Below are 99,165 nucleotides of genomic sequence, written 5' to 3'. Positions count from 1 at the left end.
TGAGCGACTACATCGGCGCGCGGGCGCTTCTCGGTAGCCTGCCAAACGTCAAATGGCTGCTCGGAGATCGCGGCTATGACGCCGACTGGTTCAGGGAAACGTTGAAAGACAAAGGCATACGCGCCTGCATTCCCGGCCGGAAGCAACGCAAGACGCCGATCAAGTACGACAAGCGCCGCTACAAGCGGAGAAATCGTATCGAGATCATGTTCGGCAGGCTCAAGGATTGGCGGCGTGTGGCGACCCGCTATGACCGATGCCCCGAGGTGTTCCTATCGGCCATCGCCCTCGCCGCGACCGTCATCTATTGGTTATGAATCCTGACCCTAACTTTGACGTTCGGGCAGCCGCACTTTGAGCCCGTTCAATTCCTTCGTGACAGTAATTTGACAGGAAAGTCTGGATGAGTTCGGTTCAGCCTGATATGCAAAGTCAAGCATATCAATTTCTAAATCAGTGGCGGCAGGAAGTCTCTCGAACCAATCGGCGCCAATAAGAACATGACAGGTTGAACAAGAACATGCGCCTCCGCATTCAGCATCGATTCCGCGCATTCCTTCATTCCGCGCAGCTTCCATCAGAGTCCCGCCGGTAGGCACTACGACGAACTTCTCAGTGCCATCATGCTCGACAAACGTAATACTTACGGTATTCATGGAATCCTTTCTCACTGCGCCCGCAATGCAATTGCTTCAATTTCCACAAGAAACTCCGGTCGCGAAAACCCGGATACAATCAACAAGGTTGAAGCCGGTTTCACAGTGAGTCCCTCAAGCACTCGATCCCGAACCTCCATATATGGCGCCATGTCTTCACGCCGGGTCACAAATGCGCTGAACCGAATGACGTTGGAGTAATCCAAACCGCATTCCGTCAGGATCGCATGAATATTTGCGAAGCAAATTTCTGCTTGTGCGCCAACTGAATTCGGAACTTCACCATTCTTCGAGAGGCCCAGTTGACCTGATGTCACCACAAAGTGCCCATCGGTGATACCATGCGAATAGTTTCCGAACGGCGGTGCAATACTCGTGGGATTGAGTGCCTTCATGACACCATTCCCTCCTCCGTTAGACCACACCGCAGTAAGAACAACGTCGTGGCCTCTTTGATAATCCTGCCGTCATCGAGGGGAGCATCTGCCGCTTTGTTCATCAATACCCGTACCTGCGCCTCGTATTCGGCGTAGTGTTGGGTCACCGCCCACATGTTTATCTGAAAAAGCAGGGGATCGACCGGTTTGATCTTTCCCCCTTCGATCCACCTGTTGATGACTCCGCTGGCTTCTTCTACGGCCTTCCGGAGACCGCACCAATGAGGTGACATTTCAGGAGCACCGCGTGCTATTTCGCGTGCGAAAAATCTGGATATGTCGGGATATTCCAACGCATGCTTCAATTTCTGCTCGATATATCTCGAAATCGCCGTGGCGGGATCTTCGGGCGACGCGGCCAGAAAAAAAATCTCTCGCCATTGCTCGACAATGTAGCGAAGCACTTCTTGATATAACTCTTCCTTCGAAGAAATATAGTAGTGCAACTGCGCCTTGGTGATCCCTGCGGCATCAGCGATCGCTTGCGTGGAAGTTCCAGCGAGACCGTTTCGGGCGAACTCGCGTATTGAGGCGTCGCGGATCGTTTCGCGCATTTCCCGCCGTTTCTTTTCTGCAGCTGTCATTCTTTCCCCTAAATCCGCCATCCTTAAATTTTCGCCATTGTGCGGCTGACTCGTTTTATAAATCTCGCCCGATCCGGACCGGAGCGATGGTTCATATCATGTAACTGCAGCCAGCGCATGCGACAGTGCGGATGAAACAGAACCCTGTATCCGCGCGCCAGAAGCGAACGGCCTGGGTCGCGGATCAGCCTCAACCACCACCACGGCGAGCCGGAAGTCGTGATCACGGTGAAGCTCTTGATGTTCTGGAGTTTCCCGCGGGCTCGTTTCTTCAGGCCATCTGGAATGTCGAACGCTACACCGGGTAACCACACTCGCTCCAGCCATCCTTTTAGAATGGCTGGAGGGCCATACATCCAAGTCGGGTAGACCAGGACCAGGGCTTCGGCCCATCTCATCGCCTCTACATGTGGGGAAACCTTTTCGATCAACCGGCCGGTATCGGAAATATAATCATTCCAGTCCTGAAGACTGAGTACAGGATCGAAATTCGTGCGATACAGATCGATCACCTGCACATCATGACCATTCTGAACCAACGCCTCATTCGCTGTGGCCAATAGGGCGGCGCCGTAGCTTTGCTCACTGGGATGAGCGAAAACAATCAGTACTCTCACGCCGCCGCCCTTCCGTCAGTTGCCGGTCAGGCGGGACTTGATATCAAGACCATGCCCTTTGTTGACAAAGCCAGTATTGGCGACTTTCGACAGGTCAACGGCGCTGGCTTCAATGATACCGCTTTCCACGGCAAGGTCATGGAAGGCCTTGATGCGCGCATCGGTCATCGCACCAATACCCATTTCCAGCGCGTCGCCAATGTCGATTATGCCCAATTTCTCGAACTGAGCGACTTCCTTGTCGAGCTTTTCAACGGTCATCTCGGGATTGGCCGCAATAATAGCCTCATAAGCAGCGGTACGGTCGCCGTAGAGAAAATTGTACCAGCCCTCGATCGACGCATCGATGAAACGCTGAACCAATTCGGGATTTTCATCAATCAGCTGTTGCCTGGTCTCGATCGTGGTGGCGTAGGTGTTCCAGCCATGGTCAGCGAGCAGAAATGTATCGACATTCGCGCCTTGGGCCGCAGCGTACAGGGGCTCGGCTGTACCATAGGCCTGTTGCACCATCTGCTTGTCCTCCAGAAACTGGGCCAGGTTAAACCCATAGGGCCGGATCTGTTCGTCTCGAAACCCATGCGCATCAACCATCCACTGCCAGAAGCTGAATTGGCCATCCTTCGACACGAGAATGGTGGGAGCCTCCGTTAGAGCTCCGAAGTTCGCATACTGCCCCTGGTGAGCCATCACCGATTGCGGATCCTTCTGAAAGAACGCCGCAACGACTGTGGTTGGAATTCCGTTTCGCACATTGTCGAAAGACAGCAGTAGGTTGCCGGCCATCAGAAAGTCCAAGCGGCCCGCAGCCAGCATCGGCCTGTTGTTCATTTGCGGTCCGCCCATACGGATCTCCACGTCCAGGCCATATTTCTGGTACGTACCGTCGGCCAGGGCCTGATAGAAGCCACCGTGACCACCTTGGGCCAGCCAGTTGGTCCCAAAGACCACCTTGTCCGATGCCCAAGACGCTCCTGCGACCACAGTAGCAGCCAGGGCTGCAAGTACAGTTCTAAAAGTTTTCATGTTGGTTTTCCCTGTTTGGTTTCAGTCAACGCGGGCCATGTCCGCGGTCCAGCCCCGGGTTTTTCCCGGATTCATCAAGCCATATGGATCGGCCAGTTTCTTGAACTCGATCTGTGCAGTATCAATTTCCTTCATACCGCCGTCTTCGATCGTCACTACGTGCGGGTCAAAAATCGTACACCCGTCCGTGTCCTCCAACTCGGCAATCAACCGGTAAATTTGGTCCTTGCCGCGATAGCGCACCAAGGGCAGCGCAAATATCTGAATCCGCCCTCCCATCCGCGCCATTTCGTGGTGCCAGAAGATTTCGTCCCCGTAACGCGCCATCTGGCGCTCCACCAATTCAGGGTCAAACGCTGGGGGATAGGCAACCTGCAGATAGGTCCAGCCTTTGTCCACCTTCAAGGCCTGCAGGGTCGTGTGGTTCCATCCGCATTCATACGCCGGCTGAAGCCCCGCCGCCCTTATCTCGGATTTGGTTTTGGCAAAGGAGATCCGCCCGCCCATTTCCTCCGCTTTTGCTTGAAACCGAAGCATTTCGTCGGGCGCGACCATCGCGAAAACCGCATCGCGGTCGGCAGGAAAGAGCTTGCCGAACTTGGTATAGTAGGGCGAAAACCGCCGCTCCACTGCGGTCAGGAGATAACAATCCAACCCGTCTTCCTGTGCTGAAGCAGCAAAGCGCAAAGCCTGCCCGTAACCGTCGAACAGAGCTGCGGTGTGGATCCAATCGGTTGCTTTTGTCAGGGCAAGCCCAACTTCGACCACAATTCCGTTTGTGCCATAGGCGTGTTGGACCTTTTGGATTTCGTCGCCCGTCAGTTCGATGAGCCGGGGAGTTGGCTCCACCGTAACCACTTTGAGATAGGTAACATTGCCAGGGTCACGCAACATTCCGTGGCGCAAGGAACCGATCCCGCCGGACCCGCCGGCAATGAAGCCTCCAATGGTCGCCATCTGGCGCGTGGACGGATACATGAGCAGTTCTTGCCCGGTCTCCCGAGCGGCATCATCAAGCCGCGATATACGCGCCCCGGCTTGAACCTTTACATGTCCGGCTGTGATCTCCAGCACCTTGTCCAGGCGCGTCAAGTCCATGATGACGCCGCCTTCCAATGGAACACATTGGCCGTAGTTGCCGGTCCCGCCTCCGCGCAGGGTAAGGGGAATCTTGTATCGCGCAACAGCGGCAGCGACTGCAATCACGTCTTCAACGCTCTGTGGGACCACCAGCAAATCACCGATAATTCCATCCAACTGCTCGTTCAGGATCGGGCTGTACCAGAAATAGTCGCGGGACCGCGCCGCCAGATAGTTGACTTCGTCATGGCAGCGGATTCCGCCAAGCGAAGCCTTGAAAGCCTCCCAGTCGTACGAAGTAGTCATGAAAAGTCTCCTTGATTTTCTGCCAGAATGTGACCGCCGCGCCAGACTTGGCGCGCCGCACGGGGGCGGCTGACCGCGTCGTCCAAATCATCTGCGGCGATTCTGATGAAGTCTGCTGGGCCGCCTTCCCGCAGGCGCATGCGCCGTCCTGTCCAATTGGCAGGGGCCTCGCTGATGGCATCAATCCAGTCATCTGGCGCAAGGTGAGCCGACAACACGGCGGTTCGGAAAACCTCGAAAAGATCGTAGTCGCCATAGGGGTAGAAGGCATCGCGCACGTTGTCGGACCCAAGCATGACCTCAATTCCAGCTGCGCGCGCTTCCTGAAGAGGCGCGAGCCCCCGCAGCCGAGGCGTTCTGCCCGGCTCCACGTCCTGTAGGTAGGCATTGCAGGTCGGCAGCACCGTCAACCCGATACCGGCTTCTCCACCGCGGGACAGAATATCCGCAACATCAGTTGGCCGGCGGATTGACAAGGCGCATCCATGCCCGCAAAGCACCCTGCCTTGCATGTTTCTCTTCCGGGTTTCCGCGATGATCGCATCAATGCCGCATGCTTCCGGATCAAGCCCCTCGTCGACATGGAAATCCAGGCGCAATTCGTTGCGTTCGGCCAGATCGAAGACTTGCTCCAATTTTCCTGCCAGACCCGTATTGCGGTACACGAAGGCACCAAGTACTCCACCGCTCGCCTTGACCGTATCGGCAATGGCTTCTCCATGGACAACCAGGTCGTCAAGTGGCGTCAGTGAAGCAAGCTCCACGTCGACCCGTCCGCGCCAGTCTTGCGCCAACTCGGTCAGCACATGCCAAGATTGCGGCGTTTGCGCGCCAGTCCAGTCCAGATGACTGCGGATAAATCCTGTACCATTGTAATAGGCCCGGGCCAGCGCCTTTTCGGCTCTTTCACGTAGGTCGGCATCGCTCCAATCCATAGCATCGGCGCCCATCATTTCGATTGCATGAAAAAGGGACTGAGCGCGTTGCGGCATCCGGTAAGATGTAAACGTCTTGTCCAAATGTGTATGAATATCCGCGAGCAAGGGCAGGATCACGCCGCCCCCGTTTGCATTCGATGCACGCAGGGCGGTTATCCGCCCTTCGGCAATGAACAGGTCCCAACGCCCGGCGCGCCCAACCAGCTGCGCGCCTTCGATGGTTTTGATCCCATAGTCCCGCATTGGCTTCACAGTTCACGCTTGATTTCGCTTTCGTGCCAGTGACCAAGCACAGCACGCGACAGCCAGGATGTCGTCAGGAAGATGATGATCCCCAACACCGATACCAGGAACAGCGCCGCAAACATCCGGGGAATTTCGTTCCGGAAACTGGACTCGAGTATGCGCGACGCCAAACCAGTGTTTTGACCTGCAGTACCTGCCACGAATTCGGCAACTACCGCGCCAATCAGTGCCAAGCCTCCGGCGATTTTCAGGGCTGCCATGAAATAGGGCAGCGCCGACGGTATCAGCAGATAGCGGAGCCTTTGCCAGGGCGTTGCCTGGTACAAACGGAACATGTCGCGCAGGTTGTGATCCGCGCTGCGCAGGCCAATCGCCGTATTCGACAGGATCGGGAAGAAGGCGACGATCCAGGCGCAGATCAGCAAGGCCCAGAACGTGCTCTCCACATAGATCAGGATAAGCGGCGCAATCGCGACGACCGGTGTAACCTGAAGAATTACGGCAAAGGGAAACAAGCTTATCTCGACTGTCCGGGAAAGCGCGAACAGCATGCCAAGCAACACGCCGCCGGCAATCGCGAGCGATAGGGACAGCAGGGTTAGCTTGACGGTGAACCAGGCGCTTTGCGCCAGCGTGGCCCAGTCCTGAATCAGCGTTTTCGCGATGAGGCTGGGTGCAGGTATCAGGTAATGCGGCACATCATTGTACCAGACCAGGAACTCCCACAGTCCTAGCGCCGCGAGAATGGAGGCAATCGGCATGATGATGCGAAGATTGCGTTCTCTCAGCATCGCCTGAAGAGCCGGATCCGCAGTCTTCACTTCTGTTTTGCCTCGGGCACTCCGCTCAATGGTTGATGTCGACATTGTCCATGGTCCCTTCCAAAGCGTTGCTTACCAGACGGCAGGTCTCTGCATATTCTGCCGTGGTCCTGTATTCTCCGGTCCGCGGATAGCCTCCGGGCAGGGGAATATCGTGAACAACACGCCCCGGACGTGCGGCCATCACAATCACCCGACTTGAGAGGTAGACGGACTCGAACACCGAATGGGTCACAAAGATCACTGTCAGCCCCTGCGACTTCCACAGATCCAGCACATCGTTGTTCAACTTGAACCGGGTCATCTCGTCCAGCGCCGCGAAAGGCTCATCCATGAGCAGAAGCTTCGGCTTCGTGACCATGGCCCGCGCAATCGACACCCGCATTTTCATGCCGCCCGACAATTGCCGCGGATAGGAAGCTGAAAACTTCGCCAACCCAACCATATCCAACGCTTCTCGGACCCGCGGCCCAGCCTCTTTGCGGCTGAGCCCTTGCAACTTCAAAGGAAGGTAAACATTGTCAAAAACCGTAGCCCAGGGCATCAAGGTGGCTTCCTGAAATACGTAGCCTACATCGCTGCCATCTATGCTCTGACCTGCGGGGTGGCCGTTGACCGAAATTGCTCCGGAGGACACCGACAGGAGACCCGAGATCATCTTCAACGCCGTGCTCTTGCCGCAACCCGACGGCCCGAGGAAACTCACGAATTCACCTTCCCGGATCTGCAGTGACATCCCCTGCACGGCCGTGACGTTGTTTCCAAACCGTTTGTCGACATTCGACATTTCAATTTGGACAGGAGCTTCCGGGAGAATTTTCTGTTCCATCATGGGTTACCACTCCGGCTTGCCATCAAGCCATGCCAGCGGCAGGCTATCGATTTCGGAAAAGGCCGAGACGAGACGCTCAACCGCATAGTTCAATGTCGCTTCACCCTTTTCGGCGGTCGCCAAATGAGCTTCGCCACATGCCCCGGATGTGTTGAGGTCCTGGGTTTTCCAGCCGGGTTTGACACCCTTCCCCAAACCCAAATGGCGAAATCGCTCGGCAAGATCCTGACCATTCGACCGGAAATCCCGTGCAGCGGACATGCTCACATTTGCCGGATCAAGGGCCAGCATCACCGACGTTTCCATGTCGCCTGCGTGGATCCCATGAGACCTTTCGACCTCTGAATAGAGACCATCTGGCATTCCGAACCCAAACCAATTTGCCGCGAAGGCCATCATGCCGTGATGGATCCTTAATTCGCGTGCGGCAATGTCCATGACCGGAATATTGCCGCCATGCCCGTTGAGGAACACGAGCTTGCGCACGCCGGACCTCGCCACGCTGGCACCGGTTTCAATCAGTACCTTGATAAATGTTTCCGGCGAAAGCGTCAGCGTTCCCGGAAAATCGATGTGCTCATCACTCTTGCATACCGCTTGGGGCGGCAAGAACAGTACGGGTACGCTGTCCGGCAGGCGCTCCGCCAAACGCGTCACGACCCCGTTGACGGTGCAGGTATCTACGGACATGGGAAGATGCGGCCCATGCTGTTCGATCGCGCCAATTGGCAAAACGGCAATCAGTCGCTCTCTTTCGAGTTCCGAAAACTCACGGCTGGTGTAGTCGGCCCAGAAACGCTTCATTCGCGCTCACTCTGCCAAACAAAGCCCGATTTCAGGCCAGAAGTCTCAATCATTTTGCGGTCCTCCCATTTTCAGTTGAACAAAATCATAGCAATCGGTCAAACTATTTGGTAAGTTTTTATAACATCTTTAAAACACTCATCTTTTCCATCCGAACCCCCTCGAAAAACGACGAATCACCGGTGTTTTGATGGCAAATAGGCAGAAGAAGCAGAGGAAAAAATCTCGATGCGGCCGCGACTGCTCATCACACGCCCCCTGCCAAGAGCCGTTCTTGAGCAAGCCAGAAGCTTGTTCGACACCGACGTTCGCGCAGACACAGGCCGAACGGAGGGTGGCTTCCTGCAAATGGCCTTGTCCGATTATGATGCCATCATCCCTTCGTTGGGGGATGATTTTTCGAGCGATGTGTTTGCAGCCGCTCCAAACATTCGGTGTCGGATCCTGGCCAACTTTGGCGCTGGAACCGACCACATCAACCTCGCTTCGGCACAAACCGCAGGGATAACCGTAACCAACACCCCGGATGCGGTGACCGAACCGACCGCAGATCTTGCCATGACTCTCCTTCTCATGAGTGCGCGCAGGGCAATTGAAGGCGATCGCATGGTCCGTTCCGGAAGCTGGAAAGGCTGGCACCCAATCGAGATGCTTGGTCAGCATGTAACCGAGAAAACGCTCGGCATCGTCGGTATGGGCCGGATTGGGCAAGCTGTCGCGCGCAGAGCGCATTTCGGCTTCGGGATGAATGTCATTTTCTTTAACCGTTCGTCACGAATGCTGGAGGGTTTGCCGGCAAAACAGGAGAGTTTGCCCACGGTTCTCGCAACGGCGGATTTTGTCGTGATCACAGTTCCCGGAGGTAGCCGTACCTATCACATGATCGACTCTGACAACTTGGCCCGCATGAAGTCGACCGCACATCTGATCAACGTCTCCAGAGGAGAAGTCGTTTGTGAGGAAGCGCTGATCCGGGCCTTGAAATATCGAAAGATCGCAGGCGCTGGACTGGATGTGTACGAACATGAGCCGGACGTGCCTGCAGAGCTTCGATCATTGGACAACACCATTCTGCTGCCCCACCTCGGCTCTGCCACGGAAGAAACGCGGACCCAAATGGGCATGGCCGCCCTTGAAAATCTCGTCGCGTTTTTCGAACAACGCGACCCACCTCATCGTGTGGTTTGAATACTAACTGGGAGGAAACTTACCTTGAAACACATCGCGATCGTCGGCGCGGGTCAGGCTGGTGCGTCTTTGGCTGCAAAGTTGCGCAGTCTTGATTTCTCTGGGAAAATTACCTTGATCGGCGATGAGACAGCGCTGCCCTACCAACGCCCACCGCTGTCCAAAAAGTATCTGTTGGGTGAAATGGACCTCGAAAGGCTCTATTTGCGCCCGGAACGTTTCTATCAAGAAAATGACATCCGATTGCTTCGAGGTGTGCACGTTTCGGCAATCGACCGAGAGAAACGTAGCCTCAAGCTGCGTGATGAGACAATTCAATATGACGAACTTGCGCTGACCACCGGCGCGTCTCCCAAAGCGCTTCCCGCTGCGATCGGAGGAAATTTGACCGGTGTCTACGTAATGAGAACGCTTGCAGATATCGATCACATCGCTCCGGAATTTCAGGCCGGTCGACGCGTTCTTGTCGTGGGTGGTGGTTACATCGGTCTGGAGGCCGCGGCAGTGGCTGCCAAGCTTGGCCTCAAAGTCACCCTGATCGAAATGGCTGACCGTATCCTGCAGCGCGTGGCAGCACCGGAAACGTCTAATTTTTTTCGCAAGCTGCATGAAGAGCACGGCGTTGAGATCTTGGAAAATACCGGTTTGGAGCGCCTTCTCGAAGGCGACCCGATAACGGCTCGCCTGTCCACCGGCGCCAGGCTGGAAGTCGATTTCGTCATCGCGGGAATTGGCGTTACGCCCAATGACAAATTGGCGTCAGCCGCCGGGGTGAAATGCAGCAACGGTATCATCGTCGACCGAATTGGTCGAACCAGTGATCCGCACATCTGGGCTGCAGGTGATTGCGCGAAGTTTGAGTTTCGAGGTAATTTGATCTGCCTCGAAAGCGTACAGAATGCAATAGATCAGGCCGAGGCTGTGGCAGCCAACATCCTCGGAGGACGTGAGTGCTACACTCCGAGACCGTGGTTCTGGTCGGACCAATACGATGTCAAACTTCAGATTGCCGGTCTCAATTCTGGCTACGACCAAGTTTTTGTCAGGTCGGGCTCTTCGTCGCGTACATGTTCTCATTGGTATTACAACGATGGAAAACTGCTGGCTGTGGATGCCATGAATGATCCGCGAAACTACATGATCGGAAAACGCTTGATCGATGCGAATTGCTCACCTGACCCGAAGCAAGTGGCGGATAGCGGATTTGAACTGAAAAGTTTACTATAAGAAAACCAGCGGCCCTCTTCGCCTGTGAAGAGGGCTGCTAAACTGGCCGGCCAGATGAACTTCCCCGCCTCCAGCCACTTCGTGTAGACACGATAGCTGGCAACAATGGCACTTTTTCATTGCTCGACAATTACAACAATCTGACCGGAGTTGCCGGCAGCGATGGCCTGGACGATGGGGTGCCCTATACGTTGGAATCCAGCGCCGACCACGGTAATGTGGACAACGGCCATGACGGCGGTGTTTTCGACGATCTGGACCTCGGTTTTACCGATGGCACGTTGAACGGTGACGCCAGCGACCTCTGGTACACGCTTGTCATTGACCCCGACGAACGTGTCGATCAAGCCGAGTTCGTTAATAAGCAACTGGCTGGAGCCGAAGCGATCGAAGTGCCGGTCGATCTGTCGCGTATCCTGGTTGGTGGACCGCAGGAAGTACTCACCGTCCCACACGGTGATACCGGCACGATCAGCTTTGACGGGTTCCTGTTCTCGTCGGGTGACGAGGCCGATTTCTCCAATAACGTCACGTTGTTCGATGCTACGGGCGAATACGACGCCACCCCGAACAATGCCGGCGGCATCGGGGTGGGCAACGGCAATTTCAGCCAATATGAAGGCATGATGGTCGATCTGACCAATGTGTCCGCTCCTGTATCGGGGACCACTTTCGACCTGACACGGGTCGGTGGCAATCCTCCGGACAGTGTCGACGTTCTCTGGCAGGTCGTCGGAAGCGACGGGTTGACTTATGACGGTGAGGATACCGTCAACTTCCCGGGGCAAGCCGAACGATGTGGATGAGGTCAGGATCGAGCCTATACCGCGGCCGGAGTGACCTCCTGCCGGGTGCTTTCAGGTCAATCACGCGGCATTTGGCAACACCTCATGTTCGATGCATTTCGCGTTGCCTATGAGCATTTCGCCCGGCATTTTGGGGAACTGTTTTTTCATCATAAGCGACAGCGCCACCCGTGCGTGCAGCCTGGGCAAACCCATCGTCGCCATCAGGCTCAGGAAGACGTCGCCGGGCTACGGGCCGCCGCATCTCGGGGACATTCGTGATGGCTGCGGGCGCGCCACCGGATCGATGCATCGGCCACGCGGGCATCCACGGCGACAGGCGAAAACGTCTACATCGGATGGGCGCCGTATGCCCCGTAAGGCGTAAAAGCCAGATGCGCATCGCTGCGTTCAAGATCTTCGATCTGCGTCAGTTCCGGGGACTGCTCGACCGTTTCCTTCGTGTCGTCGACGGCAATGCTCTGATCTGCCCAACTAACGGCGGAAATCCAGTCGGTCCTGATGACGACCTGGCGGCCCGGGAGCCATGTGCCGGTGTCCGCAGCGATGTACCGGATCTTCCAGCCGTCCGGATCCAACAGGAAGTCGACGATTGATCCGATCTGGCCGTCGCGCGCACGCACGGCATAGCCCATCATCTCGGCCATGCTGCGAAGGTGCGGATCTTCAGGGTTTTGCGGCGCATCGCCGAGGTTGCGTTCTGCCTCCGGTCCGCCGAAAAGCTGGTGCTCGGCTCTCGCCGGCGTGTAGGCGGCGCCCGGAACTCCGAGCATGAGCGCCGGCCAAAGTTCGAACTGCCGATGCCGAACGGCGTGCTCTTGCTGCACACTGACCGGAGGGTGCTTGTCCGGGCTTTGCGCTTCATCGAGCTGTTTCTTGTTCAGCGCAATGGGAACCGTCCGCCTCTCTACGTCAGGCGTGCCAAGGAGCGTGGATTTCACGAGGCCCTGTTGTCTGGTGAACAGGAACCCGGTTTCGGTCACGAGATAACGAACGCGCCAGCTTTCGTCGTCCAAATAGAAATCCTCGGCATGGCCTTTTCTTCCATCCGCCGCCTCGATCGCGAAGCGGCGCAGGTCGTTGTAAGATAGCAGCATTCCAGGCCTCCTCTCTCACCCTTTGAGGAACAACGCTTCTATGCTCCTCGTGCTGCGAATCCGGGCGCCATCGACAGCAAGGCCACCTGCGTTTCTCGCGGCACTCGTTTCCCGCTGCCCGAGTGGCCCACGCAACGGTCGGACGTTCCAGGCGTTGTACTCGTGAAATCCCTTCAGCGATGCAACGTCGCAAAGGGAAGAAGGAAAGGAGACAAACATGATGAAACGACAAACCTTGTTTGCGATTGCCGGCATGTCGTTCTCAGTGTTGCCCGCAACTGCGCAGAACGTCGTGGATGCCGGCAAAATCGTCCTCGACAGCTGGTCCGACGAAGCGCTCTATGCGTCGGATGCACTGAGTGTCGATGAGCTTTTCGGTCGGGATGTTACCGGCGAAGGTGGCGAACGCACTGGCGATGTCGAAGACCTTGTTCTGAACGATAGCGGCGAAATCATCGCCTTGATTGCAGAGGTCGGCGGGTTCTGGGATATCGGCGACACCCATGTCAGCGTTCCCTGGGACATGGTTCAGATCAGCGCCGACCGTTCCGTGGCCGTGCCGATGACCCAGGACCAAATCCCCGATTTCGATCTGTTCGCCAGTTCCGGTCTGCCAGAGGATGCAAACGTAGCTGGCGAGATCATCGAGGGTGTGGACGACCAGGCTCTCGGTTCGGAACTTTGGCGCGCCTCGGATTTGATGGGCGACTATGTCCGCGTCGTGGGAGACGGCGAACGCTGGGTCAATTTCGGTTATGTCTCGGACCTTATGATCAATGACGGTGCTATCACGGCCACGCTTGTCAGGACAACCGTAAGGTACGGTCCGGGCACCTATGCCTATCCCTATCATGGCGGTCCGGAGGAAGGCTTCGGCATGTGGGCGCCCGGGTCATCGACCTTGGACCTGCCAATCCTTGTTGGCGACGCAGTTTCGCGTCCCCAATTCGATGCCGAGCGCATGAAATCGAAATGACCGGCCTCTTCAGGGCAACCAGCGGGCAGCCAGCATGTGCTGCCCGCGCCCCGCTGATCATCCTGGGCCGCTTTACGGCCTGAGTTCAGCGCGGGTCCGCGATAGCCGGCTGCGGACTGTCCCTTCGGCTACCCCCAAACTGTTGGCGATTTCCTTGTGAGAAAGCGCGGAAAACACGCTCAGCAGAAGAAGCATGCGGTCGGCCGGTCGGGCCTGGCTCAGCTTGCGCTCACAATCCCGGATTTCCATCCAGTGTTCTTGCGAACCGGGCTGGCTCAGGCCCGAGGGATGGCAATCCTCGATCGGAATATGGGTTCCGCGACGGTGCTTCTTTCTCCATCCATCGAGGAAGCGGTTTCGAAGGATCCTGAACAGCCATCTTCGCATGTAGGTGCCTCGGCGAAACCGGTGACGGTTCTCCAATGCTTTCAGAATGCAATCCTGCACGAGATCGCTTGCTTCCGAAGAATCCTGAGTCAGCGACAGCGCATAGTTCCGCAAATGCGGAAGCTCCGGCAGCAGCTCGTTCTCGAATTCGTCCAGATGTCTTGTCTTTCGGCAAGACGCATCACTCGGCTCCGAGTGCTCGAAATCCTTGATTTTCCTTGTGTAGGTCATGCGGCATGATTGCACTGACCTCCATCAACTGTCTTTAGCATGGAGTCGGGCGCACGGAAGTGGACGCCAACCCGTCCAGGGGGGCTACGCGACCGGTTGCCAGGAAAACCGGTGCTTGGACATGGCATATGCGCGAAGAACGCTTTGCGGCTTTCCGAACGACATGGCGGCGAGGTCCGTGCTTCATCCGACTGTCATTGGTCTGCCCCTCCTTTCTTCTTGCACATTGAAGCAGCGATACCCGGAATGGGGCGTTATCCCTTGCCAGGACTGGTTTAGAGAGGGCACCGGACCTTACAGGATTCCAAAGGCCGTCATGGCCTCGGCCACCCTGATGAAGCTGGCTCGATTGGCCCCGCGTTCGTAGTCGGGCTGTTTATCGTCTCCCCCGTGCGCGACGCACAGCGTGTGGGCCTCTTCAATGATGCGGCGAAGGTCCTGGGCCAGATCTTCCTCGGACCAGTGTAGCCGAGCGGCGTTCTGGCTGAGTTCGAGACCCGACATCGCGACACCGCCGATATTGGCCACCTTTCCAGGACCATAGAGCAGCCCGGCTGCGCGCACGGCCTCGCGCGCTTCAGTTGTGAGGGGTAGGTTCGCCCCCTCGACCACGATTGTGCATCCGTTATCGACGAGCGAAGCCACGGCTGCCGCGTTAATTTCGTTCTCGGTCGCACAGGGCAGGGCAATATCGCAGGCAACCCTCCACGGGGTGTCCCCAGGATGCCAGCTGCCGCCGACCTTGGCGGCCATGGTTTCGAGGCGGAAGCCGGGGTCATCATGCGCGGCGACGATCTGGTCGATCCACTCCTCGGACAGGCCCTCGGGCACATGCAGGAAGCCTCGCGAATCCGACAGGGTGAGCACCTTGCCGCCGGTCTGGGCGAAGCGCTTGGCTGCATGGGTCGCGACATTGCCCGCGCCAGAGATCGCGGCCGAGCGCCCGTCAATCGCTTCTCCGCGATGTTTCAGCATCGCCTCGAGAAAGTAGATCACTCCGAAGCCAGTCGCCTCGCGGCGCAGGCAGCTGCCGCCGAACTCAAGTCCCTTGCCTGTCATCACCCCGCTGAAGGTCTCGGTGATCCGCTTGTATTGGCCGAACATATACCCGATCTCGCGTTCGCCGACGCCGATGTCGCCGGCAGGAATGTCGCGGTGCGGACCGATCTCCTTGTGAAGCTCCGTGATGAAGGCCTGACAGAAACGCATGATCTCGGCCTTGGACCGGTCCTTTGGGTCGAAATCCGCACCGCCCTTGGCGCCGCCCATTGGCAATCCGGTCAGAGCGTTCTTCAGGGTCTGCTCAAACGCAAGTCGACGCAGGATGCCTTCCTCGACCGAAGGTGCAAAGCGCAGACCTCCCTTGTAGGGTCCGATGGCGTTTGAATGTTGAACCCGGTAGCCTCGGTTCACCTGAACCTCGCCTGCATCGTCAAGCCAGACGATCCGGAAGCTGACCACCCGGTCGGGCTCGGCCAGTCGTTCGAGAATGCCTGACTCGACGTATTCGGTGCGCTGGTTGACGATGTCCACGACGGATTCGACGAGGTCGCTGAAGCCCCGAAGGAACATGCTGTCTGCCGCATGCCGCTTACCGCAGGCCGACTTGACAAGGTCTTCTTGCCTCAGTGCCTCGCTCATGTCCCTGGCCCAAGCTCAATGCGGCTCGACAGGCAGGCCGGCATCGCGCCAGTCATCCTTTCCCGCCTCGTAGTCGAACACCTTTGTGAACCCGAGCTTCTCCATTTTCTCGGCGGCGCGAGGAGAGGCATCACATTCCGTATTCTGACAATAGACGACGACCTCATCATCCTTGTTGGCGGCAGCCTGGATGCGTTCGGCGAAGTCATCGGATCCTACGGGGACATTGATCGCGCCGGGAATGTGGAACTTGTCGTAGCTTTTCTTGGGAAGCACCTCGACAACCGTCAAATCGTCGGCGCTGCGCATCTTGAGACGAAGCGATTCACGATCGATCGTTTGCATTTCCTCCTCCTGTTTTCTGGTTTTCCGGCTCTAGGTATCGATCTCTGCCGGTGGCGAGGTCGCCTCGATCGCCGTAAAGGGCTTTTCGACGTGGTAGAGGTGTTTTGCGCCGGCCGGCACCAGCCAACAGTCGCCGGGCTCTAGAGTGATTTCCTGACCTTCGAGTTCGAGACGCGCCTTGCCCTTGATGACATAGCCCACTGTCTCGTAGTTGCGGTGGGAATAGGGTTTCGACGCCTCGCCTTCCGGCACGGCTTCCCAAAGGCGCATCGAAACCCTTTTCCCGGCAACGAGGTACTTTTGGCCCATTGCGCCTACGGGTGAGAATTCCGATTTCACTTTCTTGATGGTGGTGTCTGTGGTCATGGCTTCTTCCCCTCTCTGTGGTTTCAGATTTCGAGTGTGAATGTCGCAGGGTCTCCAAGGAGCCTTGCAAGTTTGTCCGCGAATCTTGCTGCATCGGCCCCGTCAATCGCCCTGTGATCGAAGGACAGAGCGACCGGCAAAATCAGTCTCGCTTCCATCTCGGGTGACGCGATGTCGTTGAAACCGCTTGTCACCACGGGCTGCAGTGACGCCCGTGCAAGACCCAGGATCGCGGTCTGGGGCGGATTGATGATCGGCATCAGGTCGTGACCACCAAGCGACCCCACATTGGTGATCGTGAAGGTGCCGCCGGAAAGGTTGGCCTTCCTGAGACTCCGCTTGCGGGCCTTTTCGGCGAGATCGACGAGTTCTTCATGAATTTCGGACAGCGATTTCCGGTCTGCCTCTGCGATGACCGGCGTCACCAGCCCGTGCTCGGTCGCCACGGCGATGTTGATATTGTAGTAACCGCGTTCGACGATCTCGCGCGCCTCGGCATCGAAGCTGGCGTTGAACCTCGGTTCCTCCGGCAACAGGGTTGCCACCGCTTTCGTCATGATCGCGGTGAGTGAAACGCGTCCTGCGTCTTCTGACAGGTCTCTGCGCCATCGTTCGATTTCGGTAATGTCAATTCTGTCATGGTGAACTGCATGTGGAATGTTCTGCCAGGAGCGTGACATCGCTCGCGCCGTTGCGGCCCTGAGGGAACCGAGAGCCCGGCGTTTGATGGGTCCGAACCCGTCCCGTTCGGACGATGTTGCTTTCGCATCGGCCTTGCCGGATGCCGCCTGCACGTCCTTGACGGTGATTTGTCCGTCCGACCCGGTCGCCGATATGTCTGCGAGATCGAGGCCAGCATCCTTCGCGGCCTTGCGCGCCGCGGGCGATGCCTTGGGTACCGGTCGGCCGTCTTCGTGCTGTGTATCCTTTTCTTTTGCCTCCGGACTTTCGCTCGTAGCCGAGGTTTTCCTGTCGGGTGGTGCGCTCGGCTCTTGGGAAGTCGTGTCTTGGCGATCTTCTCCCGAGGTGGTTCTGGTGTCGGCTTCAGCCTCGGCGTCGTCCTGTGCGTCAGGGCCTGCGTCATCTTCCGAAGTCTTTTCATCTTCGGTGTCGCCGTCAGATGGTTCCGATGCGCCTGCGCCATCCTCGATGACCAGGAGAATCTTGCCGACCTCCACGGTATCTCCGACGGACACGCGAATTTCCTCGACGCGCCCGGCAAAAGGGGAAGGCAGTTCGACGGCGGCCTTGTCGGATTCGACGACAAGAATGTCCTGACCCTCGGATACCTCGTCCCCCTCGGCGATCATGATCTCCAGCACGTCGACTTCGTGGATGCCTTCGCCTGGGTCCTGCAATCGAAATTCCTGTTTCATCGCTCCTCGCTAGTCGGTGATCATGTCTCGTGCTGCGCGAACAATCCGGTCTACGGAGGGCAGGTAGGCCTGTTCCCGCGCGAAGAACGGCACATGGATATCCCATCCGCAAATGCGCCGGATCGGACAGTGCAGCGAATAAAAGCTCTCCTCCATGACCCGCATCGCGATCTCTCCGGCGGGTCCGAAGCTCGGCGGTGCCTCGTTCACGATCAGAAGGCGCCCGGTTTTCTCGACGGAGGCCGCAATAGGCGCGGCGTCGAGTGGCGAAATCGTTTCGACGTCAATGACATCCGTGTCGATTCCGTCTGCGGCAAGGGATTCAGCGGCCTCCAGGGCACGATGCAGCATCGCACCGTATGACACGATGGTAAGGTCCCCGCCCTCCCGCACGGTCCGCGAGACGCCGATCTCGGCGGGTTCGATGCCGTCAATATCCTCCCGGATGGTCCGGTAGACTGCCTTGGGTTCCATGACGATCACGGGGTCAGGGTCGCGAATTGCGGCATGGGTCAAAGCATAGGCCCGCGCCGGCGTTGCCGGGATGACGATCTTGAGGCCCGGAATATGCGCGAAGAATGCCTCGCGGCTCTCGGAATGATGTTCCAGCGCCCGCACTCCAGCACCGTAGGGCATGCGGATCACCATGGGCACGCTGTGCGCGCCCCGGGTCCGCCAGCGCATCCGTGCCGCGTGGTTCTCGATCTGGGCAAGGGCGTAGTAACTGAAACCCGAGAACTGCATCTCGGCGACGGGCTTGAGACCGTTCATCGCCATTCCGATCGAGAACCCGATGATCCCCGACTCGGCAAGCGGCGCGTCGATCACGCGATCCTTGCCGAATTGTTCCTTGAGCCCTGCGGTGACGCGAAAGACGCCGCCGTTCGTTCCCACATCCTCGCCGATCACCACAATGGTTTCGTCGCTGTCCATGGCTTCGTGAAGCGCGCGGTTGATGGCGTCCACCATCGTCGGAGCTCTGTCTTTCTTCTCAGCCATCGTTCGCTCCCCTGCCGGTTTTCAGGAAATCTTTGCGTTGACGTTTCAGCGGCGGCGTAAGGTCTTCGAAGATATGGTCGAATATGACTTCGTCGGACTGTTCTTCGAGCTCGGCGATACGCGTCTTTGTCGCGGCCCAGGCCCTGTCGATCTCGTCCTGGATCTGTTCTTCGAGCACCTCGACCATCGCGTCGTCGATTTGCGACCGTGAACGGAGAAATGTTTCAACCCGAGTGATGGGGTCGCGTGCCCGCCACGCCTCGATTTCGTCATCGTCACGGTATCGGCTCGGGTCATCGGCCGTGGTGTGCACCTCCATCCGGTAGGTCAGAGCCTCTACCATCGAGGGAAGCCCTTTCGTGCGCGCCCTTTCGACGGCTTCTTCGACAACCTGCCGGACCGCGAGCACGTCATTGCCATCCACCTGAGCTGACGGCATGCCGTAGGCATGGGCTTTCTGGGCAATCGTGGATGACGCCGTTTGCGCGGAACGCGGCGTAGAAATTGCCCAGCCGTTGTTCTGGCAAACAAAGACTACCGGCGCCTTGAGGACGCTTGCGAAGTTCATCGCTTCGTGAAAGTCGCCCGAGGAGGTCGCCCCGTCTCCGAAGAAGACCATGGCGACCGTGTCTTCGCCGCGCAATCGGGCGGCATAGGCAATCCCGGCTGCAATGGGCAGTTGCGACGAGACCGGCACGGTCTCCGGTAGCCTGCGATCCCCCTTCTTCCCCGCGAGCCCTTCGTTCCAGCCCGCTGCGGTCAGAAAGATATCGGCCATTTCCACTCCAAGGAGCAGCATCGCCGCCTTCTCGCGGAACGATGGTACGAACCAGTCGTCGTCGCGTAGCGTCGAGGCCGCTCCGACTTGTGCTGCTTCCTGCCCCTTGATCGGAGCAAATGTTCCGATTGCGCCCTGACGCTGGAGTTTCAGCAAACGCTCATCGAACCGCCGCGCCCGCAGCATCGCCTTGAACGCCTCTTCGAGGAAACCCACGTCGTCGTCGATCGAGGTTTGGTCATCAACCAGGTTACCGTTGGCGTCCAATACCCTGTGTGGCTTGGTAGACGGTTCGGGGTATTCAAGATGTCCTGTCAACTTGTGTTCTCCTTCGTCACATTTCGGTCGATGTCACGAACCGTGCCAGTTACTGAAAACAACGCCCCGAACGGCGTTTTGCTGCGACGGGCCGGGCGAAACCGGCATTCATTCATGGTCGGCACTCCGGAGCGGGTCGCCGGCCTCACCTTCATCCAAGAACCTGACCCGGCACTCGTGAGCAGGCCTGATGTCGTTGCACCAATCTTCTGCCCCCGGTTTCCGCCCGCGGCCGCAATGCGCGGAGGGACGGCGAAATACTGGTGGTAGAATTTGATATCCTTCCAGATGGCGCCCCGTTTGATCATTTATCTCTCCAACATGGACCGAGGCTGGTATCGTGCCGTTTTGGCGCTGTCCTTGCAGGATCAACGTCAAACTTCAGTCATTGCTGCTCTGAAAATCGATCGCGCTGCAGGTTCTGCGCCGGCAGGGGTTTTATCGGTCCTTCCACAAGTCCGGCGTGGCAAGTTCGACCAGGTTTCCAGCCGGATCGCGAAAGTAGAGACTCGTATCCCCTGATGGCCACCTCACGGTGCTTTCGATGGGGATATTGTTGTCTTGCAGTCGTTGTGCCCAGGCTTCCACCTCGTCGTGATCAATCGACAAGGCCACATGCATTCCGTGCCTGCCGTCATGAGCCGGGATCGTGCCTCCGGGCACGTTGATGGGCTGCCTGGTGTCGCCGGTCTTGAACAGCAAAAGAAAGTTCTGATCCGTCAGGCGAAACACCTTCATGCGCCGGTCCTCATGTGCGAGCGGAAGGTTCATGACCAACGCATAGAATTCCGATGCCGCGTCAAGGTCATCGACATACAACACGGTTTCGAGGACTGCCCTTGGACGGATGCTTTTCTTGTCGGCCAGTTCTTCCCCGGACGTTCCTTTTGAACTCATTTGGATTGGCCGTCCTCAACCACAGGTGCGGCGTCAGCATCCGGCTCCGGGACTACCGGCGTCTGAAGCAGGGCCAGACCTCCGATAACGAAGACTACGATGGCGAGCGCTATCAGATAGAATACGGGGCGATGTCTGCGCTCCTGCTTCTTCAGGTTTGCATCGGGGGGCGTCATGTCGTCACTCCATTTCTGTTGAAATCTTGCGCCTCAGCTGATCGAGGATCCGGCCATTCTCGGGTCATCGCCACCATACCCTGTGTCATGCACGACCACCGCAGCTGAACCCTTGGATTTTTCTGACCCGTCAAGGCGCGGGACCTACTGTCGAAAGCAACGGACGAGATGTCCGGTTGTTGCCTGAAACGTAGAATTCTGCGCAATCGGCAGGCGGGTATCCAATGGACAAAGGGCAAAACACGCGAACATCGGCGACAATCGCGATGTCCGGTGCAGACCCGGATCATCGAGAGACGAACATCTCCAACACGCTTCGTGCAACATGCGCCGCCACCCGCGCGTTGAAGACGTGTGATAGAAGTATTCTTGCAGGACATCTCCAGCGACTCTGCACTTGAATGGCAGATCGTCATCCTGCGCCTTTTCGGTGCCCTTGTCCTTACGGGACTTATCGGGATCGAACGCGAAGTTGTTGAAAAATCCGCAGGCCTGCGAACCCATATGCTGGTGGGAATCGCGGCATGCCTCTACAGCTTGGTCACCCTGTCCATACTGGAATTTACGGCGGAACAGGGTTCGCATATTCGTGTCGATCCGGTGCGTCTGGTCGAAGCCGTGACGCAGGGCGTTGCATTCCTGGCCGCCGGCTTGATCATTTTCGCGCGGGGCGAGGTGAGGGGGCTTACGACGGGCGCGGGGATGTGGCTGGCTGGAGCAGTCGGTCTGTCCTGCGGCTTGGGGCTCTGGATCCTTGCCAGTGCGGCGACGGTTCTCGCGTTAATCGTCATCCGGGTGCTCAAGGCGTTCGAAATGGCGATCGGCACCCGTGACCCGAATTCCAAGGACAAATCCGGCGAGCGGAATTGATTGATCGGCATGCCCGCGCTGGGGGGCCAGCGCTGCCGCTGTACGTCGGGGGATGTCACCCGTTGACGTTGTAGTGGATCGCAAACCCCTCCGGCCGGAAGCATTTGCGTCTCATGCGCATCGAGGCAGCCAGGCGCGGTAATTGCCGCCGCCGGCAACGCGAGGGGCCATTCCGCGTTCATTAACCAGGAGGATTGATGCCAAGCTTTCGTCAACGCGTTCTGACGCTGCCCCTCTATCGCATCGCGCGCAAGACGCTTCCCGGGCTGTCGGATACCGAGGCGGCGGCGATAGACGCGGGTGACATATGGTGGGAGGCCGAATTGTTCTCAGGCCAACCCGATTGGTCGCTGTTGCGGAAGGTAGGCAGGTCGGAACTGAGCACGGCTGAACGGGACTTCCTCGACGGCCCGTGCCGCGAGTTGTGCAGGATGCTCGACGATTGGGACATCAATCACTTGCGGAAAGACTTGCCCGAAGAGGTGTGGGATTTTCTGCGCGAACACCGATTTTTCGGCATGATCATTCCCGAAGACTACGGCGGGCTCGGGTTTTCCGCCTATGCCCACTCCGAAGTGATCCGGCTCATCGCCTCCCGGTCGATTGTGGCAGCAGTCACCGTGATGGTCCCGAATTCGCTTGGGCCGGGCGAACTGCTCCTTCAATTCGGTACCGAGGAACAACAGCGCAAATGGCTGCCACGGCTTGCGGATGGGCGCGAGTTGCCGGCCTTCGGATTGACGAGCGAGACGGCCGGATCCGACGCCGCCTCGATGACCGATACAGGGGTTGTCTGCCGGGACACGTTCGATGGCAAGGAGACGCTCGGCATCCGGCTGTCCTTTTCCAAGCGATACATCAGCCTCGCTCCGGTTTGCACGCTTCTCGGTCTTGCGTTTCGGTTGAAGGACCCCGATGGACTTCTCGGTGGTGCGGAAGACCTCGGGATCACCTGTGTGCTGGTTCCGGCGGATCTTCATGGAATCAGCCGCGGGGACCGGCACATTCCCTCCGGCACGATGTTCCAGAACGGGCCAATCTCGGGAGAGAACGTATTTGTCCCGGTCGACCATATTATCGGCGGGGCGGATCAGGCCGGGCACGGATGGGAAATGCTGATGTCCGCTCTTGCCGCCGGGAGGGGTATCTCGCTGCCTTCGCTTGCTTGTGCGGCGGCGGCACTTTGCGCGCACGCGACCGGTGCATATGCCCGGGTGCGCGAACAGTTTGGCATCCCGATCGGAAAATTCGGCGGCGTACAGGAACCCATGGCCCGGCTCGCCGGTGCGGCTTACCGGCTCGACGCCGCACGGCACCTGACCTGCGCGGGGATCGACGCGGGCCACAAGCCCGCGGTGATTTCGGCGATCATGAAGTCCAATGCGACCGAAGTCATGCGCCATGCGTTGAATGATGCGATGGACGTGCATGCGGGAAAGGCCGTCATCGATGGCCCCCGGAATTATCTGTCGCCACTCTATCGTGCAGTTCCTATCGGCATAACGGTCGAGGGCGCGAATATCCTGACGCGGTCTCTGATTATTTTTGGGCAGGGCGCGATCCGGGCGCATCCGCATCTTCTGGACGAATTGCGTGCATTGGATCTCGAGGATCAGGCGGCGTCTCTGGAAGCCTTCGATCGGCATTTCTGGGCTCATGTGGCGCATCTCGCGAAAACGGTGACGCGCGCGGCATTTCGCGCCTGGACCGCTGCCCGGTTCGCGCCAGCGCCACGCGCGGGACGGGCAACGCCTTTCTATAGGCAGGCGTCGCGGTGGTCGGCGTCATTTGCCCTCATCGTCGAGGCGGCCTTCCTGACTCTCGGCGGCAACCTCAAGCGGCGCGAGATGGTTTCGGGCCGTTTGGGGGACGTTCTGTCGGAACTCTACATCCTCACCTCGGTCCTGAACCGCTGGGAAGCAGAGGGTCGGCAGGAGGCCGATTTTCCTCTGGTCGAGTACAATGCGCATCTGGCTTTCGCGCGTATCGGCCGCAGCCTCGACGCGGTTCTGGCCAATCTGCCGGGCCGGGTCTTGCCCGTCATGGCGAGGCTCTTGTGCCGTCCGGCCGCGACGGGTCGTGGCCCCGATGATGAACTTACCGAGGCATGTGCAGAGTTGCTGTTCACACCCTCGGCGACCCGCGAGCGTATCACCGGGCGCATCTTCGAAGGGTGCGACCGCGATGGAGTCGCGCTTCTGAACCGGGCCTATGGTCTCGTCGCCGAGACCGAGCCTTTGCGCGCCAAGCTCCACGAGACCGGTCTGGGTGCCGAAGCGGCACTTGCCGCCGGTATCCTCTCGGAGACTGATCGCGACAAGCTCATCGAGGCCGAAGAGGCCGTGCGGGAGGTTGTTGCCGTGGATGCTTTTGCGCCCGAAGAGATTTCCAGAAACTCCCGCGCGGCTGACGACATGGAACCGGCTTCCAGGGGGGACGCAAAATGACCAGACCCGTCTATATCGTCGACGGGGCGCGTACGCCGTTCCTGAAGGCACGGGGCAGACCGGGCCCCTTCACGCCTGTTGATCTTGCGGTCCAGGCAGGGCGTCCGCTTCTGGTACGGCAGCCGTTCGGACCGGACGCCATCGATCTGGTGATCCTCGGCTGCGTGAACGTGATTGCGGACGAGATGAATCCCGCCCGGGTCGCTGCCCTGCGCCTCGGACTCGGGGCCGATCAGGTCGCCTTCACGGTGCAGATCAACTGCGGTTCGGGAATGCAGTCCATCGACACCGGATTTCGGTACATCGAGGCCGGGCAGTGTGACGTCGTGCTGGCTGGCGGCACCGAGGCGCTCAGCCACACACCGCTCGTGCTCAGGCAGGCGGCCGTCGAATGGTATTCCGACATGGCGCAGGCCGCGGGTCTTGCCGAACGCGCCCGACACCTCGCGCGGATCCGCGCCGATTTTCTCAAGCCTGTCATCGGGCTGGAGCGCGGCCTGACCGACCCGATCAGCGGTTTGAACATGGGGCAGACCGCCGAGTTGCTGGCCTATCGTTTCGGGATTTCCAGGGCCGCAGCCGACGCCTACGCGTTGGAAAGTCACCGGCGTCTCGAGCGCGCGCAGGATGAAGGTTGGCTGGAGATCGAGCCGGCCATCGACCTGGAGGGCACCGTCTACTCAAGGGATGACGGTCTGCGCTCCGACAGTGACATTGAGACATTGGCATCCCTGAGCCCCGCTTTCGAACAGCCGTACGGCAAGGTCACGCCCGGAAACGCCTCGCAGATCACCGACGGGGCAAGCTGGGTCGTGCTGGCCTCGGAGAAGGCCGTGGGAGCCCATGGGTTGACACCGATGGCTCGTATCATCGACAGCGAATGGTCCGCGCTCGCGCCCGAGTACATGGGTCTGGGCCCCGTGGTCAGCGCAACAAGGATGCTGCGGCGTCTGGATATCGCCTGCAACGACGTCGACCTTTGGGAGATCAACGAGGCCTTCGCCGCCCAGGTGCTCGCTTGCCTGGCCGCGTGGCAGGATGAGGAGTTTTGCCGCGATGTGCTCGACCTGGATGGGACCTTCGGCAGCATCGACCGCAATCGGCTCAATGTCGATGGCGGTGCGATTGCGCTCGGGCATCCGGTCGGCACCAGCGGCAACCGTATCGCCTTGCACCTTGCGAATGCCATGCAGAGGCTCGGCCACCGTCGTGGCGTGGCGACCGAATGCATCGGCGGTGGACAGGGTGGCGCGATGCTTCTGGAGGCCACCTGATGCGCAGCGTAGCCGATCATCTTGACGCGAACCGGCTCGAACTCGGGCGCGCTTGGGAAGCCGCACGCAAGGGTCACTGGCGCATGGCGCGCGATCCGGGGGGCATCGCATGGCTGGTGCTCGACAGGCCGGGCAGCGGAACCAATACCGTTTCCGCCGAGACTTTGGAGGGGCTTGATCGCCTGCTCGACGCGCTCGAGGCGGATCCGCCGCGGGGATGCGTCATCCGTTCGGCCAAACCAGGCGGCTTTGCGGCCGGAGCGGATATCAACGATCTCGCGGAGCTTGCGGGGGACGAGGCCGAGGCGCTTCTGCGCCGGGGTCACGCTGTGCTGGACCGGCTGGAAGCGCTCGGTTGCCCCACGGTCGCGGTCATCCATGGCGCCGCGCTCGGCGCCGGGCTGGAACTGGCGCTTGCCTGTGATTCACGCATCGCCATCAAGGGCGCGTCTGTTGGCTTTCCCGAGGTTCGGCTGGGTCTGCATCCTGGCCTGGGCGGAACATTCCGCCTGACTGCGCTGATTGCTCCAGACGAGGCCATGACGCTCATGCTGGCCGGAAATACGGCGCACACAGCCAAGGCGCTCAGCCTCGGTATCTTCGATGAGGTGACCGAGGAGCGCCACCTGGCGGCGGCCGTTCGGGCCGCAATCGACGCGCTGCCGGGGCGGGGTCTTGGCGCCGTCGAATGGGTGCTCGGGACAGCGCCCGGCCGCGCTGTCGCGGCGCGTCGCATGCGGTCGACGATCGCCGAAAAGGTCCGGGAGGACCATTATCCGGCGCCTTATCGCCTGATCGATCTCTGGGAAAACCACGGCGGTGACCCGGCCAAAATGCAGGAGGCGGAAATCGCCTCCTTCGCGAAACTGCTGAAAACGGATACCGCGAAGAATCTCGTTCGCGCGTTCTTTCTGCGACAGCAGCTGAAGCGTGGTCATGATGCAGAGAGCCGTATCAAGCATGTTCATGTCGTGGGCGCGGGTGAAATGGGGCGCGAGATCGCCGCCTGGGCGGCGATAAAGGGCTGCCGGGTCACGCTGAGCGACCTGTCGCTCGATGCCTTGGGCAGTGCGGTTCGGAAGGCCGCCGAGATTTGCGAAACCGAGCATCTGGATCCTCCCGAAAAGCGCGACGCTCTCGACCGCATGATGCCGGACCCGAACGGATATGGAGCGGCCTGCGCAGACCTCGTGATCGAGGCGGTGCCGGAGGACGCGGAACTCAAGCGGAAGATCTATGACAAGTTGGGACGCACCATGAAAAAAGGGGCGATCCTGGCATCCAACACCTCCAGCCTTCGTCTGGCGGTTCTGGCGGATGGACTCGCTGACCCTGCCAACTTCGCCGGGCTGCACTTTTTCAACCCGGCGTCCAGGATGCAACTGATCGAGGTCGGCGCCCAGGGCGCAACCGATGACGTGATCCTCGATCGACTGGCCGCCTTTTGCCGCGAGATCGACCGGTTGCCCGTTCGGGTCGCAGACGAACCGGGCTTTCTCGTCAATCGCGCGCTCATGCCATACCTGCTGGAAGCGCTGATCCTGGTGGAGGAGGGGGTGGACAGGGAGGCCATCGACGCGGCCATGCTCGACTTTGGCATGCCGATGGGACCGGTCACGCTCGCCGACCAGATCGGGCTGGACATATGTCTCGACGTCGCCAAGAGCCTTACAGATCAACTCGACAGACCGATGCCCGAAATTCCCCGGCGCCTGCGCGACATGGTGGAGAAGGGTAACACGGGCAAGAAGGCAGGACAGGGGTTCTACGACTGGTCAAGCGGAACGCCCGAACCGAAAGCGGGCGCTGACGCTGTCCTTTCGCGGGACCTGACCGACCGGTTGATCCTCGCGATGTGCGATGCCTGTGTCGAATGCCTTCGCAAGGGGGTTGTGCGCAATGCAGATGACATAGATGCCGCGATGATCTTCGCAACCGGCTTCGCCCCGTTCCGCGGCGGTCCGATCCGGTATGCGAGGTCTCGGGGACTTGCAGAGGTCCGCGCGCGACTCCTGAAATTGTCCGACAAGCATGGGCCGCGGTTCCGACCCGACGAGGGTTGGGCAGACCTCGACTGAGGTGAGCCATGAAGAAAAACTACGGTGCCGCAGAGATTGCAGAAGATATCGTAGGCCGGGTCGGGCCGGATATCCGGCTGGCCTTGCCGCTGGGGCTTGGCAAGCCCGTCACATTGGTCAACGCGCTGACAGGCTTGGTTGCCCGGCGGCCCGATCTGCATCTGTCGATCTTCACCGCTCTGACGCTCGAGCGTCCGGCCCCGTCCGATCCCTTGGGCAGTAGATTTCTGGAGCCGGCGCTCGACCGCCTTTTCGGCGCTTATCCGCAAGTCGATTACGCGACCTGGCTACGCGAGCACCGCATGCCGCCGAACATCGAGGTGCATGAATTCTTCTTGCTGGCGGGGCGCTGGCTTGGCATCGAAGACTCGCAGACGCGCTATGTGTCGGCGAATTATACGCACGCGCTCGACGTGCTGACGGGCGCGCGGCCGAACCTCGTGCTGCAACTGGTCGCCCCGATGGCGAACGGCTTCAGCCTTTCCTGCAACCCCGACATCACCTGCGATCTGCTCGACATGCGACGAGCAGGAACGCTAGATTTCATCCTGGCTGTCGAGACCAACGCCGAGCTTCCACCGATGGGCGGCAGCGCTCTGATCGAAACCGACGAGGCCGATTTCGCTCTCGCGCCAGACGAGCCTTTCGAGCTTTTCTCGGCCGTTCGTCAACCTGTAGGCGATGTGGAGCACGCCATCGGGCTTCACGTCTCGCGAACTATCCCGGATGGCGGCACTTTGCAGATCGGCATCGGCAGCCTGGGCGATGCCGTCGCGCATGCGCTTCTCCTGCGCGACGCGTGCGATTTGTCCGACATCTGGCGCGCTTGTCCCTTTTTCCTCGGCGAGCGGTTCCGGGAAACAGGATCCTTCGAGATCGGTCTCTACGCTGTGACGGAAATGCTGGTCGAGGGCATCCTGCGCCTCTTCGAGGCCGGTGTGATCCGGCGAAAGATTGGCGGTGCCTCCATACATGCGGCTTTCTTTGTCGAAACCCGGGATTTCTACCGTCGGCTTCGCGAGATGCCATCCGACCGGCGTTCAGGCATCGCGATGGAGCCGGTGTCATTCACCAACGCTCTCTACGGAGAAGAAGACGACAAGCGTAATGCCCGGACCGGAGCGCGCTTTGTCAATGCGGCGATGAAGGCCACGCTGCTGGGCGCGGTGGCCTCGGATGCGACCGAGGACGGCCAGGTCGTGAGCGGTGTCGGCGGGCAGTTCAATTTCGTCGAGCAGGCCTTTGCGCTGAAGGACGCGCGCTCGATTCTCACCCTGCCGGCCACCCGGACAAGGCGCGGCCGGGTGGAGAGCAACATTGTCTGGACCTACGGTCACACCACGGTGCCGCGCCACATGCGCGATATCGTGGTGACCGAATACGGTATCGCCGATCTGCGCGGCAAGAGCGATGCCGAAGTCATCGCCGCCATGGTCGAGATCGCCGACAGCCGGTTTCAGGAGGGACTGCTGGCGAAGGCACGGTCTGCCGGAAAGGTATCCGCCGACTACACCATACCTGAGCGCGCGCGTTCCAACACGCCAGACAGGCTGAAGCAATGGGTCGGCCCATATCGAAACGGGAAGCTGCCGGAATTTCCATTCGGCACCGATTTCACCGAGGCCGAGCAGCGGCTTCTGCCCGCGCTCGGTCGGCTGAAAGAGGCGCGAGGCTCGTTGCGGGCGCTTCTTCCCTATCTGGTGGCGGGTCTCCGCCGCGTTTCCGGGACCGAGGCCGCGTTGCTGGAACGGATGGGACTTTCCAGACCGTCCGGCATTCGCGATCTCGCAATGGCTGTCCTGGTTCGCGGCGCCCTCCGCAGGTGCCCGCGATGATCGAGATCGGCTTGCTGCCATTGCCCGGGAACATCGCGGCTTTCATCGTCGCCTCTGCAATCATCTGGTGGGCCGGTCAGGCGCTGGCCCAAGCCGCCGATGCGATCTCGGAGAAGACGGGACTGGGATCGCTTCTTTTGGGAACACTGGTTCTTGGTGGCATCACCTCGCTGCCCGAGGTTGCCGTGTCTGTCAGCGCCGGGTTCACAGGGGCCGCTAAACTCGGCGTCAACAACCTTTTGGGCTCGATCGCCCTTCAGATCGTCGTGCTGGCACTTGGCGATTGGATCCTCGGCAGGCGTGCCCTGTCTTTCGTGACGGGCAAACCAGTGGTGCTGTTGCAAGGTCTGTTCGGGGCGGTCCTGCTGGTCGCCGTGGCTGTGGCCGTGGTTGTGGGCGACCATGCCTTTGCCGGCGCCGGGCTATGGACGTTTGGCCTTTTCGGTGCAACCGTCCTGCTGCTTTGGATCGTCTTTCTTGAGGAGCGCAATGATCGGAGCGGTTGGCGACCCACCGATCTGCCAAGCAAGCGGGACATTCCCGGAAAGACCGCCATTCCGCTTTCGATCTCTGCCGCATCGCGGAGGATCGTGCTTTGCGCGGCGCTGATCCTTGCAGCGGGGTATGGAGTGGCGCGCATCGGAGACGCGATCGCACACCAATCGGGGCTTGGAGGTTCGTTCGTCGGCGCCACCTTCCTGGGCCTGACAACGTCGTTACCAGAGATTTCGTCCCTGGTCGCCGCGGTCCGGCTGCGGCGCTTCGCCATGGCGTTCGGCAATATTTTCGGCACGAACATCCTGACGGTCGCGATCCTTTTCCTTACCGATATCGCCTATCCGGATGAGCCGATCCTGAATCAAGTCGGCAGCTTCGCTTCTGTTGCGGCGCTTCTGGGCGCAACCGTCACCTTGTTATATGTCAGCGGGTTGGTGGAGCGACGGGACACGACCATAGGCCGGCTGGGAATCGACAGTTGGGCCGTGCTGGTCGTCTATGCTGCAGGAGTGGGCCTGCTCTACACCATTCGCTGACGTGGGCTTACCGGATGAACCGGTCCCAGTCTCCATAGCAGTTGTTTACCTTTCCGCGTGGAATGCTGATCAGGATCAGTGCGATGCCCAAAGCCGCGGAAAGCAGGAAGGAGGTCCAGGCGGCGGCAACCATGAACGGGATGAACAGCAAGGCTGCGCCGATCACCATGTTCAAGAGGCGTGCCAGCCGCGCAACCGGCGCGAGTGCGGTGACGGCCACGGTGATCGCCAGTGCACCCGCAACATGGAACGTGGCTGCCATCGGGTCGTCCCAGGAAATCCAAAGCGGCAGGAGCATCATGCCCGCGCCGAGGACGATGCTCGCTGCAAATGTCGGGGGCAGGGTCATTCCGCCTGTGAGCATATCCCGCAGGATTGCAAGCGGTGCCCTTTCGAAGTTCTCCGAGGGCCTTCTCGTCGCGCCCTCGTCCGTGTCGCCGGTGAAGAAGACCCTCAGCCAGGGCTGCCCGGCCTTGTGCCTGCGCCGCAGGAACTGGAATGTGGCGACAAGCTCGTCGACTGAGTAAGGGATCTGAATCAGCATCGCAGCCGCCGCAATCAGGCAGAGTGTGCAATACGTCCCGATCAGGATCGGCTGGATCACGATGAAGAAGACCGATACCGCTCCGAGCGGAACGATCATGATCCCGAATGCGATCGTCAACCATGGCATTGTCCGCCAGCGCGCGGCTGATCCTATGGCGCCGACGATGATTTCAAGCGCGTAGACCAATCCGCCGACGCCGGCATCGGGAACCGGCCAGGCCTTGGAGACGTGTGAGGTGATAATGTCCTCCGTGCCGTTCAAGCCAGGCCTTGTGCCCGGAAAGAAGGGCTCCCAGACACCATCGAGCGAACCGAGCTGATAGCCTGTCAGGTAGCGCGAGATCAGCAGCCCCACGACGGCCAGCATGATGACCGGCAGACGCTGAAACCAGTCGGAGGGGGAATAGTCCCAGCCCTTTGGGATCACCGGTCCGCTCTGCGCCGCGGTTGCCGAGACGCCGGGCGGCGGGCGGATTGCCGCGGCCAGGCCGGTGACCAGCATGCCGACGAGCGTGCCGTTGGCGTAGGCCACGGCCGTCGGCGCCCAGAACACCAGCGGTGCTGCCATGACCCAGACGCCGAGCGCCGCCGTGACCCATCGTGCCTGCCACAACCGCCAGGACATGGACAGGAAGGCGCAGATAACGATCGCCATCCCCGCCAGGATGTCGCTGGCCGCCATCATCGGATCGGAATAACCCAGAAGCGGTGGCGCCGTGACAAGCCAGAGGCCGAGACCCACATTGACCCAGTGCGCCCACAAACCCTGCCGGTGCGCTGCGCGATAGCGCCTTTCGTGCCTGACCCTCAGGGCTTCGGCATCCTCTCCCCGCGCATCCGCAGCGCGCACCCAGGGTGGCGGCTCGATCCCGTTTTCCGCATACCATCTTGCGGGGTCCGCCTTCAGGGAATCCGTCAACTGCCGCAGCCCTTCGCCGATCCTGTGCCTGGGTTCCCATCCCAGCAGATCCCGGGCGCGCGATATGTCGAGCGCGTAGTGATCCGATGCCATGTCGATCATGAAGGGGCGGATGAAAGGTGTTTCACCTTCGTCATAGGCATCGGGGACAACCGGCTCTGCCTCGACCTTGAGGCGCGCTCCGACACGGGCGACAATCTTCGGCACAGTTTGCGTATCCCAGTGCGCGTCACCGTGGATCAGTTCCGCAATGTGATCCTGCAATGCGCCGTAGTTCAGGACTTCCGGCTCACCGGCCAGCAGGACCTGATGCGGCTCCAGTTGCGCGCGCCGGTCCACGGCGCGCTCGAACAAATCGAGCATGTCTTCGTGATGAAGGAAAGCCTGTCCGGCGGACAGATTGCCGGGATAGAGGTGCGATTCCAGACGGCGTTCGTAGATGCGGGCAATCTGGTGCGACAGGGTCGGCACTGCCGAGCGCTCATCGTAGAGACCGGCCATGCGCAGGATAAGAAGCGGGATCTCGCCTGCTTCCTCACGGAGCACGGCCTCGGTTTCGGCTTTCGACCGCGGATAAGCCCATCGGGGTCCGATGGGCGAGGTTTCATCGATCAACTCGCCGGGGCTGACCGGGGCGTGCACCAGCATCGAGCTGGAAAAGATGAACTGTTCCACGTCGAACGCCTGAAGCGCCCTGAGGAGCCGTCGGGTGCCTTCGACATTGACCGCCGTATAGAGGGGGCTTTCGCGACCGGTGAAGTCGAAAAACGCCGCGAGATGTATCACTGAGGCGATATGGCGACCATGGGTCTCGGCGATCTCGGAAAAAGCCAATTCGACGGAAGCGTCATCCGTGATGTCACAGGGAGTGCAATGTCCGGCAGCAGAGCCCGGCAGGTCGAGGCCGACGATCTCGTAGCGCTTGCCAAGACGTCCGGCAAGACCGCGGCCGATGCGACCCATCGCGCCGGTGATAAGGACAATTCCCCCTCCCGGTTTCGTCGTGTCATTTTCATCCGTCATGTCTGGTCCATCCGTTGCTATCTAGTCAACGGGAGCAGGCCATTGTTGTTGCAAAGGAAAACCGAGCCTCGCCGTGCAGTTGCGCGCTGTTCAGGAGCCCCGTCCGTAAAGTCGACTGGTGCGCCGTCGCATCGGATCGCTTCGCGGTGCTTCTGCCGGATGCCACGGTTCGGCAATCTTGAAGACTTCGGGCCGGGATCATTCCCGCAGCTTGATCCCATGGCCCCTTTCGCCCGTCCCGCGATCCTCGCAGATTTCTCCAACGACCTGTCCCGCAAGGATTTCCGAAGCATTCACCGCGATGTCGCCGACCGTGATCACGCCGACAAGCCGGGCTTGCTGATCGACGACGAGCAGGCGTTCGACCTGTGCGTCGCCCATCATGGCGGCAGCCTCTGCAATCGACTGAGACTCCCTGCAGGAGATCGGGTCTGAAGACATCGCCTCGCTGACCGGCCGGTCGCCGGCGTTTCCCTGCCCGGCAAGAATACAGATCACCATGTCGCGATCCGTCACGATTCCGACAGCCTGCATCTGATCCAGTACCGGCAAGACACCGATGTCGTTTTCCCGCATGATAGCAGCGGCTTGACGGATCGGGGTTTCCGGAGTGACCGTTATCAGAGGGCTGGACATTACAGCATCTACGTTCATTCGCATCGTCCTCTTGTCAGTTGATCAGGCAATGCCATCACGCGGATCTATCCGAACCAGGCCTTGCGATCTCTCGGTTTCAATACAGCCGTCACGGGAAGTGCTTCTGCATCAACCGGCGACATTTCAGGTCTCCGGGAAGTCGGTCTGCTTGCCCCTTCGTTTCCCCCACGAACCGTTTCGCGTTGTCCATCCTTAGTCATTGCGCTTTTGTCAGGCGGGAAATGACGTAGGCCATGGCCACCAATCAGGACCGACCCGGTCATGAAACTCAGAACGATGCCGTGGTGGTCCATCAGTCTTCCTTCACGCACTCCGTGATAACCTGGACTAAGTCTGTACCGGCTTGCGGTGGCGCGCCTTAACACATGTTACCGCGCTCGATCGCATTTTGTGTTCTGATGGAAACATGAAGCGGTACTTGGGTAGTGGAAAAACTGCGGATGTGCATGTGAGGACAAGGCGTCGCGGTCTCCTCGTCGATGGCCTTCGATCCGAAGAGCGAAACACGCGCCGCGAAGATTCCATGATGCGCGAGCCTCATGCAGGGTTTGCAAGTCGCGGCAGAAAGGATCTGCCGCCGCCGGACGAGGGGCGGTACGAATATCGTTTCAGGCTGCGGCTGTCCTGCGCGGCGGCCGTGCTTCTGAACGACCAGTGGCGGCAAGTTGCGGCAACTCGGCGTACCGATATCTATTTGCTGCATCCCGATAGAGATCGGGTTCTGATCAAGCTGCGCCGGGACGCCGCCGTCCGTTTCTCGCCGAAGCCGGAACACGATTTGACAAGGGGGGCCTGTGACCAAGGATAGTTCAAAGACAACGGCAGATCTCTACCGCATGGTGATGCCCGATCATCTGTGCCCATTCGGCCTCAAGTCCAAGGCCCTTCTGGAGCGACAGGGCTTTGAGGTGATCGACCACCCGCTGCGCAGCCGCGAGGAAACCGATGCCTTCATGGAGGATCAGGGCGTCGAAACCACGCCGCAGACTTTCATAAACGGCGAACGCGTGGGCGGTTACGACGATCTGCGTGTCCATTTCGGGATCGACCCACCGAAGGAAGAGCGATCCGACACGAGCTATACGCCGGTCATCGCGATCTTCTCGGTGGCGGCGCTCTTGGCGTTGGCCCTGTCCTGGCACCAATATCAGACATTTCTGACCCTGCGGGCGGCCGAATGGTTCGTGTCGCTTTCCATGACCTTCCTCGCCATGCAGAAGTTACAGGATGTCGAAGGCTTTTCCCTGATGTTCCTGAACTACGACCTGCTTGCGCGCCGATGGGTGCGTTACAGCACTCTCTATCCCTTCGCCGAAGCTGCTGCCGGGATCCTGATGACGGCCGGCGCGCTCATCTGGCTCGCCTCGCCCATCGCGCTCTTCATTGGCAGCGTTGGCGCCGTGAGCATCGCGAAGGCGGTTTACCTGGAGGGGCGGAGCCTCAAATGCGCCTGTGTCGGCGGCGGATCATCCGTACCGCTCGGTTTCGTGTCGATGACCGAAAGCCTGATGATGGTGCTCATGGGGATCTGGATGCCGCTGAAAATGCTGCTGCTCTGATCCGCCCGAACCTGGTCCGGTGCGGTTCAAACAAGAAAGGGGCTTCCCATGGACGACCCCGTCTCGCGCCAATCTTTCGGGTCACATAGGTAGTGTCATGTCTAAAGATCTTTACACGGTGTTCGGTGGGACGGGGTTTCTCGGCCAAAGGATCGCAGGCCATCTGCTGGAAAACGGCCATCGGGTCCGAGTCGTGGCGCGCCGGCCGGAACGTGGGGGCGATCTACTGCAACATGCTCGGGCCGAAGCGGTCAGTGCGGACATCCTTCGACCCGAGTCCCTGTCCGCCGCGCTCCAGGGCGCTGCCGGGGCGATCAATGCGGTCAGTCTTTACCGCGAAACCCGAGACCTGACGTTCGAAAGGGTCCATTGCGAGGCGGCGTCGCAACTTGCTGCGGCGGCCATGCGGTCAGGGGTCGGCCGGTTCATCCAGATCTCGGGCATCGGTGCCGACCCCAGAGCAGCGGATGACTATATCCGCGCCCGAGGGCGGGGCGAGTCGGTGGTCCGAGACGCGTTTCCATCCGCCGTGATCGTGCGCCCGAGCGTGATGTTCGGGGAAGGGGACGCATTTCTCACCGCGATCGCGCAGACCATACGCCGACTGCCGATCTATCCGCTCTTCGGCCAGGGACTGACGCGCCTTCAGCCGGTGTATGTCGATGACGTCGCGATGGCCTGCGCGAAGCTACTTGCGGCGGCGCATGCAGAGCGCCTCTACGAATTCGGCGGGCCGAGAGTTCTGACTTATCGCCAACTCGTCGGCGAGGTTGCTCAGGCCCAAGGCCGCACAGTACACATGGTGCCCGTCCCGTTCGCGGTCTGGCGAGCGATTGCTGCAGCGGCAGATATCCTGCCTGCTGCTCCGATCACGCGATCCCAGATCGCGCTGATCGAGGAGGATAATGTCGCGTCCCGAACGGTGCCCGGTCTGTCTGCGCTGGGGATTGATGCGCGTGACATCGTGGCGGTCGCGGCGCGGCTGGGGGGGCAAAGGTAGTTCACAGATGGTCGCGCGGAATTGTGTCTTGCCAGCTTGACAAGAGGGCGGATCGTTTGCCGTGCCACCCAGAAAGCAGAGATGTGCTATGATCGCGAAGAGCAACAGAAACGGCTGAACAGAGGAGCTTGTCCAACTTGGCCCTACGTAATCTTGAACGCAATATCATAGTCAGCTCTCGCTATCTGACCGTTACTGCGGTTTTCGGTTCGCTTGCCGGCTCCGTGCTCATGTTCTTCCTGGGGGTCTACAACATCTACCTCGCCTTCTTGGGAGGCTTTCATTTTCCCTTCGAAGAGGGTGAGAGTTTCGGCGCGCAGGCCGTCATCCGAGTGATCGAGGCGCTGGACCGTTTCCTGATCGCGATCGTCCTTCTTTACTTCGCCTATGGCGTTTACACGCTATTTATTCATCCCGAGAAACCGGATTCGGACCTGGCTCTGCCGGAATGGCTCAAGGTCAGACAAATCGGACAGTTGAAACAGGTGGTCGCAGAGGTGATCATCGTGATCTTGATGGTGCTGTTTCTGCGGCTGTCGCTGCAAGTCTTCCACAAGCAAACCACGATATTGGAACCGAAACAGATCGCCACCTTGATGGTCCTGCCGGTGAGCGTCCTGTTTCTGGCCCTTGCTTTGCGGTTCGTGCAACTGCACCCCAAACCGGACATTGAAAATCATGCCGATGGCAAAGCGGGCCAGAAAGACGAGACCTGCGATCGGCGCTGAGAGGTATGACTATCGGCCAGTATGCAACCAGATCGACACAGGGCCGCCACGTGCGACGAGGATTGCGGCAAGCGCCCCGCCCGATCGCAGACAGCCGCCGATTGACATGAAGTGCAGGCGTTTCGCTTCGATGAAACACCCGGCTTGGACGGGGATACGGTGTGCGCAAGGAACTATGGCGACACGGCCCTGCGCAGCCGGAACACGCCGGCGGGACCGGTGCAAATCCGATGGATTGCCCAGAGCTTGTCAGTGATCACGGTTTGGGAGCAGTTTGCGCAGACCTGACGGCTGCCAGACCTTGGAAACAACTACTTTTCGTCGGGATCGGGAACCGGGTCGTAACCGTCTCCGCCCAGAGGATGGCATCGCCCGATGCGGCGGGCCGCAAGCCAACCGCCGCGAAGCGCGCCATGTTTTTCCAGCGCTTCCAGGGCATATGCCGAGCAGGTTGGCTGATACCGGCAGTTGAACCCGACCCAGGGGCTGAAAACCAGCCGATAGGCTCTCACCGGAAGCGCGACGATATGGGCAAGGGGGGACATGCGCGATAAATTTACCAGGTCAGCCGGAATGTTGCATCAAGATGGAGACAAGCCTGCGAAATTTAAAGGGCCAAGGGGATCCTTGCTTGAAGTCCAGGCCAGTCTCTTCGACCAGCGGGCAGTCGAGATCACTCCGATCTCGGCATCCCGACCGCCCTACAGTTCTACGAACCTGCGACGGCTCAGACGGTGTGCAGGTAGAGGTCGAAATCGAGCTTTGATACCGTGCGGCTGACTCGCGCGTATTCGGCGGCTTTGACGGCCACGAATGTCCGATGCATGTCCTCGCCAAGCGCGTCCTTGAGGAAGGCCGAGTTGCGCGCGGCATCAATGGCGGTACGCCAGTCGCGCGGCATGCGGTCGTCCTCGCCTTCTGCGTAGCCGTTGCCGGTGGTCTCGGGACCCGGATCGATCCGGTTCTTCATCCCGTGGCGGATGGCGGCAAGCACGGTTGTGGCGACCAGATAGGGGTTGGCATCCACGCCCGAAGGGCGGTGTTCGATCCGGCGCGCACGGATGTCGCCCGCCGGGATGCGCAGCGCGACCGAGCGGTTGTTCACGCCCCAGTTGGTCGAAACCGGTGCATAGCTCTGGTTGGCGAACCGTCGCCAGGAATTGGCGTGCGGGGCAAAGACCAGCATGGATTCGGCCATCGTGTCCCGCATCCCGCCAAGCGCGTGCAGGATGGTTTCGGTCCAGTTTCCCTCTTCCTCTTCGGCAAAGACATTGCGCCCGTCACGGTTCTGGAGCGAGACGTGGAAATGCATGCCCGAGCCGGCGTATTCCTCGACCGGCTTGGCCATGAAGCAGGCGGTCACGCCATGGGCGCGGGCCTGCGCGCGCACGATCCGCTTGAGCCGGATCAGGTCGTCGGCGGCCTGTAACACGTCCTCGCGGTAATGCAGCGTCAGTTCGTATTGTCCCGGCGCATATTCCGAGATCAGGGTCTCGGCCCTGATCCCGGCCAGTTCGGCGGCCTTGTAGACATCGGAGAACAGCGGCAGCATGCCGTGCAGGTGATCGACCGAATAGACCTCGGTCTTGTGCGAGCGGCGGCCATCCAGAACGTCGCGCGCGGGCTGCGCCTTGTCGTCGGCATCCAGTTCGTTGGCGAGCAGGAAGAACTCCAGCTCGAATGCGCCTGCTGGTTTCAGCCCTTCGGACGCGAGCAGTTCGACTTGACGGGCGAGCGCATGGCGCGGGTCGCTGGTCATCCTTGAGCCGTCCAGTTCGTAGAGCGACATGAACACCTCGGCCCGGGGCGGCGTGGTGTTGTGCAGCCGCTTGAGCGTGCCGGGAATGGGCCAGGCGCGCAGGTCGCCATCGCCCTGGTCCCAGATCAGACCGGTTTCGTGCACATCCTCGCCGCAGATGTCGAGCCCAAGGATCGAGATCGGCATGTGGCGGCCGGATTTGTACAGCGAGGCCAGTTCATGCCGGCGGATGATCTTGCCCCGCCCGATGCCGTTGGAATCGTGCAGGAGGATGTCGACCGCCTCGATATCCGGGTTGGCTTCGAGAAAGGCTTCGGCTTCGGCCAGGGTTGCGCCCGAGGGGCAGGGGGTGGTCATGGTCATTGTCCTCAGGCCAGAAGTTCGGTCAGGATATCGTCGAAGGCGGCGATCAGGCGGTCGATCTGTTCGTTCGAGGTGACCGGGCTGACCAGCATCATGTTGTGGAAGGGCGCAATCAGGCAGCCCCGGTTGAGCAGAGCGGTGTGGATCGCGGCTTCGAGTTCTGGTTTGTGGGCGGTCGCGGCCTCGGTTCCGTTTTTCAGGGGCCCGGGCGCGCAGATGAATTCCACCCGCGCACCGACACGCACCACATGCCAGGGCGCGCCATGCCGGGCGATACTGTCGGCCAGCCCGCTGGCAAGGCGTTCGGCGCCGGTCTCCATATGGGCATAGGCTTCGGCTGTCATCACCTGCGACAGCGTGGCGGCGAGGCAGGCGAATTGCATCGGGTTCGCCGACAGGGTGGTGCCCATGCCGGAATGTCCGCCGGGGCGGGTATCGTCATAGGTGCGCCAGGCCTTGGCCACGGCCGGGCGCAGGCCCCAGACCGCCGTCGGCATGCCGCCCGCGACGCATTTGCCGACAACGAAAATATCGGGGTCGAGCCCGTGCACGCCGGTGTACCCACCAAGGCCCGATGACAGCGTATGTGTCTCGTCGATGATCAGAAGCGCGCCATATTGCGTGGCCAGCGCGCGCAGCCCGTCGAGAAACCCAGGTTCGGGCAAGACCATGCAGCTGTTGGTCATGACCGGTTCGGTCAGGATGGCGGCAACTTCTCCTGTCTGCAACGCGGACTCGACCGAGTTCAGGTCGTTGAACTCGCAAGCAATCGCCAGTCCGGCAAGGTCGGTGACTTGTCCGGCAAGGCCGGGACGGGTCCGGGTCTGGCCTTGATGCAGTTCCACCATCGAGTCGTCGACCGCGCCATGATAGCAGCCGTGGAACACGATCACCTTGGCTTTTGCCGTGACCGCGCGGGCAATGCGCAGGGCGAACCGGTTGGCGTCTGATGCGGTGGTGGCGATCTGCCAGCGGAAGTCCCCGAATGTCTCGGTCAAGAGGGAGGCTGCCCGAAGCGCAGCCTCGGTCGGCAGCATGTAGGTCAGCCCGATGTCTGCCTGCGTGCGGATCGCTTGCGCCACCGGTTCGGGCGAATGGCCGAACATCGACCCGGTGTCGCCAAGGCAGAAATCATCGATCACATGTCCGTCGATGTCGGTCAGCCGGGCGCCGCGCGCCTCGGCCACCAGCATGGGAAAGGGCATCGGCCAGTCGCGCATCCAATGCATCGGGACGCCGTCGAGAAAGTGATCCGCGCCGGTGTCCAGCGCGGCGCGTGTCCGGGGGCGGGCGGCTGCAAAGCGTTCCTTTTCTTGCCGGGCGAGGGCGTCGATACGGTTGCTGCAAATGCCGGCAATGGTGCCTTGGATCTGTACCATGGGAGGCTCCGAAAGGATTCCCATGGTAGATGCCGCTTTTTGATCAAATTGGCAACTGGCTTGTTGCCGGTTGGTTTTCAGGCATCGACGCTGTCGACCACCTCGGCGAGTTTCTGAAAGAAGCTGGCGGCCAGTTTCTTTGCCGTGCCCTGGATCAGTCGGCTGCCGAGTTGCGCCAGTTTGCCGCCGATTTCGGCCTTGGCCTGATATGTGAGGACGGTTTTGCCATCGCTTTCAACGAGGGTGACATCGGCCCCGCCCCTGGCATGGCCTGCGGCGCCGCCATTGCCTTGTCCGGTCAGGGAAAACGCATCCGGCGCGCCGGAGGTGTCCAGTTCAACGGTCCCGCTGAACCGTGCCTTGACCGGGCCGATCTTGAGCAGGACCCTGGCTTCAAGCTCGGCATCGGATTTTTTGATCAATTCCTCACAACCGGGAATGCATTGGCGCAGGATTTCGGGGTCGTTCAAAGCGGCATAGACATGTTCCTTGGGCGCGTTGATCGTGACCTGATCGTACAGTTCCATTGGGATTCCTTCTCAGCAGCAGGGATACGTGATGCGGGCGAGGGTTTCTGCCTGTTCAGGCGTTGGTTCGGCATGGCGGACAAGCCGCTGCAACAGCGCGTGAAGGCGTCTCATGATCTTGCTTCGCGCGTCTTGTGGCGGCGTTGCTGGATCAGCCGGGCGAGGATCGAGAGAGCAATCTCTTCCGGCGTGACGGCGTCGATGGCCAGACCGGCCGGAGCGTTCACCCGGTCGAGCGTTTCGGGATCCGTACCGTCGGCTTCGAACTTGGTGCGCAGGGCGGCGAACTTGCGGCGGCTGCCGACAAAGCACAGGTGTTCGGCCGTCGCCGCCAGCGCGGCCTTGAGCGCCGGGGCGTCACCCTGGCCCTGGGTCGCGACGACGATCATGCGGCGCGCGCCTTCGGTCTTGTCGGGAAGGGCCGCCGCCGGGTCGGCCCGGGTCACGTTCCAGTCGAACTGTGGCGCCAGCCGGGCCAGCGCCTGCGCCACCGGCGAGGCGCCGTAGATCACCAGCTCGGGCAGGGGCAGGATGGGTTCGACGAAGATATCCATTGAACCGCGCGACGGGCATCCGTTGCGGGCGATCCGGGTGCCGTCGGCCTGTTCGCCCGCGGCAAGCCCTTTTTCGGCCAGCAGATCCTCGGGCATCAGGGATATGAGCTGGGGTATGCCTTCGGCAAGCGCCTGACGGGCGGCCCGCGCCAGGGCACCACGGACACAGCCGCCGCCGACCCAGCCATGCAGGATGTCGCCTTCGGCAGAAAGCAGGGCCTTGGCGCCGGGTTTCGCAGCGGTTTGGCCAAGCGTGCGGATCACGGTCGCAATCGCGAAAGGAGCGCCCGATGCACGCAGCGTTTCAGTGACGCTGGCCAGTTCGTGGTCAAGGATTTCCGCAGGGATCATAGGCGCGCAAACTCCGGTTCCAGGGCGGCGAGATCGGCAAGCCGGTTGGCGGGGTAGAAAAGGTCGAGATGGGGCAGGGCAGCCTGCATGCCGGCGGCGACCGGCGCATATCCCGTCCAGCCCTTGAGCGGGTTGAGCCAGACGATCCGGCAGCCGCGGTTGCGAAGTGCCGACAACGCGGACCCGATCCGCTTGGGCGCGTCGGTGTCGTATCCGTCAGACAGGATCAGGACGACGGTGCGACGGTTCACGAAGCGCCTGGCATAGGTCCGGGCGAACCGGTCCAGCGATGCGCCGATGCGCGAGCCGCCGCCGAAACCGTCGGCCATCAGCGACAACCGACCCAGGGCGCGCAGCGTGTCCTTGTCGCGCAGCGCCTCGGTGATCCGGACTAGCCGGGTGTGAAACAGGTAAGCATCCGCCGTGCTGTCGCTGCGCATTAGACCGGCAAGGAAGGCAAGAAAGACCTGTGCGTAAAGGGTCATCGAACCGGAAACATCGCAGAGGGCGACGATCTTCATCGGCCGGTCGGGGCGGTGCTTGCGGGGAAGGCGCAGCGGTTCGCCGCCGGTGGCCAGCGATTGCCGCATGAGACGCCGAAAATGGATGCGGTCACCCTTTTGGGCCGCGCGACGGCGCCGCGAAAGGCGGTCGCGCAGGGCGGCCCCCAGACGCCGCGCCAGGATTTCGGCCTGGGCAATCTCCTCGGGCTGCACGAGGTCGCGCAGATCGCGTTTCATCAGGCTGTTGGTCAGGCTGGCGACCAGCTTGCCGGTTCCGCCGTGCTCTGCCTCGTCCGTGCCCGCGTCGGGCGCGGTGGCCTTGCCTGCACCGGCGGCGCGGGTATTGCCATCGGCGGCGCGAGAGGAATGAACGCTGTCCTGGCCCTGTTCTTTGGGGTTGGGTATCGCCTTTTGCACCACCCGCCCGCCGTTCATCCAGTAGCTGTCGAAGAGATCGTCGAACCGATCTGACTCTTCAGCGCTGCCGGTGCAGACGGCGCGGAGCGCAAGCCGGGTCTGGCGGGGGTCGGCGGCCTGTACATGGGTGAGAGCCCTGAGGGCCAGTTCGGTCTCCATCACACCCAGCCGCAAACCGTTGGCCCGCAGATGCGCCATGAAACCCGAAAGCCGCGCCGCCGGGCCGGGGTCTCTGGCGGCGAAACGGGTGACCCGGCTCATGCGGCGCGGCCCGCCAGCCGCTGGGCCACCTCGGTCGTGATGTTTGCCCGGTCGGTTTCGGTTTTCAGCAAGGTCGCAAGGGCCGCCTGCAACGCGACGGGATCGCCGGTAATGTCGGACAGGCCGAGCCCCATCAGGGCAGCGGCAAATTCGAGCATCTCGGCGATGCCGGGGGTTTTCTCCAGCTCTTCCTTGCGCAAGGATTGCACGAACCCGACGATCTGGCCGGCCAGCACCGCCTCGATCCCCGGTTGTCGCGCGCGCAGGATGGCCAGTTCGGTTGCGCGATCGGGATAGTCCACATGCGCATAGAGGCACCGCCGTCGCAGTGCGTCCGACAGGTCGCGTGTGCCGTTGGCGGTCAGGATCACCACCGGGCGCGTGGTCGCTGATATTGTACCCATCTCGGGGATCGTGATCTGGTAGTCGGCCAGAATTTCGAGAAGATAGGCTTCGAACTCTTCATCCGCCCGGTCGATCTCGTCGATCAGGAGCACCGGCGGTTCCGTCTGGCGGATCGCTTTCAGCAGCGGACGTTCCAGCAGGAACTCGTCGGAGAACAGCCGATCCTCGACCGCGCGCCCGGTCTGGCCGTCCTCTGCCGCGGCGCGGATGGCCAGCAACTGTCGCTGATAGTTCCATTCATAGATGGCCTGCGCGGCATCCAGCCCTTCGTAACATTGCAGCCGGATCAATTGAGTCTGGCGCATGGCAGCCAGCACACGCGCGATCTCGGTCTTGCCGACGCCCGCCGCGCCTTCGATCAACAGGGGACGTCCCAGCATCAGCGCCAGATGCACGGCCATCGCGAGGTCGTCGGAGGCGACGTAGCCCTGTTTTGCCATATCGGATTGCAGATCGGTCCAGCTCATGTGCGATCTCGCGTTGGGAAACGGGTGGGCAGTGCTGCCCACCCTGTCAACTGTTCAGCCGTGCAGGCCCAGATCATCGGCGATTTTCCAGATCCGCCAATGATCATGTGGCATGTGGCTTTGCCGCAGGCCAAAGGCGCGGAACGCATCATGTACCGCGTTCGAGAAGGCCGGGACACCGCCCACGTTGGGGCTTTCGCCCACACCCTTGGCGCCGATCGGATGGTGCGGGCTGGGCGTGACCGTGTGATCGGTGGTGTAATGCGGCGTCTCCCATGCGGTCGGCAGGAAGAAGTCCATCAGTGTCCCGGTCTTGCAGTTGCCCATGTCGTCATAGGCGATTTCCTGACCCATCGCGATGGCCAGCGCCTCGGTCAGGCCACCGTGGACCTGGCCTTCGATGATCATCGGGTTGATCCGGGTGCCGCAGTCGTCCAGCGCATAGAACTGGCGGATCTGATGCTCGCCGGTATCCACATCGATCTCCATGACGCAGATATAGGCCCCGAACGGATAGGTCATGTTGGGCGGGTCGTAGTAGCTGACCGCCTCAAGACCCGGTTCGATGCCCGGAATCGCCTGGTTATAGGCGGCAAAGGCGATTTCCTTCATCGTCTTGAACCGCTCGGGCGCGCCCTTGACCACGAAGCGATCGACATCGAATTCGACGTCGTCGTCGTGAACCTCGAGCAGGTAGGCCGCGATCATCTGAGCCTTGGCGCGGATCTTGCGGCCTGCCATGGCGCTTGCAGCACCGGCAACCGGGGTCGAGCGGCTGCCATAGGTACCAAGACCGTAGGGCGCCGTGTCGGTGTCGCCTTCCTCGATGGTGATCGAATCCGCCGGGATGCCGATCTCGCTGGCGAGGATCTGGGCAAAGGTGGTCGCGTGGCCCTGGCCCTGGCTGATGGTTCCCAGCCGGGCGATGGCGCTGCCGGTCGGGTGAATGCGGATCTCGCAGCTGTCGAACATGCCGAGGCCCAGGATATCGCAGTTCTTGACCGGGCCGGCGCCGACGATCTCGGTGAAATGGGTCAGGCCGATACCCAGGAGCTTGCGGGTTTCGCCCCGTTTGAACGCCTCGACCCGTTCCGCCTGTTCCTTGCGCAGCGCGTCATAGCCGACGGCGGTCAGCGCCTTGTCCCAGGCGGTGTGATAGTCGCCCGAGTCGTATTCCCACCCCAGCGCGGACTGGTAGGGGAACTGGTCCTTGCGGATGAAATTGATGCGGCGCAACTCGGCTGCATCCATCTTCAGCTCGATCGCCAGAACCTCGATCATCCGCTCGATGAAATACGCCGCTTCGGTCACCCGGAAGGAACAGCGATAGGCCACGCCGCCGGGCGCCTTGTTGGTATAGACACCGTCAACGGCCAGATAGGCGGTGGGGATGTCGTAGGAGCCGGTGCAGATGTTCATGAACCCGGCCGGGAACTTGGTCGGGTCGGCGCAGGCGTCGAACCCGCCATGGTCGGCGGTGGTGTGGCACCACAGGCCGGTGATCTTGCCTTCCTTCGTGGCGGCGATCTTGCCCTGCATCCAGTAGTCACGGGCAAAGGCGGTGGTCATCAGGTTTTCCATCCGGTCCTCGACCCATTTCACCGGCTGGCCGGTGACGATCGAGGCGACGACAGAGCAGACGTAACCGGCATAAGCGCCGACCTTGTTGCCGAACCCGCCCCCTATATCGGGCGAGATCACGCGGATGTTGTGTTCCTCTATCCCCGAGATCAGCGAGACCACGGTGCGGATCGCATGGGGCGCCTGGAAGGTGCCCCACAGCGTCAGCTTGCCGTTCACCTTATCCATCGACGCGACGCAGCCGCAGGTTTCCAGTGGGCAGGGGTGGGTGCGATGGTAATAGATCATCTCCTCGGCCACCACGTCTGCCTCGGCGAATACCTGTTCGGTGGCGGTCTTGTCCCCGGCTTCCCAGGTGAAGATATGGTTGTGATGCTTGCGCGGGCCGTGGGCGCCGGGCGCGGCCGGATCGAGATCCTCGCGCAGGACGACATCGGATTTCAACGCCTCGAACGGGTCGGTCAGAACCGGCAGTTCCTCGTACTCGACCTCTACCAGTTCGACCGCGTCGGCGGCGACATAGCGGTCGCGCGCGATGACATAGGCGACCTCCTGCCCCTGGAAGAGCACCTTGCCGTCGGCCAGCACCATCTGCTTGTCGCCGGCCAGTGTTGGCATCCAGTGCAGGCCAAGCGGGGCCAGATCGGCGGCCGTCAGCACTGCCACGACACCGTCAAGCGCCATCGCGGCCTCGGTGTTGATGGATTTCACGCGGGCATGGGCATAGGGCGAGCGTACAAAGTCACCGTGCAGCATGCCGGGCAGTTTCAGGTCGTCGACATAGTTGCCCTTGCCCTGGGTGAACCGGGCATCCTCGACGCGCTTGCGCGAACAGCCAAGGCCCTTGAGGCCGGCGACGCGCTCTTCTCTTTCGGGGGTCATGTCGTTCATTCTGCGGCCTCCTTCGCGGCGTTCAGCTCGCTTGCAGCGGCAAGGATGGATTTCACGATGTTCTGATAGCCCGTGCAGCGGCAGAGATTGCCGGCCATGCCGAAACGGATCTCTTCTTCGGTCGGGTTGGGGTTCTCCTCCAGCAGCTTGCTGGCGCGGGTGATCATGCCCGGCGTGCAAAAGCCGCATTGCAGCCCGTGATGCTCGCGGAACGCGGTTTGCAGCACATGTGGCGCGTCCGGTGTGCCAAGCCCCTCGATCGTGGTCAGGTCCGCGCCGTTGGCCTGGGCCACGAACATGGTGCAGGATTTGACCGACTTGCCATTCACGATCACCGTGCAGGCGCCGCAATGCGAGGTTTCGCAGCCGATATGCGGGCCGGTCAGGTTCAACCTTTCGCGCAGAGTGTGGATCAGCAACTCGCGCGGTTCGGCGAGGAATTCATGGGACTTGCCGTTCACGGTCAGTTCGATATGCATCTTCTTGGGCATCTCATTCCTCCTTACGCGCGATCCCAGGCGCGGCGGATGGCGCGGGTCAGCACGGTTGCGGCGGCGTGGCGTTTGAAAGCGGCGGGGCCGCGATTGTCCTCGACCGGTTCGATGTCCGCCTGCATGGCGGCAACAGCGGCGGCGATGGCCGCGTCATCCACAGTGGTGCCGACCAGTGCGGCGCTGGCCGCCTTCGACCAGACTGGTGTATCGCTGAGGTTGGTCATCGCGATGGATGCGCTTGCGCAGACATCGCCGTTCTTCTCGATCTGCACCGCAGCGGCCGCGGTGGCATAGTCGCCGATCTTGCGCTTCTGCTTTTCGTAGGCATAGCCGCCCCTCGGTGCGGCGAAGCTGACTGAGGTCAAAACTTCGCTGTCGTCCCGATCGGTCATGTAAGCGGCGTGATAGAAGCTGCGGGCCGCGACCTCGCGGCTGCCATCTGGTCCGACCAGCGTGAATGTGGCGTCGAGGCATTGCATCAACCCCGGCATGTCGTTGCCCGGGTCGCCATTGGCGACATTGCCGCCGACCGTTCCCATGTAGCGCACCTGCGGATCGGCGATCTGCAAGGCCGCCTCGCGCAGGATCGGGGCCGCGGCAAGAAGTGCGGCACTGTCGATGATCTGATGCTGTGTGACCATGGCGCCCAGCGTGATCCGGCCGCCTTCAACGGTAATCCCGTCCAGGCCAGCGACATCCTGCAAGTCGATCAAATGCGCGATTTCGGCCATGCGCAGCTTCATCATCGGGATCAGGCTGTGCCCGCCCGCCATGACGCGCGCATCGTCGCCGTGTTCCTGTAGCAGGGCGATCACACCGCCCATGTCCTTTGGCCGATAATAGTCGAACGCCGCCGGTATCATCTTGCTTGTCCTCCCCTGCAAGGCCGAGTTCTGGCAGGGGAAGGCTGCTATGGGTCGCACAAGTCGGCGACAGGATTCACCCGAATACAGAGGGTTTGTGCACGAAATGCGAAAGGCGGCACACGAAATGCGAACCCTTTGCGGTCAGACGCCCAGCACTTCGCGCACCGCCTTGAGCCGCGCCCGGCTGACCGGCACGCGCGGCAGGCCGGGCAGGTTCATGTGGCAGATGCCATTGTCCTTGAGCCTTTCGAAACTCTCGACATAGGCGGGATTGACCAGGTAACTGCGGTGGGTCTTGGTAAAGGTGGCCGGATCGAGCCGGCGTTCCGCCTCGGTGATCGACCAGACGCAGAAATACCTTTTCCCTTGCGCGTAGATATGGGTGTAATGCCCTTCGGCGCGAATGGCGGCGACTGACCCGGCGTCGAAGAAATGCGTGCGGCCGTCCTGTTCGTAGGGGATCTGGCGGGCGAACTTGGGTGCGATCATGTCCTTGGCGGGCTGCTGCCGGATATCGGTGTCGGGCGCCAGAGCGGCCTGTATTGGCGTGACAAAGGATATTCCGGTCAGCAGGAAGGCGGCGCAAAGCACGAAGCTGGAAAGAACGACGCCTATCGCCAAGACTTCCTTGCCGATCATCGGGCCCACTTCGGTTTCGGTTCCGGTGGCGACGAAGGCGGTGCCCCAGATCGCTACGAAATGCACGACGAAGACAGCGGTTCCGAAACACACGGTTCCCAGCAGGATGTTGCGGTGGTTGCGTCGGCCATAGGCGATCCAGAAGGCTGCGATGTTGAGCGCGCAGGACCCGAGCACGGCCAGGGTGATGCCGCCGGGGGAATAGAGCGGCCGGCACAGCTGCAATCCGGCCATGCCGATGTAATGCATCGCGATGATGCCAAGTCCGACGATGATGCCTGCGCCCGCCAGGGTGGCCGGGGTTCGGCGGCGGAAATGCAGAAGCAGCAAGGCGACGCCCACCACCAGGATGGCGACCAGCGCCGAAATCAGCGTGACGGTTGCATCGAAATAGAACTCGATCGGCAATTGCAGGCCCAGCATGGCCACGAAATGCATCGACCAGATACCGCCGCCGAGCGCGATGGCGGCCATGGAGATCGCCAGCTTGCGCTGGTTCACGCTGCGCTTGGACAGGCCCTGCGTCAGCGAAAGCCCGGTAAAGCCTGCGATCATCGCAACGCACAGGGATGCGGCGACCAGCCAAAGGTTATGCGTGTAGTCGAGGATCGGCATGTCCGCGATTGATGATCCGGGTTCACTTGGATGTCATCCTAATTTGTAGTCGCGAAAGCGCGAACTGCAAATTTGCCGGGTGCCGGCCGATGCCATTGCGGATTGCCGGACCTCCTCCTAAGCTCTGCCGCGACCAGTCAGCAGGACGACAGATGACCACCGATCCCCATGCCGCCGGCAAGACGACCCATGACGCCGAGGAAGACATACGCAACCGCGATATCCTGATCTATGTGGACGGCGACCTGGTCCACAAGGACGACGCCAAGGTTTCGGTCTACGACAGCGGTTTTATGCTGGGCGATGGCATGTGGGAGGGGATGCGGCTTTATGACGGGGAATGGGCGTTCTTCGATGAGCACATGGACCGGCTGTTCAACTCGTGCAAGGCTGTGTCGCTGGACATCGGCAAGACGCCTGTGCAGATCCGAGAGATCCTTGACCGGACGGCAGCGGCGAACGGAATGACCGGTGACGCGCATTGCCGGCTGATGATCACCCGGGGGCGCAAGGCCAAGCCGTTCCAGCATCCGGGCCTGTCGAAATGGGGTCCCACCATCGTGGCGATCGTCGAGCATTCACGCCCTTCCGAGGACGTGCAGCGGCGAGGCATCCGGCTGGCCTCGGTTCCGCAGGTGCGCGGCCTGCCGCACAGCCAGGACCCCAAGTTCAACAGCCATTCCAAGCTGAACTGCGTGATCGCCTGCTTGCAGGCCGAACAGGCCGGTGCGGACGAGGCGCTGATGCTGGACCCGCACGGGTTCGTCAACACGACCAATGCCTGCAACTTCTTCATCGTGCGGCGGGGCGAGGTTTGGACCTCGACGGGGGATTACTGCATGAACGGGGTGACCCGGCAAAAGGTGATCGACCTGTGCCGCGACAACGGCATACCGGTGTTCGAGAAGAACTTCTCGCTTTACGAAGCCTATGGCGCGGACGAGGCGTTTCTGACCGGCACGTTCGGCGCGCAGACTCCGGTAGCCTCGATCGACGGCAAGCAGATCGGCGATGGCGCCGCTGGGCCGGTGATGATGCGCATCCGGGCGCTCTACAAGGAGTTGGTGGTCAGAAACGTGGCGGATCAGAAGGCAGCGCGCCTGTGAAGCGCGGTATCCCGGCCCCTGGTTCCGCGTTATGATGGCGGCATGAAACGGGACAAGGACGCACTATTCTCCGAACCTGGGCCGGATGGCCCTTATGACGCCGATCAGACGGCCGAAGACGACCTTTGGTTCCTGCCCGGTCCGGACGGGGAGGAGGCCGCCGATTTCCTGTCGCCCAGGCGCGCGGCGCCGCCCCGGCTGTTCGATCCCGGGGACTGGCGCGCGGCGCAGGCCGCGCTTGCACCGGACCTGGCTGATCTCGCTGTTCAGTTTGGTGCGCTGGATGAAAGGTTGCGGGCCGGGCATGGCGAGTGGGTTCACCGCCTTGCCTTGCTGGAAGTCGCCGATCTGGGCTGGTGGGCCGGTGACCGGATCAGTGCCGAGCGGCTGGCCTTGTGGACCGGGCTTCGACTAGGTGCGACCGGAGACGATACCCAGGCCCTTGCAAGGGCCGGGTGGGCGGTGCGGCGTCTGTGCGGAGGTCCGGCCCCCGCGGATGCCGGATGGCAGGAGGGTCTTGCGGATTTCCTGGGCCGCAGCAATACGGATGGCGACGAGCTTCCCGAGACGGTGGCCGATCTGGCCGAGGTGATGCAGGCCGCCGATGGGCTGCACCCCGCAACCGGCGCGGCGATGATGTTTCATGCGTGGATGGCGTTGGGGCAGGGGCCTTCGACAGCGGTCGAGGCAGCGGTGCTTGCCGCGCGCCATGGCGCGGCGATGGCGCGGGGATCCGCGGTGTTTCTGCCGCTTGCCCTCTCCGGTCCGGGAGCGTTGCGTGGTGCCGGCAGCCCGCAACAGAAACTGGCGGCGTGGTTGCGTGGATCGGCTCAGGCCGTGGTTGCCGCGCTGCTGCATCTGGAGCGGATCGCGGCCTGGCGTGCGCGCGCGATCGAGGCGACAGCAGATCTCAGCGGGCGCACCCCGCCCGCGCTGATCGACGTGATGACTGCTTGGCCGATCGTGACCGCGCCCCTCGCCGAGGCCAAGTCGGGCGCGTCGCGGGCGGCGGTGCAACGAAACCTGGACCTGTTCGCCCGGCGCGGTTTGATCCGTGAAATGACTGGACAGGGGCGTTACCGGGTCTGGACAGCGGCGGTCTGACCCCCGTTTCGCAAGCTGCGTGGCGGCTGCCCGAACTCGGCGCGAAAGGCGCGTGTCATCGCGCTGGCGTTCTCGTACCCGCAACGGCCGGCGATCTCGGATACCGGCTGGTCGGTTTCGGTGACGAGTTTTCTTGCGAGATTCAGCCGAAGCCGGCGATAGACGGCCTGCGGCGAGGCATCGAGTTCGGCCAGCATCCGTGCTTCCAGCGTTTTCTGGGTGCAGCCGGCGCGCCGCGCGATCTCGGCTATGGTCAACGGACGTTCGAGGTTGTCCTGCATGAGCATCACCGCCTTGTTGACCGACCGCTGCCCCACCGCGGCGGGAGTTCCGTGCGAACGGGCCGAGTCCCGGGTCATGAAGAGTTGAGCGACCTCCAGTGCCAGCAACTGTCCGTGATCCCGCCCGACCAGGTGCAGGACGAGGTCGAAGGCCGCCATCGCACCGGAACAGGTGATGCGCGGACCGTCGATCACGAAGCGTTCGCGGACCGTGTGTACCTGGGGGAAAGCCTCGGCAAAGCTCGTCAGCTCTTCCCAGTGAATCGTCGCCCGGTGCCCATCCAGAAGCCCGGCCCGCGCCAGCAGCCAGCTGCCCGTATCCAGCCCGGCGAGTGTCGGGTACCGTTTCGCCGCCGCCGTGAGCGCGCGCAGGGTGCGCCAGCCCTCGTAGGTGCGAAACCCGTAGGAGGGCATGACCACCAGCATCGACCCGCGCCCCCGGTCCAGCCGGTCATGCGGCGAAACCTGCAGTCCGGAGGAGCTGTGTACCGGCGCGCCATCTAGCGTGAGAAAGCGCCAAGCATACAAGGCGCGCCTTGACAGAGTATTCGCGGCGCGCAGCGGTTCAACGGTATTAGCCAGGCAATGGTTGGAGAATTCGTCGAACAGCAGGAAATCCATCGTCTGCGTCGGAATGCGAATTTTGGACGAACTTTGCATGGTCAACACCTAACTCTGCACGACAGAGCGATGCAAGCCGGGATTTCCTGTCTCGGAATTCGCATAAGGGAGCGCGCCATGCAATTTGGCCTGACCGAAGAACAGGAGATGATCGTCTCCACCGTCCGCAGCTTCGTGGAAAACGAGATTTACCCGCACGAGGCCGAAGTGGAGCGCACGGGCCAGGTGCCCTACGAGTTGGGGCAGGAGATCAAGCAGAAGGTGATCGACCTTGGCTTCTATGCCTGCAACTTTCCCGAGGAGGTCGGCGGCGCGGGCCTCAGCCATCTGGATTTTACACTGGTCGAGCGCGAGCTGGGGCGCGGGTCGATGGCGCTGACGCATTTCTTTGGAAGGCCGCAGAACATCCTGATGGCCTGCAATCCCGAGCAGCGCGAACGCTATCTGCTGCCGGCGGTGCGGGGCGAGCGGATGGACGCGCTGGCGATGACCGAGCCCGATGCGGGATCGGACGTGCGCGGCATGAAATGCCAGGCGGTGCGCAAGGGTGGCGACTGGGTGGTGAACGGGACGAAGCATTTCATCTCGGGCGCGGAACATGCCGATTTCTTTATCGTCTTTGTGGCGACCGGTGTGGACGAAACCCCGAAAGGGCCCAAGAAACGGATCACCGCGTTTCTGGTAGATCGAGGTACGCCAGGATTCACTGTGCGCAACGGGTACAACTCGGTCAGCCACAAGGGCTACAAGAACTGCATCCTGAGCTTCGACGACTGCCGCCTGCCGGATGCGCAGGTTCTGGGCGAGGTGGATGGCGGGTTCGCGGTGATGAACGAATGGCTTTATGCCACGCGCCTGACGGTTGGGGCCTTTTGCGTCGGTCGGGCGCGGCGCTGTTTCGACTATGCATTGAACTATGCGGCCGAGCGCAAGCAGTTCGGGCAGGAGATCGGCAAGTTCCAGGGCGTGGGGTTCCAGATCGCCGACATGATCACCGAGATCGACGCGGCCGACTGGCTGACGCTGGCCGGAGCCTGGCGTCTGGATCAGGGCTTGCCGTCGAACCGCGAGATCGCCAGCGCCAAGCTCTATGCCAGCGAGATGCTGGCGCGGGTCACCGATACGACCTTGCAAATCTATGGCGGCATGGGGCTGATGGACGATTTCCCGATCGAGCGGTTCTGGCGCGATGCGCGTGTCGAGCGGATCTGGGATGGCACCAGCGAGATCCAGCGCCACATCATCAGCCGCGACCTGTTGCGTCCGTTGGGGGCATGATGCCGCACGGGTGTATTCGCGCGGACGTGCGACGCCTCCGGCGGGAGTATTTGGGAAAAGATGAAATGGCAGGGAGCGTGTCATGACGAAAGGTTTGTCGCGCTTGTTCCGGCCGCGCTCGATCGCGGTGATCGGCGGCGGCGCCTGGTGCCGGCAGGTGATCGTGCAATGCCGGCGCATGGGGTTTGACGGGACGATCTGGCCGGTGCATCCCAAGGCGACAGAGGTCGAGGGGATTTCGGCCTTTGCCCGACTGGAGGATCTGCCCGAAGCGCCCGATGCAACCTTTGTCGGGATCAATCGTCACGCGACCATAGAGGCGTTGCGCGCGCTCTCGGCCATGGGGGCAGGGGGGGCGGTCTGTTTCGCCAGCGGGTTCTCCGAGGCTGTGGCCGAGGATGAAACGGGCGGCGATTTACAGGCCGAACTCGTGGCGGCGGCCGGGGGGATGCCATTCCTCGGCCCCAACTGCTACGGCTTTGTCAATGCGCTCGACGGTGCGCTCTTGTGGCCCGACCAGCATGGTTGCGCGCGGGTCGAGCGCGGGGTTGCGATCCTGACGCAAAGCTCGAACATTGCCATAAATCTGACCATGCAGCAGCGCGGCCTGCCCATCGCCTATGTGGTGACCTGCGGGAACATGGCGCAAACGAGCCAGGCGCAGATCGCCGCCGGGCTGCTGGATGATCCGCGCGTTACCGCGATCGGGCTGCATATCGAAGGGTTTGGCAACTTGCGCGACTGGGAGGCGCTGGCGGCCAAGGCCCATGCAAGGGGTGTGCCGCTGGTGGCGCTCAAGGTAGGCGCCTCGGAACAGGCGCAGCAGGCGACGATATCGCATACCGCGTCGCTGGCGGGCAGCGATGCGGGCGCGCAGGCCTTGCTGGACCGGTTGGGGATTCCGCGTCTGGGCGCCCTGCCGGATTTGCTGGAGACATTGAAGCTTCTGCATTGTCACGGTCCATTGTCGGGGGCGGATATTGCCTCGATAAGCTGTTCGGGCGGCGAAGCCAGCCTGATTGCCGACATGTGCGTTGGCATGCGCTTGCGATTCCCGAAGCTCACGATGCGGCAGCGAGGTGAATTGCGCGCGGCTCTCGGGCCGATGGTGGCACTCAACAACCCGCTGGATTATCACACCTATATCTGGCGCGACACCGATGCGATGGCGGCGGCCTGGGCGGGGATGACCGGAGACGGGATCGCCCTCACTTTTTCGATCGTCGATTACCCGGTCACAGATACGACCGATTGGACCTGCGCCACGCAAGCAGCGCTGAAGGTGCGCGCCGATACCGGGGCGCCCTTTGCCGTGGTGGCGACGCTGCCGGAACTGATGCCTGCCGAAACAGCCGCCGAATTGATGGCGGGTGGCGTGGTGCCCTTCACGGGGTTGCGCGAGGCGCTGGCGGCGGCCGAGGCGGCGGCATATATCCGCCCGCCCTGTCCCCAACCGCTGTGTCTGCCGGGCTCCGCCGAAGCAACGCAGACCGTAGGCGAAGCAGAGGCCAAGACAGCGCTTGCCGCGCATGGCCTGTCGGTGCCGCGCAACCGTCTAGCCGGTGGTGCGGCTGAAATCGAGCAGGTGGTCGCCGATCTGCGGGAACCTTTTGCCGTCAAGGGAACCGGACTTGCGCACAAGTCGGAACACGCGGCAGTGAGGCTGGGTATTCCGGCGGCGGATGTGGCTCGGGTCGCGTCCGAAATTGGCACCGCCGAGGTCCTGATCGAAGAGATGGTCAGCGATGCAGTGGCCGAACTGCTGGTCGGAGTGGTGCGCGACCCGGCACATGGGTTTGTACTGACCCTGGGCGCCGGAGGCATCCTCACCGAATTGATGCGGGACACGGTATCCTTGCTGGTTCCTGCCGCGCCCGCCGACGTGCGGGCCGGGTTGGAGAGCTTGCGCATCGCGCCGCTGCTGGCGGGGTATCGCGGCAAGCCCGGGGCGAACATGCAGGCGATCCTCGATGCGGTGCAGGCGGTGCAGGACTATGTGCTTGCTCATGCCGAGACGCTGGGCGAGGTTGAGATAAATCCGCTTCTGGCCACACCGGACCGGGCCGTGGCGGTGGATGCTTTGATAAGAAAGGGCTGACGGATGAACCCCATCAAGACACGCCGCGACGGCGCCATTCTCGAGGTCACGCTGGACCGGCCCAAGGCCAATGCGATCGATCTGGCCACCAGCCGGATCATGGGCGAGGTGTTTCGCGCCTTCCGCGACGATCCCGAGTTGCGGGTGGCGATCCTGACCGGGGGCGGGGAAAAGTTCTTTTGCCCCGGCTGGGATCTGAAGGCCGCAGCCGATGGCGATGCGGTGGATGGTGACTATGGTGTCGGCGGGTTCGGCGGCTTGCAGGAACTGCGCGACATGAACAAGCCGGTGATTGCTGCCGTCAACGGCATCGCCTGTGGGGGCGGGCTGGAACTGGCGCTGTCGGCGGACATGATCATCGCCGCCGATCATGCCACTTTCGCGCTGCCGGAAATCCGCTCTGGCACGGTGGCGGATGCTGCCAGCGTCAAGCTGCCCAAGCGCATCCCCTATCACATCGCGATGGAGCTCTTGCTGACCGGGCGCTGGTTCGATGCCGAGGAGGCGCATCGCTGGGGGCTGGTGAACGAGATCGTGCCGGGCGCGCAACTCCTTGATCGCGCTTGGGAATTGGCGCGTCTCCTCGCAAGCGGCCCGCCGCTGGTCTATGCCGCGATCAAGGAAATCGTGCGCGAGGCCGAGGACGAAAAGTTCCAGGACACGATGAACAAGATCACCAAACGGCAGCTGCGCACGGTGGATGTGCTCTACTCTTCCGAGGATCAGCTGGAGGGCGCCCGCGCCTTTGCCGAGAAACGCGACCCGGTCTGGAAAGGACGCTGAGGCCCCGAATTGACCGTTTTGTACCGGCTGAAACACCCCTTTCTGACCGTTTGTACAAATGGTCAGAAAGGGGAATAGGACGCAACCGCCTTGCCTCTCACCTTGGCTGGAACATGTCCTTGTACTGCTCGCGCAGGATGTTCTTTTGCACCTTGCCCATGGTGTTGCGGGGCAGTTCGTCCAGCACGAGCAGCTTGCGGGGATGTTTGAACCGGGCCAGCGCCGCGCCCACGGTCTGCATGATCGCGTCGGTGTCGGGCGTCTGGCCGGGACGGGGCACCAGGATGCCCAGCACGGTTTCGCCGAAATCGGGATGCGGCACGCCGATCACCGCGCTTTCCAGCACGCCGGGTTGGTCGTCGAGCAGCAGTTCGATCTCCTTGGGGTAGATGTTGTAGCCGCCCGAGATGATCAGGTCCTTGTTGCGGCCGACGATGGTGACATAGCCGTCGGCATCGACAAAGCCGACATCGCCGGTGATGAAGAACCCGTCTGCGCGCAGTTCGGCGGCGGTTTTCTCGGGCATCTGCCAATAGCCCTTGAACACGTTTGGTCCGCGCACCTCGATCTGACCGATCTCGCCTTGTGGCAGGGGTTCGCCGGTCTCGGGGTTTGTGATCTTCAGTTCGACGCCCGGCAGGGGAAAGCCCACCGTGCCCGCCCGGCGTTCGCCGTCATAGGGGTTCGAGGTGTTCATGTTGGTCTCGGTCATCCCGTAGCGTTCCAGGATGCGGTGACCGGTGCGCTCTTCGAACTGGATATGGGTTTCGGCCAGCAGGGGGGCGGAGCCCGATACGAAGAGGCGCATGTGCTGCGCCAGGTCGCGGGTGAACCGGGCATCGCCCAAAAGGCGGGTGTAAAAGGTCGGCACGCCCATCATCGCGGTGGCGCGAGGCAATAGCGCAATGATCTGGTCGAGGTCGAATTTAGGCAGGAAGATCATGCTGCCGCCGGTGATCAGAACGATGTTGGTGGCCACGAACAGCCCGTGCGTGTGAAAGATCGGCAGGGCGTGCAGCAGCACGTCCTCGGCGGTGAAGCGCCATTCCTGCGCCAGGGTTTCCGCGTTCGACAGCAGGTTGTCCTGGGTCAGCATGGCGCCCTTGGAGCGGCCGGTGGTGCCCGAGGTATAGAGAAAGGCCGCCAGATCCCCGCCTTCGCGGTCGACCGTTTCGAACGTCGCCGGCATGTTTACTGCGCGGTCGGTCAGGCTGCCGGAGCCGTCGGCATTCAAAGTCTCGATCCGCGCGCCAAGCTTGTCGGCGACGGGTGCCAAGATATCCAGGATGCGGCCATCACAGACAACCAGAGCCGCGCCGCTGTTTTCGATGAAATAGCTCAACTCGTCTGCCGTGTAGGCGGTGTTCAATGGCAGAAATATCAATCCGGCCTGCGCGCAGGCGGCGTAGAGCGCAAGCGCCTCGGGTGACTTTTCCACCTGGGCCGCGACGCGGTCGCCCGGTTTCAACCCAAGGTCCACGATGGCATTCGCCATCTGCGCGGCCTGTTCGAGGAACTGGGCATGCGTGATGGTCTGACCATCGGACAGATGAAGGAATGGCGTTTGTTTGCCGGCATAGGTGCCAAACAGGCGATCATAGAGGGGATTTGCCATCCGGCTACCTTTCCTGCGATTTGCTCAGATCCGCGCCTGCGGCCAGCGTCTTGACGGCGGCCGACGCGGCGACGGTCTTGGCGGTTGCGAATTTTTCGTGGTTCTGGGCGATCTTCTTGAGATCGTAAAGATAGTTCACCATCACGCCGCCCGATTGCTTGCGCCCCTTGTCGGACACATCTGCGTCGGAGTGGACCGCATGAACGATCGCGCCATTGCCGAGATGGAAGCGGGCCACGGGATCATAGGGCGCGCCATCCGTCGCCTTGGCATTCAGCAGGTAGTGCGCGGCGAGTGCGGACATCTGGTCCGGCTCCGGCTGTTCCAGACCTTCGGCAGCGAGCCAACTCCTCAGCCCCGGGATGGGCGACAGGGTCACGAAAGTCCTGAGCGATGGCAGATTCGCGGACAGATCGGCAGCCACCTGCTTGATCAGCGAGTTTCCGAAGGACACGCTGGCAAGCCCGGCCTGGCAGTTGGAAATCGAATAGAAGACGGCGGTGTCAGCCTCGTGGCTGGCAATCGCCTTGCGGTCTTCGACGAGCAGGTCCTGAACGGATCCGGGGATGCCGCGGGTCAGGGCGACTTCGACAAAGATCAGCGGTTCGTCCGGCATCGCCGGATGAAAGAAGGCAAAACAGCGCCTGTCGGCGGGTTCCAGCCTGCGCCGCAGGTCGTCCCAGCTGTCGATCGCGTGAACGGCCTCGTAGGCGATGATCTTTTCCAGGATATGCGCCGGGCTTTCCCAACTGATCGGCCGCAGCACCAGGAACCCGCGATTGAACCAGCTGGCAAAGAGATGGCGGAAGTCGAGATCGAAGGCTTCAAGTTCGGGATCTCCCCGGCTCAGGCGCAGCAGGTCCGCCCGCATCCTCACCAGAGCCCCGGTCGCGCCCGGCAAGGCGTTGAGGCGGCGGATCAGTTCCTGCCGCCTTGGTTCGGCCGCGGATGCGAAGGCGCGGTAGGTCGCCTTGGACGGGTCGCGTTCATAGGCGTCGAGCGTCGAGCGCACGGTTTCGGGGTCGATGTTCATTCCGCGTGCCACATCGCGGAAGAAATCGAGCTTTTGTGCGTCGTCCATTGCCGCGAACCCCGAAAGGATATCCTGCGACAGCGCCAGCCCCGAGGTTTCGCCGGCGGTCCCCATCAAAGCCTCGACCAGTTCCCGCAAGGGCCGGGCATCGGTCGGACGCGACGGATCCCGGCGGTAGCGCCGTTCGAAGACGGAGGAGAGAAGATCGGCTAGAAGAGTCACAACGATGGTCCCATTACAAGGTCAGGCAGCCACGTGGCTATCCCGGGAAACAAGCACAACAGAACGATACCAAGAACCATGCAGGCGACATAGGGCAGCGAGCCGGTCAGGATGGTTTTCAACGAGATGTCGGGGGCAATGCCGTTGATGACATAAAGGTTCAGGCCGACCGGGGGCGAGATCAGGCCGATTTCCATGTTGATGGTCAGAACCACGGCGAACCAGATCGGGTCGAAGCCTGCGGTGGTGATGATCGGCAAGAGGATCGGCGCGGTCATCAGGATGACCGCGACCGGCGGCAGGAAGAAGCCGGCGATCAGCAGAAAGACGTTCACCGCCCCCATCAGGACCCAGCGATTGACATCCAGGGTTCCGATCCACTCGGCGATGGCCTGGGTGATGAAGAGCGAACTGAGCATGTAGGAAAACACACCCGCCGCCGCGATGATGAACAGGATCATCACGCTTTCCCGGGTCGAATCCCGCAGCACCACCCAAAGGTCGCGCGGGTTCCACAGCCTGTAGATGATCATGGCGATCATCATGCACAGCAATGCCCCGACCGCTGCCGTTTCCGACGGCGTGGCGATGCCGCCATACATGGCGTAGAGCACGCCGAGGATGATCAGCAGGAAGGGCAGGACGCGCGGCAGGATCTCGAACTTTTGTGCCCAACTGTAGCTGCCCGCGCTGAGGACCGAGGTGTCGCCCGAGCGCCAGGTGGAATAGATCGACCAGGCCATGAACAGCATGACCAGCATCAGGCCCGGCACCACGCCGGCCAGGAACAGGCGGCCGATAGAGGTTTCGGTGGCGATGCCGTAGACGATCATCGTGACCGAGGGCGGGATCAGGATGCCCAGCGTGCCGCCCGCCGCGATGGAGCCTGCGGCCACCCCGTCCGGATAGCCGCGCTTGCGCATCTCGGGGATGCCCATCTTGCCGATGGCGGCGCAGGTGGCCGGGCTGGAGCCGGACATGGCGGCAAACAGTGCACAGGCGCCAAGGTTCGAGATCACCAGCCCGCCGGGCACGCGGGTCAGCCAGCGTTCGAGCGCCTCGTACAGGTCGGCGCCCGCGCGGGTCGAGGCGATGGAGGCCCCCATGATGATGAACATCGGGATCGAGAGCAGCGCGAAATTGTCGAGCTTGCCAAAGAGGATTTCCGGGATCAGCTCCAGCGACCGGGCGCCGTCGAAGACCAGCAGGAACCCGGCCGAGACGATCAGCAGACCGATGGCGACGGACACGCCCGAGAACAGGACGATGATGGTGGCGATGGCGACGATGGCGCCGAGCAGCAACGGGTCCATCCGCTCACTCCAATCCGAAAGGTTTTTCGATGCCCAGGACAAGGGCGATGAAATCGGCGACCAGTTGCAAGAGCAGCAAGCCGAAGCCGACGGGAATGGCCAGGTAGGGGATCCAGAGCTTCACCCCCCAGACGGTATCGGAGCGCCAGCCGCGCTCCCAGGCGAAATGCCAGTACTCGTACCCGTACCACAGGATGACGGCGACGATTGCGATGGTGAGAACCGAGGTAATAGTGGCCAGAACGAAGCGGACCCTGGCGGGCAGGGACAGCGGGATGAGATCGACGTTCACATGTCCCCGCAACCGTTGCACGTAGGACAGGCCAAGCAGGGTGGCGGCGATCATGAGGTAGATGACCGCTTCGGTCTGCCAGACCGTCGATCCGTTCAGGACGTACCGGATCACGATCATCTGGCAGGTGATCAGAACGGCGGCGACGATCATCGCGGCGGAACACCATCCTGCCACGGTCGAAATGGCGGCAACAGCGCGCAGAAAAGGGTTGCTTCCGGTCTGGGCGGCGGCGGCGGAACTGTGGCCGGACATCGGCTCCTCCAATGGTCGGGGTATTGTCTGTCGGATCGGGCGGCCCGCCGGGGCCGCCCGAAGGCCGGGTCACTCGACCGCGAGCGCCAGGTCAAGCAGGGCCTGGCCGTCGGCCACTTCTTCAAGGAATGCCTTGTACGAGGTTTCCTTGGCCAGTTCGCGCCAGGCGGCGAAATCCTCGGGCGTCATCTGTGCGATCTCGACACCGGCATCGGCAAAGACCTTGACCGATTCCGCGTCCTCTTTCTTGGCCTCTTCCAGGTAGTAGGCCTGCGCCTTTGCGGCGCCATCGCGAAGCGCCTGTTGCTGTGCTTCGGTCAACCCTTCGAAGGTCGATTTGTTCATCAGGAGCGGCTGGTACATGAACCACAGCGCCACGTCGCCTGCCGGGGTGTAGCATTTCGTCTGCTCGTAGATCCGGTAGGAGACAAAGGACGAGGACGAGGTGTTCACCGCCTGCAGCACGCCGGTCTGCATGGCGTTGTATATCTCGGACGAGGCCATCGACGCGATCGAGGCGCCGGCTCCGGCCAGCATCTGCTCGAACGCCTTGCCGGCGGCGCGGGTTTGCAGGCCCTGCACGTCCTCGGGTCTGGTGATGCACTTGTCCTTGCCGGCAAAGCCCCCCGCGAGATAGCCGTGCACCAGCACCATTACGTCGTCCTGCGCCATCTTTTCCTCGAGCGCGGCCATGAAGGGCGAGGCGCTGAGACGGGCTGCATGGTCATGGTTCTTTACCAGGCCGGGCATCAGGGTCAGGTTGTAGGCAGGCTGCTGGCCACCGGCATAGCTGAGCGGCAGGACCGTCATGTCCAGCTGGCCGCGGCTGAGCGGCTTGTATTGCTCGCGTGCCTTGAACAGCGACTGCGAGCCGAAAATCTTGATGTCCAGATCGACATTCGCCGCCGCAACCTCGTCGGCGACCATCTGGGCGACCTTGTGCCGGATGTCGTTGTTCGACCACTGGTGGGACAGGCGCAGTTCGGTGGCGCCGGCAACAGAGGCCGCTGCCGCGATTGCCAGAGCCGCCACGGCGGTCTTGAGCATGGATTTCATGTTTTCCTCCCTTTATCGACCCGGACGAACCGGGGACCGGTACAACCTAAGCCAGTTGTGTTTTTTAGGTCAATAGTTTTGTATACAAGAAGTACTGGATTGAATTTTCACCCGTTCAAAGCTAGAAGAACCTCATGGAACAGCGCCGTGCAGATCGAATTGCGGAACAGCTCGAGGAGCTGGTTTTCGACGGGACATTCTCGGACGGAGACCGGTTGGACGAGGTGCGGCTTGCCGAGCAGTTCGGCGTATCAAGGACACCGCTTCGTGAAGCGATCCAAAGGCTTGCGCTGTCAGGTCTGGTCGAGTTGATCCCCCGCAGGGGCGCCTTTGTCCGGCAGCCGGGCCCGGTGGAACTGATCGAGATGTTCGAGGTCATGGCCGAACTTGAGGCCGCTTGCGGTCGGCTGGCGGCCATGCGGATCACCGACACTGCGCTTGCGGCATTGCGCGATGCAAACACGCTGTGTCAACGCGCCGTCGACGACGGGGATACCGATACCTACTACGCCGAGAACGAGCGGTTTCACAAGATCGTCTACCGCAGTTCCGGCAATGCCTTTCTGGAACAGGAGGCAACCAGATTGCACAAGCGGCTGAAGCCGTTCCGCAGGGTGCAGTTGCGGTTTCGGGGCAGAATGGCGCAGTCCATGGCGGAACATGAGACGATCGTGACGGCACTGGCGGCCGCCGATTCCGAGGCCGCTGCCGCAGCATTGCGGACCCATGTTGCGGTTCAGGGTGAAAAATTCCACAACTTGATGGCCAGCCTGAGAGACGCGGCCGAATAAGTCGGTCTTTGCACTTTTCCGCAAGGCCTGGTCGGTTGATAGTGGCCCGGCATATCCAGCAAGACCGCATCGGAGTTTGACGTGGCATTCACCCTGCGCCAGCTACAGTTCTTTGTCGCCGCCGCCGAGCAGGGTTCGGTCAGCGGTGCCGCGCGGGTTCTGTCGATCTCGCAATCTTCGGTAACCGAGGCGATCCGGGCGCTGGAAGAGGATCTGGGCGTTTCGCTGTTCGAACGGCAGGCCCGGGGGTTGCAGATCACGCACAGGGGCTCGGCCTTTCTACGCCATGCCCGGCAGATCCTGGGCGATGTCGCCAGTGCGAGACAGGCATTTCGGGAGGAAGCCTCGCAGGTAACCGGCCGGTTGTCTCTTGGCGTGACTTCTCTGGTTGCGGGTTACGTCCTGTCTGACCTGCTGGCGCGGTTCCGGCGTGCATTTCCCCAGGTTGAACTGAATGTCATCGAGGATTCGGGCGAATACCTGCAACACCTGCTGATCGGGGGTGAACTGGATGTCGCGGTCCTGCTGACCTCGTCGGTCAAGGATCGTCTGGCCCTGCATGTCGAAACATTGCTGGTTTCCCAATACCGGTTGTGGCTGCCACTTGGACATGAACTGGCGCAACAGGAAGCGATCGAGTTGGAGCAACTTGTCGGTTTGCCGATGATCCAGTTGATGGTCGAAGAGATCGAAGAGAGCATGAAACAGCTGATGCAGAGCCTTTCGGTGCGGCCCGAGATCGCGTTTCGGACCCGCTCGGTCGAAGCGGTGCGCAGCCTGGTCGCTACCGGGGCCGGCATCGCCATCCTGCCGGGCATGGTCTATCGCCCCTGGTCGCTGGAAGGCGACCGGATCGAGATTCGCGATGTTTCGGGCGACCTGCCTTCGGTGCAGGTGGGGCTTGCCTGGCGCCGCGGAGCGCCTCTTTCGGATGCGGCGCGCAATTTCCTGCGGTCTGCCCAAAGCGCCATTTCGGACCGGTGATTCAAGCCTTTTGCCCGTTTCGGGTTGTGTTTGCGCTTACCTATCGGAAAAACCGATACATGTGTTCATTCTTTTGAATTTGCGATCATTCCTTCTGTTTCTATTCTATGCGCATCAAAAGGGGCGCGCGTCGAATATGCGTCCGAACACAGGGAGTGACAGCATGAAGATCCTCGGACTTCTCGGAACTACGGCGCTTGCCACGGCCATCGCGGTCGGCCCCGCTGGCGCACAGCTTGCCGCCTTGGGTACGCCCGAAGGGCAAGTCAACATCGTCGCCTGGCCCGGATATATCGAGCGTGGCGAGACGATGAAGGAATTCGACTGGGTGACCAAGTTCGAAGAGGCCACCAGCTGCAAGGTGGTGGTCAAGACGGCCAATACTTCGGACGAGATGGTTGCCCTGATGAACGAGGGCGGGTTCGACCTGGTGACGGCGTCCGGCGATGCCTCGCTGCGCCTGGTCGCGGGCAAGCGCGTGCAGCCGATCAACACCGACCTGATCCCCTCGTGGAACACGGTCGACGAACGTCTGCAGAACGCGCCCTGGCACACGGTTGATGGGGTGCATTACGGCACCCCCTACATGTGGGGGCCGAACGTGCTGATGTACAACACCGAGGCCTTCGGCGACCAACCGCCTACCTCGTGGAACGTGGTGTTCGAGGAAATGACCCTGCCCGACGGCAAGTCGAACAAGGGTCGGGTGCAGGCTTATGACGGGCCGATCCACGTGGCGGACGCGGCGCAATACCTGATGACGCACAAACCGGAACTGGGCATCACCTCGCCTTATGAGCTGACCGAGGACCAGTACAAGGCTGCGCTGGACCTTCTGCGCCAGCAGCGTGAACTGGTGGGCCGCTACTGGCATGACGCCTTCATCCAGATGGACGATTTCAAGAACGAAGGCGTGGTTGCGTCCGGCTCCTGGCCGTTCCAGGTGAACCTGCTGAAATCCGAAGGCTTCCCCGTAAGCTCGGTGATCCCGGCAGAAGGCGCGACCGGCTGGGCCGACACCACGATGATGCATGTCGATGCCGAGCATCCGACCTGCGCCTATCTGTGGATGGAGCATACGCTCAGCTCGAACCTGCAATCGGACCTGTCTGTCTGGTTCGGCGCGGTGCCGTCGGTTCCGGCGGCGTGCTCGGACGGGCGCGGCATGCAGACCCAGGAAGGCTGTGACGCCAACGGTCTGGCCGATTTCGAGCGGATCCGCTTCTGGACCACCCCGGTCAGCCGTTGCGAAAGCCAGGGCGAATGCGTGCCCTACTATCGCTGGGTGTCCGACTATATCGGTGTGATCGGCGGCCGCTGATTTCACCATTGGCCCCCGGTGTGATCCGGGGGCCGTTCCCTGCACCATGACAGAAACACGAAAAACGGCCCCGCTCTGGGCCGAATAGAGATGACATGACCGCTGCCGTATCCTTTCACCGTGTATCCCGCCATTTCGGCTCCGTCCGGGCCGTGGATCAGGTGAACCTGACCATCGAGGAAGGGTCGTTCTTTGCCATGCTGGGGCCCTCGGGTTCCGGCAAGACGACCTGCCTGCGCCTGATCTCGGGCTTTGAATCGCCGACATCGGGCGAGATCCGGATTTTCGGACAGGATGTCAGCCATGTGCCGCCCAACCGGCGCAGCGTGAACACGGTATTCCAGGATTATGCCCTGTTTCCGCATATGAACGTGCGCGACAACGTGGCTTATGGGCCGATGGTGGCCGGCGTCGGCAAGGCGCAACGCCATGCCAAGGCCGAGGAGATGCTGGCGCTCGTCAAACTCGACGGGTTCGGCGACCGCAAGCCGGGGCAGTTGTCGGGCGGTCAGCGCCAGCGCGTGGCGCTGGCGCGCGCGCTGGTGAACGAGCCGCGCGTGTTGCTGCTGGATGAGCCGCTGGGGGCGCTGGACCTGAAGCTGCGCGAGGCGATGCAGGACGAGTTGAAGGCGCTGCAACAGCGGTTGGGCATCACCTTTGTCTTTGTCACCCACGATCAGGGTGAGGCCCTTTCGATGGCCGATCATCTGGCGGTGTTCAACGAGGGCAAGATCGCCCAGATCGGCACCCCGGCCGAGATTTATGACAAACCCCGAACCCGGTTCGTCGCCGATTTCGTGGGCTCGTCGAACGTGTTGCCGCCTGAGGTGAGCGAACGTCTGGGGGGCGGAAAGCGCTGGTCCAGCCTGCGGCCCGAGGCCCTGCGCCTGGTCGCGCCCGAAGGCGCGCAGCTGTCCGGAACCGTGACCGGTTTGCGGTACCTCGGTGCCGGGACGCGCGTGGCCGTCGATGTTGCCGGAACCGAGATTGCCGCCCTTGCGCCGTCCGGGGCCGATATCCCGGCGGCTGGCGCGGCGGTTGGTCTGGCCTTTGACGCGGGTGCCCTGCACCTGATGGAGGAGGCATGACCGGAACCTCTGCCATCCTGCCGGAACGGGGCCTGGCTGACCGGCTGAGCACGCTGTTCTGGCGGCGGCCAAAGCTGCTCTTGCTGCTGCTGATCTCGCCACCGCTGTTGTGGCTCGGCATCGTTTATCTGGGCTCGCTCGCGGCGTTGTTGCTGCAAAGCTTCTATTCGATCGACGAGTTCTCGGGCGTGGTGAAGGAGGAATTCACCCTCAAGACCTATGGCGAACTGTTCCGCGCCGCCAACATGGACATCATCATCCGAACGCTGGTGATGTCTGCGACAGTCACAATTACCAGCGCCTTCGTCGCCTTCCCCATCGCCTATTACGCCGCCCGCTATGCGCGCGGCCGGTGGAAGGCGGTGTTTTACCTCGGCATCATGCTGCCCTTGTGGTCGTCCTATCTGGTCAAGGTCTATGCGTGGAAACTGATCCTCGCCAAGGAGGGCATCATCACCTGGGCCGCCGAAGGCATCGGCGCGGGGTTCCTGCTGGATGCGGTGCTGTCCCTGCCCTGGGTTGGCGGCAACTCGCTGTCAACCTCGTTCATCGGGACCTGGCTGGTCTTCGTCTACGTCTGGATGCCCTTCATGATCCTGCCGATGCAGGCGTCGCTCGAGCGGGTGCCGCTCTCGATGCTGGAAGCCTCGGCCGATCTGGGCGCCAGCCGCAGGCAGACGTTCCGCACCGTGGTTCTGCCGCTGGCGATGCCGGGGGTGATCGCGGGGTCGATCTTCACCTTTTCGCTGACCATGGGCGATTACATCATTCCGCAGATCGTGGGCACTTCGGCCCGGTTCATCGGGCAGGCAGTCTACCAGTTCCAGGGAACCGCCGGGAACATCCCGCTGGCGGCGGCGTTCGCCATGGTGCCGATCCTGATCATGCTGGTCTATCTGGCGCTGGCCAAACGGGGAGGGGCATTCGATGCACTCTGAAGCGCGCGCCTCGACCGGGCTGAAAATCGGGGCGGTTGCCGGGCTGTTGTTCCTGCACCTGCCGATCCTGCTGATCTTTCTCTATGCCTTCACCACCGAGGAGCGGACCTATCAGTTCCCGCCGCCGGGGCTGACCACCGAATGGTTTGCCGTGGCCTGGCACCGCGAGGATATCTGGCCGCCGCTCTACCTTTCGCTGAAGGTGGCCGCGGTCTCGACCGCGCTGGCGATGATCCTGGGCACGCTCATTGCGGCGGCCATGGCGCGCAGCCGGTTCTTTGGCCGCGAGCAGATCGCCCTGTTGATCATCCTGCCCATCGCGTTGCCGGGGGTGATCACCGGCATGTCGTTGCGCTCGGCCTTTGCGGTGATGGACATCCCGTTCTCCACCTTCACCATCGTTCTGGGGCACGCCACGTTCTGTATCGTGATCGTCTACAACAACGCGGTAGCCCGGTTCCGCCGCCTGTCGGGCGCGGTGTTCGAAGCCTCGGCCGATCTGGGCGCCAACGGGTTCCAGACGCTGCGCTATGTGCTGCTCCCGAACCTCGGCTCGGCCCTGCTGGCCGGTGGCATGCTCGCATTCGCGCTGTCCTTTGACGAGGTGATCGTGACCACCTTTACCGCGGGTCAGCAATCGACCCTGCCCATCTGGATGCTGAACGAGCTGGTTCGCCCGCGTCAGCGCCCGGTGACGAACGTGGTGGCCATCGTGGTCTTTGCCACAACCTTCGTTCCCATTCTTCTCGCCTATTACCTCACCCGTGGCGGTTCCGAGACCGCGGGTGGCGGCAAGTGACCAAAGGAGTCCGACACATGAAGATCGACACCAGTTTTTTGATCGGGACCGATTTCGAAACCGGCACCGAGGTGGCCGAACAGGTTCTGAACCCGCGCACCGGCGAGCTGATCATCGAGGTTCCCGAAGCCTCGGCCGCGCAGGTGGACCGCGCCGTTGCAGCCGCCCGCAAGGCGTTTCGCACCTGGTCGCGCACCACACCGGCCGAGCGGTCGGCGGCGCTGTTGCGCATCGCGGACCGGATCGAAGCGGAGGCGGATGGTTTTGCCGCGCTCGAGGCGCTGAACTGCGGCAAGCCGATCAACGCCGCGCGGGGTGACGAGATCCCGGCCATTGTCGATTGCTACCGCTTCTTTGCCGGGGCCGTGCGCTGCCAGCATGGCGCTGTCGCAGGCGAGTACCTGGAAGGGTTCACATCCATGGTGCGGCGTGACCCGATCGGTGTCGTCGCCTCGATCGCGCCGTGGAACTATCCGCTGATGATGATGGCGTGGAAACTGGCCCCGGCCATTGGGGGCGGCAACACGGTTGTCTTCAAACCGTCAGAGCAGACGCCCCTGACCGCGCTCAAAATGGCCCGCATCCTGGCCGAGGAACTGCCCGAAGGCGTGGTGAGCGTGGTCACGGGCCGGGGCCATTCGGTCGGCAACCAGATGATCAATCACCCGGATGTGGACATGATCTCGCTCACTGGCGACATCGCCACCGGCAAGAAGATCCTTGATGCCGCTGCCAAGTCGGTCAAGCGGACGCATCTGGAACTGGGCGGCAAGGCGCCCGTCATCGTGTTCGACGATGCCGATGTTGCCGAGGTGGTCGAAGGACTGCGCGCCTTCGGCTATTACAATGCCGGTCAGGACTGCACCGCTGCTTGCCGCATATATGCGGGCAAGAAGGTCTATGACAAACTGGTGGCGGACCTGACCTCGGCGGTTTCCACCATCTCTCTGGGTCTCGACGACGATACCCAGAACGAGATCGGTCCACTGATCTCGCTGCGCCAACGCGACCGGGTGGCAAGTTTTGTCAATCGCGCGCGAGAGTTGAACCATATCGAGGTCACCACCGGTGGCGATCCGATGGGGCAGGGGTTCTATTTCCAGCCCACCGTCATTGCGGGCGCCCAGCAAGAGGATGAGATCGTCCGGCGCGAGGTGTTCGGCCCGGTCGTGTCGGTCACGCCGTTCTCGGATGTGGATACCGCAGTGGCCTGGGCCAATGACAGCGACTATGGCCTGGCTTCTTCTGTCTGGACCAAGGACGTGGGCCGCGCGATGGAAACCGCGGCGCGCCTGCGCTATGGCTGTACCTGGATCAACACCCATTTCATGCTGACCAACGAGATGCCGCACGGCGGGCTGAAACAGTCCGGCTATGGCAAGGACATGAGTTCCTACGCGCTGGAGGACTATACCGTCGTCCGGCACGTGATGGTCAATCACGGCTGAAGCAAGAAACCACCACTCACACAGCAAACTGGAACCCGCCTGACGGCGGGTTTCCTTTTTGCCAGGGGTCAGGTTGCGGCCTCGTCCAGCAGGTGGCGCAGCCAGCGCCCGGCCAGCCAGGTCGCGGGAATGCCCAGGGGCACCGACCAGAGCAAGGCCGCGACCGGCGACAGTGGCATCCAGCCCAAGGCACGCAGCATCAGCGCCGCCATGTAGAGGTTGATCGCGACCGTGGTCGCGACGGCCGGATAGAGAAGCAGCGCCAGTTTCCACACCGGCCAGCGGCCCTCAGTGGCTGGTGCCTTCGGAGAAGGTGATCTTGTTCCAGACATTGTATTTCCCCGAAGGTTTCTTCATGGGCAGGCGGCGGACCTCTTCCAACGTGGCGGCGTCATAGACGATGACCGCCCCGTCCTCCTCCCAGACCGAGACCAGCGCATACCGGCCATCGCGGGTGAATTCGACATGTGCCACGGTCTTGCCCGGCGCCGGGCGCAGGGTGCGCACGATCTCCAGGCTCTGCTTGTCGATCACATGCATCGCGTCCTTGTTGGGACCAAAGAAGACATCCGCCCAGAAATAGGGCGTGTTCTCGTGGCTGCGCAGGAAGAACCCCGGCCCCTCGGTGGCGATGGTGGCGATGCGGGTCCAGCTTTCGGTGTCGATGACGCTCAGCTTGCCTTCCTTCAGGTGCGGTGTCGCCATCACCCGGTGCCCGTTCCGTTCCCAGCTGATGCCGGAACCCAGATGCGGCATGCCCTCCAGCGGCAGTTCGGCAATCTCGCGTCCGACGTTCAGGTTGACCACAACCCCCCGCACCCCGTCACGCGACGCGCCGATCAGGTTGCGGTAATCGTCGGAGAAAAAGAAATCGTCGAGCGGCTCGGCCGTCTCGATACGGCGCCGCGCAAACAGACCTTCGGAGGAGGCGATAGCCTCGACCATGCCCTTTTCGCGGGAGTGGATGAACCCCTCGTAAACCGGGTCGGCATTTGGGTCGGTCGCCACTTCCCAGATTTCGGGTGCGTCCTTGAGCGCAAGGATAAAGCTCTGCCGTTGCGGTGCCTGATAGACGGCCGAGACCCGGCTGGGCGTGCCATCCTTGGCGGTCACCTTCATGACCTTTGCCACCGACAGGTCCTCGGTGCTCAGAAGGGTCAGCGACATCGGCAGGTAATTGGCCACAGCCAGCCATTTGCCGTCATGGCTCATGGCGATGTTGCGGCTGTTGAGCCCGGCGCGCACCCGGCCCACCTGCTGCAAGGACCAAAGGTCGTATTTCTGCACCCAGCCGTCGCGCGACATGATGAAGACATAACGCCCGTCGGGGCTGAACTTGGGCCCGCCATGCACGGCGAACGGGGTCTCGAACCGGTCGAGCACCGCGAAAGTGTCACCGTCCAGGACGCTGACATGATGATCGCCGGTTTCCACCACCAGGGTGATGTTCATGGGATCGGCGTCCCAGACCGGCGCGGCGGCGGCGCTGTATTCGTCGTCCAGCGTCCGGCTTGCCATGATCTCGGCTTCGCCCCAGGCGGGGATATAGGCCAGCGGCTCTTTCACATACTCCGCCAGCGCGGCGATGGCCGCCTCGTCCAACGTGTCCAAGAACCCCGGCATCTGGGTCGCTGTGCGGCCTTCGCGGATCACGGCGGCCACTTTCGGCCCGCGCATCCGGCCCAGCGTCTCGGGGATCAGCGCAGGCCCAAGCCCCCCCAGCCGGTCCGTGCCATGGCAACTGGCGCAATGGTCGGCATAATCCTGTACCGGGTCTGCCAGCACCGGAGTTGACAGCAGCAGGGCGCAGATCGCGCCTGATTTCATCTTTTCCACAATGCTCCCGCCGGAGGTTCCGGCAGGGGCCAGGAGCGCAAGGCGAAGGGCCACGCGAAAGGCGTGGTCAGAAGAACTGGTGCGCGGGGTCATGGCGCTTTCCTCGGAACGGGGTGATGGTCAGTCGTTCTGCACTTTCGACGCCGATTTCTTCATCGGTCAGATAGCAGGCCGGGTCCTCTGCCCAGGGATCGCCGGTCAGTTGCAGGGCGCGGATACGGGTGTTGCCGCCGCATACGTCCCTGAGCATGCAAGCGCCGCAGCGGCCCTTGAGCGGGCGCGGGCGTGTGCGTAACATGGACAGCATGGGGTCGTCCCCTGTCCAGAGTTCGGAAAACGGCACTGTCTTGACATTGCCGATGGTGTAGTCCGACCAGTAGGTGTCCGGGTGCACCCGGCCGAGGTTGTCGATATTGGCCACGCCCAGCCCGCTGGAATTGCCGCCCCAGGCGGCCAGGTGCTGTCGCACATGATCGGCGTGTGCCGCGTCGAAATTACGCCGCACCCAATCCAGGAAATAGCCCGCGTCGGCATCGTTGTTACCGGTCACGATATCGAGCGGCATGTCCTCGGCCACGGCCACCCAGGCGCGGTCCAGCAGCAGGTCCATTGCGTGGCGGGTGCGCAGGTGGGCGGCATCCTCGCCCCGGTTCTTGTCGCCGCGCCCGGCATAGACGAGATGGCTGAGATAGAACTTGTCGACGCCCTCGTCATCGCAGAGCTGGAGCAGGTCGGGCAGATGGTGCTGGGTGTTCTCGGTCAGGCAGAACCGCAGGCCGACCTTGATGCCACGCTTCTTGCACGCGCGGACGCCGCGCAGCGCGTCGGCAAAGGCGCCCTCGACGCCGCGGAACCAGTCGTTGGTTGCGCCGATCCCATCAAGCGAGATGCCGACATAGCTGAAGCCCACATCGGCGATGCGGTCGGCGGTCTCGCCATGGATCTTGGTCCCGTTGGTCGACAGCGCCAGCATCGGCACCAATTGGCGGGCGCGGGTGGCGATATCGAAGAAATCGAACCGGTCCAGCGGCTCTCCACCCGACAGGATCAATGCGGGAACCCGGAACCGGCCGATATCCTCAAGCGTCTCCATCGCCTGTTCATGGCTCAGTTCGCCGGGAAAATTCACGTCCGCCGACACCGTGTAGCAATGACGGCATTTCAGGTTGCAGCGCCGGGTCAGGTTCCAGATCACCACCGGTTTCACCGTTCCCGGTCGACGCGGCCGCACCGGGGTGGGTTCGACCAGTTGATGCATGTATTCGGTCAGGCGGAACATGGGGCTTCAGCCTTTCTGCTTCAGGCGCAGTCCGGTCTTTTTCAGGATGCGCGTGGAAAAGAGGATGTCGTGCGCGCGGCAGGCGGACCCAAGGATCGCGGCAATCTCGCCGCGTTTGGCCTCGACCTCGTCGCGGGTTGCACCATGCACCATCGCAAACAGGTTGTAGGGCCAGTGGGGCAAGGCGCGGGGGCGTTCATAGCAATGGGTGACAAACGGCAGGGCGCCGACTTTCGCACCCAGTTCGGCGATCCGGGATACGTCCACATCCCAGACGGTCATGCCATTGGCGGTCATGCCCAGCTTGTAGTGGTTGGGCGCGGCGGCGATGCGTCGGATCACGCCGCGCGCCTTCAACTCGGCGATACGGTGCAGCAGGGCTTCCTCGGTCAGGCCGGTTTGCGCGGCGATTGCGGCGAAGGGGCGCGACGCCAGCGGCAGGCCCTCCTGCATGGCCGCAATGATCTGTCTGTCCCCGTCCGAAATGCTCATGCCGCCACCCGGAAGCCGATGAAGAACTCTTGCAGTTTCGGAAACCGCAATACTTCGATCCCGGTTTCCAGCTCGATGGCATCAGCTGCGACCTGAATTCCCTCGGGCGTTTCGGTCGCCAGAACGAACCACATGTTGAGCCGATGCGCCCTTTCATAGTTGTGCGCCACTTCGGGGTGGGCATTGACTTTGGTCAGGACGGTTTCGAAAATCGGCGCTGGCACCTCCATGGCGCAAAGGCAGAAGGCGCCGCCCATGGCGGCTGCGTCGAAGAACGGACCGAAGCGGGTGATTACCCGCTCCTCCTTCATCCGTGCCAGGCGGTCCAGCATGTCGGCCTCATCGAGGCCCAGTTCGGCGGCAACGGCGGCATAGGGTGCGGAGCAGAGCGGCAGATCCTCCTGCATGCGGTTCAGGATCACGCGATCGGTTTCATCCAGTGTCATGCGGCCTTCTCCCTTGGCTTGATCAGAGCGCCGGTCTGTTTGAAACAGCGGGTCGAAAACAGCACCTTGTGCGGCACCGACGCAAGTTGGGGCAGGGCGGTGGCCCGGTTCAGCACATCCATTGCTTCGCTGCGCGAGCGGGCATGAATCATGGAATAGAGCCGGTAGGGCCAGACGCCCGGCACCGGACGGCGCTCGTAGCAGAGCGTCACGCCGGGACAACCGGCCAATGCCGGACCGGCACTGGCGATGGCCTCGGACGGCAGGTCCCAGACGACCATGGCGTTCGCGGACCATCCCAGCGCCCGATGGCGCACGATCACTCCAAGCCGCGTGATGATACCGGCCCCGTGCAGCGCGTGGATGCGGGTCATGACCTCGCCGGTGTCCCGTTTCAGTTCGCTGGCAAGAGCGGCATAGGGGGCCCGAACCAGTTCCAACCCGGTAGTCAACGCCTGAAGCAGATCCTTGTCGCCGGGGCGCAGGGCGGAAATGTCGGCTTCCCGGCGGGCGGGCACGCGCGGCGTTGCGGCGCCCATGCGGAAGCCGAGATCGACATTGAAAGGGCGGACCAGCGGCAGGTCCAGCACGCGCAGGCCGGTGCGCGCGCCGATCCGCGCCAGCGTGGCGTCGACATGAGCCCGGTGAGGGCCGGTCGCCACGAACCAGAGGTTCCAGTCGTCCTCGCGCTGGTAATTGTGGTTTACCCCCGGCTCCGCCCCGATCTGTGCCGCGACCTGCTCGATCCGATCTTCGGGGGCGGCGACGGCGGCCAGGGTGCTGGCCGAGGCGGTGCCGGGCGCCACTGTCGCGCCAACCCGCGTGATCCGCCCTGCCGAGCGCATCCGCGTCAGGCGGGCGATCACGTTGCTTTCGGTCAACCCCAGTTGTTCGGCGATGCCAAGAAAGGGCCGGTCAGTGATTGGAAAGTCGCGCTGCCAGTCGTCAAGCAGGGCGCGGTCGACGGGATCGGTTACATGGCACATGGCGGTTACAACCCTGTTTTGTGCGCGCGGGCGGTAAAGAAGATGCCCGAGGGGCTATCCACCTCAATTTCGCGCAGTTTTTCAAACGTCCGGGTGTCATAGATCATCACGCGGTTGGCATCGCGGACGCTGATCCAGACCTCGTGCCCGCGCGGCGTGAACTCCATATGCAGGACCGCCGGGCCAGGCTTGAATTCGTGGATGACCTCTTTGGTCACGGTGTCGATCACCTGGATCGTGTCGTTCAGCGGATGGGCGAAGTTGACCCAGACTTGCCGCCCGTCGGGACGGGCCATGGCAAAGACCGGCTGGCCATGGGTCTGGGTGCGCCCGGTTTCGGTCAATGTGTCGGCGTCAATCCAGAGCACTTGGGGATGGCCGACGGCGGGCAGCACGAATTCGTGCCCGGTCAGCGCCCAGCCTTCGAGATGGGGCATCTTGTAGACCGGCATTTCCTGCTCGCCCCGGCCATAGCCAGGCAACACGCGGATCGGTTCGGGGGTTTCGGACCAGAGGTCCAGCGCGGTCAGCCCGTCCTCGCCAAAAAGGCCGGTGATATAGGTGCGGCCATTGCCGGTGATCAGCGCATCATATGGATTCTTGCCCATGCCGGGGATGGTGGTGATCTGCGGCGGCGTTTGGGTGAAGTCAGCAATCCAGCTTTCCCCGGTATCCCAGACGGTAAAGACGAACCGGCGCCCCGGCGCATCGACCAGACCGATGGTCTTGCCGCCGGTGGGGATGTCGGCAACCATGTCGAGCGTGTCGGCGTCAAAGACGCGCACGCCGCCCGGTTCATAGTTGGACACGGCAACCAGCCTGCCGTCATCGGATATGGCGCCGCCGATGGCGTTGCCCGATTGCACGACGCGGCCCACGATCTGGCGGGTGGTGATATCGAGTTTGGTCAGCCCGCCGTCGCGGCCAAAGACATAGGCAAAGCGTTCGTCCGGGGAATAGACCAGCGAGGCATGGGACAGATCGCCCAGGCCCTCGATCCGGGCGAGCGCGGCGCGGTCGGACTGATCGACCAGCAGGACCGATCCGGTCGCGCGCTCGATCACCAGCCCCAGATCTCCGGTGGCGATGGTTTCGGCTGTGGCGGTTCCGGTCAAGAGAGTAGCGACAAGGGCGAGTGCGAGAGGTTTCATTTGCCCTCCGGGTTTTGCAGATAGCGGGCGATCCATTCGGCCTCTTCCTCGGTCATCAACGGCCGCCAGGGCGGCATGGCCGTGTCAGGGATGCCGTCGAGGATCACCGAAGTCAGGACGCCCTGATCATAATGTTGCAGCGCCTCGGCGCGCAGGTCGGGGCCAAGCCCGCCCTTGAGGGTCAGGCCATGGCACGATCCGCAATCCTGCTGCACCAGACGTTTCAGGGCGGCGGGATCAATGGCATCGGCGGCAAAGGCGGTGGTGGCGAGGAACAGCATCGTCAGAGCCAGCGCGGCGGCTGACCTGTCCGGCTTTTGGGTGCGGATTAACGGGAAGTCATCCATGGGCTGCCACCTGATCCATCAGGTCGTGAAAGGAATGTTCGGCATAAAGCGAAACGACCTGGCCGATGATGAAAAGGGTGGGCGCGGCCAGATCTGCCGCACGTGCATCGGTGGCGATCTTGTCCAGCCGCGAAACCAGCCGGCGCTCCTGTGCCGTCGTCGCCTGGCTGACGGCCAGAACCGGTGTTGCTGCGGACAGGCCCTCGGTCATCAAACCCATGGCGATCTGGCCGATATTGGCCACACCCATATAGACGACAAGGGTACTGTCGGGATCGGCAAGACGCTTCCAGTCGAGGTCCAGCACCCGGTCCGCCTGCCGGTGACCGGTGACATACTGGACCGAGGTCGCAAGCCCACGATGGGTCAGCGGCACGCCGGTGGAACAGCTGGCGCCCTGCGCGGCGGTGATGCCGGGGGCGTAATCGACCGGCACGCCATGGGCCAGAAGATGCGCCGCCTCTTCCGAGCCGCGGCCAAAGATCATCGGATCGCCGCCCTTCAGGCGGGCGACCACATGGCCGGCCATCGCCTCTTCGAGCAGGATCTGGTTGATCCGGTCCTGTGGCACCGGATGGCATTTGGGGGATTTGCCCACCGGGATCATGCGGGCACCGGCGGGGGCCATCGCGACGATCTCGGGGCTGACCAGCCGGTCATAGACCACCACGTCGGCCTCTTGCAGCATCCGCAGGGCGCGCAGGGTCATCAGCTCTGGGTCTCCCGGACCCGCTCCGATCAGGTGAACTTTTCCGGCGATATGCATGGCTGGCTCCGTCAGGTTGGGGCGACTGGCTGGAGAAGGGAGAGAAAGGGCGGGCCCCAAGGGACGCAGTGGACCCGCCCGTGGACTGACGTCAGTAGACGTCGGCCCGAGTGTTATAGACGTTGAACTTGCCGGTCGGGGTGATCAGGCGCGGGTCCTTGATCACGGCCTTGAGTTCCAGCGTCTTGTCGTCAACCACGACGATGGCGCTTTCCAGATCCTTGGCGTTCCAGACCGAGAACCAGATCTCGTTGCCTTCCTGGTTGAATTCACCTTGCACGACGCGGGGCTGGCCCTCGCCGATCTCGGCCCATTCCACGATCGGAAGCACGGTGTATTCCGGCTCTTCCTGAGTAAGATCACCCAGTTTGAACACTGCGACCGAGCCCGAGATTTCCGCATCCGGGTTCAGCGGCGCATCGACATAGAGATGCTCCGAGGTCGGGTGCGATTTCACGAAGAGCGAGCCGCCGCCCTGGGCATAGAGGGTCTGCACGACCTTCCATGCGTTGTCGGGGTGACCCTCGGGGTCGGTGCCGATCAGCGCCACGGTCTCATCGCCGAGGTGCGAGGTTGCCCAGACCGGACCATAGGTCGGGTGCATCAGGTTGGCGCCCCGGCCCGGGTGTGGTGTCTGACCACCGGTCTCGACCAGCGCGGTCAGGGTGCTGTCCTTGGTATCGACCACGGCCACCTTGCCACGGGCGTTGGCCGCGACCAGGAAGTACCGCTTGGAACTGTCGAACCCACCATCATGCAGGAAGCGTTCGGCTTCGATCTCGGTCACCTTGAGGTTCTTGATGTCCGAATAGTCGATCATCAGGATCTTGCCGGTTTCCTTGACGTTGACGATGAACTCCGGATTGAAGTGGCTGGCCACGATGGAGGCCACGCGCGGTTCGGGGTGATAGCTCTGCTCGTCATAGACCATGCCGCGGGTCGACTTGATCTTGAGCGGCTCCAGCGTGTCGCCGTCCATGATCACGTATTGCGGCGGCCAGTAGCTGCCGGCGATGGCGTATTTGTCCTCGAACCCCTTGAACTTAGAAGTCTCGATCGAGCGAGCTTCGGAACCCACCTTGATCTGGGCCACAGTGGCGGGGGTTTCCATCCACAGGTCGATCATGTTCACAAGCGCGTCGCGCCCGATCACGAACAGATAGCGGCCCGAGGCCGAGATCCGGCTGATGTGGACGGCGTAGCCGGTGTTGATCACCGCGTGGATCTTGTAGTTCGCGCCGTCGATCAGTGCCACCTGACCCGAGTCGCGCAGTGTGACCGAGAACAGGTTATCGATGTCGATATCGTTCATCTTCTCGGTTGGCCGGTCTTCGGGCGCGACCAGAACTTTCCAGGTCTCGCGCATCTCGGCCATGCCGAATTCGGGCGGCGAGGCCGGATCGAGCAGGATATAGCGTGCCATGATGTCGATTTCAGCCTCGGTCATCTCGCCCGAGGTGCCCCAGTTGGGCATGCCGGCGGGAGAACCGTAGGTGATGAAATCGCGCAGATACTCATATCCGTTTGCGCGGGTGATGTCGGTGGTCAGCGGCTTGCCGGTGGCACCTTTGCGCAGCACGCCGTGACAGCCGGCGCAGCGCTCGAAATAGATCTTGTTGCCGATGTTGTACTCTTCCTGGGTCATCACAGGATCGCCTTCGCGGCGGCCGGGGATTTCCAGGTTCAGCTGACCAAGCGTCGTCATGCTGGGCTGATATGCAGCGCCTGCATCCGAACCGTGGCTGTCCTGTGCGGCAACCATGGGTGCGGTCAGACCGAGCGCCATCGCGGCGCTGGTCAGGAGCAGGGATCTGCGAATGGCTGTGGTTGGTCTCATAACGGTATCTCCGTCGAAGGCTGGTGAGGCAGGTCTGAACTTGGCACCGCACCCGCTACCAATCCTTGACTTTCGTTAAGGCGCCGGACGCGTGCCCAAGCAAATCTGGGCGGACGATCAGCGAGCAGTTTGCCAAACATCAGAAATGGCAAAGGAGACCGGTATGCGCGTATTTTCCTTGTTGTTTTCCGAGGGTTTCAGAGTGTTCTTCCTGAGCGCGGCGCTCTACGGGCTGTTCGCCGGCGCCGTCTGGACTCTCTATCTCTCTGGCCATGGCGCCGGCCTCGGGACCAATCCGAATCTGTGGCACGCGCACGAAATGATATTCGGATATGCCACGGCGGCGATAGGCGGGTTTTTCCTGACGGCGGTTCCGAACTGGACCGGCGTGCCGGGCGCCCGGCATGGCTTCATCGCTCTGGCCGCCGGATTGTGGTTTCTCGGGCGGCTTGCCGTCTGGTACGCCACGGCCTTTCCGCCGGTGCTGGTCGCGGTCGTTGACCTCGCCTTTTTGCCGGTGCTCGCGCTCAAGATCCTGTCGCAGCTGATCAAGCGGCCAAAGCCGCAGAATCTGATGTTCCTGATCTTCCTGGGCTATCTGTGGAGCGCGAATCTGTCGGTTCACCTTGAATGGATCGGTCTGGGCATCGGCGACGCCTTCTCCGGGCTGCGCGCGGGTCTGATCACATTATGCGCGCTGATCGCTGTCCTTGGCGGACGGATCACGCCTGCCTTTACCCGCAATGCCATGAAACGTGCCGGCGAGCCGGAGGCGAAATGGCCAGTGTCGCGGCCTGTGCTGGAGCGCGCGGGTTTGATCCTGGCGATTGTTCTTCCCGGTCTCGTCCTGAGCGACCTGTCACAGACGGTGACAAGTGTGGCGGCAATTGCATTCGGTGTCGTTCTGGCGCTGCGGCTTGCCGGGTGGGCGGGGTTGTGGTGCCGGAGCGAACCCATCCTTCTGTCGCTTCATGTGGCGCTGGCGATGCTGGCTCTTGGTATGGTGACCTGGGGGCTGTCGGGATTCGACCTGATGTCCGAGCTTGTCGGCGTTCATCTGCTTGGCATTGGCGGCGTGGGCGGCATGACCCTGGCGGTGATGAGCCGCGCGGCGCTTGGCCATTCCGGTCAGCCGCTGGTCGCGCCAAGGCTCATGGCCTGGGGCTACGGCCTGATCGCGATTGCGGCAATCGTGCGCTGGATCGGGACCGGTCTGGGTGAATACCACCTTCAGGCCATGCTGCTGGCCGGGGGACTCTGGGTGGCGGCGCTGGCCTTCTTTCTGATGTCGATGTGGCCCGCCCTGACCCGGCCGCGCCTTGGCGCTTCCGGATAGTTGCGCGGTTCAGAGCCATTTCAACGCGCGAAATACCAGGAAGATCCCGAGGCCAACCGCCACGGATCCTCCGGTCAGCAGCCAGAACGCGAGGGGTGACTGGGTGCCGGGCATTCCGGCGATATTGACGCCGAACAACCCTGTCAGAAAGCCAAGGGGGAGAAACACCGCAGCGACAATGGAGAGGATGAAGCTGTTCCGCCCCAGTATGCGTACCTGTTCCGAGGCGATCTGGTCCTGCACGGCGAGCAGACGGTCGCGGCTGGCGTCCAGTTCCTCGATGGTGCGGCGGGTGCGGTTTACCGCCTCGCGCAACTTGGTGATTTCCGATCCGCTCAGCAGGCGTGATTCGTTGCGCAGAAGCGTATCCAGCGCCTCGCGCTGCGGGTGCAGGAACCTGCGCATCTTGATCACCGTCAGACGCAGGGCGCTCAGGTCGTCGTGCAGCGATGAGGCCCCTTCGAGGGCGCGTTCTTCCAGCCCGTCGGTCTGATCGTCCAGTTCGAGGGAAACCAGTTCGATCCGGTGGGACAATCCGTGCAGAAGCTCTGCCAGAAAGTCACCCACCGATTCCGGCCCCGATCCTTCGCCGGCGCGGCGCTGAAGCTCGTCCGTGGCCCAGATGCGCCGTGTGCGGGACGAGATGACTGAATTGGGCAGAATCCACATGCGCAGCGATACCATGTCCTCGATGTCCGAGCCCGGGTTGAGGTTCACGCCGCGCAGGTTCAGAATCAATCCTCCGTCCAGCTGATCGCAGCGCGGGCGCGTTTCCGACTGCAACAGGGCGGACGCAGCGATAGACGGTACGTTTTCGCTGATCCATTCGTGCGTTTCCTGCCGGCCGAGATCCAGGTGCAGCCAGCGAAAGCTGGATTTTGCATCAGGTTGCGGGGCAGGCCAGTCCTCGGCCACCGGCTGTGCGCCGCCTTTTGCGAAATCAAATGCGCATATCGGTGCAAGCTTGTTTTCGACCATGGCTGTTCCGTTCCCGTTTCTGCCCAGAGTGGGCGGCGCGGACGGTCGGGTCCAGTGAAAACTCAACCGGCGAAGTGGTCCCGCAGTATGCCGCGCCCCCCAGCCGATCAGGGGCGTCACGACCTTGATGACATCGAAAACCACACCTGTAAGCAATGCCATCCCGATACTGGGGCCTGGGCGTGGGCATCCCGACCAGCCAAAGCCATAAAGGCGTCGATTGAAACGATATGGCCAGAAGGCCGACGGTACCTGTCATGTGATCCGACTCCGAGGCCGATCCGGGCAAAGCTCGGACTTGGCCCGTCGAGTCCTGTCGCCAAGGTTTTGCAAGACTCTGGCCGGACACCGGGGCAATCGCGCCACGCGCGGATGCGCGAGTTGGCCAAATTCCGCACCGTCGCGGCTGCTAATCTCCGATGACATGCAGATTGACGTGAACGCCATAAATATAAATGATTACAATAGTATATGCTTCTTTCAAGCAGTTGGAAGCGGCTGCCAAACCCATGACAAGCGTGTTACGGCAAGTTCACTTGACTTTCGTTAAGGAGTTTCGGTCCAGCCGGAACAATGATCCCTGCACCAGAAACGCGGCGCAAAGGAGAGCGCAATGCGCGAAGTCATGACAAAAAGCATGGCCCGTAACATATTCTATGGCGGGTCGTTGTTCTTCATTATCATCTTTCTGGCTCTGTCAGCCCATTCCCATAGGTATATCACGACCACTTCGACCAACGCGGAAACCCTGACCGCCGACGTCGCGGCCGGGAAACATGTTTGGGAAAAACACGCCTGCATCAACTGTCACTCGATCCTGGGCGAAGGCGCATACTTTGCGCCCGAGGTGGGGAACGTGATGACGCGCTGGGGTGTTCAGGACGACCCCGAGCTTGCCTTTGAAACGCTCAAGGGCTGGATGGAGTCGCAACCGACCGGGATCGAGGGCCGGAGACAGATGCCAAGGTTCAACCTCAGCGACGAGGAAATCCGCCAGCTTGCCGATTTCCTGCTCTGGACGAACACGATCGACACCCAGGGCTGGCCGCCCAACGAGGCGGGCTGAGAAGGGAGCGGAGACATGAAATACGAATCCCAGAAAATTGCCCTCGTCTACTTTGCTGTAGCGATGGGCCTGTTTGCGATCCAGGTGCTGGGCGGTCTGCTCGCCGGCTGGATCTACGTCGCGCCCAACACGCTGAGTGAACTTCTGCCGTTCAACATCGTTCGGATGCTGCACACCAACTCGTTGATCGTCTGGCTGATCCTCGGGTTCTTCGGAGCCGCCTATTTCCTGATCCCGGAAGAGGCGGAGCGTGAAATCCACTCCACCAAACTGGCCTATCTGCAACTGCTGATCCTGGTGGTCGGCACGCTGGGCGTGGTGGTGACCTATGTCTTCAACCTGTTCGAGGGCAACTTCCTGCTGGGCAAAGAGGGACGCGAGTTCCTTGAACAGCCCAAATGGGTCAAGGCAGGCATCGTGGTGGCGGCGCTCATCTTCCTCTACAACGTGTCGATGACCGTTCTGAAGGGCAAGAAGACCGCGATCACCAACATCCTGCTCCTGGGTCTTTGGGGTCTGGCGTTGCTGTTCCTGTTCAGCTTCTACAACCCGTCGAACCTGGCGCTGGACAAGCAGTACTGGTGGTACGTCGTTCACCTGTGGGTCGAAGGCGTGTGGGAACTGATCATGGCCTCGATCCTGGCCTATCTGATGCTCAAACTGACCGGCGTTGACCGCGAGGTGGTCGAGAAATGGCTCTATGTCATCGTCGCTGCCGCGCTGTTCTCGGGCATCCTGGGCACCGGCCACCACTACTACTGGATCGGTACCCCCGGGTACTGGCAGTGGATCGGGTCGATCTTCAGCTCGCTCGAGGTGATCCCCTTCTTCGCGATGATGGCATTCGCCTTTGTCATGGTCTGGAAGGGCCGCCGCGACCACCCGAACAAGGCCGCTCTGCTGTGGTCGCTGGGATGTGCCACGCTCGCCTTCTTTGGCGCCGGTGTATGGGGCTTCCTGCACACGCTGCACGGGGTGAACTATTACACACACGGCACCCAGATCACCGCGGCGCACGGGCACCTGGCGTTCTTCGGGGCCTATGTGGCACTGAACCTGGCGATCTTCAGCTATGCGATGCCGATCCTGCTGAACCGCGACCCCTACAATCAGGTGCTGAACATGGCATCGTTCTGGCTCATGACCGGCGGCATGGTCTTCATGACCTTCGTGCTGACATTCGCCGGGACAATCCAGACGCATATGCAACGTGTGGTGGGCGAGTATTTCATGGACGTGCAGGACCAGGTCGCCATCTTCTACTGGATGCGCTTCGGGTCAGGACTTGTGGTGGTTCTGGGGGCGCTTGTCTTCATCTACGCCATATGGGTGCCGCGCAAGGAGATCATCGAACGCGGTATGACTGAAACACCAGCCGAGTAATGGAAATGGATGGATCAATGAACATCGGAACGGGGGCGGCAGCCGCCCCCTTCTACCTCCCGCAGGGCGATGAATGCGATGTCTTCACCGCCGCGTATTCCAACAACCTGCCGGTCCTGTTGAAAGGCCCGACCGGCTGCGGCAAGACCCGTTTCGTGGCGCACATGGCCGCGCGGCTGGGCAGGCCGCTTTATACCGTGGCTTGCCACGACGACCTGGCCGCAGCCGACCTGATCGGGCGCTATCTGCTCAAGGGGGGCGAAACGGTCTGGGTCGACGGGCCGTTGACACGGGCGGTGCGCGAAGGCGCGATCTGCTACCTTGACGAAGTGGTCGAGGCGCGCAAGGACGTGACCGTAGTGCTGCACCCTTTGACAGACGATCGCCGCATCCTTCCCATCGACCGCACCGGCGAAGAACTGGAGGCCGCGCCCGGCTTCATGCTGGTGGCCTCTTACAACCCCGGTTACCAGAACATTCTCAAGACCCTGAAACCCTCGACCCGGCAACGCTTCATCTCGCTGGAGTTCGATTTCCCGACACCCGAACTGGAGGCGCGTGTCGTGTCCGAGGAAAGCGGGCTGGCGCCCGAGCGCTGCAAGCCGCTGATCCGGCTGGCGGGCAAGTTGCGCGGGCTCAAGGGTCAGGATCTGGAGGAGGGGGTCTCGACCCGTCTGGTCGTCTATGCCGCGACCCTGATCGCACAAGGCATGCCGACCGAACGCGCCATTCGCGCTGCAATGATCGAACCTCTGACCGACGACGAGGATACCAAACGCGGACTCCTCGATCTGACCACCGCCGTCTTTGGGTGAGGCCGGCGATGGTCAAGATCGACTTCGAGCCATGGGAACCCGAAGAGACAATCGGGAAACTGTGGCACAGCCTGGCCAGCCGCCTGGATGCACCCCTGGTGCACGAAGGAGCCGCGGTCGACCTGTCAGAGGTCGCAGGGCGGCTGGCCGTTCTTTTCCGGGGGCTGGGGGGCAAGGCGGGTGTCGAATTGCGCCCGGTCTCGCCCGAGCTTTCCCGCCACCGGCTGGGCTGGCGCCGCCGGCTGGCGACCGAAGCGGAACTGTTGCCGCGCACGTCCTTTGACGGTGAAGTTCTGCGCCTGCCCGACAGCCTCGCGGTTTTCCCAGCACGCGAAGCGAACGGGGCACTGTATGTCTGGCTGGCTGCGGCCGCCGCCCATGCAGGCAGCCGGGTTGAAGAAAATGATCATCTTCGGGCGGATCTGCGCGCGCTGATGGCAACGCAGGCGATGGTCGAGGCAACGCTGGAAGATGCCCCGGGGCTGCGCCCGCTCTACATGGAACTGTGCAAGGGAGTATTGCATCACCGCGATACTCCGAACCTGCCTCCTGCAGAGGCAGCGGTCGAAGAGATTGTACGTCACATGCTGGGAGATCCCGCTCCGCTGTCGCAGGCGGGCAGGCAGATGCTCGCCATGGATGGCGACCTTGCGGCCCCGCGCGGCTACCAGCATTTCCGCCCTGTTCCCCTGTGGCCGGAGTTGCGTGCGGTCGGGGTTTCCGAGCACCACGAGGTCGAAAATCCCGAAACCGAAGGTCCGCCTGAGGATTCCGATGAAAAGACCCGCCGTGCCCGCCGACGCAAGTCGGATCAGGCCGAACGCAATGACAGTTTCATCCTGCACAAATTCGAAGCGATCCTCAGCTGGGCCGAGTTCCTGAACATCAACCGACGCATTGACGACGACGATCCCGACAACGCCAGGAAAGCGGCTGACGATCAGGAAGAAATAGGTCTGGGCCAGATATCCAAAGCCCCGCCAACGCGGTTGAAACTGCATCTCGACCTTGCGCCGGAGGATGTCGACCGCGAGCGGCTGTCGGACCGGCTCCTGTACCCTGAATGGGACGTGCGTCTGGGCCAGTACCTGCCGGACCATGTGAGTGTCCTGCTGTCTGACGCCGAAATACGCGAGGACGCCGCCGGGTTCGGTGACGATCCGGCCGCCGCCCGCCGCATCCGTGCGGTCAAACGCCAGTTCGAAGCGCTGCGCCCGGGCCGCATCATGACCCGTGGCCATCTCGATGGCGACCAGCTGGATATCGAAGCCGCCGTGCGCGCCGAAACCGACCGTCTGGCGAGCGGTGAAGGAAATGAGCGCATCTGGATGCAGTCCCGTCCCGAAGCGCGCGATCTGGCGGTTTCGATCCTGCTGGATGTCAGTCGGTCCACCGAAAGCGCCGTGACAGGCCGCGCGGTCATCGACATAGAACGCGAAGCCCTGGCGGCGCTTGCCTGGGGTCTGAACGCCTGCGGCGATGATTTTGCCATTCACGCCTTCAGTTCGCTGAAGCGCCATCGCGTCTATTTGCAACGCTGCAAGCGTTTTGACGAACCAATGGGGCAACAGGTCGAAAAGCGCATCGCCTCGCTGCGACCGGGGCACTACACCCGGCTAGGCGCCGCGATCCGCCATGTTTCGACGGATCTGGCGTCGCAAACGCGCAAGCGACGCCTGCTTTTGGTCATCACTGACGGAAAGCCCAATGATCTCGACCATTACGAAGGCCGCCACGGGATCGAGGACACGCGGCAAGCCGTCCGAGAGGCGCGTCGTGCGGGGCAAGCCGTGTTTGGTGTGACTATCGACAAGACCGGCAAGAGCTGGTTTCCCCGCATGTTCGGGCGGGGCGGTTTCGCTGTTATCCCCGACCCGAACCGCCTGACCATGGCCTTGCCCGAGATCTATCGGCAATTGGTAGGCGCGTGACCTCGCTTGCCCGATGCCGAACCCGGACGATCCGGGTCGGAACGGGCAGGGCGGGTTCGGCGGCGGTCGGCGTGGCTCTGATCGGCACCGGCGCGTGACGGTTTCAGCCTTTCAATAATTTGATCATATCTGGCAGGAGCTGGTCTTTGCTGCTATGTCTGGCGGCAAAAGACAGGAAGACACTCATGGACCTGCTGACCATCAACGACCGTCCGGGACAGTACCCGCCCTCGTACTACGCCGCCAATGCAGAGCATCTGAAGCCGTTCCCGGAGGCGGCGGGCACGCTTGATTGCGATGTCTGCGTCATCGGTGGCGGGTTTACCGGCCTGTCTGCCGCGCTGCATCTGGCGCAGCGCGGCTATGACGTCATCCTTCTTGAAGCACAGCGTGTAGGGTTTGGCGCCTCGGGCCGCAATGGTGGACAGGTCGGGCAGGGGCAGCGGCTTGAGCAGGAAGAGCTGGAAAAGATAGTCGGGCACGAGCACGCGCGTGCGCTCTGGCAGATTGCAAGGCAATCCGTCGATCTGGTGCGGGAACTGTCAGCATCGGATCTTGTGCATGCCGATTTTCATTCCGGTATCATTCATGCCGATCACCGAGAACGGTTCGTGCGCCACAGCCACGATCATGCCCGGCACCTGCGGGAGACTTATGGCTACGAAGGCATCCGCGCCCTCGACCGCGACGAGATCCGGTACATGGTGGCCTCGGATGCCTATCATGGCGGATGCATCTACGAGGACGCAGGTCATATCGATCCGCTGCAATTCGCCCTTGGCCTTGCCCGGATGGCAGTCGCGGCAGGTGTCCGCATTTTTGAAGGTTCCAAGGTTCATGCGCTGACCGAAACCGACCCCGCCCAAGTACGGACGGAGAAGGCCGAGATCACCGCCCGCTTCGTGGTCATGGGATGCAACGGCTATCTTGGCCGCTTGAATGAGCGGGTGGCGGCACGTGTCATGCCCATAAACAACTATATCGTCGCAACCGAACCGTTGTCTCCGGACCGACAGGAGAGCCTGATCCGTGAAAATCGGGCGGTTGCCGACAGCAAGTTCGTCATAAATTATTTCCGGTTCTCCGACGACCATCGCCTGTTGTTCGGAGGGACCGAAAGCTACGGTTACCGCTTTCCGGCGGATATCGCGACCAAGGTCCGCAGACCGATGCTGGAAATATTTCCGCAGCTGGCGGATGTCCGGATCGACCATGCTTGGGGCGGAACACTGGGTATCACAATGAACCGGATGCCGCATTACGAGCGGTTGGCGGGAAACATCCTGAGTCTTTCCGGGTTTTCCGGGCACGGGGTAGCATTGGCAACCCTGTCGGGCCAGATCGCGGCCGAGACGATTGCCGGTCAGGCAGAACGTTTCGACGTGATGGCAAATGTGCCCACGACCCCCTTCCCAGGAGGTCCGGCGCTGCGCACACCGCTTCTGATCCTGGCCATGTTGTGGTTCAGTCTCCGCGACAAGCTTTGATCTCCTGAAAGACCAATTCCAAAATTCTGTCCCTTAATTGACGAGAAGGAAAACCGGAATGCAAAGCAACGCTCACTCGGGCGCCTGGCGCCGTTTCGACAACCAGGAAAAACATGCATTCGGGAATGATGGTGCAGTGCCGTTTAGCGCGAAAAATCAGTCCGGTGAGAAACTAGCGTTGATGACGGGGCCCTGACGGCCGCAACGATCCACATCGGAGCATGGGAACATCATCGGAACCGGTTTCATAGCCCTTCGAAGAGCTGTTCGATATCGAGAATTTCCAGCCGTCTGCGGCCGGTTTCGATAACGCCTGACGCGCTGAGCCGGGCCAAGACGCGGCTGACGGCCTCGCGCGTTGCACCGATATAATTCGCAATCTGGTCGTGGGTCGGGCTTGGATCCAGCGCGCCGCCCGGCTTGAGTTGCTGGGCTTCCTGCGCCTGCTGGATCAGCAGGGCGCGCACGCGTTTATCGACATCATGCACGACCAGGCCAAAAACCCGCTCGGTCAGTACCCGGTTGCGCTCGGCCAGATCAATGGCAAGGTTGCGCGACAATCGAGGCACCTCGGCCATCCATTCCAGCAGTTTGACCGCCGGCATGCGACCCAGTTCAGTGGTCTCGACAGCAGAAATCGTCAGAGAGCGCGGGCGGTTGTCCAGAGCCGACAACTCGCCGAAATACCGGCCCGCGGTTATTTCGGTAAAGGCCACTTCCTTGCCGTTCGGCGACAGCAGCAGGCCGACAAGCCGGCCTGACAGGACCACATACATCTCGTTCGATGTCTCCCCCTGTTCAACAACGGTTTGCCCTGTATGCACGGTCACCGGTTCCAGATCGTCTCCGAAACGTCGGATCTGTTCGCTTTCCAAGCCCGACAGCAGCGACACCTGGCTCAGGATGGTCTCGACCTGTCGGGCCGCTTTCAGTTTGGTCAAGCGCAAGGACAAGGTTCCTTTACTTCGTGGTCTTGCTGGGCCTTTCGACAAGCAACTGAGAACCCATACTATTGCGACGAGAACTATCGCCTGATCCTTTGATTGCCAAGTCTTTCGGCATTCTCGCCGGGATTGCCGACGTTTGGCTGAAGCTTTCCGGTTTTCAGCTCATGATGTTGCAGCGACACCAGATGCTCGCAATGGGCGCATCTCGGCGAGCTTTATGGTGAATAGCTGAGGGGTGAAATACATCAGTGTGCGCCGGCGGGCGATCCGCAGTCGCAGCCGTCACCTTTAACTCACTACGCTGCGGTCTGGATGATCGCGATGCGGTGGAGTCGGCCCGCCTTGCACCGTTCTGCCCGTACATGATTTCTGCCGGATGTCAGCGAGCCGGCTGGATGACTGGTTGGATCGACAGGATGAATTTACGCTGGCCGAAACAAGGGGCACCAAAGGCCGCGCGCAAATCGTTCCGTCACCCCGGGGCGCTGTATTCTGGGCGCAGGGCGAGGTTGGCACCCTGGATATCGCGGCTCTCTATCGGCACTTCCGTGAGGGCGATGACCGGCCGTGGTCGCCGAGATGTACAACGGCCTCTCAGACCGGTTCCTTCCATTCGCGCGCGAGTTGGCGGATTGGACCCTTCCCGGTCTGCCCCGGACCGCGTCAGTCGTTCAACCGTTCGAGCCGGGCCAGGACAGAAAGGCCGTGCGCCTCGAGGCTTTCCGACCGGGCCAGTTGCGCTGCCGCTGGTCCGATTGCGCGCAACGCTTTTGGGGTCATTTGCGAAAGCGTGGTCCGCTTGAGGAAATCCATCACGCTCAAGCCGGAGGAAAATCGCGCGGAGCGCGCCGTGGGCAGTACGTGGTTCGGGCCGCCGACATAATCGCCAATGGCCTCGGGCGTGTACTGACCCAGGAAGATCGCGCCTGCGTGCACCGTCTTTTGTGAAAGCGCGGCGGGGTCGGCCACGCACAGCTCCAGATGCTCGGGTGCAATCCGGTTCGACAAGGCGGCCGCCTCGTCCATGTCGCGCACGGTGATGATGGCGCCGAAGTCGCGCCAACTGGCCCCGGCGATGGCACGGCGTTCCAGTGTTTCCAGCCGCTTTGACACGGCATCGGCCACCGCGCGGCCAAATCCGACGTCATCGGTGATCAGGATCGACTGGGCGCTTTCATCGTGTTCCGCCTGGCTGAGCAGGTCCAGCGCGATCCAGTCCGGGTCATTGTCCCGATCGGCGATCACCAGGATTTCAGATGGTCCCGCGATCATGTCGATCCCGACCTTGCCGAACACGCGCCGCTTGGCAGCGGCAACGAAAGCATTGCCCGGGCCGGTGATCTTGTCCACCGGGGCAACGGACCGCGTACCATAGGCGAGCGCGGCAATCGCCTGTGCGCCACCGATCCGGTAAACCTCGTCAACGCCGGACAGGTGCGCCGCCATCAGCACCAAGGGATTGACCTGTCCATCAGGTGTCGGCACCGCGATGGCTAGGCGGCCGACGCCTGCGACCTTGGCCGGGATTGCATTCATCAGCACCGAGGACGGGTACGAGGCGAGCCCGCCCGGCACATAAAGTCCTGCCGCCGATACCGCTGACCACCGCCAGCCCAGCGTTGCGCCGGAGGCGTCGGTCCATTCTTCGTCCTGCGGCATCTGGCGGACATGATAGGCGCGAATGCGTTCCGCTGCGAGTTCCAGCGCGGTACGATCATCGGGAGTGACCTGCTCCATTGCCCGAGCGATCTCGTCGGGTGAAAACCGCAAACTGTCCGGCGTCAGCGTGACCCGGTCGAACCGTTGCGTCAGTTCGATCACCGCGTCATCGCCACGTGCGCGCACGTCGGCGATGATCTCGGCCACCACGGCATCGACATCCGGGCTGTCCTCGCGCTTGGCCGCCAGAAGCGCGACGAAATCTGTTTCGAAATCCGGGTCTGCGGTATCGAGAAACTGGGGCATCGGGTACTCCTTTGGCCGTGACATAGCCGGAGTATCCCCGCGCCTCAAGCACCGTAGGCTGCGGCGCTGCACCGCGTCGAGGCGAGGATCAGCCTGTCCCGGCCGGCAGCGTCTTTTCCAGCGGATGGCCCAGGATCCACCGACCCTGACGCGGCGGTCCTGCCATCTGCCAGCCTCGACGCAGATAAAAGTCGCGCGCCGTCGCCGTGCTGGTCAGCAACGCACGGGAAACACGACGTTCGGCCAGCAGTGCTTCGAGCCTGTCCAGCATGTTGCTGCTGACCCCCTGATTGCGAAAGGCCGGATCGACATAGTTGAGAACGATCCGGCCGGTCCCGGGTTCATCGCCGACATCGGACAGGGCGCCAACGGCCGCAATCCGTCCGGATAGGATCGATACCCAGTATTCGGTGTCTCCCGCTGCCATCCGGTCGCGCAGCGCCTGCGGCGACTTGTCGGCACACCACCTGGAAACGGCCTCGGGATCGTTCCGGTGATCGGTGGCACAAAGGCTGGAAATCGACCGGATCAGCACGCCTGACATTTCGAAAACGTCGAATGGCGTGGCCGGACGCAGCCTGTGTTCGGTTGAAGCGGGCGAGAATGCCTGAGAGATTCCCCGCTTGTTCTGCATCAGTCGGAATGTCGCGGTGCCTGGCGCGAAGGCGCCAGGTAAGGGCGTGTGACATCCTTGAGCGTAGCTTCGATCGCCTCGACCGACAGGCGTATCGCGCCATCGCCGGCAAGGGTCAGCAAAATCTGGCCGGCTCCTTCCTCGCCCGCCTCGAACGTCACGGAAAGCAGCGAGAGGACCGTGTCCCTGTCGGAGCGGTCGATTCCCTGGCTGGCCACGCCCAGCACATTGTCGATCACGAGGAGCGACTGTACCCGCTCATAGCCGCGCCCGCGCCGTTCGGCAGCCTCGCGATCTTCCCATCTGAACCTGTTGAGCAAAAGGGCAAAGCGTCGTTCGGCCGATCGCCAGGACATTTCGGTTATCGGGAAAACCGAATCCTGGATCAACGCGGAAAGAATTTCCAGGTCGTCCGCATCCTCGGCCCCGATGTTCAATGGCGCCTCGCGCCCGTCTTCGAATGTTGCGTCCATCACCTGCCCCTGAACTGATCGACCCATGCGGCCCCTGCGGCAATTGTGCCACCAAATGCTCACATTCCCGGCCCGGATGATAGCCCGCACGCAAGAAAGTTTCACCTCTCGTGGCGTGTTCGGTTTCCGACCATTGCGGTTGGTGTGCGCGAGGCTGTTGCTGGCCGTCCGGGAAAGCAATCGTGCAGAGCCGTTTCAGTCCTTGTCGGTCGCTTTTGCCTGTTCGCCAGACGACCGTGCCCGCGCTTGCGCCTTGCGGCGCGCCAGGTTGGCCTTGAGAGCGGTCTTCAGCCTGTCTTCGCGATTTTCGCGCGCTGGTTTTGGCTTTTGAGGGGTTTTTTGCACTGTCATGGCCTTTCTCTACAGCAGGTGAAAAAAACCGTCCAGATGCCCTTGCGCGCCGTTCCGTTTGAGTCTAATCACCCGCTCACCCTCGCTGCCGTAGCTCAGGGGTAGAGCACTCCCTTGGTAAGGGAGAGGTCGAGAGTTCAAATCTCTCCGGCAGCACCATATCCCTGCATCACCAAGTTTTCGCGCTCGAGCTCGGACCTTGTGGCCATTAGATGATGGTAGCCTCGAGAGCGATTGCGCACGGGAAGACCTTTGGACGTCTGTCGTTTCGGGTCATCACGCGCGGTCAGTCCTTTGGCCTGTAGTATGTCTTGCGCGAGGCAAATGCCTTGGTCGCGCCGCACCAAGGCAAGCCGTTGCGATTGATCAATATAATGCCGGTCAGAACACGCCGGTCCTCAAGGTCAGGCTCGCCGTGGGGCTTCGGCAAACAGGGTTGAAGCGGCGCCATGTGCACGTCGCTCTGCCAGAAAAGATCGGACAAGCCGCCGCGGTTGTCGAAGGATGAATCACGCTTCGGGACTGAAAGCACCGGCTCCCGACATTAAAAATGAATTGCAAGTGCCGCGATCAGCAGGGTGTTGCCCAATCCCCAGAGCAGCATATGGAAATGCGTGTTCTGCCCGCCTTCGTGGCCGAACCAATAGCAGAAGTAGTTCCCCGCGATCAGGAAACCCGCCCAGACCGAGCAGAACAGCAAGACGCCGACCAGGGCCAGCGACAGGGCGGTGGCAACGGCGACCAGGCTCAAGGCCGCCCCTGCGGCCGCGCCCGCCCCCAGCCACAGGACCAGGGTGGCGAGCAGTTCCCAGGCCACGATGAAGGCAAACAGGCCCTTGCGCAGCCTGGGGTTGGTGAGCCTGCGATACGAGACATGCGCGTAGGCCTCGGGGTAGTCTTCGCGCATGCGCAGCATGTCCATTACCTCGGCGGTGTAAGTTTCGTTCAGGAAGGAATGAAACAGGTTCTCGATTGCGCCCACGGTCAGCCAGGCCGCCATGAAGGCAAGGTTCACCGCACAGGTGACGAGAAGGATTTGATCGAGCATGGGTCATTTAGCGCTGTGAAACGCCCGTCCGGGAGTCCCGGACGGGCCGGGGATGTCAGGCTTCCCAGTACATGTACTGCGGGTACATCTCGTTCGAGATATGGATTTCGGCACCTTTCAGGTTGCTTTTGGAATGGTTGTAGAGCGCGCGCCAGTAGGGCTGGATGATCACCCCCTCGTCGACCATGATCCGTTCGAGCCTGGCCATGATCTCGCGGCGGGCATCGGCATCCGGCGTCGCCAGCGCCTGATCGACCAGCGCGTCGAAATCGGCGTTGGAAAATCCGGTCTCGCTCCAGACCGCGCCGGACTTGTAGGCCAGCGCATAGGTCTGGATGCCAAAGGGCCGGTGGTTCCAGTTGGTGACCGAGAACGGGTATTTCGCCCAGTCGTTCCAGAAGGTCGACGAGGGGTAGACCGTGCGCTTGACCTTGATCCCCGCATCACGCAACTGCCCGGCGATCGCGTCTCCGGTGGCCTTCCAGAAGGCGGCGTCGAGCGAGATCAACTCGAACTCGTAATCCTTCATCCCGGCCTCTTCGAGCAAGGCCAGGGCGGCGCCGGCATCGCGCACGGGCGATCCGATGTCGGCATATTCCGGGTGCTTGGGCGAGACATGATGGTTCTGCGCCACGCTGCCCTGGTCGTTGTAGGCAAGTTCGAGAATGGTGGCGTTGTCGACGGCGAGCGCCAGCGCGCGCCGGACGCGCACATCGGCATAGATCGCCTTGCCATTTTCCTCGGCCAGCTGGTTGCAGCGGGCAAGAACGGTTGCGGCGGTATCGACCGAATGTTTGGTCCAGCCGTCGAGAGCGTCGAAGGCTATGATGAAATCGCCCTCGGTATCATAGGTAACGTCGAACTCATCGGCTTCGGCCCCGGCAAAATGCGCGCCCGGGTCGGCGCCGAAATCGATGAACTCGATCCGGTCCATGAAAGCGCCGTTACCGGCGTTCCACCAATTATGGGTCTCGTTGCGGACCAGCGCCGCGCTTTCCCCGACCGAATAGCTTTCCGGCAGGTAGGGGCCGGTGCCGACCGGATTTTCAAGCATGTTGAGCTCGTCGAAGCTCGGGTGAACGATGGCGGCGGGATAGTCCGCCAGACCGGCGATCAGCGAGATATCGGGGCGCGGCAGGTTCAGCCGCACGGTGTGCGTGTCCACGATCTCGATCGTGCCGTCCATCGCCTTGCCTGTTGCCTCGTCGATGATCACGCCGAACTTGCCGGACATGGCGTTGCCTTCGACGCCGCTGTCGCAGAACCGGGCGATGTTGAAGGCCACGTCATCGGCGGTGAAATCGTCGCCATTGTTCCATTTCACCCCTTTGCGGAGGTTCAGTGTGTATTGGGTGGCATCGGCGTTGATCTCCCAGCTTTCCAGCAGGATCGGAGTGAAGGTGCCGTCCGAGTTGTACTGGACGAGGTATTCCAGCCAGCCCCGGGTAAAGGTGGCAAGGCTGTTGAAGTCGAACTTGCGCGGGTCGCGCATGGTCACCAGCTGCTGCTGGATGCGGACGGTGCCGCCCGCCTGCGCGTGGCTTGCGGCCTGCGCCGGGGAGGGCAGGCCCAGCATCGCATAGGCGGTTGCCGCCGAGGCGCCAAAGGAACAGGCGGTCGCCAGAAACTCGCGGCGGCTGATGGGATCGCGGGGCGTGTCAGGGGCCGCGTTCAAGAGGACATCGGGCAGGGGTTTGCCGGTTCGTGTCAGGTAGGTCATGGATACACTCTCTGTCGGTTGGGGCGAGGTGGCGGTTCTGTCCGCCGGATTTTCAGGCGGGCAGGCGCATCCGGCCGATGCCGTCGGCCTCGGTGACGGAACTGCAGATGCTGGACAGGGTCCGGGGCTGGTCATAGGGCCAGGGCGTGCCGCGATGCATCACGGCGCGCTGGTCCCAGATCAGCACGTCGCCGACATTCCAGTTATGGGAATAGACAAACGCCGACTGGGTGCAGAAGGCTGTCAGTTCTTCAAGCAGCGCCTCGCTTTCGGCCTCGTCATAGCCGTCGACCTTGCAGGCGTGCGAGGCGAGGTACAGCGCCTCGCGCCCGTTGACCGGGTTGGTCCAGATCGCTTTCCAATGGGTATCGGGCCATTTGTTGAACATTGGCAGGGCGGCCAGTTCCGGCGATATCTTGCGCCGCGAATGGCTGTAGCGGTGCCAGATGCCGCGCCCGCGAATGCGCGCCTTCAGCGGTTCGGGCATCATCGCCCAGGCGGCGCGGGTCGAGGCGAGTTCGGTCGCGCCGCCTGTCGTGGTGACGACGCGTCCGACAAGGATATTGACCAGCGCCGGCACCGGCAGAAAGGTGCTGTCCGAATGCCAGAGGAAGTTGGATTTCAGGTTCAGCGTCTTGAGATCCATCTCGCCACTGGTGGTTCCATCATCCATGACGTTGGACACCTTGGGAATCTGGAAGGTTTCACCGGGTTTGCGTTCGTCGGACTGGCGGTCCTCGATTGGGCCGAAAAGGCCGGCGATGCGCAGATGGGTTTCGTCGGTCATGTCCTGGGCGCGAAACAGCAGCGCGGAATGTTCCTCGAACAGGGCGCGCAGTTGCGGGAACAGGTGTTCGGCGGTGACGGTGTTCAGGTCGATGCCTGTCACGTCCACACCGAAATGGGGGTTCAGGGGTTTGGTGGCGATCGTCATCTGGTCAATCCTTGGCCATTGCTTCGATTTCAGGTGCAGAGAGGTGGCGGACCGCCTCCCAGGCCCGTGACTTGCCGGGGTTCAGCAGTCCCTTGGGGTCCATCCGCTTTTTCCACGCGAGGTGGCGATAGTCGGCGTTCTTCAGTCCACCCCCTTCGACATGGTAGGTATGGGCGTCAGCCACCGAGAAGCCGTGCGCGCGATAGGTGTCGTCGATCTCGCGCAGGCGCGCCTCGTCGGTGAACCAGATGATCGGCAGGTCGAAAGCGACGATCTTGCCGTCCAACCGCGCGAATTCATGGTGCTGCCAGACGTCATCACCCACCTCGGCCCCAAGTCGCGCCACGGCATCGACATCTGCCGGGTCGCTGACCCCGTATTGCTGGTAGGTGGCGGAACGGTCTGCCTTGAGCACCTGAAGCGTGGTGTGGTTGTAGGCGAATTCGAACACATGCGGGATGCCTCTGGCCTTGCGTTCTTCCTCGCTCAACGCAAGGTCCACCGTGCCGCCCTGCGCCTCCATCAGGGCGCGATAGGCGTCCATGTCCTCGCGTGGGACCAGCGAAACCAAAAGGTGCCGCCCCGCCGGCAAGTGGCCTTCGAGCCGTGGAAAATAGGAGACGATCCGCGCCTCGACCGCCGAGCAGAGCTTGCGCCCGATCGTCTCGCTGGTGGCAAGGGCGTAACCCGCGGCGTAACAGTCGCGATAGCTGTCGAAGGTTGCCATGCAGCCGATCCAGTCGCGGGTCGGCACGGTGCGCAACGTGACTTCGGTGATCGCGCCGTTCAGACCCCAGGCATGGTGCAGTTGCAGCGCCTGTTCGGCGTCAAAAACATGCTCTTGCGGCTCTGCTTCGACCGAAAGCGCTTTCAGACTGATGATATTGCCCTTTTCGCGCAGCGCCCCGTTGGCGATCGAGCCGATGCCGGCGCTGCCCCCGGCGACAAAGCCGCCGATGGTGGCGATGTCCTGGGTCGAGGGGAACATGGCCATTTCCCAGCCATGCGGTTTCAGCGCCGCGTTGATGTCGGCCATCAGCGCACCCGCCTCGACCCGCACGAACCCCTCGCCGATTTCGAGGATGCGGTTCATGCCCGTCGTCTCGACGATCAGCCCGCCATGCAGCGGGACCGCCTGGCCGTAGTTGCCGGTGCCGCCGCCGCGCAGCACGACCGGCAGGTCATGGGCATGCGCCACCGACAGGCAATGGGCCAGTTCCGCGCGGGTTTCCGGTTGCGCGACGAGATCGCCGAAACATCCCTTGAGCTGGGCGTTCAGTATGGGGGAATACCAGAAGAAGTCGCGAGAGCGTTTCTTGACCAGCACCGGTTCGTCGATGATGGCAACGGGGGAAAGCTCCTGCGCGATCCGGGTCCAGTCGGTTTTGGTCTTATTGTGCAGGGCAGTCATGGGCACATCCTGTGTGTTCGGACAACGGGCGCGGGCGGGCGGGACCGCACAGCAGCTCGGATGTCGACGTCACGTCGAACAGAAGAAGATCCCCGGTGGCGGCCCCGTCGACGGTTTGGGGCGCCAGTCCCAGCGCCTGCCGGGCGCCGGTGGTGATCATGGGCAGATGCCTGTCGAAGGGCGGGTCGAGGTGCGCCGCCAGCACCGCCAGCGCCAGCGTGTGCAGCGGGTCGTGACGGCCGATCGGGCAGAACCCGTCGCGCACGTTGTCGGCCCCGAGAACCACGTTCACCCCGGCGGCGCGAAGCTCGTGCAGCCGGGTGAGGCCGCGGCGGTCGGGTGTGCCCGTCGTGCGGCCTTGCAGGTAGAGATTGGTTTGCGGCAAGGCGGCGACCGAGATACCGGCTCGGGCCAGCTTGTCGGCGATGCGGGCCGTGTCTGCCTGGCCGAGGTTGGCGAGGCTACAGGCATGGCCACAGAGAACCGGCCCCTGAAACCGCGCCGCAAGCGCGGCATCGGCGATCCGTTCCAGACCGTCGAGCGTTGCGCTCAACCCCTCGTCTACGTGAAAATCAAGCGCCAGACCGTAGCGGTCGGCGGCGCGAAACGCGTTCGCGAGGCCCGAATCCCGTTCTGCCTGGTCGAACACGAAGGCACCCAGCACGCCCTTGTCGCGGGCGATACGGGCGGCGCAGCTTTCGGCATACGGGGCATCGGCAAGCCGGACGATATCGGTAAGGGCGGCGCGTTGCAGGGTGAAGCCTTGCGGCGCCGTCGCGATCAACTCGCCCAGCACCTCCCAGGCCAGGGGAACCCTGTCGGGGTCGCGATCGTCGCCCCAGTCGACATGGCTGCGCACGGTGGCGCAGCCGGCCTCGGACAGTTCGCGCAGGCCGCGCGAGGCCCGGTGGCGAATGTCGGCCGTGTCCCATCGCGCCTTGTCGGCCAGTTGCGCCCGGATGGCGGTGTCGAGATCACCGCCAACTCCTGCCAGCCGGTCCATGCTGTGGCATTTGTCGAGATGCACGTGAGGATCGGTGAGGCGGGGCATCACCAGGCAGTCAGGTGCCTGCCCGGAGGGGGAGAGCGCCACCGCGCGGCCGTTCCGCAGCACGAGGTCGCCGGACAGGCAATCGCCAATGGGGGCGCCGCCGAACCGGCCCGGCTGCGCGATCATGGCGCGCGGCACCAGCACGCCGGGAATGCGCCCTGTTTTGCCTCCGGCCAGGGTCATTGCGCATCCTTCCGGTGATCGAACCGGGCGAAATCGGCAAGGAACCGGGCAAAGTTGCGCCCGGCGCTGTCCAGCAGCTGCGCACCCTTTTCCGCGGTCGCCGCGGCGGCGTTGCCGCAGGCGCCCTGCGGATGTAAATCCTGCGCCATCCAGCCGGGATTGGCAGGTTTCCCGCCCAGCCCGATCTGCGGAAACGCGTCCTGCCAATCCGCCATCGCCGGGCGAAAATCGCGCGCGTTTTCCATGATCACCCGATCCGGCCGAATGGCCAGCATCGCCGATGTCTCGCTGTCGCCCGCGTGGATGTCATTGGCATAGTCGACCGGATCAAAGAGCCCGTGCCACTCGGCAAAGCCGCTCCAGGAGCAGACAATGGCGACCAGGTCATGGTCGATACGCAGATCGCGTGCGGCGACCTGCAACATCGCGCTGTTGCCGCCATGCCCGTTGAACAGCACCAGCCGTTCGACCCCCGCACGCGCCACCGAGGCGCCGATGTCGCGCAGCACCGCCAGCAGCGTTTCGGCCCCGAGTGTCAGGGTGCCGGGAAAGGCAATATGTTCGTCGCTCTTGGTGACGCGCAGGGTGGGCAGCACCAGCACCGACTGCTCCGGGGTGAGCGCGCCCAGCATGCCGGCGGTCACCGCCTCGATCAGGTCGCTGTCAACCGCCAGCGGCAGGTGCGGGCC

General features: G+C 62.0%; 94 protein-coding genes, 1 tRNA gene and 1 pseudogene (1 of these 96 cut by a window edge). 33 read left to right on the top strand and 63 right to left on the bottom strand.

Translation table 11 applies throughout. The features are described 5' to 3' along the window. A partial coding sequence (locus BLT75_RS12205) for a transposase (RefSeq protein WP_143028551.1) occupies positions 1-317 on the top strand: 317 nt, incomplete at its 5' end. 9 nt (positions 318-326) lie between these two features. Here the strand turns inward: BLT75_RS12205 and BLT75_RS12200 are convergent. The 10 genes from BLT75_RS12200 to BLT75_RS12155 are packed head-to-tail and all read right to left on the bottom strand — an operon-like array spanning position 327 to position 8,347. Further along, positions 327-656 (bottom strand): 2Fe-2S iron-sulfur cluster-binding protein, encoded by a 330-nt coding sequence (locus BLT75_RS12200; RefSeq protein WP_093031705.1) that lies wholly within the window; start codon positions 654-656, stop codon positions 327-329. 11 nt (positions 657-667) lie between these two features. Then, complete coding sequence (locus tag BLT75_RS12195) at positions 668-1,051, bottom strand: RidA family protein (RefSeq protein WP_093031702.1); 384 nt, start codon at positions 1,049-1,051, stop codon at positions 668-670. Beyond that, entirely contained in the window at positions 1,048-1,677 is a 630-nt protein-coding gene (locus tag BLT75_RS12190; RefSeq protein WP_218128891.1) for a TetR family transcriptional regulator C-terminal domain-containing protein, read from the bottom strand. The genes BLT75_RS12195 and BLT75_RS12190 overlap by 4 nt, the downstream gene beginning before the upstream one ends. A gap of 23 nt (positions 1,678-1,700) precedes the next feature. After that, positions 1,701-2,294: an NAD(P)H-dependent oxidoreductase gene (locus tag BLT75_RS12185; protein WP_093031696.1), complete on the bottom strand. Its 594-nt coding sequence runs from the start codon at positions 2,292-2,294 to the stop codon at positions 1,701-1,703. Between the two features lie 15 nt (positions 2,295-2,309). Further along, the gene (locus BLT75_RS12180) at positions 2,310-3,320 is read right to left on the bottom strand and encodes an ABC transporter substrate-binding protein (RefSeq protein WP_093031693.1); all 1,011 of its coding nucleotides are present in this window, start codon (positions 3,318-3,320) and stop codon (positions 2,310-2,312) included. 21 nt (positions 3,321-3,341) lie between these two features. Continuing rightward, the gene (locus tag BLT75_RS12175; RefSeq protein WP_093031690.1) at positions 3,342-4,706 is read right to left on the bottom strand and encodes an FAD-binding oxidoreductase; all 1,365 of its coding nucleotides are present in this window, start codon (positions 4,704-4,706) and stop codon (positions 3,342-3,344) included. After that, entirely contained in the window at positions 4,703-5,887 is a 1,185-nt protein-coding gene (locus BLT75_RS12170) for an amidohydrolase family protein (RefSeq protein WP_093031687.1), read from the bottom strand. The genes BLT75_RS12175 and BLT75_RS12170 overlap by 4 nt, the downstream gene beginning before the upstream one ends. 5 nt (positions 5,888-5,892) lie before the next feature. Beyond that, complete coding sequence (locus BLT75_RS12165) at positions 5,893-6,756, bottom strand: ABC transporter permease (protein WP_176827975.1); 864 nt, start codon at positions 6,754-6,756, stop codon at positions 5,893-5,895. Then, positions 6,737-7,543: an ABC transporter ATP-binding protein gene (locus tag BLT75_RS12160; protein ID WP_245706504.1), complete on the bottom strand. Its 807-nt coding sequence runs from the start codon at positions 7,541-7,543 to the stop codon at positions 6,737-6,739. Before BLT75_RS12160 ends, BLT75_RS12165 begins: the two co-directional genes overlap by 20 nt. A 3-nt stretch (positions 7,544-7,546) precedes the next feature. Further along, positions 7,547-8,347 carry a creatininase family protein gene (locus BLT75_RS12155; RefSeq protein ID WP_093031681.1) on the bottom strand — a complete coding sequence of 267 codons (801 nt, stop codon included), beginning with the start codon at positions 8,345-8,347 and terminating at the stop codon, positions 7,547-7,549. 291 nt (positions 8,348-8,638) lie between these two features. Here BLT75_RS12155 and BLT75_RS12150 point away from each other — a divergent pair, with 291 nt between their 5' ends. The 3 genes from BLT75_RS12150 (at position 8,639) to BLT75_RS12140 (ending at position 11,568) form a co-directional block, all read left to right on the top strand. After that, positions 8,639-9,535, top strand: coding sequence for a 2-hydroxyacid dehydrogenase (locus BLT75_RS12150; protein ID WP_342727450.1), 897 nt, complete (start codon positions 8,639-8,641; stop codon positions 9,533-9,535). 24 nt (positions 9,536-9,559) lie between these two features. After that, complete coding sequence (locus BLT75_RS12145; protein WP_093031675.1) at positions 9,560-10,762, top strand: NAD(P)/FAD-dependent oxidoreductase; 1,203 nt, start codon at positions 9,560-9,562, stop codon at positions 10,760-10,762. Positions 10,763-10,881: 119 nt separating this feature from the next. Then, positions 10,882-11,568 carry a hypothetical protein gene (locus tag BLT75_RS12140; RefSeq protein ID WP_093031672.1) on the top strand — a complete coding sequence of 229 codons (687 nt, stop codon included), beginning with the start codon at positions 10,882-10,884 and terminating at the stop codon, positions 11,566-11,568. Positions 11,569-11,897: 329 nt separating this feature from the next. On the opposite strand, the gene BLT75_RS12135 is transcribed toward BLT75_RS12140, so the two are convergent. Next, entirely contained in the window at positions 11,898-12,665 is a 768-nt protein-coding gene (locus BLT75_RS12135; RefSeq protein WP_093031669.1) for a PRC-barrel domain containing protein, read from the bottom strand. Between the two features lie 217 nt (positions 12,666-12,882). Here BLT75_RS12135 and BLT75_RS12130 point away from each other — a divergent pair, with 217 nt between their 5' ends. Beyond that, complete coding sequence (locus BLT75_RS12130) at positions 12,883-13,641, top strand: PRC-barrel domain-containing protein (RefSeq protein WP_093031666.1); 759 nt, start codon at positions 12,883-12,885, stop codon at positions 13,639-13,641. 72 nt (positions 13,642-13,713) lie between these two features. On the opposite strand, the gene BLT75_RS25270 is transcribed toward BLT75_RS12130, so the two are convergent. From BLT75_RS25270 to BLT75_RS12085, 10 genes are all read right to left on the bottom strand, one after another. Continuing rightward, a complete protein-coding gene (locus BLT75_RS25270; RefSeq protein ID WP_093031663.1) occupies positions 13,714-14,259 on the bottom strand; it encodes an RNA polymerase sigma factor in 546 nt (181 codons plus the stop codon). Positions 14,260-14,553: 294 nt separating this feature from the next. After that, entirely contained in the window at positions 14,554-15,900 is a 1,347-nt protein-coding gene (gene gdhA, locus BLT75_RS12120; RefSeq protein ID WP_093031660.1) for an NADP-specific glutamate dehydrogenase, read from the bottom strand. A 15-nt stretch (positions 15,901-15,915) separates the two neighbouring features. Continuing rightward, on the bottom strand, positions 15,916-16,245 hold the full coding sequence (locus BLT75_RS12115; RefSeq protein ID WP_093031657.1) for a rhodanese-like domain-containing protein: 330 nt from the start codon (positions 16,243-16,245) through the stop codon (positions 15,916-15,918). Positions 16,246-16,275: 30 nt separating this feature from the next. Beyond that, positions 16,276-16,611: a cupin domain-containing protein gene (locus BLT75_RS12110; protein WP_093031654.1), complete on the bottom strand. Its 336-nt coding sequence runs from the start codon at positions 16,609-16,611 to the stop codon at positions 16,276-16,278. Positions 16,612-16,634: 23 nt separating this feature from the next. Further along, positions 16,635-17,987, bottom strand: coding sequence for a dihydrolipoamide acetyltransferase family protein (locus tag BLT75_RS12105; protein WP_093031651.1), 1,353 nt, complete (start codon positions 17,985-17,987; stop codon positions 16,635-16,637). A 9-nt stretch (positions 17,988-17,996) separates the two neighbouring features. Then, positions 17,997-18,986, bottom strand: a complete 990-nt coding sequence (locus tag BLT75_RS12100) for an alpha-ketoacid dehydrogenase subunit beta (RefSeq protein ID WP_093031649.1) — start codon at positions 18,984-18,986, stop codon at positions 17,997-17,999. Next, the gene (pdhA, locus tag BLT75_RS12095) at positions 18,979-20,082 is read right to left on the bottom strand and encodes a pyruvate dehydrogenase (acetyl-transferring) E1 component subunit alpha (protein ID WP_218128889.1); all 1,104 of its coding nucleotides are present in this window, start codon (positions 20,080-20,082) and stop codon (positions 18,979-18,981) included. The genes BLT75_RS12100 and pdhA overlap by 8 nt, the downstream gene beginning before the upstream one ends. Continuing rightward, complete coding sequence (locus tag BLT75_RS24085) at positions 20,079-20,390, bottom strand: hypothetical protein (protein WP_143028550.1); 312 nt, start codon at positions 20,388-20,390, stop codon at positions 20,079-20,081. Before BLT75_RS24085 ends, pdhA begins: the two co-directional genes overlap by 4 nt. 130 nt (positions 20,391-20,520) lie before the next feature. Then, on the bottom strand, positions 20,521-20,979 hold the full coding sequence (locus BLT75_RS12090; protein ID WP_093031643.1) for a VOC family protein: 459 nt from the start codon (positions 20,977-20,979) through the stop codon (positions 20,521-20,523). Then, a complete protein-coding gene (locus BLT75_RS12085; protein WP_093031640.1) occupies positions 20,976-21,155 on the bottom strand; it encodes a hypothetical protein in 180 nt (59 codons plus the stop codon). Before BLT75_RS12085 ends, BLT75_RS12090 begins: the two co-directional genes overlap by 4 nt. 369 nt (positions 21,156-21,524) lie before the next feature. Here BLT75_RS12085 and BLT75_RS12080 point away from each other — a divergent pair, with 369 nt between their 5' ends. The 6 genes from BLT75_RS12080 to BLT75_RS12055 all read left to right on the top strand — a co-directional run bounded on the left by BLT75_RS12080 (position 21,525) and on the right by BLT75_RS12055 (position 30,693). Continuing rightward, positions 21,525-22,025, top strand: a complete 501-nt coding sequence (locus BLT75_RS12080; protein WP_245706502.1) for an MgtC/SapB family protein — start codon at positions 21,525-21,527, stop codon at positions 22,023-22,025. Between the two features lie 197 nt (positions 22,026-22,222). Continuing rightward, positions 22,223-24,472, top strand: a complete 2,250-nt coding sequence (locus tag BLT75_RS12075; RefSeq protein ID WP_176827973.1) for an acyl-CoA dehydrogenase — start codon at positions 22,223-22,225, stop codon at positions 24,470-24,472. Then, positions 24,469-25,746 carry an acetyl-CoA C-acetyltransferase gene (locus BLT75_RS12070; protein WP_093031634.1) on the top strand — a complete coding sequence of 426 codons (1,278 nt, stop codon included), beginning with the start codon at positions 24,469-24,471 and terminating at the stop codon, positions 25,744-25,746. Before BLT75_RS12075 ends, BLT75_RS12070 begins: the two co-directional genes overlap by 4 nt. Then, positions 25,746-27,824, top strand: a complete 2,079-nt coding sequence (locus BLT75_RS12065; protein ID WP_093031631.1) for a 3-hydroxyacyl-CoA dehydrogenase NAD-binding domain-containing protein — start codon at positions 25,746-25,748, stop codon at positions 27,822-27,824. Before BLT75_RS12070 ends, BLT75_RS12065 begins: the two co-directional genes overlap by 1 nt. An 8-nt stretch (positions 27,825-27,832) precedes the next feature. Beyond that, positions 27,833-29,659, top strand: a complete 1,827-nt coding sequence (locus tag BLT75_RS12060) for an acetyl-CoA hydrolase/transferase C-terminal domain-containing protein (protein ID WP_093031628.1) — start codon at positions 27,833-27,835, stop codon at positions 29,657-29,659. Further along, on the top strand, positions 29,656-30,693 hold the full coding sequence (locus BLT75_RS12055; RefSeq protein ID WP_093031625.1) for a sodium:calcium antiporter: 1,038 nt from the start codon (positions 29,656-29,658) through the stop codon (positions 30,691-30,693). Before BLT75_RS12060 ends, BLT75_RS12055 begins: the two co-directional genes overlap by 4 nt. Before the next feature lie 7 nt (positions 30,694-30,700). Here BLT75_RS12055 and BLT75_RS12050 read toward each other — a convergent pair whose 3' ends face one another. After that, positions 30,701-33,181, bottom strand: coding sequence for an NAD-dependent epimerase/dehydratase family protein (locus tag BLT75_RS12050; protein ID WP_093031622.1), 2,481 nt, complete (start codon positions 33,179-33,181; stop codon positions 30,701-30,703). Positions 33,182-33,379: 198 nt separating this feature from the next. Beyond that, the gene (locus BLT75_RS12045; RefSeq protein ID WP_176827971.1) at positions 33,380-33,817 is read right to left on the bottom strand and encodes a CBS domain-containing protein; all 438 of its coding nucleotides are present in this window, start codon (positions 33,815-33,817) and stop codon (positions 33,380-33,382) included. Positions 33,818-34,674: 857 nt separating this feature from the next. Here BLT75_RS12045 and BLT75_RS12035 point away from each other — a divergent pair. The 3 genes from BLT75_RS12035 to BLT75_RS12025 all read left to right on the top strand — a co-directional run bounded on the left by BLT75_RS12035 (position 34,675) and on the right by BLT75_RS12025 (position 37,125). After that, positions 34,675-35,397 carry a MauE/DoxX family redox-associated membrane protein gene (locus BLT75_RS12035; RefSeq protein ID WP_093031613.1) on the top strand — a complete coding sequence of 241 codons (723 nt, stop codon included), beginning with the start codon at positions 34,675-34,677 and terminating at the stop codon, positions 35,395-35,397. Between the two features lie 97 nt (positions 35,398-35,494). Further along, a complete protein-coding gene (locus tag BLT75_RS12030) occupies positions 35,495-36,397 on the top strand; it encodes a complex I NDUFA9 subunit family protein (RefSeq protein ID WP_093031610.1) in 903 nt (300 codons plus the stop codon). Between the two features lie 137 nt (positions 36,398-36,534). Beyond that, positions 36,535-37,125, top strand: coding sequence for a YqhA family protein (locus BLT75_RS12025; RefSeq protein WP_176827962.1), 591 nt, complete (start codon positions 36,535-36,537; stop codon positions 37,123-37,125). A 311-nt stretch (positions 37,126-37,436) separates the two neighbouring features. Here BLT75_RS12025 and yidD read toward each other — a convergent pair whose 3' ends face one another. The 11 genes from yidD to BLT75_RS11970 all read right to left on the bottom strand — a co-directional run bounded on the left by yidD (position 37,437) and on the right by BLT75_RS11970 (position 49,197). After that, positions 37,437-37,670 (bottom strand): membrane protein insertion efficiency factor YidD, encoded by a 234-nt coding sequence (gene yidD / locus BLT75_RS12020; RefSeq protein ID WP_093031603.1) that lies wholly within the window; start codon positions 37,668-37,670, stop codon positions 37,437-37,439. Between the two features lie 182 nt (positions 37,671-37,852). Then, positions 37,853-39,241: a glutamine synthetase family protein gene (locus BLT75_RS12015; protein WP_093031769.1), complete on the bottom strand. Its 1,389-nt coding sequence runs from the start codon at positions 39,239-39,241 to the stop codon at positions 37,853-37,855. 11 nt (positions 39,242-39,252) lie between these two features. Next, positions 39,253-40,626, bottom strand: coding sequence for an aspartate aminotransferase family protein (locus BLT75_RS12010; protein WP_093031599.1), 1,374 nt, complete (start codon positions 40,624-40,626; stop codon positions 39,253-39,255). A gap of 77 nt (positions 40,627-40,703) precedes the next feature. Continuing rightward, positions 40,704-41,153, bottom strand: coding sequence for an SRPBCC family protein (locus BLT75_RS12005; protein WP_093031596.1), 450 nt, complete (start codon positions 41,151-41,153; stop codon positions 40,704-40,706). A gap of 110 nt (positions 41,154-41,263) precedes the next feature. Beyond that, a complete protein-coding gene (locus BLT75_RS12000; RefSeq protein ID WP_093031593.1) occupies positions 41,264-42,058 on the bottom strand; it encodes an XdhC family protein in 795 nt (264 codons plus the stop codon). After that, positions 42,055-43,239, bottom strand: a complete 1,185-nt coding sequence (locus BLT75_RS11995) for a vWA domain-containing protein (RefSeq protein WP_093031590.1) — start codon at positions 43,237-43,239, stop codon at positions 42,055-42,057. The genes BLT75_RS12000 and BLT75_RS11995 overlap by 4 nt, the downstream gene beginning before the upstream one ends. Then, positions 43,236-44,111: an AAA family ATPase gene (locus tag BLT75_RS11990; protein ID WP_093031587.1), complete on the bottom strand. Its 876-nt coding sequence runs from the start codon at positions 44,109-44,111 to the stop codon at positions 43,236-43,238. Before BLT75_RS11990 ends, BLT75_RS11995 begins: the two co-directional genes overlap by 4 nt. 54 nt (positions 44,112-44,165) lie before the next feature. Beyond that, a complete protein-coding gene (locus BLT75_RS11985; protein WP_093031585.1) occupies positions 44,166-46,583 on the bottom strand; it encodes an aerobic carbon-monoxide dehydrogenase large subunit in 2,418 nt (805 codons plus the stop codon). Continuing rightward, positions 46,580-47,074, bottom strand: a complete 495-nt coding sequence (locus tag BLT75_RS11980; protein ID WP_093031582.1) for a (2Fe-2S)-binding protein — start codon at positions 47,072-47,074, stop codon at positions 46,580-46,582. The genes BLT75_RS11985 and BLT75_RS11980 overlap by 4 nt, the downstream gene beginning before the upstream one ends. An 11-nt stretch (positions 47,075-47,085) precedes the next feature. Next, positions 47,086-47,940: an FAD binding domain-containing protein gene (locus BLT75_RS11975; RefSeq protein ID WP_093031579.1), complete on the bottom strand. Its 855-nt coding sequence runs from the start codon at positions 47,938-47,940 to the stop codon at positions 47,086-47,088. 144 nt (positions 47,941-48,084) lie between these two features. Beyond that, the gene (locus BLT75_RS11970) at positions 48,085-49,197 is read right to left on the bottom strand and encodes an MHYT domain-containing protein (RefSeq protein ID WP_093031576.1); all 1,113 of its coding nucleotides are present in this window, start codon (positions 49,195-49,197) and stop codon (positions 48,085-48,087) included. Between the two features lie 152 nt (positions 49,198-49,349). Between BLT75_RS11970 and BLT75_RS11965 the strand changes: the two genes are divergently transcribed. Further along, positions 49,350-50,303: an aminotransferase class IV gene (locus tag BLT75_RS11965; protein WP_093031573.1), complete on the top strand. Its 954-nt coding sequence runs from the start codon at positions 49,350-49,352 to the stop codon at positions 50,301-50,303. Positions 50,304-50,345: 42 nt separating this feature from the next. After that, complete coding sequence (locus tag BLT75_RS11960; protein WP_093031570.1) at positions 50,346-51,407, top strand: helix-turn-helix domain-containing protein; 1,062 nt, start codon at positions 50,346-50,348, stop codon at positions 51,405-51,407. Here BLT75_RS11960 and BLT75_RS11955 read toward each other — a convergent pair. Then, a complete protein-coding gene (locus tag BLT75_RS11955; RefSeq protein ID WP_093031567.1) occupies positions 51,380-52,348 on the bottom strand; it encodes a GlxA family transcriptional regulator in 969 nt (322 codons plus the stop codon). The two genes, BLT75_RS11960 and BLT75_RS11955, sit on opposite strands and share 28 nt — an antisense overlap. A 78-nt stretch (positions 52,349-52,426) precedes the next feature. Between BLT75_RS11955 and BLT75_RS11950 the strand changes: the two genes are divergently transcribed. The 3 genes from BLT75_RS11950 to BLT75_RS11940 all read left to right on the top strand — a co-directional run bounded on the left by BLT75_RS11950 (position 52,427) and on the right by BLT75_RS11940 (position 56,468). Beyond that, a complete protein-coding gene (locus tag BLT75_RS11950) occupies positions 52,427-53,587 on the top strand; it encodes an acyl-CoA dehydrogenase family protein (RefSeq protein ID WP_093031564.1) in 1,161 nt (386 codons plus the stop codon). A gap of 82 nt (positions 53,588-53,669) precedes the next feature. Then, positions 53,670-55,685 carry an acetate--CoA ligase family protein gene (locus tag BLT75_RS11945; protein ID WP_093031561.1) on the top strand — a complete coding sequence of 672 codons (2,016 nt, stop codon included), beginning with the start codon at positions 53,670-53,672 and terminating at the stop codon, positions 55,683-55,685. A 3-nt stretch (positions 55,686-55,688) separates the two neighbouring features. Next, complete coding sequence (locus BLT75_RS11940) at positions 55,689-56,468, top strand: carnitinyl-CoA dehydratase (RefSeq protein ID WP_093031558.1); 780 nt, start codon at positions 55,689-55,691, stop codon at positions 56,466-56,468. Between the two features lie 97 nt (positions 56,469-56,565). On the opposite strand, the gene BLT75_RS11935 is transcribed toward BLT75_RS11940, so the two are convergent. From BLT75_RS11935 to dctP, 5 genes are all read right to left on the bottom strand, one after another. Beyond that, positions 56,566-58,083 (bottom strand): malonate--CoA ligase, encoded by a 1,518-nt coding sequence (locus BLT75_RS11935; RefSeq protein WP_093031555.1) that lies wholly within the window; start codon positions 58,081-58,083, stop codon positions 56,566-56,568. Between the two features lie 4 nt (positions 58,084-58,087). Next, the gene (locus BLT75_RS11930; RefSeq protein ID WP_093031552.1) at positions 58,088-59,338 is read right to left on the bottom strand and encodes a malonyl-CoA decarboxylase; all 1,251 of its coding nucleotides are present in this window, start codon (positions 59,336-59,338) and stop codon (positions 58,088-58,090) included. Next, on the bottom strand, positions 59,335-60,651 hold the full coding sequence (locus BLT75_RS11925; protein WP_093031548.1) for a TRAP transporter large permease: 1,317 nt from the start codon (positions 60,649-60,651) through the stop codon (positions 59,335-59,337). The genes BLT75_RS11930 and BLT75_RS11925 overlap by 4 nt, the downstream gene beginning before the upstream one ends. Before the next feature lie 4 nt (positions 60,652-60,655). Beyond that, on the bottom strand, positions 60,656-61,198 hold the full coding sequence (locus tag BLT75_RS11920) for a TRAP transporter small permease subunit (protein WP_093031545.1): 543 nt from the start codon (positions 61,196-61,198) through the stop codon (positions 60,656-60,658). Positions 61,199-61,267: 69 nt separating this feature from the next. Continuing rightward, entirely contained in the window at positions 61,268-62,254 is a 987-nt protein-coding gene (gene dctP / locus BLT75_RS11915) for a TRAP transporter substrate-binding protein DctP (RefSeq protein WP_093031542.1), read from the bottom strand. A 134-nt stretch (positions 62,255-62,388) separates the two neighbouring features. On the opposite strand from dctP, the gene BLT75_RS11910 reads away from it, so the two are divergent. The 7 genes from BLT75_RS11910 (at position 62,389) to BLT75_RS11880 (ending at position 69,623) form a co-directional block, all read left to right on the top strand. Further along, positions 62,389-63,045: a GntR family transcriptional regulator gene (locus tag BLT75_RS11910; RefSeq protein WP_093031539.1), complete on the top strand. Its 657-nt coding sequence runs from the start codon at positions 62,389-62,391 to the stop codon at positions 63,043-63,045. An 81-nt stretch (positions 63,046-63,126) separates the two neighbouring features. Beyond that, positions 63,127-64,029 carry a LysR substrate-binding domain-containing protein gene (locus BLT75_RS11905; protein ID WP_093031536.1) on the top strand — a complete coding sequence of 301 codons (903 nt, stop codon included), beginning with the start codon at positions 63,127-63,129 and terminating at the stop codon, positions 64,027-64,029. Between the two features lie 163 nt (positions 64,030-64,192). Beyond that, entirely contained in the window at positions 64,193-65,350 is a 1,158-nt protein-coding gene (locus tag BLT75_RS11900) for an ABC transporter substrate-binding protein (RefSeq protein ID WP_093031533.1), read from the top strand. A gap of 95 nt (positions 65,351-65,445) precedes the next feature. Further along, the gene (locus BLT75_RS11895; protein WP_093031530.1) at positions 65,446-66,438 is read left to right on the top strand and encodes an ABC transporter ATP-binding protein; all 993 of its coding nucleotides are present in this window, start codon (positions 65,446-65,448) and stop codon (positions 66,436-66,438) included. Then, positions 66,435-67,376, top strand: a complete 942-nt coding sequence (locus BLT75_RS11890) for an ABC transporter permease (RefSeq protein ID WP_093031527.1) — start codon at positions 66,435-66,437, stop codon at positions 67,374-67,376. Before BLT75_RS11895 ends, BLT75_RS11890 begins: the two co-directional genes overlap by 4 nt. After that, a complete protein-coding gene (locus BLT75_RS11885; protein WP_093031524.1) occupies positions 67,366-68,175 on the top strand; it encodes an ABC transporter permease in 810 nt (269 codons plus the stop codon). The genes BLT75_RS11890 and BLT75_RS11885 overlap by 11 nt, the downstream gene beginning before the upstream one ends. Before the next feature lie 23 nt (positions 68,176-68,198). Next, a complete protein-coding gene (locus tag BLT75_RS11880; protein WP_093031766.1) occupies positions 68,199-69,623 on the top strand; it encodes a gamma-aminobutyraldehyde dehydrogenase in 1,425 nt (474 codons plus the stop codon). A 68-nt stretch (positions 69,624-69,691) separates the two neighbouring features. Here BLT75_RS11880 and BLT75_RS11875 read toward each other — a convergent pair whose 3' ends face one another. From BLT75_RS11875 to BLT75_RS11830, 10 genes are all read right to left on the bottom strand, one after another. Continuing rightward, complete coding sequence (locus BLT75_RS11875; protein WP_342727427.1) at positions 69,692-69,898, bottom strand: hypothetical protein; 207 nt, start codon at positions 69,896-69,898, stop codon at positions 69,692-69,694. A 13-nt stretch (positions 69,899-69,911) separates the two neighbouring features. Then, positions 69,912-71,450, bottom strand: coding sequence for a nitrite reductase (locus BLT75_RS11870; RefSeq protein ID WP_176827981.1), 1,539 nt, complete (start codon positions 71,448-71,450; stop codon positions 69,912-69,914). A gap of 76 nt (positions 71,451-71,526) precedes the next feature. Next, a complete protein-coding gene (gene nirJ / locus BLT75_RS11865; protein WP_093031518.1) occupies positions 71,527-72,738 on the bottom strand; it encodes a heme d1 biosynthesis radical SAM protein NirJ in 1,212 nt (403 codons plus the stop codon). Between the two features lie 6 nt (positions 72,739-72,744). Further along, on the bottom strand, positions 72,745-73,230 hold the full coding sequence (gene ahbB, locus BLT75_RS11860) for a siroheme decarboxylase subunit beta (protein WP_093031515.1): 486 nt from the start codon (positions 73,228-73,230) through the stop codon (positions 72,745-72,747). Then, positions 73,227-73,676, bottom strand: coding sequence for an Lrp/AsnC family transcriptional regulator (locus BLT75_RS11855; RefSeq protein ID WP_093031512.1), 450 nt, complete (start codon positions 73,674-73,676; stop codon positions 73,227-73,229). The genes ahbB (BLT75_RS11860) and BLT75_RS11855 overlap by 4 nt, the downstream gene beginning before the upstream one ends. Then, positions 73,673-74,662 (bottom strand): siroheme decarboxylase subunit beta, encoded by a 990-nt coding sequence (gene ahbB, locus BLT75_RS11850; protein WP_093031509.1) that lies wholly within the window; start codon positions 74,660-74,662, stop codon positions 73,673-73,675. The genes BLT75_RS11855 and ahbB (BLT75_RS11850) overlap by 4 nt, the downstream gene beginning before the upstream one ends. Before the next feature lie 5 nt (positions 74,663-74,667). After that, a complete protein-coding gene (locus BLT75_RS11845; RefSeq protein ID WP_093031506.1) occupies positions 74,668-75,813 on the bottom strand; it encodes a cytochrome D1 domain-containing protein in 1,146 nt (381 codons plus the stop codon). Next, positions 75,810-76,094, bottom strand: a complete 285-nt coding sequence (locus BLT75_RS11840) for a c-type cytochrome (RefSeq protein ID WP_093031760.1) — start codon at positions 76,092-76,094, stop codon at positions 75,810-75,812. The genes BLT75_RS11845 and BLT75_RS11840 overlap by 4 nt, the downstream gene beginning before the upstream one ends. Positions 76,095-76,152: 58 nt before the next feature. Beyond that, positions 76,153-76,926: a uroporphyrinogen-III C-methyltransferase gene (gene cobA, locus BLT75_RS11835; protein ID WP_093031503.1), complete on the bottom strand. Its 774-nt coding sequence runs from the start codon at positions 76,924-76,926 to the stop codon at positions 76,153-76,155. Between the two features lie 91 nt (positions 76,927-77,017). Then, the gene (locus tag BLT75_RS11830; RefSeq protein WP_093031500.1) at positions 77,018-78,763 is read right to left on the bottom strand and encodes a cytochrome D1 domain-containing protein; all 1,746 of its coding nucleotides are present in this window, start codon (positions 78,761-78,763) and stop codon (positions 77,018-77,020) included. A gap of 163 nt (positions 78,764-78,926) precedes the next feature. Between BLT75_RS11830 and BLT75_RS11825 the strand changes: the two genes are divergently transcribed. Beyond that, positions 78,927-80,099 carry an NnrS family protein gene (locus BLT75_RS11825; RefSeq protein ID WP_093031757.1) on the top strand — a complete coding sequence of 391 codons (1,173 nt, stop codon included), beginning with the start codon at positions 78,927-78,929 and terminating at the stop codon, positions 80,097-80,099. Positions 80,100-80,108: 9 nt separating this feature from the next. On the opposite strand, the gene BLT75_RS11820 is transcribed toward BLT75_RS11825, so the two are convergent. Beyond that, positions 80,109-81,077, bottom strand: a complete 969-nt coding sequence (locus tag BLT75_RS11820; RefSeq protein WP_093031754.1) for a zinc transporter ZntB — start codon at positions 81,075-81,077, stop codon at positions 80,109-80,111. A 613-nt stretch (positions 81,078-81,690) separates the two neighbouring features. Between BLT75_RS11820 and BLT75_RS11815 the strand changes: the two genes are divergently transcribed. From BLT75_RS11815 to BLT75_RS11795, 5 genes are all read left to right on the top strand, one after another. Beyond that, positions 81,691-82,143, top strand: a complete 453-nt coding sequence (locus tag BLT75_RS11815; RefSeq protein ID WP_093031496.1) for a c-type cytochrome — start codon at positions 81,691-81,693, stop codon at positions 82,141-82,143. A 15-nt stretch (positions 82,144-82,158) separates the two neighbouring features. Further along, positions 82,159-83,526, top strand: a complete 1,368-nt coding sequence (locus BLT75_RS11810; RefSeq protein ID WP_093031493.1) for a cbb3-type cytochrome c oxidase subunit I — start codon at positions 82,159-82,161, stop codon at positions 83,524-83,526. Between the two features lie 5 nt (positions 83,527-83,531). Then, complete coding sequence (locus BLT75_RS11805; protein ID WP_425441136.1) at positions 83,532-84,341, top strand: CbbQ/NirQ/NorQ/GpvN family protein; 810 nt, start codon at positions 83,532-83,534, stop codon at positions 84,339-84,341. A gap of 8 nt (positions 84,342-84,349) precedes the next feature. Further along, positions 84,350-86,272 (top strand): nitric oxide reductase activation protein NorD, encoded by a 1,923-nt coding sequence (locus BLT75_RS11800; RefSeq protein ID WP_093031487.1) that lies wholly within the window; start codon positions 84,350-84,352, stop codon positions 86,270-86,272. A gap of 185 nt (positions 86,273-86,457) precedes the next feature. Next, positions 86,458-87,759 (top strand): NAD(P)/FAD-dependent oxidoreductase, encoded by a 1,302-nt coding sequence (locus tag BLT75_RS11795; RefSeq protein ID WP_093031484.1) that lies wholly within the window; start codon positions 86,458-86,460, stop codon positions 87,757-87,759. A gap of 245 nt (positions 87,760-88,004) precedes the next feature. Here BLT75_RS11795 and BLT75_RS11790 read toward each other — a convergent pair whose 3' ends face one another. From BLT75_RS11790 to BLT75_RS24365, 5 genes are all read right to left on the bottom strand, one after another. Next, entirely contained in the window at positions 88,005-88,700 is a 696-nt protein-coding gene (locus BLT75_RS11790; protein WP_245706501.1) for a Crp/Fnr family transcriptional regulator, read from the bottom strand. A gap of 669 nt (positions 88,701-89,369) precedes the next feature. Beyond that, entirely contained in the window at positions 89,370-90,671 is a 1,302-nt protein-coding gene (gene hisD / locus BLT75_RS11785; protein ID WP_093031482.1) for a histidinol dehydrogenase, read from the bottom strand. Between the two features lie 88 nt (positions 90,672-90,759). After that, positions 90,760-91,305, bottom strand: coding sequence for a GNAT family N-acetyltransferase (locus BLT75_RS11780; protein ID WP_245706500.1), 546 nt, complete (start codon positions 91,303-91,305; stop codon positions 90,760-90,762). Then, positions 91,305-91,781 carry a DUF2948 family protein gene (locus BLT75_RS11775; RefSeq protein ID WP_093031745.1) on the bottom strand — a complete coding sequence of 159 codons (477 nt, stop codon included), beginning with the start codon at positions 91,779-91,781 and terminating at the stop codon, positions 91,305-91,307. The genes BLT75_RS11780 and BLT75_RS11775 overlap by 1 nt, the downstream gene beginning before the upstream one ends. 192 nt (positions 91,782-91,973) lie before the next feature. Next, on the bottom strand, positions 91,974-92,129 hold the full coding sequence (locus tag BLT75_RS24365; RefSeq protein ID WP_176827960.1) for a hypothetical protein: 156 nt from the start codon (positions 92,127-92,129) through the stop codon (positions 91,974-91,976). 84 nt (positions 92,130-92,213) lie between these two features. Between BLT75_RS24365 and BLT75_RS11770 the strand changes: the two genes are divergently transcribed. Next, positions 92,214-92,288 (top strand) — tRNA-Thr (locus BLT75_RS11770). A 142-nt stretch (positions 92,289-92,430) separates the two neighbouring features. On the opposite strand, the pseudogene BLT75_RS24830 reads toward BLT75_RS11770, so the two are convergent. The 7 genes and pseudogenes from BLT75_RS24830 to BLT75_RS11735 all read right to left on the bottom strand — a co-directional run. After that, positions 92,431-92,613 (bottom strand): annotated as a pseudogene (locus BLT75_RS24830) (IS5/IS1182 family transposase); the annotation flags it as partial. Between the two features lie 60 nt (positions 92,614-92,673). After that, positions 92,674-93,177 carry a DUF2165 family protein gene (locus tag BLT75_RS11760; protein ID WP_093031476.1) on the bottom strand — a complete coding sequence of 168 codons (504 nt, stop codon included), beginning with the start codon at positions 93,175-93,177 and terminating at the stop codon, positions 92,674-92,676. Positions 93,178-93,232: 55 nt separating this feature from the next. Then, positions 93,233-94,897, bottom strand: a complete 1,665-nt coding sequence (locus BLT75_RS11755; protein WP_093031473.1) for an ABC transporter substrate-binding protein — start codon at positions 94,895-94,897, stop codon at positions 93,233-93,235. A gap of 52 nt (positions 94,898-94,949) precedes the next feature. Continuing rightward, positions 94,950-95,831, bottom strand: coding sequence for a TauD/TfdA dioxygenase family protein (locus BLT75_RS11750; RefSeq protein ID WP_093031470.1), 882 nt, complete (start codon positions 95,829-95,831; stop codon positions 94,950-94,952). A 4-nt stretch (positions 95,832-95,835) separates the two neighbouring features. Continuing rightward, positions 95,836-97,242, bottom strand: coding sequence for an FAD-binding oxidoreductase (locus tag BLT75_RS11745; RefSeq protein WP_093031466.1), 1,407 nt, complete (start codon positions 97,240-97,242; stop codon positions 95,836-95,838). Next, a complete protein-coding gene (locus tag BLT75_RS11740) occupies positions 97,223-98,476 on the bottom strand; it encodes an amidohydrolase family protein (RefSeq protein WP_093031463.1) in 1,254 nt (417 codons plus the stop codon). The genes BLT75_RS11745 and BLT75_RS11740 overlap by 20 nt, the downstream gene beginning before the upstream one ends. Further along, positions 98,473-99,165: the 3' portion of a creatininase family protein gene (locus tag BLT75_RS11735; protein WP_093031460.1), read on the bottom strand. Its footprint extends 102 nt past the window's final position; 693 of the gene's 795 nt are visible here — the last part of the coding sequence; its start codon lies off the right edge, out of view; the stop codon is at positions 98,473-98,475. The genes BLT75_RS11740 and BLT75_RS11735 overlap by 4 nt, the downstream gene beginning before the upstream one ends.

Origin of the sequence: Ruegeria marina, assembly GCF_900101475.1 — a bacterium.
Taxonomy (GTDB): domain Bacteria; phylum Pseudomonadota; class Alphaproteobacteria; order Rhodobacterales; family Rhodobacteraceae; genus Ruegeria_B; species Ruegeria_B marina.
The sequence above is the reverse complement of the archived record's forward strand: the minus strand, read 5'-3'. Positions and strand labels throughout refer to the sequence as shown.

Excerpts from the sequence above, each read along its gene's own strand:
- BLT75_RS12200 (WP_093031705.1), bottom strand. The coding sequence starts at position 656 with ATGAATACCGTAAGTATTACGTTTGTCGAGCATGATGGCACTGAGAAG.
- BLT75_RS12195 (WP_093031702.1), bottom strand. The coding sequence starts at position 1,051 with ATGAAGGCACTCAATCCCACGAGTATTGCACCGCCGTTCGGAAACTAT.
- BLT75_RS12190 (WP_218128891.1), bottom strand. The coding sequence starts at position 1,677 with ATGACAGCTGCAGAAAAGAAACGGCGGGAAATGCGCGAAACGATCCGC.
- BLT75_RS12180 (WP_093031693.1), bottom strand. The coding sequence starts at position 3,320 with ATGAAAACTTTTAGAACTGTACTTGCAGCCCTGGCTGCTACTGTGGTC.
- BLT75_RS12175 (WP_093031690.1), bottom strand. The coding sequence starts at position 4,706 with ATGACTACTTCGTACGACTGGGAGGCTTTCAAGGCTTCGCTTGGCGGA.
- BLT75_RS12170 (WP_093031687.1), bottom strand. The coding sequence starts at position 5,887 with ATGCGGGACTATGGGATCAAAACCATCGAAGGCGCGCAGCTGGTTGGG.
- BLT75_RS12165 (WP_176827975.1), bottom strand. The coding sequence starts at position 6,756 with ATGTCGACATCAACCATTGAGCGGAGTGCCCGAGGCAAAACAGAAGTG.
- BLT75_RS12160 (WP_245706504.1), bottom strand. The coding sequence starts at position 7,543 with ATGATGGAACAGAAAATTCTCCCGGAAGCTCCTGTCCAAATTGAAATG.
- BLT75_RS12155 (WP_093031681.1), bottom strand. The coding sequence starts at position 8,347 with ATGAAGCGTTTCTGGGCCGACTACACCAGCCGTGAGTTTTCGGAACTC.
- BLT75_RS12135 (WP_093031669.1), bottom strand. The coding sequence starts at position 12,665 with ATGCTGCTATCTTACAACGACCTGCGCCGCTTCGCGATCGAGGCGGCG.
- BLT75_RS12130 (WP_093031666.1), top strand. The coding sequence starts at position 12,883 with ATGATGAAACGACAAACCTTGTTTGCGATTGCCGGCATGTCGTTCTCA.
- BLT75_RS25270 (WP_093031663.1), bottom strand. The coding sequence starts at position 14,259 with ATGACCTACACAAGGAAAATCAAGGATTTCGAGCACTCGGAGCCGAGT.
- gdhA (WP_093031660.1), bottom strand. The coding sequence starts at position 15,900 with ATGAGCGAGGCACTGAGGCAAGAAGACCTTGTCAAGTCGGCCTGCGGT.
- BLT75_RS12115 (WP_093031657.1), bottom strand. The coding sequence starts at position 16,245 with ATGCAAACGATCGATCGTGAATCGCTTCGTCTCAAGATGCGCAGCGCC.
- BLT75_RS12110 (WP_093031654.1), bottom strand. The coding sequence starts at position 16,611 with ATGACCACAGACACCACCATCAAGAAAGTGAAATCGGAATTCTCACCC.
- BLT75_RS12105 (WP_093031651.1), bottom strand. The coding sequence starts at position 17,987 with ATGAAACAGGAATTTCGATTGCAGGACCCAGGCGAAGGCATCCACGAA.
- BLT75_RS12100 (WP_093031649.1), bottom strand. The coding sequence starts at position 18,986 with ATGGCTGAGAAGAAAGACAGAGCTCCGACGATGGTGGACGCCATCAAC.
- BLT75_RS24085 (WP_143028550.1), bottom strand. The coding sequence starts at position 20,390 with ATGATCAAACGGGGCGCCATCTGGAAGGATATCAAATTCTACCACCAG.
- BLT75_RS12090 (WP_093031643.1), bottom strand. The coding sequence starts at position 20,979 with ATGAGTTCAAAAGGAACGTCCGGGGAAGAACTGGCCGACAAGAAAAGC.
- BLT75_RS12085 (WP_093031640.1), bottom strand. The coding sequence starts at position 21,155 with ATGACGCCCCCCGATGCAAACCTGAAGAAGCAGGAGCGCAGACATCGC.
- BLT75_RS12075 (WP_176827973.1), top strand. The coding sequence starts at position 22,223 with ATGCCAAGCTTTCGTCAACGCGTTCTGACGCTGCCCCTCTATCGCATC.
- BLT75_RS12070 (WP_093031634.1), top strand. The coding sequence starts at position 24,469 with ATGACCAGACCCGTCTATATCGTCGACGGGGCGCGTACGCCGTTCCTG.
- BLT75_RS12065 (WP_093031631.1), top strand. The coding sequence starts at position 25,746 with ATGCGCAGCGTAGCCGATCATCTTGACGCGAACCGGCTCGAACTCGGG.
- BLT75_RS12060 (WP_093031628.1), top strand. The coding sequence starts at position 27,833 with ATGAAGAAAAACTACGGTGCCGCAGAGATTGCAGAAGATATCGTAGGC.
- BLT75_RS12055 (WP_093031625.1), top strand. The coding sequence starts at position 29,656 with ATGATCGAGATCGGCTTGCTGCCATTGCCCGGGAACATCGCGGCTTTC.
- BLT75_RS12050 (WP_093031622.1), bottom strand. The coding sequence starts at position 33,181 with ATGACGGATGAAAATGACACGACGAAACCGGGAGGGGGAATTGTCCTT.
- BLT75_RS12045 (WP_176827971.1), bottom strand. The coding sequence starts at position 33,817 with ATGTCCAGCCCTCTGATAACGGTCACTCCGGAAACCCCGATCCGTCAA.
- BLT75_RS12035 (WP_093031613.1), top strand. The coding sequence starts at position 34,675 with ATGGTGATGCCCGATCATCTGTGCCCATTCGGCCTCAAGTCCAAGGCC.
- BLT75_RS12030 (WP_093031610.1), top strand. The coding sequence starts at position 35,495 with ATGTCTAAAGATCTTTACACGGTGTTCGGTGGGACGGGGTTTCTCGGC.
- yidD (WP_093031603.1), bottom strand. The coding sequence starts at position 37,670 with ATGTCCCCCCTTGCCCATATCGTCGCGCTTCCGGTGAGAGCCTATCGG.
- BLT75_RS12015 (WP_093031769.1), bottom strand. The coding sequence starts at position 39,241 with ATGACCACCCCCTGCCCCTCGGGCGCAACCCTGGCCGAAGCCGAAGCC.
- BLT75_RS12010 (WP_093031599.1), bottom strand. The coding sequence starts at position 40,626 with ATGGTACAGATCCAAGGCACCATTGCCGGCATTTGCAGCAACCGTATC.
- BLT75_RS12005 (WP_093031596.1), bottom strand. The coding sequence starts at position 41,153 with ATGGAACTGTACGATCAGGTCACGATCAACGCGCCCAAGGAACATGTC.
- BLT75_RS12000 (WP_093031593.1), bottom strand. The coding sequence starts at position 42,058 with ATGATCCCTGCGGAAATCCTTGACCACGAACTGGCCAGCGTCACTGAA.
- BLT75_RS11995 (WP_093031590.1), bottom strand. The coding sequence starts at position 43,239 with ATGAGCCGGGTCACCCGTTTCGCCGCCAGAGACCCCGGCCCGGCGGCG.
- BLT75_RS11990 (WP_093031587.1), bottom strand. The coding sequence starts at position 44,111 with ATGAGCTGGACCGATCTGCAATCCGATATGGCAAAACAGGGCTACGTC.
- BLT75_RS11985 (WP_093031585.1), bottom strand. The coding sequence starts at position 46,583 with ATGAACGACATGACCCCCGAAAGAGAAGAGCGCGTCGCCGGCCTCAAG.
- BLT75_RS11980 (WP_093031582.1), bottom strand. The coding sequence starts at position 47,074 with ATGCCCAAGAAGATGCATATCGAACTGACCGTGAACGGCAAGTCCCAT.
- BLT75_RS11975 (WP_093031579.1), bottom strand. The coding sequence starts at position 47,940 with ATGATACCGGCGGCGTTCGACTATTATCGGCCAAAGGACATGGGCGGT.
- BLT75_RS11970 (WP_093031576.1), bottom strand. The coding sequence starts at position 49,197 with ATGCCGATCCTCGACTACACGCATAACCTTTGGCTGGTCGCCGCATCC.
- BLT75_RS11965 (WP_093031573.1), top strand. The coding sequence starts at position 49,350 with ATGACCACCGATCCCCATGCCGCCGGCAAGACGACCCATGACGCCGAG.
- BLT75_RS11960 (WP_093031570.1), top strand. The coding sequence starts at position 50,346 with ATGAAACGGGACAAGGACGCACTATTCTCCGAACCTGGGCCGGATGGC.
- BLT75_RS11955 (WP_093031567.1), bottom strand. The coding sequence starts at position 52,348 with ATGCAAAGTTCGTCCAAAATTCGCATTCCGACGCAGACGATGGATTTC.
- BLT75_RS11950 (WP_093031564.1), top strand. The coding sequence starts at position 52,427 with ATGCAATTTGGCCTGACCGAAGAACAGGAGATGATCGTCTCCACCGTC.
- BLT75_RS11945 (WP_093031561.1), top strand. The coding sequence starts at position 53,670 with ATGACGAAAGGTTTGTCGCGCTTGTTCCGGCCGCGCTCGATCGCGGTG.
- BLT75_RS11940 (WP_093031558.1), top strand. The coding sequence starts at position 55,689 with ATGAACCCCATCAAGACACGCCGCGACGGCGCCATTCTCGAGGTCACG.
- BLT75_RS11935 (WP_093031555.1), bottom strand. The coding sequence starts at position 58,083 with ATGGCAAATCCCCTCTATGATCGCCTGTTTGGCACCTATGCCGGCAAA.
- BLT75_RS11925 (WP_093031548.1), bottom strand. The coding sequence starts at position 60,651 with ATGGACCCGTTGCTGCTCGGCGCCATCGTCGCCATCGCCACCATCATC.
- BLT75_RS11920 (WP_093031545.1), bottom strand. The coding sequence starts at position 61,198 with ATGTCCGGCCACAGTTCCGCCGCCGCCGCCCAGACCGGAAGCAACCCT.
- dctP (WP_093031542.1), bottom strand. The coding sequence starts at position 62,254 with ATGAAATCCATGCTCAAGACCGCCGTGGCGGCTCTGGCAATCGCGGCA.
- BLT75_RS11910 (WP_093031539.1), top strand. The coding sequence starts at position 62,389 with ATGGAACAGCGCCGTGCAGATCGAATTGCGGAACAGCTCGAGGAGCTG.
- BLT75_RS11900 (WP_093031533.1), top strand. The coding sequence starts at position 64,193 with ATGAAGATCCTCGGACTTCTCGGAACTACGGCGCTTGCCACGGCCATC.
- BLT75_RS11895 (WP_093031530.1), top strand. The coding sequence starts at position 65,446 with ATGACCGCTGCCGTATCCTTTCACCGTGTATCCCGCCATTTCGGCTCC.
- BLT75_RS11890 (WP_093031527.1), top strand. The coding sequence starts at position 66,435 with ATGACCGGAACCTCTGCCATCCTGCCGGAACGGGGCCTGGCTGACCGG.
- BLT75_RS11885 (WP_093031524.1), top strand. The coding sequence starts at position 67,366 with ATGCACTCTGAAGCGCGCGCCTCGACCGGGCTGAAAATCGGGGCGGTT.
- BLT75_RS11870 (WP_176827981.1), bottom strand. The coding sequence starts at position 71,450 with ATGAAATCAGGCGCGATCTGCGCCCTGCTGCTGTCAACTCCGGTGCTG.
- nirJ (WP_093031518.1), bottom strand. The coding sequence starts at position 72,738 with ATGTTCCGCCTGACCGAATACATGCATCAACTGGTCGAACCCACCCCG.
- ahbB (WP_093031515.1), bottom strand. The coding sequence starts at position 73,230 with ATGAGCATTTCGGACGGGGACAGACAGATCATTGCGGCCATGCAGGAG.
- BLT75_RS11855 (WP_093031512.1), bottom strand. The coding sequence starts at position 73,676 with ATGACACTGGATGAAACCGATCGCGTGATCCTGAACCGCATGCAGGAG.
- ahbB (WP_093031509.1), bottom strand. The coding sequence starts at position 74,662 with ATGTGCCATGTAACCGATCCCGTCGACCGCGCCCTGCTTGACGACTGG.
- BLT75_RS11845 (WP_093031506.1), bottom strand. The coding sequence starts at position 75,813 with ATGAAACCTCTCGCACTCGCCCTTGTCGCTACTCTCTTGACCGGAACC.
- BLT75_RS11840 (WP_093031760.1), bottom strand. The coding sequence starts at position 76,094 with ATGCTGTTCCTCGCCACCACCGCCTTTGCCGCCGATGCCATTGATCCC.
- cobA (WP_093031503.1), bottom strand. The coding sequence starts at position 76,926 with ATGCATATCGCCGGAAAAGTTCACCTGATCGGAGCGGGTCCGGGAGAC.
- BLT75_RS11830 (WP_093031500.1), bottom strand. The coding sequence starts at position 78,763 with ATGAGACCAACCACAGCCATTCGCAGATCCCTGCTCCTGACCAGCGCC.
- BLT75_RS11825 (WP_093031757.1), top strand. The coding sequence starts at position 78,927 with ATGCGCGTATTTTCCTTGTTGTTTTCCGAGGGTTTCAGAGTGTTCTTC.
- BLT75_RS11820 (WP_093031754.1), bottom strand. The coding sequence starts at position 81,077 with ATGGTCGAAAACAAGCTTGCACCGATATGCGCATTTGATTTCGCAAAA.
- BLT75_RS11815 (WP_093031496.1), top strand. The coding sequence starts at position 81,691 with ATGCGCGAAGTCATGACAAAAAGCATGGCCCGTAACATATTCTATGGC.
- BLT75_RS11810 (WP_093031493.1), top strand. The coding sequence starts at position 82,159 with ATGAAATACGAATCCCAGAAAATTGCCCTCGTCTACTTTGCTGTAGCG.
- BLT75_RS11805 (WP_425441136.1), top strand. The coding sequence starts at position 83,532 with ATGGATGGATCAATGAACATCGGAACGGGGGCGGCAGCCGCCCCCTTC.
- BLT75_RS11800 (WP_093031487.1), top strand. The coding sequence starts at position 84,350 with ATGGTCAAGATCGACTTCGAGCCATGGGAACCCGAAGAGACAATCGGG.
- BLT75_RS11795 (WP_093031484.1), top strand. The coding sequence starts at position 86,458 with ATGGACCTGCTGACCATCAACGACCGTCCGGGACAGTACCCGCCCTCG.
- hisD (WP_093031482.1), bottom strand. The coding sequence starts at position 90,671 with ATGCCCCAGTTTCTCGATACCGCAGACCCGGATTTCGAAACAGATTTC.
- BLT75_RS11780 (WP_245706500.1), bottom strand. The coding sequence starts at position 91,305 with ATGCAGAACAAGCGGGGAATCTCTCAGGCATTCTCGCCCGCTTCAACC.
- BLT75_RS24365 (WP_176827960.1), bottom strand. The coding sequence starts at position 92,129 with ATGACAGTGCAAAAAACCCCTCAAAAGCCAAAACCAGCGCGCGAAAAT.
- BLT75_RS11760 (WP_093031476.1), bottom strand. The coding sequence starts at position 93,177 with ATGCTCGATCAAATCCTTCTCGTCACCTGTGCGGTGAACCTTGCCTTC.
- BLT75_RS11755 (WP_093031473.1), bottom strand. The coding sequence starts at position 94,897 with ATGACCTACCTGACACGAACCGGCAAACCCCTGCCCGATGTCCTCTTG.
- BLT75_RS11750 (WP_093031470.1), bottom strand. The coding sequence starts at position 95,831 with ATGACGATCGCCACCAAACCCCTGAACCCCCATTTCGGTGTGGACGTG.
- BLT75_RS11745 (WP_093031466.1), bottom strand. The coding sequence starts at position 97,242 with ATGACTGCCCTGCACAATAAGACCAAAACCGACTGGACCCGGATCGCG.
- BLT75_RS11740 (WP_093031463.1), bottom strand. The coding sequence starts at position 98,476 with ATGACCCTGGCCGGAGGCAAAACAGGGCGCATTCCCGGCGTGCTGGTG.